Source organism: Parasphingorhabdus sp. NYA22, assembly GCF_976973735.1.
The window spans coordinates 3037278-3150568 of sequence record NZ_OZ333477.1 but is presented as its reverse complement, the minus strand read 5'-3'; the positions used below and the strand labels follow the sequence as shown (position 1 = coordinate 3150568).

General features: G+C 57.8%; 108 protein-coding genes and 1 pseudogene (2 of these 109 cut by a window edge). 46 read left to right on the top strand and 63 right to left on the bottom strand.

Going from position 1 to position 113291, the window contains the following annotated elements; genetic code table 11:
* Both ACWFTY_RS14995 and ACWFTY_RS14990 read right to left on the bottom strand, forming a co-directional pair.
* A protein-coding gene (locus ACWFTY_RS14995; protein WP_447524982.1) for an AI-2E family transporter crosses the window boundary here: on the bottom strand, positions 1-372 show its start. Its footprint begins 795 nt before the window's first position; the window shows 372 of its 1167 coding nt (coding positions 1-372); the start codon lies at positions 370-372; the stop codon falls past the left edge of the window.
* A complete protein-coding gene (locus ACWFTY_RS14990) occupies positions 362-601 on the bottom strand; it encodes a hypothetical protein (RefSeq protein WP_447524981.1) in 240 nt (79 codons plus the stop codon). Before ACWFTY_RS14990 ends, ACWFTY_RS14995 begins: the two co-directional genes overlap by 11 nt.
* 386 nt (positions 602-987) lie before the next feature.
* Here ACWFTY_RS14990 and ACWFTY_RS14985 point away from each other — a divergent pair, with 386 nt between their 5' ends.
* The 3 genes from ACWFTY_RS14985 to ACWFTY_RS14975 all read left to right on the top strand — a co-directional run bounded on the left by ACWFTY_RS14985 (position 988) and on the right by ACWFTY_RS14975 (position 4739).
* Positions 988-2172 (top strand): NAD(P)/FAD-dependent oxidoreductase, encoded by a 1185-nt coding sequence (locus ACWFTY_RS14985; protein ID WP_447524980.1) that lies wholly within the window; start codon positions 988-990, stop codon positions 2170-2172.
* Positions 2173-2271: 99 nt separating this feature from the next.
* Positions 2272-4263, top strand: coding sequence for a DEAD/DEAH box helicase (locus ACWFTY_RS14980; RefSeq protein WP_447524979.1), 1992 nt, complete (start codon positions 2272-2274; stop codon positions 4261-4263).
* A gap of 8 nt (positions 4264-4271) precedes the next feature.
* A complete protein-coding gene (locus ACWFTY_RS14975) occupies positions 4272-4739 on the top strand; it encodes a YaiI/YqxD family protein (protein WP_447524978.1) in 468 nt (155 codons plus the stop codon).
* Here ACWFTY_RS14975 and ACWFTY_RS14970 read toward each other — a convergent pair.
* Both ACWFTY_RS14970 and ACWFTY_RS14965 read right to left on the bottom strand, forming a co-directional pair.
* On the bottom strand, positions 4736-6679 hold the full coding sequence (locus ACWFTY_RS14970) for a proprotein convertase P-domain-containing protein (protein ID WP_447524977.1): 1944 nt from the start codon (positions 6677-6679) through the stop codon (positions 4736-4738). The genes ACWFTY_RS14975 and ACWFTY_RS14970 overlap by 4 nt on opposite strands.
* Positions 6680-6794: 115 nt before the next feature.
* Complete coding sequence (locus tag ACWFTY_RS14965; RefSeq protein ID WP_447524976.1) at positions 6795-7559, bottom strand: 16S rRNA (uracil(1498)-N(3))-methyltransferase; 765 nt, start codon at positions 7557-7559, stop codon at positions 6795-6797.
* Between the two features lie 164 nt (positions 7560-7723).
* On the opposite strand from ACWFTY_RS14965, the gene ubiA reads away from it, so the two are divergent.
* The 4 genes from ubiA to ACWFTY_RS14945 all read left to right on the top strand — a co-directional run bounded on the left by ubiA (position 7724) and on the right by ACWFTY_RS14945 (position 11877).
* Positions 7724-8641 (top strand): 4-hydroxybenzoate octaprenyltransferase, encoded by a 918-nt coding sequence (ubiA, locus tag ACWFTY_RS14960; protein ID WP_447524975.1) that lies wholly within the window; start codon positions 7724-7726, stop codon positions 8639-8641.
* Positions 8642-8736: 95 nt separating this feature from the next.
* Positions 8737-9753, top strand: a complete 1017-nt coding sequence (locus tag ACWFTY_RS14955; protein ID WP_447524974.1) for an aldo/keto reductase — start codon at positions 8737-8739, stop codon at positions 9751-9753.
* Positions 9754-9783: 30 nt separating this feature from the next.
* Positions 9784-10719, top strand: a complete 936-nt coding sequence (locus ACWFTY_RS14950) for an NAD(P)H-dependent flavin oxidoreductase (protein ID WP_447524973.1) — start codon at positions 9784-9786, stop codon at positions 10717-10719.
* Positions 10720-10743: 24 nt separating this feature from the next.
* The gene (locus tag ACWFTY_RS14945; protein WP_447524972.1) at positions 10744-11877 is read left to right on the top strand and encodes an NADH oxidase; all 1134 of its coding nucleotides are present in this window, start codon (positions 10744-10746) and stop codon (positions 11875-11877) included.
* 51 nt (positions 11878-11928) lie between these two features.
* On the opposite strand, the gene ACWFTY_RS14940 is transcribed toward ACWFTY_RS14945, so the two are convergent.
* Genes ACWFTY_RS14940 through ACWFTY_RS14930 form a run of 3 tightly spaced genes read right to left on the bottom strand, consistent with a single transcriptional unit; the run spans position 11929 to position 13906 of the window.
* Positions 11929-13056 carry an FG-GAP and VCBS repeat-containing protein gene (locus ACWFTY_RS14940; protein ID WP_447524971.1) on the bottom strand — a complete coding sequence of 376 codons (1128 nt, stop codon included), beginning with the start codon at positions 13054-13056 and terminating at the stop codon, positions 11929-11931.
* Positions 13057-13115: 59 nt separating this feature from the next.
* A complete protein-coding gene (locus ACWFTY_RS14935) occupies positions 13116-13508 on the bottom strand; it encodes a VOC family protein (protein ID WP_447524970.1) in 393 nt (130 codons plus the stop codon).
* Positions 13505-13906 carry a VOC family protein gene (locus tag ACWFTY_RS14930; RefSeq protein WP_447524969.1) on the bottom strand — a complete coding sequence of 134 codons (402 nt, stop codon included), beginning with the start codon at positions 13904-13906 and terminating at the stop codon, positions 13505-13507. The genes ACWFTY_RS14935 and ACWFTY_RS14930 overlap by 4 nt, the downstream gene beginning before the upstream one ends.
* A 272-nt stretch (positions 13907-14178) precedes the next feature.
* Between ACWFTY_RS14930 and soxR the strand changes: the two genes are divergently transcribed.
* From soxR to ACWFTY_RS14915, 3 genes are all read left to right on the top strand, one after another.
* Positions 14179-14622 (top strand): redox-sensitive transcriptional activator SoxR, encoded by a 444-nt coding sequence (soxR, locus tag ACWFTY_RS14925; protein WP_447524968.1) that lies wholly within the window; start codon positions 14179-14181, stop codon positions 14620-14622.
* A gap of 245 nt (positions 14623-14867) precedes the next feature.
* Positions 14868-15497, top strand: a complete 630-nt coding sequence (gene gntA, locus ACWFTY_RS14920) for a guanitoxin biosynthesis heme-dependent pre-guanitoxin N-hydroxylase GntA (RefSeq protein ID WP_447526912.1) — start codon at positions 14868-14870, stop codon at positions 15495-15497.
* Positions 15494-16090, top strand: coding sequence for a DUF1989 domain-containing protein (locus ACWFTY_RS14915; protein WP_447524967.1), 597 nt, complete (start codon positions 15494-15496; stop codon positions 16088-16090). The genes gntA and ACWFTY_RS14915 overlap by 4 nt, the downstream gene beginning before the upstream one ends.
* Before the next feature lie 14 nt (positions 16091-16104).
* On the opposite strand, the gene ACWFTY_RS14910 is transcribed toward ACWFTY_RS14915, so the two are convergent.
* From ACWFTY_RS14910 to ACWFTY_RS14885, 6 genes are all read right to left on the bottom strand, one after another.
* Complete coding sequence (locus ACWFTY_RS14910; protein ID WP_447526911.1) at positions 16105-16242, bottom strand: BrnA antitoxin family protein; 138 nt, start codon at positions 16240-16242, stop codon at positions 16105-16107.
* A gap of 89 nt (positions 16243-16331) precedes the next feature.
* Complete coding sequence (locus ACWFTY_RS14905; RefSeq protein ID WP_447524966.1) at positions 16332-16865, bottom strand: hypothetical protein; 534 nt, start codon at positions 16863-16865, stop codon at positions 16332-16334.
* Positions 16862-20299, bottom strand: coding sequence for a chromosome segregation protein SMC (smc, locus tag ACWFTY_RS14900; protein WP_447524965.1), 3438 nt, complete (start codon positions 20297-20299; stop codon positions 16862-16864). Before smc ends, ACWFTY_RS14905 begins: the two co-directional genes overlap by 4 nt.
* A 72-nt stretch (positions 20300-20371) precedes the next feature.
* Positions 20372-21115, bottom strand: coding sequence for a thioredoxin domain-containing protein (locus ACWFTY_RS14895; protein ID WP_447524964.1), 744 nt, complete (start codon positions 21113-21115; stop codon positions 20372-20374).
* 33 nt (positions 21116-21148) lie between these two features.
* Positions 21149-21841: a DsbA family protein gene (locus ACWFTY_RS14890; RefSeq protein ID WP_447524963.1), complete on the bottom strand. Its 693-nt coding sequence runs from the start codon at positions 21839-21841 to the stop codon at positions 21149-21151.
* Positions 21838-22521 (bottom strand): DUF721 domain-containing protein, encoded by a 684-nt coding sequence (locus ACWFTY_RS14885; RefSeq protein ID WP_447524962.1) that lies wholly within the window; start codon positions 22519-22521, stop codon positions 21838-21840. The genes ACWFTY_RS14890 and ACWFTY_RS14885 overlap by 4 nt, the downstream gene beginning before the upstream one ends.
* Positions 22522-22548: 27 nt before the next feature.
* Between ACWFTY_RS14885 and mutY the strand changes: the two genes are divergently transcribed.
* Genes mutY through ACWFTY_RS14865 form a run of 4 tightly spaced genes read left to right on the top strand, consistent with a single transcriptional unit; the run spans position 22549 to position 26945 of the window.
* On the top strand, positions 22549-23616 hold the full coding sequence (gene mutY, locus ACWFTY_RS14880; protein WP_447524961.1) for an A/G-specific adenine glycosylase: 1068 nt from the start codon (positions 22549-22551) through the stop codon (positions 23614-23616).
* On the top strand, positions 23613-24956 hold the full coding sequence (locus ACWFTY_RS14875) for a serine hydrolase domain-containing protein (RefSeq protein ID WP_447524960.1): 1344 nt from the start codon (positions 23613-23615) through the stop codon (positions 24954-24956). The genes mutY and ACWFTY_RS14875 overlap by 4 nt, the downstream gene beginning before the upstream one ends.
* Before the next feature lie 59 nt (positions 24957-25015).
* The gene (gene nudC, locus ACWFTY_RS14870; protein ID WP_447524959.1) at positions 25016-25921 is read left to right on the top strand and encodes an NAD(+) diphosphatase; all 906 of its coding nucleotides are present in this window, start codon (positions 25016-25018) and stop codon (positions 25919-25921) included.
* A 1-nt stretch (position 25922) separates the two neighbouring features.
* Positions 25923-26945, top strand: a complete 1023-nt coding sequence (locus ACWFTY_RS14865; protein WP_447524958.1) for a glutathione S-transferase N-terminal domain-containing protein — start codon at positions 25923-25925, stop codon at positions 26943-26945.
* Here ACWFTY_RS14865 and ACWFTY_RS14860 read toward each other — a convergent pair.
* Complete coding sequence (locus tag ACWFTY_RS14860) at positions 26942-27355, bottom strand: DUF1489 family protein (protein ID WP_447524957.1); 414 nt, start codon at positions 27353-27355, stop codon at positions 26942-26944. The genes ACWFTY_RS14865 and ACWFTY_RS14860 overlap by 4 nt on opposite strands.
* Before the next feature lie 157 nt (positions 27356-27512).
* Here ACWFTY_RS14860 and ACWFTY_RS14855 point away from each other — a divergent pair, with 157 nt between their 5' ends.
* Complete coding sequence (locus ACWFTY_RS14855; RefSeq protein ID WP_447524956.1) at positions 27513-27923, top strand: hypothetical protein; 411 nt, start codon at positions 27513-27515, stop codon at positions 27921-27923.
* On the opposite strand, the gene mgtE is transcribed toward ACWFTY_RS14855, so the two are convergent.
* Positions 27920-29329, bottom strand: a complete 1410-nt coding sequence (gene mgtE, locus ACWFTY_RS14850) for a magnesium transporter (RefSeq protein ID WP_447524955.1) — start codon at positions 29327-29329, stop codon at positions 27920-27922. The genes ACWFTY_RS14855 and mgtE overlap by 4 nt on opposite strands.
* 161 nt (positions 29330-29490) lie before the next feature.
* Between mgtE and ACWFTY_RS14845 the strand changes: the two genes are divergently transcribed.
* Both ACWFTY_RS14845 and ACWFTY_RS14840 read left to right on the top strand, forming a co-directional pair.
* Positions 29491-29940: a peptidylprolyl isomerase gene (locus tag ACWFTY_RS14845; protein WP_447524954.1), complete on the top strand. Its 450-nt coding sequence runs from the start codon at positions 29491-29493 to the stop codon at positions 29938-29940.
* 9 nt (positions 29941-29949) lie between these two features.
* Positions 29950-30513 carry a carboxymuconolactone decarboxylase family protein gene (locus ACWFTY_RS14840; RefSeq protein ID WP_447524953.1) on the top strand — a complete coding sequence of 188 codons (564 nt, stop codon included), beginning with the start codon at positions 29950-29952 and terminating at the stop codon, positions 30511-30513.
* Positions 30514-30523: 10 nt separating this feature from the next.
* On the opposite strand, the gene ACWFTY_RS14835 is transcribed toward ACWFTY_RS14840, so the two are convergent.
* On the bottom strand, positions 30524-31402 hold the full coding sequence (locus ACWFTY_RS14835; RefSeq protein ID WP_447524952.1) for a LysR substrate-binding domain-containing protein: 879 nt from the start codon (positions 31400-31402) through the stop codon (positions 30524-30526).
* A 345-nt stretch (positions 31403-31747) separates the two neighbouring features.
* Between ACWFTY_RS14835 and ACWFTY_RS14830 the strand changes: the two genes are divergently transcribed.
* A complete protein-coding gene (locus tag ACWFTY_RS14830; RefSeq protein ID WP_447524951.1) occupies positions 31748-34078 on the top strand; it encodes a CDC48 family AAA ATPase in 2331 nt (776 codons plus the stop codon).
* A 4-nt stretch (positions 34079-34082) separates the two neighbouring features.
* Here ACWFTY_RS14830 and ACWFTY_RS14825 read toward each other — a convergent pair whose 3' ends face one another.
* Complete coding sequence (locus ACWFTY_RS14825) at positions 34083-35441, bottom strand: MFS transporter (protein ID WP_447524950.1); 1359 nt, start codon at positions 35439-35441, stop codon at positions 34083-34085.
* Between the two features lie 18 nt (positions 35442-35459).
* Positions 35460-35780: an antibiotic biosynthesis monooxygenase family protein gene (locus ACWFTY_RS14820; protein ID WP_447524949.1), complete on the bottom strand. Its 321-nt coding sequence runs from the start codon at positions 35778-35780 to the stop codon at positions 35460-35462.
* Between the two features lie 135 nt (positions 35781-35915).
* Here ACWFTY_RS14820 and ACWFTY_RS14815 point away from each other — a divergent pair, with 135 nt between their 5' ends.
* From ACWFTY_RS14815 to ACWFTY_RS14805, 3 genes are all read left to right on the top strand, one after another.
* The gene (locus ACWFTY_RS14815) at positions 35916-36512 is read left to right on the top strand and encodes a class I SAM-dependent methyltransferase (RefSeq protein WP_447524948.1); all 597 of its coding nucleotides are present in this window, start codon (positions 35916-35918) and stop codon (positions 36510-36512) included.
* A 110-nt stretch (positions 36513-36622) separates the two neighbouring features.
* Positions 36623-39535 (top strand): M16 family metallopeptidase, encoded by a 2913-nt coding sequence (locus ACWFTY_RS14810; RefSeq protein ID WP_447524947.1) that lies wholly within the window; start codon positions 36623-36625, stop codon positions 39533-39535.
* A gap of 48 nt (positions 39536-39583) precedes the next feature.
* The gene (locus ACWFTY_RS14805) at positions 39584-39880 is read left to right on the top strand and encodes a hypothetical protein (protein ID WP_447524946.1); all 297 of its coding nucleotides are present in this window, start codon (positions 39584-39586) and stop codon (positions 39878-39880) included.
* A 77-nt stretch (positions 39881-39957) separates the two neighbouring features.
* Here the strand turns inward: ACWFTY_RS14805 and pal are convergent, their stop codons facing one another.
* From pal to ACWFTY_RS14745, 12 genes are all read right to left on the bottom strand, one after another.
* A complete protein-coding gene (pal, locus tag ACWFTY_RS14800; RefSeq protein WP_447526910.1) occupies positions 39958-40467 on the bottom strand; it encodes a peptidoglycan-associated lipoprotein Pal in 510 nt (169 codons plus the stop codon).
* A gap of 75 nt (positions 40468-40542) precedes the next feature.
* Positions 40543-41883: a Tol-Pal system beta propeller repeat protein TolB gene (tolB, locus tag ACWFTY_RS14795; RefSeq protein ID WP_447524945.1), complete on the bottom strand. Its 1341-nt coding sequence runs from the start codon at positions 41881-41883 to the stop codon at positions 40543-40545.
* Between the two features lie 10 nt (positions 41884-41893).
* On the bottom strand, positions 41894-42688 hold the full coding sequence (locus ACWFTY_RS14790; protein ID WP_447524944.1) for a cell envelope biogenesis protein TolA: 795 nt from the start codon (positions 42686-42688) through the stop codon (positions 41894-41896).
* Between the two features lie 15 nt (positions 42689-42703).
* A complete protein-coding gene (gene tolR / locus ACWFTY_RS14785) occupies positions 42704-43156 on the bottom strand; it encodes a protein TolR (protein WP_447524943.1) in 453 nt (150 codons plus the stop codon).
* Between the two features lie 2 nt (positions 43157-43158).
* Positions 43159-43806: a protein TolQ gene (gene tolQ / locus ACWFTY_RS14780; RefSeq protein ID WP_447526909.1), complete on the bottom strand. Its 648-nt coding sequence runs from the start codon at positions 43804-43806 to the stop codon at positions 43159-43161.
* 64 nt (positions 43807-43870) lie between these two features.
* A complete protein-coding gene (locus ACWFTY_RS14775) occupies positions 43871-44335 on the bottom strand; it encodes a YbgC/FadM family acyl-CoA thioesterase (RefSeq protein ID WP_447524942.1) in 465 nt (154 codons plus the stop codon).
* Between the two features lie 114 nt (positions 44336-44449).
* Positions 44450-44956, bottom strand: coding sequence for an SRPBCC family protein (locus tag ACWFTY_RS14770; protein ID WP_447524941.1), 507 nt, complete (start codon positions 44954-44956; stop codon positions 44450-44452).
* Positions 44949-45302 (bottom strand): ArsR/SmtB family transcription factor, encoded by a 354-nt coding sequence (locus ACWFTY_RS14765; protein WP_447524940.1) that lies wholly within the window; start codon positions 45300-45302, stop codon positions 44949-44951. The genes ACWFTY_RS14770 and ACWFTY_RS14765 overlap by 8 nt, the downstream gene beginning before the upstream one ends.
* A gap of 84 nt (positions 45303-45386) precedes the next feature.
* Positions 45387-45734 (bottom strand): TraR/DksA family transcriptional regulator, encoded by a 348-nt coding sequence (locus tag ACWFTY_RS14760; protein ID WP_447524939.1) that lies wholly within the window; start codon positions 45732-45734, stop codon positions 45387-45389.
* Between the two features lie 2 nt (positions 45735-45736).
* Positions 45737-47083, bottom strand: a complete 1347-nt coding sequence (locus ACWFTY_RS14755; RefSeq protein ID WP_447524938.1) for an amidohydrolase — start codon at positions 47081-47083, stop codon at positions 45737-45739.
* Positions 47084-47108: 25 nt separating this feature from the next.
* A complete protein-coding gene (locus ACWFTY_RS14750; protein ID WP_447524937.1) occupies positions 47109-47501 on the bottom strand; it encodes a VOC family protein in 393 nt (130 codons plus the stop codon).
* Between the two features lie 188 nt (positions 47502-47689).
* Complete coding sequence (locus tag ACWFTY_RS14745) at positions 47690-48232, bottom strand: DUF3617 domain-containing protein (RefSeq protein ID WP_447524936.1); 543 nt, start codon at positions 48230-48232, stop codon at positions 47690-47692.
* A gap of 138 nt (positions 48233-48370) precedes the next feature.
* Here ACWFTY_RS14745 and uvrB point away from each other — a divergent pair, with 138 nt between their 5' ends.
* Positions 48371-50545, top strand: a complete 2175-nt coding sequence (uvrB, locus tag ACWFTY_RS14740; protein WP_447524935.1) for an excinuclease ABC subunit UvrB — start codon at positions 48371-48373, stop codon at positions 50543-50545.
* A 118-nt stretch (positions 50546-50663) separates the two neighbouring features.
* Complete coding sequence (locus tag ACWFTY_RS14735) at positions 50664-51461, top strand: class I SAM-dependent methyltransferase (protein ID WP_447524934.1); 798 nt, start codon at positions 50664-50666, stop codon at positions 51459-51461.
* Positions 51462-52074: 613 nt separating this feature from the next.
* Here ACWFTY_RS14735 and ACWFTY_RS14730 read toward each other — a convergent pair.
* On the bottom strand, positions 52075-52689 hold the full coding sequence (locus ACWFTY_RS14730) for a thioredoxin family protein (protein WP_447524933.1): 615 nt from the start codon (positions 52687-52689) through the stop codon (positions 52075-52077).
* 43 nt (positions 52690-52732) lie between these two features.
* A complete protein-coding gene (locus tag ACWFTY_RS14725) occupies positions 52733-54820 on the bottom strand; it encodes a protein-disulfide reductase DsbD family protein (RefSeq protein ID WP_447524932.1) in 2088 nt (695 codons plus the stop codon).
* Positions 54821-54904: 84 nt separating this feature from the next.
* Here ACWFTY_RS14725 and ACWFTY_RS14720 point away from each other — a divergent pair, with 84 nt between their 5' ends.
* The gene (locus ACWFTY_RS14720; protein WP_447524931.1) at positions 54905-56578 is read left to right on the top strand and encodes an alkaline phosphatase family protein; all 1674 of its coding nucleotides are present in this window, start codon (positions 54905-54907) and stop codon (positions 56576-56578) included.
* Between the two features lie 13 nt (positions 56579-56591).
* On the opposite strand, the gene ACWFTY_RS14715 is transcribed toward ACWFTY_RS14720, so the two are convergent.
* The 5 genes from ACWFTY_RS14715 to ACWFTY_RS14695 all read right to left on the bottom strand — a co-directional run bounded on the left by ACWFTY_RS14715 (position 56592) and on the right by ACWFTY_RS14695 (position 63392).
* Positions 56592-57536, bottom strand: a complete 945-nt coding sequence (locus ACWFTY_RS14715) for a right-handed parallel beta-helix repeat-containing protein (RefSeq protein ID WP_447524930.1) — start codon at positions 57534-57536, stop codon at positions 56592-56594.
* A gap of 133 nt (positions 57537-57669) precedes the next feature.
* On the bottom strand, positions 57670-60285 hold the full coding sequence (metH, locus tag ACWFTY_RS14710; RefSeq protein ID WP_447524929.1) for a methionine synthase: 2616 nt from the start codon (positions 60283-60285) through the stop codon (positions 57670-57672).
* An 88-nt stretch (positions 60286-60373) separates the two neighbouring features.
* The gene (locus tag ACWFTY_RS14705; RefSeq protein ID WP_447524928.1) at positions 60374-61423 is read right to left on the bottom strand and encodes a homocysteine S-methyltransferase family protein; all 1050 of its coding nucleotides are present in this window, start codon (positions 61421-61423) and stop codon (positions 60374-60376) included.
* A complete protein-coding gene (gene metF, locus ACWFTY_RS14700; RefSeq protein WP_447524927.1) occupies positions 61420-62376 on the bottom strand; it encodes a methylenetetrahydrofolate reductase in 957 nt (318 codons plus the stop codon). Before metF ends, ACWFTY_RS14705 begins: the two co-directional genes overlap by 4 nt.
* Positions 62373-63392, bottom strand: coding sequence for an ArsR/SmtB family transcription factor (locus tag ACWFTY_RS14695; protein ID WP_447524926.1), 1020 nt, complete (start codon positions 63390-63392; stop codon positions 62373-62375). The genes metF and ACWFTY_RS14695 overlap by 4 nt, the downstream gene beginning before the upstream one ends.
* A gap of 234 nt (positions 63393-63626) precedes the next feature.
* Between ACWFTY_RS14695 and ACWFTY_RS14690 the strand changes: the two genes are divergently transcribed.
* Positions 63627-63962 carry a hypothetical protein gene (locus ACWFTY_RS14690; RefSeq protein ID WP_447524925.1) on the top strand — a complete coding sequence of 112 codons (336 nt, stop codon included), beginning with the start codon at positions 63627-63629 and terminating at the stop codon, positions 63960-63962.
* Positions 63963-64050: 88 nt separating this feature from the next.
* Positions 64051-64245, top strand: a complete 195-nt coding sequence (locus tag ACWFTY_RS14685) for a hypothetical protein (RefSeq protein ID WP_447524924.1) — start codon at positions 64051-64053, stop codon at positions 64243-64245.
* 3 nt (positions 64246-64248) lie between these two features.
* Here the strand turns inward: ACWFTY_RS14685 and ACWFTY_RS14680 are convergent, their stop codons facing one another.
* Both ACWFTY_RS14680 and ACWFTY_RS14675 read right to left on the bottom strand, forming a co-directional pair.
* A complete protein-coding gene (locus ACWFTY_RS14680) occupies positions 64249-65340 on the bottom strand; it encodes a serine hydrolase (RefSeq protein WP_447524923.1) in 1092 nt (363 codons plus the stop codon).
* A 158-nt stretch (positions 65341-65498) separates the two neighbouring features.
* The gene (locus ACWFTY_RS14675) at positions 65499-66710 is read right to left on the bottom strand and encodes a phospholipase D-like domain-containing protein (RefSeq protein ID WP_447524922.1); all 1212 of its coding nucleotides are present in this window, start codon (positions 66708-66710) and stop codon (positions 65499-65501) included.
* A gap of 161 nt (positions 66711-66871) precedes the next feature.
* Here ACWFTY_RS14675 and rpoZ point away from each other — a divergent pair, with 161 nt between their 5' ends.
* On the top strand, positions 66872-67219 hold the full coding sequence (gene rpoZ / locus ACWFTY_RS14670) for a DNA-directed RNA polymerase subunit omega (protein ID WP_067201203.1): 348 nt from the start codon (positions 66872-66874) through the stop codon (positions 67217-67219).
* A gap of 106 nt (positions 67220-67325) precedes the next feature.
* Here the strand turns inward: rpoZ and ftsH are convergent, their stop codons facing one another.
* The 6 genes from ftsH to ACWFTY_RS14640 form a co-directional block, all read right to left on the bottom strand.
* On the bottom strand, positions 67326-69278 hold the full coding sequence (gene ftsH, locus ACWFTY_RS14665) for an ATP-dependent zinc metalloprotease FtsH (RefSeq protein ID WP_447524921.1): 1953 nt from the start codon (positions 69276-69278) through the stop codon (positions 67326-67328).
* A 167-nt stretch (positions 69279-69445) separates the two neighbouring features.
* On the bottom strand, positions 69446-70399 hold the full coding sequence (gene tilS / locus ACWFTY_RS14660) for a tRNA lysidine(34) synthetase TilS (RefSeq protein WP_447524920.1): 954 nt from the start codon (positions 70397-70399) through the stop codon (positions 69446-69448).
* Between the two features lie 3 nt (positions 70400-70402).
* Entirely contained in the window at positions 70403-71269 is an 867-nt protein-coding gene (locus ACWFTY_RS14655) for a tetratricopeptide repeat protein (protein ID WP_447524919.1), read from the bottom strand.
* A gap of 120 nt (positions 71270-71389) precedes the next feature.
* Positions 71390-72226, bottom strand: coding sequence for a helix-turn-helix domain-containing protein (locus tag ACWFTY_RS14650; protein ID WP_447524918.1), 837 nt, complete (start codon positions 72224-72226; stop codon positions 71390-71392).
* Between the two features lie 172 nt (positions 72227-72398).
* The gene (gene ptsP / locus ACWFTY_RS14645; protein ID WP_447524917.1) at positions 72399-74681 is read right to left on the bottom strand and encodes a phosphoenolpyruvate--protein phosphotransferase; all 2283 of its coding nucleotides are present in this window, start codon (positions 74679-74681) and stop codon (positions 72399-72401) included.
* 110 nt (positions 74682-74791) lie between these two features.
* Positions 74792-74944 (bottom strand): YdcH family protein, encoded by a 153-nt coding sequence (locus ACWFTY_RS14640; protein ID WP_100094071.1) that lies wholly within the window; start codon positions 74942-74944, stop codon positions 74792-74794.
* A 184-nt stretch (positions 74945-75128) separates the two neighbouring features.
* On the opposite strand from ACWFTY_RS14640, the gene ACWFTY_RS14635 reads away from it, so the two are divergent.
* Both ACWFTY_RS14635 and ACWFTY_RS14630 read left to right on the top strand, forming a co-directional pair.
* Complete coding sequence (locus ACWFTY_RS14635; RefSeq protein WP_447524916.1) at positions 75129-75326, top strand: YdcH family protein; 198 nt, start codon at positions 75129-75131, stop codon at positions 75324-75326.
* A 159-nt stretch (positions 75327-75485) separates the two neighbouring features.
* Positions 75486-75941 carry a DUF1465 family protein gene (locus ACWFTY_RS14630; protein WP_447524915.1) on the top strand — a complete coding sequence of 152 codons (456 nt, stop codon included), beginning with the start codon at positions 75486-75488 and terminating at the stop codon, positions 75939-75941.
* 15 nt (positions 75942-75956) lie between these two features.
* Here the strand turns inward: ACWFTY_RS14630 and ACWFTY_RS14625 are convergent, their stop codons facing one another.
* Positions 75957-77057: an alkene reductase gene (locus ACWFTY_RS14625; RefSeq protein ID WP_447524914.1), complete on the bottom strand. Its 1101-nt coding sequence runs from the start codon at positions 77055-77057 to the stop codon at positions 75957-75959.
* 130 nt (positions 77058-77187) lie between these two features.
* On the opposite strand from ACWFTY_RS14625, the gene ACWFTY_RS14620 reads away from it, so the two are divergent.
* From ACWFTY_RS14620 to ssb, 4 genes are all read left to right on the top strand, one after another.
* Positions 77188-77853 carry a COQ9 family protein gene (locus ACWFTY_RS14620; RefSeq protein WP_447524913.1) on the top strand — a complete coding sequence of 222 codons (666 nt, stop codon included), beginning with the start codon at positions 77188-77190 and terminating at the stop codon, positions 77851-77853.
* Between the two features lie 132 nt (positions 77854-77985).
* The gene (locus ACWFTY_RS14615; protein WP_447524912.1) at positions 77986-78255 is read left to right on the top strand and encodes a FeoA family protein; all 270 of its coding nucleotides are present in this window, start codon (positions 77986-77988) and stop codon (positions 78253-78255) included.
* Positions 78256-78258: 3 nt separating this feature from the next.
* Positions 78259-80118, top strand: a complete 1860-nt coding sequence (feoB, locus tag ACWFTY_RS14610; protein WP_447524911.1) for a ferrous iron transporter B — start codon at positions 78259-78261, stop codon at positions 80116-80118.
* Between the two features lie 46 nt (positions 80119-80164).
* Positions 80165-80695 (top strand): single-stranded DNA-binding protein, encoded by a 531-nt coding sequence (gene ssb, locus ACWFTY_RS14605; RefSeq protein ID WP_447524910.1) that lies wholly within the window; start codon positions 80165-80167, stop codon positions 80693-80695.
* A 51-nt stretch (positions 80696-80746) separates the two neighbouring features.
* Here ssb and ACWFTY_RS14600 read toward each other — a convergent pair whose 3' ends face one another.
* From ACWFTY_RS14600 to ACWFTY_RS14575, 6 genes are all read right to left on the bottom strand, one after another.
* Positions 80747-81070: a hypothetical protein gene (locus ACWFTY_RS14600; protein WP_447524909.1), complete on the bottom strand. Its 324-nt coding sequence runs from the start codon at positions 81068-81070 to the stop codon at positions 80747-80749.
* 205 nt (positions 81071-81275) lie between these two features.
* Positions 81276-81581, bottom strand: coding sequence for a hypothetical protein (locus tag ACWFTY_RS14595; RefSeq protein ID WP_447524908.1), 306 nt, complete (start codon positions 81579-81581; stop codon positions 81276-81278).
* 108 nt (positions 81582-81689) lie between these two features.
* The gene (gene ribA / locus ACWFTY_RS14590) at positions 81690-82769 is read right to left on the bottom strand and encodes a GTP cyclohydrolase II (RefSeq protein ID WP_447524907.1); all 1080 of its coding nucleotides are present in this window, start codon (positions 82767-82769) and stop codon (positions 81690-81692) included.
* Positions 82766-83560: an exodeoxyribonuclease III gene (gene xth / locus ACWFTY_RS14585; RefSeq protein ID WP_447524906.1), complete on the bottom strand. Its 795-nt coding sequence runs from the start codon at positions 83558-83560 to the stop codon at positions 82766-82768. The genes ribA and xth overlap by 4 nt, the downstream gene beginning before the upstream one ends.
* 290 nt (positions 83561-83850) lie before the next feature.
* Entirely contained in the window at positions 83851-84480 is a 630-nt protein-coding gene (locus tag ACWFTY_RS14580) for a LolA family protein (protein WP_447524905.1), read from the bottom strand.
* A gap of 95 nt (positions 84481-84575) precedes the next feature.
* Entirely contained in the window at positions 84576-86891 is a 2316-nt protein-coding gene (locus ACWFTY_RS14575) for a DNA translocase FtsK (RefSeq protein ID WP_447526908.1), read from the bottom strand.
* A 172-nt stretch (positions 86892-87063) separates the two neighbouring features.
* On the opposite strand from ACWFTY_RS14575, the gene ACWFTY_RS14570 reads away from it, so the two are divergent.
* A complete protein-coding gene (locus ACWFTY_RS14570) occupies positions 87064-88296 on the top strand; it encodes a UbiH/UbiF/VisC/COQ6 family ubiquinone biosynthesis hydroxylase (RefSeq protein WP_447524904.1) in 1233 nt (410 codons plus the stop codon).
* A 9-nt stretch (positions 88297-88305) separates the two neighbouring features.
* On the opposite strand, the gene ACWFTY_RS14565 is transcribed toward ACWFTY_RS14570, so the two are convergent.
* Together ACWFTY_RS14565 and ACWFTY_RS14560 are read right to left on the bottom strand one after the other, a co-directional pair.
* Complete coding sequence (locus ACWFTY_RS14565) at positions 88306-89073, bottom strand: SDR family NAD(P)-dependent oxidoreductase (protein WP_447524903.1); 768 nt, start codon at positions 89071-89073, stop codon at positions 88306-88308.
* A gap of 68 nt (positions 89074-89141) precedes the next feature.
* Positions 89142-89822, bottom strand: a complete 681-nt coding sequence (locus ACWFTY_RS14560) for an OmpA family protein (RefSeq protein ID WP_447524902.1) — start codon at positions 89820-89822, stop codon at positions 89142-89144.
* Positions 89823-89976: 154 nt separating this feature from the next.
* Here ACWFTY_RS14560 and ACWFTY_RS14555 point away from each other — a divergent pair, with 154 nt between their 5' ends.
* The gene (locus ACWFTY_RS14555) at positions 89977-91293 is read left to right on the top strand and encodes a hemolysin family protein (RefSeq protein WP_447524901.1); all 1317 of its coding nucleotides are present in this window, start codon (positions 89977-89979) and stop codon (positions 91291-91293) included.
* 42 nt (positions 91294-91335) lie between these two features.
* On the opposite strand, the gene ACWFTY_RS14550 is transcribed toward ACWFTY_RS14555, so the two are convergent.
* Together ACWFTY_RS14550 and ACWFTY_RS14545 are read right to left on the bottom strand one after the other, a co-directional pair.
* Complete coding sequence (locus tag ACWFTY_RS14550; RefSeq protein WP_447524900.1) at positions 91336-91920, bottom strand: hypothetical protein; 585 nt, start codon at positions 91918-91920, stop codon at positions 91336-91338.
* Positions 91921-92069: 149 nt separating this feature from the next.
* Complete coding sequence (locus ACWFTY_RS14545) at positions 92070-92831, bottom strand: OmpA family protein (protein ID WP_447524899.1); 762 nt, start codon at positions 92829-92831, stop codon at positions 92070-92072.
* A 399-nt stretch (positions 92832-93230) separates the two neighbouring features.
* On the opposite strand from ACWFTY_RS14545, the gene ACWFTY_RS14540 reads away from it, so the two are divergent.
* Positions 93231-94652 (top strand): M20/M25/M40 family metallo-hydrolase, encoded by a 1422-nt coding sequence (locus ACWFTY_RS14540; protein WP_447524898.1) that lies wholly within the window; start codon positions 93231-93233, stop codon positions 94650-94652.
* A 6-nt stretch (positions 94653-94658) separates the two neighbouring features.
* Here the strand turns inward: ACWFTY_RS14540 and ACWFTY_RS14535 are convergent, their stop codons facing one another.
* The gene (locus tag ACWFTY_RS14535; protein ID WP_447524897.1) at positions 94659-95360 is read right to left on the bottom strand and encodes a class I SAM-dependent methyltransferase; all 702 of its coding nucleotides are present in this window, start codon (positions 95358-95360) and stop codon (positions 94659-94661) included.
* 5 nt (positions 95361-95365) lie between these two features.
* The gene (locus ACWFTY_RS14530; protein WP_447524896.1) at positions 95366-96592 is read right to left on the bottom strand and encodes a DUF3419 family protein; all 1227 of its coding nucleotides are present in this window, start codon (positions 96590-96592) and stop codon (positions 95366-95368) included.
* A 176-nt stretch (positions 96593-96768) separates the two neighbouring features.
* On the opposite strand from ACWFTY_RS14530, the gene ACWFTY_RS14525 reads away from it, so the two are divergent.
* Entirely contained in the window at positions 96769-98010 is a 1242-nt protein-coding gene (locus ACWFTY_RS14525; protein WP_447524895.1) for a putative DNA modification/repair radical SAM protein, read from the top strand.
* 11 nt (positions 98011-98021) lie between these two features.
* Positions 98022-99497: a UdgX family uracil-DNA binding protein gene (locus tag ACWFTY_RS14520; RefSeq protein ID WP_447524894.1), complete on the top strand. Its 1476-nt coding sequence runs from the start codon at positions 98022-98024 to the stop codon at positions 99495-99497.
* A 30-nt stretch (positions 99498-99527) separates the two neighbouring features.
* On the opposite strand, the gene ACWFTY_RS14515 is transcribed toward ACWFTY_RS14520, so the two are convergent.
* Positions 99528-100766 carry a mechanosensitive ion channel family protein gene (locus ACWFTY_RS14515; protein ID WP_447524893.1) on the bottom strand — a complete coding sequence of 413 codons (1239 nt, stop codon included), beginning with the start codon at positions 100764-100766 and terminating at the stop codon, positions 99528-99530.
* Between the two features lie 180 nt (positions 100767-100946).
* Here ACWFTY_RS14515 and ACWFTY_RS14510 point away from each other — a divergent pair, with 180 nt between their 5' ends.
* Positions 100947-102137, top strand: a complete 1191-nt coding sequence (locus ACWFTY_RS14510; protein ID WP_447524892.1) for a potassium/proton antiporter — start codon at positions 100947-100949, stop codon at positions 102135-102137.
* A gap of 79 nt (positions 102138-102216) precedes the next feature.
* Here the strand turns inward: ACWFTY_RS14510 and ACWFTY_RS14505 are convergent, their stop codons facing one another.
* On the bottom strand, positions 102217-103503 hold the full coding sequence (locus ACWFTY_RS14505) for an OmpP1/FadL family transporter (RefSeq protein ID WP_447524891.1): 1287 nt from the start codon (positions 103501-103503) through the stop codon (positions 102217-102219).
* Positions 103504-103717: 214 nt separating this feature from the next.
* On the bottom strand, positions 103718-104128 hold the full coding sequence (locus tag ACWFTY_RS14500) for a hypothetical protein (RefSeq protein WP_447524890.1): 411 nt from the start codon (positions 104126-104128) through the stop codon (positions 103718-103720).
* Between the two features lie 74 nt (positions 104129-104202).
* Here ACWFTY_RS14500 and ACWFTY_RS14495 point away from each other — a divergent pair.
* The 3 genes and pseudogenes from ACWFTY_RS14495 to ACWFTY_RS14485 all read left to right on the top strand — a co-directional run.
* Positions 104203-104328: pseudogene (locus tag ACWFTY_RS14495) on the top strand (hypothetical protein); the annotation flags it as partial.
* 159 nt (positions 104329-104487) lie between these two features.
* Positions 104488-104808, top strand: a complete 321-nt coding sequence (locus ACWFTY_RS14490) for a TetR-like C-terminal domain-containing protein (protein ID WP_447526907.1) — start codon at positions 104488-104490, stop codon at positions 104806-104808.
* Positions 104809-104959: 151 nt separating this feature from the next.
* The gene (locus ACWFTY_RS14485; RefSeq protein WP_447524889.1) at positions 104960-105115 is read left to right on the top strand and encodes a hypothetical protein; all 156 of its coding nucleotides are present in this window, start codon (positions 104960-104962) and stop codon (positions 105113-105115) included.
* A 1180-nt stretch (positions 105116-106295) separates the two neighbouring features.
* Here the strand turns inward: ACWFTY_RS14485 and purD are convergent.
* Positions 106296-107576, bottom strand: a complete 1281-nt coding sequence (gene purD, locus ACWFTY_RS14480) for a phosphoribosylamine--glycine ligase (protein ID WP_447524888.1) — start codon at positions 107574-107576, stop codon at positions 106296-106298.
* Between purD and xseA the strand changes: the two genes are divergently transcribed.
* The 3 genes from xseA (at position 107575) to ACWFTY_RS14465 (ending at position 110223) form a co-directional block, all read left to right on the top strand.
* Positions 107575-109053 (top strand): exodeoxyribonuclease VII large subunit, encoded by a 1479-nt coding sequence (xseA, locus tag ACWFTY_RS14475; RefSeq protein ID WP_447524887.1) that lies wholly within the window; start codon positions 107575-107577, stop codon positions 109051-109053. The genes purD and xseA overlap by 2 nt on opposite strands.
* Positions 109054-109135: 82 nt before the next feature.
* Positions 109136-109345 (top strand): DUF2093 domain-containing protein, encoded by a 210-nt coding sequence (locus ACWFTY_RS14470; protein WP_447524886.1) that lies wholly within the window; start codon positions 109136-109138, stop codon positions 109343-109345.
* Entirely contained in the window at positions 109342-110223 is an 882-nt protein-coding gene (locus tag ACWFTY_RS14465; protein ID WP_447524885.1) for a M23 family metallopeptidase, read from the top strand. The genes ACWFTY_RS14470 and ACWFTY_RS14465 overlap by 4 nt, the downstream gene beginning before the upstream one ends.
* A gap of 34 nt (positions 110224-110257) precedes the next feature.
* Here the strand turns inward: ACWFTY_RS14465 and ACWFTY_RS14460 are convergent, their stop codons facing one another.
* Positions 110258-110815: a hypothetical protein gene (locus ACWFTY_RS14460; protein ID WP_447524884.1), complete on the bottom strand. Its 558-nt coding sequence runs from the start codon at positions 110813-110815 to the stop codon at positions 110258-110260.
* 331 nt (positions 110816-111146) lie between these two features.
* On the opposite strand from ACWFTY_RS14460, the gene ACWFTY_RS14455 reads away from it, so the two are divergent.
* A protein-coding gene (locus tag ACWFTY_RS14455; RefSeq protein ID WP_447524883.1) for a TonB-dependent receptor domain-containing protein crosses the window boundary here: on the top strand, positions 111147-113291 show its 5' portion. 819 nt of this gene lie beyond the right edge of the window; only the first 2145 of its 2964 coding nucleotides appear in the window; its start codon is at positions 111147-111149; its stop codon lies off the right edge, out of view.

Below are 113291 nucleotides of genomic sequence, written 5' to 3'. Positions count from 1 at the left end.
CAAAATATTTGTGATATCCGGAAATCGCTCTGCCAGTTCCAGAGCCGGCTGCAGAATCAGCAGAAATCCGAAAACCAGAAATAGAATGAAGGTAAGCACGGAAAGAAAGGCGGCGATTGCGTTGGGTAATCCCAGCTTCGTCAGTGCGCCGGTCAACGGCAACAGCATCAGCATGATCACCATGGCCGCGAATAACGGTCTGAAGAAAACAGCGCCCGCCGACAGGACGAACGGTAGAGCCAGAAACAGGCCGAGCGACAAAAGAAAAATTGCTGTTGAAAGCTGTCTTTTGGTCGGCGTTATTTCGCTGATCGGCTGTTTGGTGCCGAGCGTTAGTCTGGCCTCTCCGCCGACGAGATCATCATCCTTCAATATGTGACGCGCCCTTCTGTGCAAATTTCTTTGCTGCTGCAGCACATTTGGATGCTACTACCGGATAATCAATTTCCAGCGCCACATCGGATTGCAGGGCCTTGGCCTCTGTTCTCTCGCATTCTTGCAGCGTAGCGAAGACGCGCTGGTCTCTGACCATTTCTTTGCACATGGCCATGTCATCCGAACATCCCATCAAGATGATTGCGTAAGCAAGGCTGCTGATCATTTCCGGCTCCATCGACTTTTTACTGCACTTGGTTTGAAAACGCAGACATCTTTAAAAGGTTGCGACGGGTGAATGGATCGAAGCGCGAGCGGGGCGCAATCTATCCGGATACGGCGGGGTGCGCGAGTGATGATGGTGGACAGTGGGGCCTTGGGGGGCAATACAGTAATGCGCCCGCCTGCCAGCCGTTGCCAACAATCCATATCGCTGTTAAAAGCGCCACTGCGCAGTCTCGGCTTCGCTTGAGCGGTTGCTCGCGGGACAGGCTGATTTTCAAACCAAGATAATTTGGTAAACTTGGCCGTAGTTCACCCTGGCGACAGCCACAGGCCCGGCGCGAACGGCAGTCGCGAATCTGCTGATATTAGAGAGTTTTCGATAATCCGATGTCCAAAATCCCGACCCATTATGACGCAATAATTCTTGGCGCTGGCGGCGCTGGCCTGATGTGCGCTGCTGTTGCTGGCCAGCGCGGGCGGAAGGTTCTACTGATTGATCATGCCGATGAACCGGGTAAGAAAATCCTGATTTCTGGCGGCGGACGTTGCAATTTCACCAATATCGGCACCGCGCCCGATCGTTATCTGTCGCAAAACAAGCATTTCGCGAAATCGGCTCTGAGCCGCTATTCTGCCAGTGATTTCATTGCGCTGGTCGATCGCTACGGTATCGACTGGCACGAAAAAACTCTGGGACAGCTATTTTGTGATGGTTCCGCCAAGCAGATTGTCGCGATGCTGATGGACGAGTGCCCGGTTGGTGCGGTCAGCCTGTCGCTCGGGAAGTCGATCAGCAATATCAGTCATGGCGATGGCCGTTATCGCGTCGAATATGGCGGAGAGACCGCGTTTGCGCCTTCGCTTGTAGTCGCTACCGGTGGTCCCTCTATCCCGAAAATGGGGGCGACCGGATTCGCTTATGACCTGGCGCGGCAGTTCGGACTGAAGATTGTCGAACCAAGGCCGGCGCTGGTGCCGCTGACCCTCGGCGGGGAAGAAACATTGTTCCGTGAGCTATCCGGTGTGTCGGCACCGGTGATCGCGCGATGCGGGAAAACCGCTTTTCGGGAAGCTGCGCTGTTCACCCACAAAGGATTGTCAGGACCTGCGATTCTCCAGATTTCATCTTATTGGCAACATGGCGAATCGGTCGAGATTGATTTTCTGCCCGATTTGGCGAGCGATTGGCTCAGCCAGGCGAAGCAGCAATTGCCCCGGCTGTCGCTGAAAAAGGCGATCAACGCTCATCTTCCTGCCCGTTTGACCGAGACATTGATCGAACGGATCGCCCTGGAAGGCGAACTCGGCAATCTGACCGACAAGAAGCTTGATGAAGCGGCCCGACGGCTGTCTCATTGGCGCTTCATGCCCAATGGAACCGAGGGTTTTGCCAAGGCAGAAGTCACCGCTGGCGGGATCAGCACGGCGGAATTATCGTCGAAAAATATGGAAGCTAGGCAAGTACCCGGTTTTTATGCTATTGGGGAAGCTGTTGATGTTACCGGCTGGCTCGGTGGCTATAATTTTCAATGGGCTTGGGCGAGTGGCCATGCTGCCGGCAAGGCAATATGATCCCCAGTGCAGACCGTTTAATAACAACATATTCTTCATAAACCGCAGGCGACTGGCAGTTCCGCGCGGCTTTCACATTTGCCACGGAATACAGATATTATGCCTTTCACGAAATTATCCCCGCTTCTCGCCGAGGCGCTTGCGGCGCACGAATATGACAAGCCTACGCCGGTACAGGCCGCAGTGCTTGAACCAGAAGCGGATGGCCGCGACCTTATCGTATCCGCCCAGACCGGCTCCGGCAAGACCGTAGCCTTCGGTCTGGCAATGGCACCGCAATTGCTCGATGACAACGGGCGTTTCCCGTTTCTGGTCGAGCCGCTGGCTTTGGTCATTGCGCCAACCCGCGAACTTGCCCTGCAAGTGAGCCGCGAGCTAACCTGGCTATATCAACCAGCCGGTGCGCAGATCGCGACCTGCGTTGGCGGTATGGATGCTTCCAAGGAACGGCGTCAGCTGCGCCGCGGCGCGCATGTCATCGTCGGAACGCCTGGGCGTTTGCGCGACCATCTTGAACGTGGTGCGCTCGACCTCAAAAATCTGCGTGCAGCGGTTCTCGATGAAGCGGATGAAATGCTCGACATGGGCTTCCGCGAAGATCTCGAAGAAATTCTCGACGCAACGGGTGAGCAACGCCGGACATTGATGTTCTCGGCGACCATCCCGAAGCCGATTATCAATCTTGCCAAACGCTATCAGAATGACGCGCTGCGTATTTCCACCGTCGGTGAAGATCGCGGCCATGGTGACATTGCCTATCAGGCGATCACTGTCGCTCCGGCTGATACCGAAAATGCGGTGGTTAATCTGCTGCGCTTTCATGAAGCGGAATCAGCGATGCTGTTCTGCGGAACGCGCGAAGCGGTTCGTCGCCTTCATGCCAGCCTGGTCGATCGCGGTTTCAGTGCAGTGGCGCTGTCGGGTGAACACACCCAGAGCGAACGCAACCAGGCGATGCAGGCCTTGCGCAGCAAGCGCGCCCGCGTCTGTGTCGCAACCGACGTTGCTGCCCGTGGCCTCGATCTGCCGACCCTGAGCCTCGTTGTGCATGTCGACATGCCACGCGATGCCGAGACTTTGCAGCATCGCTCCGGTCGTACGGGTCGTGCCGGCAAAAAGGGTACGGCGGTTATCATCGTGCCTTACCAGCGGCGCAAGCGGGTTGAATCCATGCTGCGCGGCGCGAAGATCAACGCCGAATGGAAAGATGCTCCGACGCGCGCCGACATTCGCAAGAATGATGCCGAGCGTCTGATCGAAACATTGTTGCAGCCGGTCGAGATCGACGAAGATGATCTGGCATTGGCAAAACGCCTGATGGCAGAGAAAACGCCGGAAGAAATCGCAGCCATGCTGGTGCAATCGCACCGTGCGAAAATGCCGGCTCCGGAACAGATGCTCGATCGCGGCGCCCAGTCACAAGCCGCTCCAGGCGGTCCGCGTCCGGGATTTGAAGATACGGTCTGGTTCAAGATGAATGTCGGTCATAACCAGCGCGCTGATGCTCGCTGGCTGTTGCCGGTATTGTGCCGCCGTGGTCATATCACCAAGAATGAAATCGGCGCGATCCGGATCAACGGTGACGACACATTGTTCGAAATCCCGCGTCGTGTGGTCGACAAATTTACCGCTGCTATCGCTGAAAAGAGAGAATCCGGCGGAGATGATACCGATGATATCGTGATCACCCAGTTCGAAGGCAAGCCGCGCGATGAAGCCAAACGCAACCGCAAGGGCGGGCGCGGCGACAATGCCGGTGGCCAGCGCGATTACAGCAACGCCAGCAAGAAACATGGCGGCAAGCAGTTCGGCAAGAACAAGTTTGGTGACAAGAAATTTGGCGACAAGAAATTCGGTGACAAACCGGGTGGCGGCGGCAAGCCTTACCAGAAGCGCAAGCCGGAAGGCGAAGGCGGTTCTGGCGATGGCGGACCAAAGCGCGAATTTGGCGGTGGTTTCAAAAAGAAGTCCGATTTCAAGGGCGATCGCAAATCCGGTTCCGGTGGCAATTTCGGTGGTGGTAACAAGAAGCCACATCGCGGAAAACGTCCGTTTGAAGGCGGAAAACCGCGCGGACCCAAAGCCGACTGAACCAGTCGATGAGCGGCACCATTCAAATATTGGTTGATGCGGACGCCTGCCCGGTAAAGGAAGAGATTTACCGGGTGGCGGACCGTCATCAAGTGGCGGTGCTGATTGTCAGCAACAGCCCGTTTCGGGTGCCGGATCACCCGCTGGTCAGCCGCGTGGTGGTCAGCGATGCCTTTGATGCAGCCGACGACTATATTGCCGAACGAACCGGCTCGCACACCGTCGTGGTCACGTCCGATATATTGCTGGCAGATCGATGCGTGAAAGCGGGCGCTGCGGTGGTCGGATCGAATGGCAAGCCATTTACCGCCGACTCCATCGGAGCAGCCGTGGCAACGCGCGCGATCATGGCCGATTTGCGCGCCGGCATGGGCACCGAGAATATCGGTGGTCCGCCGCCGTTCAGCAAAGCGGATCGCTCCCGTTTCCTGTCGTCTCTCGATGAAATACTGGTGCGGCTGAAGCGTCTTGGCTAGTCTATCGTAACCTGAAAGGTGAGCGCAAAGCTGCTCCCCGGATTCAATGTTGCTGCGGTCGCCGTGATGGTTGAACCGGCAATGGATGCGCCATATGGGTTGCTCTCGTCCGCACCCGTTGCGTTATCATCTTCCTCCGTCGCAGCTGACCCACAATTGCTGCCGCTTCTCATACTGCCCGGAGTGTAGGTGAAGGGGCCGCTTAGCGTGTCGGTGGCCGTGACTGCATTCGCCGTCGCAGAACCCCCGTTGCTGATCAGGATACAATATTGGACGACAGCATCCGGAATGCGCTTCGGATTGGTCGTGCCGTTGACCGGATCGCTGATGATCGAGCTGATCTTTGTGACGCTCAGGGTTGTCGCCGGCCGGCAGAATTTGAAATCATGGATCGACATCGCCTGATTGCCCGATGCTGTCGGGGTGGTCGGCAGATGGTTGCCATAGGTTATGGAGACCGAGTCGACGGGCGAAGTGAAGGTCACGACCGCATTGCCGAACGGATCGGTTGCACCCGACGCGCCGTCGCCGATAATGGAATTGCCGCTTATATAATTGGCGGTATTGTTCGATAATGTCGGCAGGACGGTGGCGCCGTTATAGGTGCCTGTTACAGTGACCTTGTCGGTGAACTGGTTGGCAGCATAATCAATATCAAACATGGAGAATTGAAGGCCCGGCACGGCGGTTGGCAAGGTGAGGACAACCGTGCCGGAATGTGTTTCGTTGCCGTTATTCATGTATAAATAGAGTGCGCGCGTGCCCGATGCTCCGCCACCGCTGTTAGAGGTCGTGATTTCCGGAGTGCTGTTGGTGAATTCGTTCGGAGGTTGCGTTACGCCAAAACTGATGTCGCCCAGACCGGCGACGCTATAGCTATGGGCCAGAGAACCTCCAGGCGACCAGGTCGTCGGTGAGGCCCAGCTGAAATCCAGCTGATTGGATATGGGGCATATCGAGGTGAGAGAGGGCACGTAGCCGGCTATGCGTCCACCCGCAGTGAAGCTGACGCTGGCATAGTCATCTTCGCCGGTAACGCCGTTGTTCGGTGTCGAATCCGGATCATAAGCGGACGAGGCGCGAATTTGTGCGTTATTGGTGATCGTACCGGAGGTGGCCGTGATGTTCACATTCAGTTCGATCGTGATCGTCTGGTCCGGCGCGATCGCAGTCCCCAAGGTCCAGACTCCGCCACTATATGTGCCGGTGCCGGAAGTGCTGGTCAGACTGACGCCAGCGGGCAGGCTATCGCTCACTGTTACCCCGGTGGCGGTCAGTGCCGAAATCGCAGAGTTGGTTACCGATAAAGTATATCTCCCGCTATTGCTCGATGTTGCGCCGAAGGTTTTACTTAGCGAAAGATCTGCAAATGGCGGTGGCTGGGTAATATACAGGTCTGCGCGGCGGAATGATCCGGTGTCTACGCCTTGCTGATCGCAGATTTTGAGGGTCCAGGTCCCCAGGGCGTTTTGACCATCGAAGGCGGACAGGCTGCTTTGCGGCGTTCTCGTGCTGGCATATACCGGGGTCAAAGAGTCGTTGGAGGTATGAGCGGCGATGGTTCCGTCGGTGCCTTCATCGTCAAATTCGACGTTGAGATTATTGGCGCTGCCGCCGACATAATTCATCAGCGTGACGGTGGTGCCGCTTGGCGAAGTCAATGTGATTTCCAGATCGCGCCGGTACGTGTGATCGAGCAAGACGCCGATATCGACGTCACCGACAATATAGCTTGTGCCGACACTGAAAGTCCGGTTGACCGTCGCAGGGCAGGCGTTGTCCGGTATCGAAGCCGTGCTGCTATTGGAATAGCTATTGACCGTCTGAGCCGCGGCCTTTCCAGCCGGAAACAGCGCAATGGCGCACAGGCAAAGCAATCCCCACACCAATGTGTGGATAGTCAATCGGCTCTGGCCCCCGATAGATTTCCCCAAAAACATGGGCTTTCCCTATCCGCTATGGGCTAATTATTGGTTAACCACGCGAAAAGGATGTTAGGATTTTACAAGGATTTCAGGATGGTTACGTCGCTGGTGCGCGCAATAACAACGCCAACTAGGCCGAATTCCAGTCGCCCCAGCCCGCCATCCACAGGCTGATCGCCGCTAGCGCCGCCGTGTCGGCGCGCAATATTCTGGGGCCAAGCGATACCGGCACCGACTGGGGCAGGGCGCGGATCATCTCGTTTTCTGCATCGGAAAAGCCACCTTCTGGGCCGATCAGGATCGCCGCCGGACCAGCATGGGCGACCAGTGCCTTGCGGAAACTGCCTTCGCCGGCTTCATGGATGCGCTCGTCGGCGAAGAAAAGATGCCGGTCTGCGGGCCATTGTTCGAGCATATCGGTCAATTTTGTGATCGGATCGAGCGAGGGCAGGGCAGTGCGTTCGCATTGTTCCGCTGCCTCAATCATATGGGCGCGCAGCTTCTCCATCTTGATATTATGACTCTGGGTACGTTCGGTCTGCACCGGCATGATCCTGGCGACCCCCAGTTCGGTCGCTTTTTCGGCGATCCAGTTGAAGCGGTCTTTCTTTATCGGCGCGGTGCACAGCCAGAGATCGGGAACCGCTTCCCGGTCCCGTGTCTTGCCATCGATCATCAGGATCAAATCCCGTTTGCCCAGCGCCGTTACATGGGCAAGATATTCCCCGGTGCGGTCGTCGAACAGTTTGACGGGATCGCCCTGCTTGATCCGCATGACCTTGAGCAGATAATGGGCATGGCTGCCGTCGAGCCGGATTTCGGCGCCGTCGGACAGTTCGACATCGACGTAGAGACGCGGGGCGCTGTGCGGGGGGTAAGCGGGTGTGGCTGGCATGGGATAGTGTTTAGCGCCCGCTTTCATTCTCGTCATGCTGAATTTATTTCCGCATCTCTTTCGGAAGAATGCACATGTCCGATGGAGGTCCTGAAACAATTTCAGGATGACGAGTTGGAGAAGTTCAGGATGACGAGTTGGAGAAATCACGATATGCGACCATCATGTCCAACCAGCCAGTCCAAACCGTCCCCGATTCCGAACATAAGGGCATCATTGGCCTGCTGCCGAGCGCGGCCCGGCCTTTCGCCTTGCTCGCCCGTTTTGATCGCCCGATCGGCTGGTGGCTGCTATATTGGCCCTGCGCCTGGGGCATTGCCCTTGCCGGCGGTGCAATCGAGCGATGGGATCTTCTGCTCTGGCTGCTGCTTGGGTCGATCGCTATGCGCGGTGCGGGTTGTGTCTATAATGATATCGTCGACCGCGATCTTGATCGTCAGGTGGAGCGGACCCGTTCGCGGCCTCTGGCCAGCGGCGCGACATCGCTGAAAGCAGCGTGGATATGGCTCGGGATATTGTGCCTGATCGGGATGACTGTCTGGTTGCGGATCAACGGTCCCGCCAAGTTAGTGGCACTGGGCAGTCTCGCCCTGGTCGCGGCCTATCCGTTCATGAAGCGCATCACCTGGTGGCCGCAGGCCTGGCTGGGACTGGTGTTCAGCTGGGGCGCGCTGGTCGGCTGGCTGGCGATTATGCCGCAATTTCACTGGGCGATGCTGTTGCTCTATCTCGGATCGATTTTCTGGGTGATCGGCTTTGACACGATTTACGCGCTGCAGGATCGCGAGGATGACGCTCTGGTCGGCATCCGCTCGAGCGCGCTGCGGTTGGGCGACAATGTGCGTTTCGGCGTGCTGGTTTTCTATCTGATAGCGCTCACTAGCTGGGCTACGGCTTTCTGGATGCTGCGTCCGCAATGGCTTGGGCTTGTCGCTCTTCTGCCGGTCGCACTGCATTTCCTGTGGCAGCTAACGACGCTGAAAAGCGGCGATGGCGATGATGCGCTCAACAAATTCCGGTCCAATCGATACGCTGGCTTTCTGATGTTTCTTGCCTGTCTGGTTCTCGGGCAGGCCGGCTAGTCTTTAAAGAAATTGGATTGCGTTTCGCAACCTGCGCGAGTTATGATACTTAATCGCACAGTTAATCCAACGTCCTGCTTCCCGGAGACATTTGCATGAAAAAACGCCGCCTGGGCCGAAGCCCGATATATGTATCCGAAATCTGCATGGGAACGATGACCTTTGGCAGCGGCGCGGACGAAGCCATGTCGCACCGGATCATGGACGAGTCGGTCGAGGCCGGGATCAATTTTTTCGACACGGCGGAAAATTACCCCGTACCGCCCAAGCCGGAATGGGCAGGCGAGACCGAGAATATTGTCGGCCGCTGGATGAAGGGCAAGGATCGAGACAGTCTGATCATCGCGACCAAAGTATCCGGGCCCAGCCATGGTTGGATCGCCTCGGCCAAGCGCGCAGGGATGACGGCGATGGATCGCCACAATATCGTCAAGGCGCTGGATGAAAGCCTCAAGCGGCTGCAGACCGATTATATCGATCTCTACCAGACTCACTGGCCCGATCATGGCACTGCTTATGACGAGACCATGGAAGTGCTCGACGAGGAAATCCGCAAGGGCAAGATCCGAACCATCGGCTGCTCCAACGAAACCAGCTGGGGCCTGATGAAATCGCTGGAAGCATCGGAACGGCTGGGTGTTACCCGCTATTGCACCATTCAGAATAATTTCAGCATGAACAACCGCCGGTTCGAGGATGAACTGGCGCAAGTCTGCCTGCAGGAAGGGGTCAGCCTGATCCCATATTCGCCGCTCGGAGGCGGTGCCCTGTCCGGAAAATATAATGACGGGGCCATGCCCGAAGGCGCGCGTTTCTCGGCCTATCTCAAAATGGGTGGCAGACAGGCAAAAATGGCGGAACGTTTCGTCAATCCCAAGTCCGAGGAATCGACCAAGCGGTTCATGGCGATTGCCGATGAATTGGGCGTTGCGCCAGTGACGCTGGCGACCGCTTGGTCAAAGCAGCATGATTTTGTTGCTTCCACCATTGTCGGCGCGACCCACACCGATCAGCTTCCCGATATTTTCGCTGCCGCCGATCTGGTGCTCAGCGACGAGATCATGAAGCGCATCTACAAGATCAGCCGGGAAATCATGTATCCGATGGGATGAACGGCCGGCGATACTGAAGAAAGACGCTATATGAATCGTTTCCTCGAACATTGCGGCGCGAAATATCCGATCGTGCAGGCGCCGATGGGCTGGATCGCCCGGTCGCAGCTGGCTTCGGCAGTGTGCAACGCGGGCGGGCTGGGCATTATCGAGACCAGCTCGGGCGAGACCGAAAATTGCATGGCCGAGATCGAGAAGATGAAAGGCATGACCGATGCGCCATTCGGCGTGAACCTGCCGATCATGTTCCTCAAGGATCCGGCAATCCTGACCCGCGTCTGTGAGTCCGGCGTGAAATTTGTCACCACATCTGCGGGTAGCCCGCGCAAATTTGTCGGACCGCTGCAAGAGGCGGGGATCATCGTCTATCATGCCGTGCCGACCGTTGCTGCGGCAATGGGCTGTGTCGAGGCGGGCGTCGATGGTCTTGTCGTCGAAGGCGCAGAGGGCGGCGGCTTCAAAAATCCGGAGGAAGTCTCGACTTTGGTTCTGCTGCAGGCAATCCGCAGGCAGACCGATATCCCGATGGTCGCGGCTGGCGGGATCGTTGACGGGGCCGGCATGGCTGCTGCCTTTGCTCTGGGTGCGGAAGGTGTCCAGATGGGCACGCGCTTTGTGTCGAGCGCCGAGAGCCCAGTGCATCATAATTACAAGCAGGCGATACTGGATGCCACGGAAACAGGCACATATGTACTGAACAAGAAAGCCTCGCCTTGCATCAGAGCGCTGAAAACCGAACGGACTACGAAAATCTATGAAGACGGACTGATGCCCGCAGACACCTTCAAGGGCATCATGGATGTCTATTTCGGCGGCGATATGGAAGCGTCCGTCGGTCTGGCTGGACAATCTTCCGGTTTGATTGACGAGGTAAAAACTGCCAAACAGATAATCGATGAAACGGTGAGCGAGTTTTTCGAAATCACCGCCAGATTGGGCGCGCTAGCTGCCGCCAAAAGTTTCTAGAAACACAAGAGAGAGGAATTTTTAATGAGCCAATTTCCCGACGCAAAGCAATTATTCACCACCGTTACCGAAGACGGAAAGTCGATCCTTTCGATCGAGCCTTATGCTGTGCCCGAGCCGAAAGAGCATGAAGTCGTTGTCCAGATGGAAGCGGTGCCGATCAATCCTTCCGATCTCGGTCTGCTGACCGCCGCTGCCAATATGGATACAGCGCGCAGCGAAACCGTTGATGGCCACCCGGCACTGGTTGCCGACGTAGAGCCTGCGATGCAGCCTTTCTTCAAAGGACGCGCTGGCAAGAAACTCGCTGCCGGTAACGAAGGCGCTGGTACTGTCGTAGCGGCGGGATCATCCGATGCGGCGCAGGCGTTGATGGGCAAGACAGTCACCATCGTCGGTGGCGAAATGTATCGCACCCACCGGGTGATGCCAGCGGCGATGTGCGTCCCACTTCCCGAAGGCGCACCGGCGAAGGAAGGCGCTTCCTTGTTCGTCAATCCGATGACCGCCCAGGGTTTTGTCAACACCATGCGGGCTGAAGGACATGAAGCTCTGGTCCATACCGCAGCGGCTTCCAATCTAGGTCAGATGCTTGCCAAGCTTTGCCTCAAGGAAGGCGTACCGCTGGTTGCCATCGTTCGTTCCGATGCACAGAAGAAGATCCTCACCGACATCGGCCTGACCCACGTGATCGACAGCACCAAGAGTGATTTCATGGACCAGCTGATTGCTGCTCTTGCAGAAACCGGCGCGACGCTCGGCTTTGACGCAATTGGCGGCGGCAAGATGGCGAGCTATATCCTGACCGCGATGGAAAAAGCCGCTGCAGTGCGTGGCGCGGAATTCAGCGTCTATGGCTCGACCGTCAACAAGCAGGTCTATATCTACGGCCGTCTCGACACCGGCGAAACCATCCTCGGCGGCGGTCTCGGCCTCTACTGGGGCGTTGGTGGCTGGCTGCTCACCCCGCATCTCGAAAAGGTCGGCATGGAGCGGATGATCGAAATGCGCATGTATACCGTCGCCGAACGCAACGGTATTTTCCACAGCGATTATTCCAGCGAGATCAGCCTGATGGACATGATCAATCCGGACATTGCCAAGGGTTATGACAAGAAAGCGACCGGCGAGAAGGTGCTGGTTAATCCTAGCCTTTAAATTATCAGGCGCGTCATTGTCTCACCGGTTGAGACAATGACGCGCCACAACCTAGTTTTCCTGTTTCTTTACAGATCGGTTGAGAAGCACTTGGTTGGCGCTTCCGGAATTGGCAACAACAATGTCTGACAGCCCATCGCCATTCAGGTCGCCAGCCGCAACACCGTAGCTATCGGCTTCTTCGCCAATTCCCTGACGGCTGAAAATTCCCTTGCCATTATTCTGAAAAATTACGTTTCTTCCATCGCAGCCAGCGAACAGGTCGAGATCCCCATCCCCATCAAAGTCGATCGATGTTAGCGCTTGGATATGATCGCCGACAGTCCCAAAGGTCCACGGTTTCTGGAATGCCCCTTTCGGTGAGCCTTGATAGAGCAATAAACTGCCATCTGTATCGGCCAATACAATATCCGGATATTTGTCTCCGGTGAGTTCGGCGATAACGACTTGTCTGTGGTCGCCTTTGCTTTCAGCTAGGGGGAAAGGCAGGAAGCTTCCGGCCTGATTGAACATGATAACGCTTTCGGCATCATCACGTCTCGCGATCACCATGTCGATGTCGCCATCATCATCGAGATCCCCTGTTGCCAGCCCTGTCGACCCAAAGCCCGTATCTGGCAATGGTGCTCCGACATGGAACCCGCCATTGCCGTCACCCTTATAGATCATGTCCTGTCCGCGCCGGGTAGCGATTACGAGATCCAGAATATCGTCGCTATCAGCATCAAACATCGCGGCCGATCGAGCGTGCCCCTTGCTATCTTTGATTGCTGCGGAAAATACATATCTGCCGGTGCCGTCGTTCAGGTAAACAACCGCATCCAGCTTATCGCGCACGACAACGGCATCTATTGTCCCATTTCCGTCAACATCACCGGCCTGAATAGTGTAACTGGCGGATTTGGCGTTGCCGAGGTAATTGGCCTCCAGCATCCGCCCGTCTCCGCTATTCAAATAGATAAAATCCTGTTCCGCCCAATGTCGACCATTGGCCGTCAATATATCAAGGTCCCCGTCGCCATCGACATCGGCGAGGGTTACATCTGCGGTTCGGTTCTCTTCCAGATCAAATTGCCAAAAAGGATGATCGCGCAAGTCGATCCCCTCATCATTCGCAAGCGATGCGGATGGAGAACTCACGACCAATAGAATTGCGCAATATTTCTGATATTTGAGCATGATGTTCCCGATCCGTTACACAGAGATAGCAAGTTGCTGCCACAGGTGGTCCGGTAAGTCTATCCTTGCCCGCGGCCATATTCCACGACCTCAAACTCGATGCCGTTCCAGTCGAAAAAATAGAAACGCCGTCCGGGATCGTAATCGCCATGGCTGAACGGTTCGAGCCCGGCCGCGACGACCTTCGCCTCTACCGCATCCAGATCATCGACGATCACGCCGATATGGTTCATCGGCTCGCCCTTGTTGAAAATGGGGTTCGCCGCCCGAACGTCCGGGTTGGTGTAGAGCGCGATATATTGCTCATCCGTCCCGATGTGGATAGTGTGGCCATCCAACATTGATGGCCCCTCCCACCGGATATGCCAGCCAAATAGATCGTGCAGCAGGGCGGCGCTCCGGTGCGGGTCGCTGACCGTGATGTTGACGTGTTCCAGTTTTCCGTTGTTCATTTTTCATTTCCTTTCTCCGTTGTTGAATTGTCGATCCGCCAGGGCGGGAAGCGGCGATTGTTGCCGCCGTAGAACAGGCAGAGCGGATTGCCCGCCGGATCGCTAAGCCGCGCTTCGCGCCAGCCCCAGCTCTGGTCGGTGGGCCCGGTGTCGAAGGGGAGGCCTGCGGATTGCAGAGCTGCGACGGTTTCGCCGAGTTCGTCACATTCGAAGTAGATCATGGTGGTCGGCGCACCGATTTTCTCCACCGCCTGGATTGAGAAGGTCTCGCCGGTCGGTGTCTCGAACCGGGCGTAGCGGGGCGGGGAGTCGACGATCTGGGTGAGACCGAGCTGGCGGTAAAATGCTACCGACTGGTCATAATCGACACATCCCACGGTGACCTGATTGAGTTTCATTGTCTGTCTTCCTCGCAATATTGGCATCGCTTCATTGGAAGAATTGGAAGCATGTTTGCCGCGTTGCCGGCGGCTGTTCGAGCCCGCCAATTCTCCATGCTTGCGATTCGTACAACCTCAAGCTAAGTTGAGATCAAGCTATTATTTTCCTCCTCGTTGCGCAGCAATGGGGAGGTGGCAGTCCGGAGGGCTGACGGAGGGGTCCCTCCACCATCCTGCGGATGGTCCCCCTCCCCGTTGCTGCGCACAGGGAGGAAAGGAAGGAGACAAAAATGCCCGTAACCAAAGCTCTGACCATCGGAGGCCTCGCGGGTCGCACCGGCCTCTCGGTCTCTGCGATCCGCTTCTACGAGGAAAAGGGGCTGGTCGAACCCTTCCGCTCCAGTGGCGGGCAGCGACGCTTTCTGCGCTCGGACATCCGCCGGCTGAGCTTCGTCCTGATCGCGCAGCAATTGGGTCTGAGCATCGGTGAAATCCAGCGCCAGCTTGCCGAGCTACCCCATGGCCGGACACCGACCCAGGCCGACTGGACCCGGATCAGCAAGGCGATGCGCGGGGTGATTGATGCGCGGATTGCCGAGCTGGAACGCACCCGCGACCGGCTCGATGGCTGCATCGGCTGCGGCTGTCTGAGCCTGAAGAAATGCGCGCTGTATAATCCGGAGGACCGGGCGGGATTGAAGGGGCCGGGGCCGCGACTGGTATTGGGCGATTGAATTTGGCAGGCGCATTATTCCCGCGGATCACTATAGCAATGGTCAGCTGCGATCCGCGGCGCCAGTGAAAGAGGAAGCCCGAATTTGACCGCCGATCAAAATATGCGCCCATTTCGAACCGGTCTGGCCGGGGCCGGGAACGCTCTGTGCGTTCGCGCGTAAACACAGCCATGGAACATTCAATATTGTTAGACCGCAACGACAAAGCCAAGCGCGTGGACGAGCTCAAGGCCGCGATTGCATCGATGATTACAGAGCCGCAATTCCCTTGCGTTGGAGCCAAATCAGCCCTGGCGCGCGACAATCTCAAGGTGATTGCCGCGCACAGCCTGAACAGCAATTGGGACGATGTGGAAATCCATCGGGAACTGCTAGACTGGGCGCGGGATTATCGGTATTCAGCCGAGGGGCTGCGGAGCCTGGCCGTGATATTTGACGGGCCGACGGATATGACCGAAACCGAATTCGAAAGATCGCTTTGGGAGCGAATTCAGTCGCTGGCTGACAAGGATGCCTGGCTGGGCCAGACCTATGACGAGCGGGTCAGCGCCGATCCCGATGATCCGCATTTCTCGCTCAGCTTCGGCGGCGAGGCCTTTTTCGTAATCGGCCTGCATCCCAATGCATCGCGCCCTGCGCGCCGTTTTTCGCATCCGGTGCTGGTGTTCAATCTTCACGACCAGTTCGAACGGCTGCGGGAACATGGCAGCTATGACAAGATGCGCAAAACCATATTGGCGCGTGACGAAAAGCTGGCAGGAGACATCAATCCGATGCTGGCGAAATATGGCGAGTCCAGCGAAGCGCGCCAATATAGTGGCCGTCAGGTCGGCGATGACTGGCAATGCCCGTTTCAGGATCGGCGCAGCACATGAGCAGCTTCCGCATAGCGCCGCGTTCTGGTGTGGCGTTCCGGCTCAAGAAGGGCGAATATCTCGATGTGATCGATCCCGATGGCGGGCAGGTGTCTGATTTGCTTGCCTATAATGCCGATGACGTCCGGGAAGTTCTGTCGAACGGCCGGACATTCGATTATGAGGAAACCATCCGGCTGAGCGAGGGCAATCGCCTGTGGTCGAACCGCTCCAACCTGATGCTGGCCATTGTCGCGGACACGGTCGGGTCGCATGACTTCCTCCTGACGCCGTGCAGCGAGGACACGTTCAAGCATTTTTACCCAGACAAGCCTGTGCATCGCGGTTGCTTCGGCAATCTCGCTGAAGCGCTGGCCCCTTTTGGCGTCGAGCCGGACGCCATCCCGTGCGCATTCAATGTGTTCATGAATGTTCCGGTGGATCAGGCCACTGGTAAGCTGGAAGTCCTTCCGCCAACCAGCAAGGCCGGTGACCGGCTGCGACTGCGCGCGGAAATGGATCTGGTGATCGGACTCACTGCTTGCTCGGCCTATGCATCAAACGGCGGGACCTTCAAACCGATCGATTATAGGGTGTTGCAGAAAGGGGCGTAGCTCGCTTTGCGGGGTTAGAGGTTTAACGCCTTGCGCAATTCCTCGTTGATCCGCATCTGCCATCCCGCGCCTGCCGCTTTGAATGTCTCCAAGGCGATTTTATCCAGGCGCAAAGTCACCTGCTGTTTAGGGTTTTGCATTTCTTCATCGATTTCACCCGAAGCGCCTGCGATGGCTACAGCTCTGGCCTAAACTGCCAAATAGAATAATTTATGTGGTTACATTTATTGTGGAAGCGAATTCACTTCGCCGCCGGCGATGTCTCAACCGCCTGAAGGTCGACCGACATTTGCGAACGCCGAAACCCTTTGCCGGTCAGCAACCGTTTAAAATCCGCCATATTGTCAAAATGCTGCAGCTGCCGGTGATAATAATTTATATATTCAGCCAGGGCCAAAGTGGCTGCGACGGTGGCGGTTACACGGTCGTTAAATCCTGCGCTCAGATCGGGCTTGAGCCAGATTAGGATGGTATAGGCAAGCGCAGCGATGGTCAGCGCCAATATGAAGGGCCGTAATCGCCGGAGCAACCTGAATAGCGGTAGCGGATCATGACGCGGCTTGGTGAGTCGCAGATATTTGGTTCGCCAATAGGCACCGCCAATAGCCAGCAGCAGGACCATCGGGACCATCGCTGCATAGCTTGCCGGGCCCAGTTGCCCCTCGCTCAACAGGATCATGACTGCCGGAATCATGACCGCTGTGCCAGCTTCCATTCTCCAGTAGGAGCCCAGCCGATCGATAACCTGTTGTTTGGCACCCGGAGACTTTTTCACTCCGCCGCCAGCAATTCTTCCGCCGCGTTCAGATCCACCGACACCAGCTGTGAAATCCCGCGCTCGACCATGGTCACGCCGAACAGGCGGTGCATGCGGCTCATGGTCACCGCATTATGGGTGACGATCAGATAGCGGGTGTTGGTCTCGGCGACCATCTTGTCGAGCAGGTCGCAGAAACGTTCGATATTGGCATCGTCGAGCGGCGCATCGACCTCGTCGAGCACGCAGATGGGTGCCGGATTGGTTAGAAATAGTCCGAAAATAAGGGCGACAGCGGTCAACGCCTGTTCGCCGCCGGACAGCAAAGTCAGCGAGGTCAGCTTCTTGCCCGGCGGTTGCGCCATGATTTCCAGACCGGCTTCCAGCGGATCGTCGCTGTTGATCATCTCCAGATGGGCCTTGCCGCCGTCGAACAGGGTCGCGAACAGCCGCTGGAAATGCTGGTCGACTTCCTCGAACGCGGCGAGCAGGCGCTGGCGGCCTTCGCGGTTGAGGCTGCCGATCGATCCGCGCAACTGATGGATCGCCTCGTTCAGATCCTGGCTTTCCTTGGTCGATTTCTCCCACTCGCCCTCCAGTTCCGCCAGTTCGTCTGCGGCGACCAGATTGACCGGCCCGATCCGTTCGCGACTGAGCGTCAGCCGTTCAAGTTCTGCGGATTCCAGCGATGCATCGCCAACAGTCTCTTCGTCAAACTCGAGCTTTTTCGGCAGTACCACAGCGGGGCATTCGAATTTTTCCGACGAAATCCGGCCCATCTCCATCCGGCGCAAATCCTGGTTTTCGGCGCGGGCCTTGGCACCGGCACGCAATTCGCGTGCCTGGCTGAGCATTTCACTAGCCTGATTGAGCCGGTCTTCATGGTCGCGCTGCGCCAGTTCGGCGGCCTGTAGCTCGGCGTCCTTCTCGACGACCTTCGCGTTGAGCGCGTCCTGATGTTCCGCCAGCTTGCTGACTTCCACCTCGATCACCCGCGGGCGGCCTGCGAGATTTTCGACTTCGACCTCGATCATCTTGCCGCGCTTTGCCATTTCCTTCATCCGGGCTTCGGCCTCGCCGGAGCGGTCCTGCCAGGAGCGTATCTGGGCGGTGGCGACGGCTTTCTGTTCCTTCACCTGCGCCAGTTTCTGGTCGATTGAGGAGAGTGCTGCCTGCGAGGACATGACCTGCTGCCGCGCACTGTCGCGCTGGTCCTGCAGAGCTGACCGCGCTCTCTCCTGCGCTGCGCCATCAGGCTGGCTCGCGCGTTCCTTTTGCGCCGCTTCCAGCTCCGCAAGCGCGGTGGCATTTTCCGCCTTGAGAGCGGCGTCCCGTTCGGCGAGGCTGGCGGTGCGTTTTTGCAGCCAGGCCAGAGCTTCTTCCGCCTGATCGGCCTCGCGCAACGCTTGGCGCAAGGCTTCCTCGGCGTCGCGCCGAGCCGTACGGGCTTCGCCAAGCCGGATTTCAATTGCCGACATAGCTTCGCGTTGCGCGACCAGTGTCGCTTCAGCCCCCGTAACCTTGTCCTGAGCCGGGAGCAGCAGTTGCTGCAATTCGCGCAGACGATTGGCGCGGACCAGCCGTTCGGCGCTGGCATTGCCGTCATCGCGGGCGACAAAGCCATCCCAGCGGCGCAGTGCACCCGCTTTGGTGACCAGCCGCTGGCCGACTGCCAGCGATTGGCCGTCATCGCTCTCGGCGACAAAAATCTGCGAGAGGCGATTGTGCAATTCTGCCGGAGCCTGAACCCGGTCGAGCAGGGTCTCGGTTCCGCCGGGCGTGTCGGCGGATGCTGCTATATCGCCGCCGCCCCAGAAGCGGTCGCCGTCTTCACCGACCGACGCCAGCAGATCATCGCCCAGTGCCGCCGCCAAGGCGCGTTCATAGCCCGGTGCCGGCTTGACCTGATCGATCGCCTTGTTGGTGCTAACGGTCCTCGACAGTTCGCGGTTCAAGGCGTCATGTTCGGATTTCAGTCCGGCCAGTTCCGCCTTTAGCGTGGCAAGACCGGACTGCGCGGCATCGCGGGCCGCTGTGGCCTGGGCCCGCTGCTCCTCGAGCGAGGCAATCTTGCCGCCGCTGCCGTCTGCAGCTTGCTGTGCCGCTTCCCGCGTTGCAATCGCTTCGGCGAGAGCGGCCTGCAGCTTTCCCTCGTCGCCCATTTCGGCGCGTTCGGCGTTCAGCCGGTCGAGTTCCACAGCCAGCCGGTCATGGCGTGCCTGCGCGGCGTCAACGGCGGCGTTGGCAACCTTGATCTCTGCCTGAATGCGGGCTTCTTCGGCCACTGCCTTGGCCAGTTCGACTTCCGCTTCGCTGGCCGCGCGTTCGGACCGCTCGACGGCGCGCTCCAGCTCCGGACGCTCTTTGGTCAGGTCGGACAGTTCCGTCGACAGCCGCTTCTCGTCCTGTTCCAGACGGGCTAGGGCTTCCATCGCATCGCGGGTCAGCTGGTCTTCGCGGGCATTGTCATCATGGATGCGCTGGGCCTGCGCTTGCAGGTCGAGCAGCCGCGATTTCAGATTGTCGCGTTCGTTGGTCAGGGTCAGCAGGCGGTGGCTGGATTCGCTGGCCTGTTCGCGCGTCCGTTGAACATCGGCGCGGAGGATGCCGAGCGCTTTGGCGCTCTCGTTCTGTGCAGATACGGCCGCCTGCTGTTCATTCTGCGCGGCGATGACCTTGGCTTCAGCCGTTTCCGCTTCCTCCTTGGCCTGATCGGATGCGGCCGCCGCTTCTTTCCAGCGCGCATAGATCAGCCGACCTTCGACGATGGTGATTTCGCTGCTCAGCTTTTTGTAGCGCTCGGCCTGTTTCGCCTGCCGCCGCAAATTGGCTGCACGCTGTTCCATATCGCCAAGAATATCGTCGAGGCGGGAGAGGTTCTTCTCCGCTGCGCGCAATTTCTGCTCGGCATCCTTGCGCCGGACATGCAGGCCGGAAATGCCCGCCGCTTCCTCCAGCATTTCCCGTCGCGCCTCAGGCTTCGATGAAATGATGTTGGATATCTTGCCTTGGCTGACCAGCGCAGGACTGTGCGCGCCAGTGGCGGCGTCGGCGAAAATTAGAGCAATATCCTTGGCCCGGACATCGGTGCCGTTGGCGCGATAGGCTGAGCCGGCCCCGCGCTCGATCCGCCGGACAATCTCCAGTTCGCTGTCATTGTCGCCGACGTGCAGCGATGAAACATCGTTGGTTTCCCGTTCGGCGGTCAGCGCGACTTCGGCAAATTGCCGTTCGGGCCGGTCCTGGGTGCCGGCGAAGATGACATCTTCCATGCCGCCGCCGCGCATCGACTTGGCGCTATTTTCGCCCATCACCCAGCGGATGGCTTCGAGCAGATTGGATTTGCCGCAGCCATTGGGGCCGACCACGCCGGTCAGCCCTTTTTCGATGCGCAGCTCTGTGGGGTCGACAAAGCTTTTGAAGCCCGAGAGTCTGAGCTTCTTTATTTGCACGGGATGTCCCCCGCGCCGGCTTTGTCAGTCCCCGAATTCAAATCGCGCCCCCTGCAGCGATAAAGCCCGCGCCTATTTCGCGCCGGCTTCTTTCAATTTTGCTTCGACCATGGCCCAGTTGGTGCCGTCAAATTTCTGCCCGTTGAGCAGGAATGTTGGCGTTCCCTGAATATCATATTCCTCGACCGCCTTCTGGGTATCGCCCATCAGCGTTTCGGCTGTAGCGGTGTCTGCGAGACAAGCCTTGGCCTGGTCTTCGGAAATCCCGCGCTGCTGGAAGAAAGCAATCAGGCCCAGCTGTTCGGCAAGGCGGACAAATCGCGTTTCTGGCGCGGAACTCAAAATACTACCATAGGTCGCTTCGCCCATGGCCTGTGCTTTTTCAAACATTGTGCCCTGATAGCTTAGTGCCTGTTCGGTCAGCGGGAAAAACGGAGTTTCGCCGCCGCAACGCGAAAGGATGGCTGCGGAAAGGTCTAGCGGATCGCGGACGAAGTTGCGGATTTCAAAGCTGACCTTGCCGCTTTCGACATAATTGTCGCGCAGCGGTGCAAAGGCCTGTTCGCCGAATTCCTTGCAGTGTGAACAGGTGATCGACATATATTCGACGAGCTTGATCGGCGCCTCTGGATTGCCCATGACGATGCCGCCAGCCTCGGTTTTCGATACGGTCTCGGACCATTTCTGTCCGGCAGGAGCCTCGACGGCGTCGACCGAACCGGCAGCGCTCGCTCCCGCTTCGCCTTCACTTGCTTCGCCACAAGCGGTCAGCGCGAGAGCAAAAGCCAAGGGTGCAATATAGTTGAATGTGCGCATATTCTGTTCCTGCTTTTTGAAATGATCGATTGTTTATTGTGGAAGGCTCGCCAATCTGGGTTGCAACGCTTCCCAGCTATGGACTCTGGCAAGCGGTTGGTCGGCAAGTGTGAAGCTCGGCGTGCCGCTCAGCTTGAGCGTTGTCGTGGCATATTCTGTCATTGCCAATATCTTGTCCTGCTCGCCCTTGTCGGACAGGCAGGCATCAATTGCCGCTGGCGTAAAGCCGCGCCCTTTCATCAATGTGTCGAGACCGGCGGCTTTGGCGATTTTCTTCAGCCGCTGAGGAACCGTGCCGTCGTTCATGGTCTTCATCACTTCCGGCGAAGCGGCCTGGAATTTGGTCAGCCATGTCGATTGCTGCAGCAGCAAGGCCCGGTGATTTCCGAAAAATTTGGTGCGGCCGCCGCAGCGCGCCAGCATTGCTGCGGTCAGATCAATAGGATTGAGAATCAGGTTGCGGACCTCGAAGCTGATATGGCCCTTTTTGACATGTTTGGCGGTCAGGTCGCTGTGCGATTCCTTTTCAAAGGCCGCACAATGGTTGCATGTGTAGCTCATATATTCGGTCAGCTTGTGCTTGGCGAGGGGATTGCCCATGACATGGCCGCCCATGCTCGACTGCGTGACGCGCTTGGTCCAGTCGCTCTGCTCTGCCGATACGGGTGAGATCATCACCGTTGCTGCTACCAATGCTGAAGCAAGATACGCGCTTCTGTACTTCATGTCCGGTCCTTCTTCTTGTCACCGCCACCGATCTTGCCGATGATCTTTATACTTTGCTGAGCATCTTTCTTAGGGTCCGCTTCCGCCTTTGCAACTGCCGATGCGAGCGATTCCAATACCCGGTTCAACTCGGCGTCGCCAATGTCGCGCAAATTTTCGCCCAGCTGGATTGGCGCGGGCTTGAGCGAAGCGGGCAGGGAGACCCTTTTTTCCTTGTCTTTCTTGGGCGTTACGGTGCCCTGTCTGAATCTAATCTGACTGACTGCACCATAGCCGAAGAAGCGATTTACCCGCTCGATGATATCCGGTGCGATATGTTGCATCATCGTCGCATAAGCGCCGCCGACCAGCAGATGCAGTGTCCCGCCCTCTTTTTCGCCGCGTGGAAAGCGGATCGATTCGGGCAGGGACACGGCGGCATAGCGTTCGCCGACAATCTCCGTCCAGCGGCTGACCACCGAGCTCTGGATGAAGCCATAGCGACGAAAGGCAGCGCGGCCAATATCGGGCATCAGGTCGGAGATGCTTTTCGCCGGACCGCCGCGCGGACGCTGGTATTTCTGATATGCTTTTACAGCCGGTTTCCTGGCGGCTTTTTTCGGCAATTTTTTGGACGCAGGCGTACCGTTTTCGACGGTTTTCGCCTTTTCATCACCAATATTGCCAATTTTCTTCGCCATTATGTCCTTTTATGGCATGGCGCGGCCATGGCCGTCGATAGCTTCCCCGCCAAAGCCCGTAAAATTTCTGCCAATATCGGTGCACATTATGTGGATAAAGCGCGAAAACTGCCCTGGCGGTCTCCGCCGGGTAGCAATTTGCCTGATCCCTATCATGTCTGGTTGTCCGAAGTCATGCTGCAGCAGACAACGGTCGGTGCTGTCAAAAGCTATTTCGAGAAATTCACCCGGCGCTGGCCGACGGTTCAGGATCTGGCGCGTGCCGATGAGGCGGATGTCATGGCGGCATGGGCAGGCCTTGGCTATTATGCGAGGGCGCGAAATCTTCGTAAATGTGCGGAGCATGTCACTGAGAAGCTGAATGGAATCTTTCCTCAGAAAGAGTCTGAGCTTCTTCAGCTGCCTGGAGTGGGTGCCTATACGGCGGCTGCGATCGCAGCCATTGCCTTTGGTGAACGCGCGGTGGTGGTCGATGCCAATATCGAGCGGCTGGTAGCGAGACTGTTCGCCATCGATACGCCGCTTCCCAAAGGCAAGGCTGAAATTCGGGCGGCGATGGATGCGATCACCCCGCGCCACGGGGCCGGGGATTTTGCCCAGGCCTGCATGGATATCGGCGCGACCATCTGCACATCGAAAAATCCGAAATGCGACATCTGTCCGGTGCAGAAACAATGTGCGGCCTTCAAGGCAGGCGACATGGAACGCTATCCGGTCAAGCCACCGAAGAAAGCCAAGCCGGTTCGCCGCGCCCGGTTTTTCTGGATCGAACAACAGGACAGAATTTTGCTGGCCACCCGTCCGCCGAAAGGCATGCTTGGCGGGATGAGATCGCTGCCGGATGATGGCTGGGCTGCGGGAAATGACGGTCATGCGACGCCGCCTTTGACGGGTGAATGGCGGGTGCATGACAATATCGTTCAGCACAGTTTCACGCATTTTTCGCTTGAGGTGGATTTGGCAGTTTATCAGGACGAAAAAATCGTTACTAACAGTGATGATAATATATGGTGGGCGCTGGATGATATCGCGGAAGCGGGATTGCCGACCCTTTACGCCAAAGCCGTGAGATGGAAACTGAAGGAAGAAAAATGACCGCTGACAGACTTGCAACAGCTTCGCTTGGACCATCATTTTCGCGGCGCTCCGTGCTCGGCGGTATCGGCGCGGGAGCCTTTCTCGCCGGCATGCCCGGCACTGCCTTTGCAAGGGAAGCGGCAAATAACTTCCCGGGGCTGACCAAGATCATCAACCAATATGTCGCGGAAAAGAAAGTCGCCGGCATGATGGCGATGATCGGCTTCGGTCAGCAAGCCCCGGAAGTCATTGCCGCCGGTTCGCTGAAACTGGGCGGCGACACCCTGGTCGGCACCGATACCTTGTGGCGGATGTATTCGCAGACCAAGCCGGTGACCGGCATGGCTACGATGATGCTGATCGAGGACGGTCTGCTTTCGCTGGACCAGCCGCTTTCGGATATTTTTCCTGAATTTGCCGACATGCAGGTGCTGATCGACCCGGAAGGCGCGCTTGATAATGTCGAGCCAGCCAAAAAGCCGATCACCATCCGCCAGTTGCAAACCCATACCGCCGGTCTCGGCTATTCGATCATATCGAAAGGCCCGATCCAGAAGGCCTATCTTGCCGCCGGCATTACTCCGGGCCGCGTCAGCCGCAACCCCATTCCCGGGGTCGATTCCGGCGCGCCGACTCCCGACATCATGACCTTCGTAAAGCGGCTGTCCGAACTGCCTCTGGTCTATCAACCCGGTACGCAGTGGAGCTATTCGCTCAGCCATGATGTGTTGAGTGCGGTGATCGAGAAAGTTTCCGGTAAGCCACTCGACCAGTTCCTGCAGCAGCGGATGTTCGGGCCGTTGGGCATGAACAGCATATACTATCAGGTTCCCGCCGACCGGGCGGCGGATCTCGCTGACAATTATGCGCCCTTCGCCGGGTCTCTGATTCCGATCGATCCGGGTGCGACCAGCATCTATCTCGACAAGCCGGCTTTCGCCTTTGGCAGCACTGGTCTGGTCGGGACCGCTGGCGATTATGACAAGTTCCTGCAGATGGTTCTGGGCTTCGGCACAGTCGGAGGCGTCCAGGTGATGAAGCCGGAAACCGTGAAGCTGGGCATATCCAACCTGTTGCCGGAAACGGCCAGCACGGCGGGAACGTGGGTGGCCAATCACGGCTTTGGTGCGGGCGGACGGTCCGGTCTCGGTACTGCGGTCAGTCCAGCAGGTACATTCGGATGGGGCGGCGCGGCGGGCACCTCGGCCTTCGTCGATACCGTCCGCGGTCTGCGCGCGGGCGGCTACACCCAATATATTCCGTCGAACAGCTATCCCTTCCAGTCCGATTTTCCGAAATATGTCTATGCCGATCTGACCGGAAACGCGCAGGCGGGCGCGGGCAATACCAGTCCGTAAGGGGCGCAAATTCTCTGCTTTTTGCCGGGAGCCACAAAATAAAATGTCCGGGAGACAAGATGTCGATTGCTGAAAATACGATAGTGCCAACCTTTGCTGGTGGAACCCTTGATCGCGCCGATCAGGTGCGGGTCAATCCGGACAAATTGCGCGCTGCGATGATGAATCCACGGGCGAAGTTGCTCAAGCTGGATGGCCTGAACCCGGTATTCGATGACCGTGGCGAACTCGCCTGGGGCGCAGCTTATGAAGCGTCGCCGGACCATGATCTGCTGTTGCTCGGCATCGAAGATAATACGCCTTTCTTCGCGGAGCTGAACGGGGCAGGGGATGCCGGACCGGCGGCCAATAGGGCACTTTGGCAGACACTGGGCGGATTGCCTGCTGATCAGGCCGCAATCTATGCGACTGCGCGGAGTCTTGTCGACTGGCACGCACGGCATAAATTTTGCGCGCAATGCGGCAAGCCGACCGAGTCCCGCAAAGGCGGCTGGGCGCGTCTCTGTGATAGCGAGAAAGACGGTTGCGGAGCAGAGCATTTTCCCCGCACCGATCCGGTAGCGATCATGTTGTCGGAATGCGAAGGCAAGGTCTTGCTCGGTCGTCAGCCGCGTTTTCCGCCGAAAAGCTTTTCGGCACTGGCCGGGTTTCTGGAACCGGGCGAGAGTATCGAGGGCTGCGTCAAGCGTGAATTGTTCGAGGAAGCCGGCATTCATGTGCATGACGTTCGCTATGTCGCGAGCCAGCCTTGGCCATTCCCTTCGTCATTGATGATCGCCTGCACCAGTGTCACCGACGATCCGACGCTGACGCTAGATGAAGAGGAAATCGAGGAAGCGGCCTGGTTCTCGCTGGACGAGGTGAAAGCCGCGATGGCCGGTGAGCCGGGCGCCCTGTTCGTCGCGCCGCCGCCATTTGCCATTGCCTATAATTTGCTCAAACACTGGGTGGACGGAAAGGGCTGACATGACCGACCGGCTCGAACTGATGGGCGCGCCGGGGTCGCCCTATACGCGCAAGATGCTGGCGCTGCTGCGCTACCGGCACATCGCTTATAATGTCATATGGGGCGGACCGACGGGCGCTCCGGAGGGCTATCCAAAGCCGAAAGTGGCTCTGCTGCCGACCTTTTACTTCCGCGATAGTGATGGTGATCTTGAAGCCGTGGTGGATAGCACGCCGATCATCCGGCGGCTGGAGCAGGAATATAATAGTCGTTCGGTCATTCCCAAGAATGAAGCGCTGCGCTTTCTCGATCTGCTGATCGAGGATTATGCCGATGAATGGCTAACCAAGGCGATGTTCCATTTTCGCTGGGCCTTTCAGGCGGATGCCGACCATGTCGCGCCGCTGCTGATCCATTGGGCCAACCCCAATCTGCCGGACGAACAGTCCAGCGCGATGGCGGCGCAATTTGCAAAACGGCAGATCGAGCGGCTTTATGTTGTCGGGTCAAACGAGATCACGGCGAAAACCATCGAAGACAGCTACGTCCGGCTACTGGGACTTCTCGACCGGCTCATCCGGGAGCAGGGCTTCATTCTGGGAAGCCGGCCCTCTGCCTGCGACTTCGCGCTCCACGGCCAGCTGACCCAACTCACCCAGGTCGAACCGACGTCGATGGCGCTGACCAACAAATATGCGCAAAGAGTGCGCGCGTGGGTGGACCGGATGGATGATCTCTCCGGGCACAAACATGGCGACTGGCTGGCAAATGACCAGCATGGCTCGCTTCAGGGCCTGCTATCGGAAATTGGCCGGACCTATGCGCCTTTCCTGATTGCCAATGCCGAAGCCGTCCAGTCCGGTGCTGAAAATGTGGAGGCCGAAATTCATGGCCGGAAATGGCAGCAACCGCCATTCCCCTATCAGGCGAAATGTCTGCTCGCGCTGCGCGAGGCCTATGGCGGGCTCTCTGCCGAGACCCGTACACAGATTGACGGCCTGCTGGCAGGAACGGGTTGCGATACCCTGTTTGTGGTCGTCTAGACCAGTCCGAGACTAGCCAGTTCTCCAAGCATCTCCGCAGGCATTTCCTCTGCGCCTTCCGCACCTTCACCGAGATCGGCAGGAGCATCTTTTTCGTCAAGATAGCGCCAGCCCTGATGGGCGCGCTTGGGTATCGGCTGGACTGCGATAAGCCGGGGTTCCAGCCGGATCCACTGGCGGCCCTCGCCATTGTCCATGAATCCGATGATCGGCGAACGGCCGACAATTTTCTTCGCGTGGATCCAGTAGAGGGAGCCGCCAACCATCTCTTCGTGGCGTTTTGGCAGATAGCGGGTGGTTAGCCGTGCTTCGCCGCCGCTCGCTTTATTGTCTTTATGTGATTCGAGCCAGTTTCGCAGCGTTGCCGGGCTCTCGCTGCGATAGGCGATCTTTGTCATGTTCAATGGCATGGGGATTATCTGTGGTGCACGACCGCTTTAGTCAAGCATGTTCCCGAAGCGGATCGACCAAATCAGTCATGCCTAAATCTGCTTGTTGCGAGAATATTATTGCAAATGATTATCAATATCATATTGTAAGGGGAATCGGACATAGAGGAGAAGCAGATTGGGCGAGATATTGGAGAAGCTTTTACTACCACTACCGGACATCCGGGCGCTGCCGTCGGTCGAGGCAAAATTGATCATCGCCTTTCGCCTCGCGGTGGTCGCGAGCCAGAATAGCTATGACTGTCTCGACCATCTGTCCGACCGGCTGGGCGGAAGGCGCGCGGCGACGCGGATATTGATATTGGCCGAGACGATCGGATCCGCCTGGCAGGAGCCGTTCCAGATCGGACGCCCCTGTTCTTCGCTGACCACACCGGATGAAATATGGCTGGTCGCGGCGATAAGGTTGGCGGCTGGCGAAAACCGGCCCGGCTTTGATACGCTCAGCTGTGAGATGCTGGGCGATTGCGAGCGGGAACGGATATATCAGGACCTCGGCAATTTTGTTGCAGCCTATACCCGGGCTTAAAGGCTGACCATTCCGCTGCCGACGGCGAGGCTGAGGAAGGCGAGAAACCCCATGGTGTCGGTGATCATGGTGACGAAGACGGACGAGGCGAGCGCCGGATCCTGATCGATCCGGTCGAGCATCACCGGCACGAATATCCCGGCGAAACCGGCGATCACGATGTTGATCAGCATGGCGACCCCGATAACCCCGCCGAGCACGGGATTGGCGAAGACCAGACCGGTGCCGATTCCGACCAGCACGGCAATGGTGGCGCCGTTGAGCAAGGCTATGCGGAATTCCCGCCCGATAATGCGGCGGGTGTTGGAGCGGGTCAATTCGTTCATCGCCAGCGCGCGAACCGAGACAGCCATGGTCTGGGTTCCGGCATTGCCGCCGATAGACGCCACGATCGGCATGAGCACGGCGAGCGCAACCATCTGTTCGATTGCCGCTCCGAAGATCGAGATGACAAAGCTGGCCACCAGTGCAGTCGCCAGATTGGTGATCAGCCAGCGCACGCGGGCCTTGTAGCTGTCGCGGATCGGTTCGTTAATGTCGCCGTCGCCGGCACCGGAGAGTAGCAGCACGTCTTCGCTGGCTTCATCCTCGACGATATGCAGAATGTCATCGACGGTGATCATCCCGATCAGGCGTCCGTCATCATTGACCACGGCAGCGGAGATCAAGTTATATTTCTGGAACCGCAGCGCCACTTCTTCCTGGTCCATGTCGACCGGGATCAGGGTCTGCTCGCGCTTCATCACATCGGCGATAGCGATTTCGCGCGGGGTTCTGAGAATCCAGCTGAGCTGACAGGTGCCAATCGGCCGGAACGCCGGATCGACAACATAGATTTCCCAGAATTCGGTGGTCAGATCATCACTCTTGCGGAGATAGTCGATCAGATCGCCGACCCGCATATGTTCGGGCACCGCGACAAATTCGCGCTGCATGATCCGGCCGGCGGTTTCCTCCTCATAGGTGAGGGCGCTTTCGATCGCGGCGCGGTCTTCGGCGTCGAGCTCTGCCAGAACCGCCTGTTGCTCGCCTTCTTCGAGATCCTCGATGATTGCGACCGCGTCATCGGTATCCAGCTGTTCGGTCAGGTCGGCAATCTGGCCGGCGTCGAGCACTTCGATCAGATCTTCGCGAACATGCTCGTTCATCTCGGCGAGCACGTCGGCGCTGACCAGATCGCCGAGTGCGCTGGCAAGCGGCGCGCGTTCGTCGGCATCGATCAGCTCGAACAGATCGGCGATATCGGCATTGTGGAGCGGATTGACCAGTTCCTGCGCCAGCGTGCTATCATTATTCTCGACAGCGTCGGATACCGAACGGACGAATTCGTCGGTCAGCCGGTTGTCAATGTCCAGAACGTCTTCACGTTCAATGGTGGCGTGCTGGGGATCGTTGATATCGGTCATCGCGATGCTCCCCTTGTCTGCGCGTTCGGCTGCTTATTAGTCGCTGCAACGTTGCAATTGCAATCTTTTGTGACAATTATCGCCAGACAGGGTGATTTTTCCGGACGCGTTGCCTATATGCGGCCCAAGACTGATTCAATGAACGAAAAGGAATAGACCCGATGTCCCACGAAAAAATGACTTTCCACCTCGACACAGGCGATGTTGAAATCAAGCTCCGCCCTGATCTCGCGCCGAACCATGTTGCGCGGATCACCGAGCTGGCCTCCGAAGGCTTTTATGACGGCGTGGTTTTCCACCGCGTCATCAACGGCTTCATGGCGCAAGGCGGCGACCCGACCGGTACCGGCATGTCCGGCAGCGACAAGCCCGATATTGCGCAGGAATTTTCCAAAGAGCCACATGTTGAAGGCACTTGCTCGATGGCCCGTACGATGGACCCGAACAGCGCGAACAGCCAGTTCTTCATCTGCCTCGACGATGCAGGCTTCCTTGATGGTCAATATACCGTCTGGGGCGAAGTGACTTCCGGCATGGAAGCGGTTCACGCACTGCCAAAAGGCGAACCACCAGCGAAGCCAGGCGCAATCAAGTCGGTCACACTGGCTTAATCATCCGAAATGCGTCTCGATAAACCCAGGATCGCCCCGCTCGCCGAGTCAGAACTCGGTCCCGAGCAGCGGGCGATGCTGGGTGAGCGCTTCAAGACCGGCAAGATACTCAATATCTTCCGGACGCTGCTCAAGGCACCAAAAGCCTATAAAGCCTTCATGTGGTGGGGCGGCTATATCCTGTCCGACCATAATGACCTGCCGCCGCGCGAACGCGAGATCATCATATTGCGCACCGGCTTCAACTGGAAGTCGGGCTATGAATGGGCGCAGCATGTGCGCATCGGCAAAGACTGCGGTCTGACCGATGAAGAGATCGAGCGGATCAAGGTGGGACCAGATGCTCCGGGCTGGACCCCGATCGAGCGTGCGATGCTTCAGGCCACCGACGAACTGACCGGTGACGGGCATGTTGCTGACGCGACCTGGGCGGCGCTTGCGGAGCTGACCGAAAAACAGCGGATGGATCTGGTGATGACCGTCGGACAATATAGCCAGGTATCGATGCTGCTGAACAGCTTTGGCGTGCAGCTCGATGACGATCTGGAACTGGATCCCGATCTAAAGGCCTAGCGTCTCGGCTCTAGAGGCCCGCTTTTACAACCCAGTCATGGAAAATCCGCACCGCGCGGTTCTTCATGTCGCGTTTGCGGCATACGAACCAGTAGCTGTACGGGCTGTCGACCTGATGGTCGAATAACCGGACCAGCCGCGAATCATGGGCATCCGAAAAATGGCCGCCGTGCATGATCGCGATGCCGAGCCCCTGTGCTGCCGCTTCCAGCATCAGCGGGCCGCTGTCGAGATGGTCGATACCGGCCGGCTGAAGATCGGGCAGTCCGACCGCTTCCTTCCACTGGTCAAAGGCCCGGGTCATGTTGCTGTGGATCAGGATATTATGGTTCTGTAGATCCTCCGGCTTGCTGATCGCGTTGGGACCCTTGGTCAGCTCGGCCGATGCAATCGCATAAACCTTGTTGCTGTCCAGCTTTACCGAATAGAGATTGGGATCGACATCGTCACTGATGATGATCGCCGCATCAACGGCGTCGCCCAGCATATTTTCCGCATGGGCGGACGTATCGACGTCAATATGCAGCTTGGGATAAAGTTTTTTGAGTGCGGGCAGCTTCGGCAACAAGCGCGTTGCTCCGAACAATGGCAGTACGCCGAGGCGCAAGCGCATATCGCCGCCGGTGACCGTCATCTGGTCGACCGCTTCGCCGATAACTTCCAGCGCCGGGGCCACCGCTTTCAGCAAAGCCTGGCCGTCACCATTCAATACCATCGATTGGTTTCGCCGTTCGAACAGAGGTTTGCCGATATGGTCCTCCAGCGATTTGATTCGCCGGCTGAGCGCAGGCGCAGACAGTGCCAGTTCTGCTGCAGCAGCCTTGGAAGAGCCCAGACGGGCAACGCGAATGAAGGCCTCGAGGGCGCGGAGGGGAGGAAGACGACGCATAGAATGACCAATATTGTGGCTAAATCAGCTTTGTGCAACGCAAAATTAGGGCCGAATCAAGGGGAATGGCGGAAAACTGTCACTAGCATTATTGCTAAGTTGCAAGATATGCAACCTACAATGTTCTTTTCGCACTTGCACAATAATGGGTTTGGCTGCATTCAGAGTGGGCCTTTCAGGCATCCTCTCCTAAAAACTTTTCAGGCCAGTTCTTCGGAACTGGCCTTTTTTTTTGGCAGAATTCGGCCATGCGATGCTTCATCTGAAAATCTGAGTCGCATATCGGCCTGGCGATCCCTATCTTATTGGAAAGAACCAAAACGATTATCGAGGAGATACGCCCCAGTGTCCGATCCAGTACCCAATAAAGATAAGCCCGAAGACGATAGCAGCCTTCTGAAATTACAAGTTGCCAATGCCCGGCCCGAGGATAGCGGTCGCGGACTGGCCCGTCTGTCCCGTGACAATCTCGGTAAATTGGGATTGATCGAGGGCGACGTTGTCGAAATTGTCGGCAAACAGACTACGCCAGCGCGAGCGGTCCTGCCCTATCCGGAAGACGAGGGACTCGACTTTGTCCGTCTTGACGGTCTGCAGCGCGCCAATGCCGGTGTCGGTGCGGGAGACTTTGTCGAAATTCGCAAGGTCGAATCGAAACCGGCCAAGAAGGTGGTCTTCGGCCCGGCGCAAAAAGACCTGCGATTGCAGGGCAATGGCGGCGGCCTGAAGCGCAGCTTCATGGGACGTCCGCTGAAAGCGGGAGATTTCGTCGCCACCCATGGCCAGCAACAGGTCGACCGCGGCGATATGCCGCCACAATTGCGGCAGATGCTGGCAGCGCCGGCCTTTTCCCTGACCCAGATACGGCTCAACGTCATCGCGACCACTCCCAAGGGGATTGTCCATATCGACGAGGAGACCGAGGTCGAACTGCGTCCGGAATATGAGGAATCGACCGAGCATCGCCGCGCTGACGTCACCTATGACGATATTGGCGGGTTGCACGAAACCATCGACCAGCTCCGTGAAATGGTCGAATTGCCATTGCGCTACCCGCAACTGTTCACCCGGCTTGGTGTCGATCCGCCACGCGGCGTGCTGTTGCACGGCCCTCCGGGGACCGGCAAGACACGGCTCGCCCGGGCGGTCGCCAATGAAAGCGAAGCCGAATTTTTCCTGATCAACGGCCCGGAGATCATGGGCTCCGCCTATGGCGAGTCGGAAAAGAAGCTGCGCGAAATATTCGAAGCGGCGACCAAGGCCGCGCCATCAATCCTGTTCATCGACGAGATCGATTCGATCGCGCCGAAACGCGGACAGGTGCAGGGCGAAACCGAGAAGCGTCTGGTGGCGCAATTGCTCACCCTGATGGACGGTCTCGAATCCCGGCTCAATCTGGTGGTCATCGCCGCAACCAACCGTCCCGAAGCGATTGACGAGGCGCTGCGTCGTCCCGGTCGCTTCGATCGGGAAATCATCGTTGGCGTTCCCGATTTTGCCGGACGGCGCGAGATACTGGGTATCCACACGCGCGGTATGCCGCTCGACAAAAATGTTGATTTGAAAGAGCTTGCCCGCACAACCTATGGTTTTGTTGGAGCTGATCTGGCGGCATTGACTCGCGAGGCGGCGATTGAAGCTGTCCGCCGGATCATGCCCAAGCTGGATCTGGAATCGGAAACCGTGCCACCGGAAGTGCTCGAGGAACTGGTCGTTTACCGGCATGATTTCATCGAAGCGCTGAAACGCGTCCAGCCTTCCGCGATGCGTGAAGTGATGGTTCAGGCACCGGATGTCCGCTGGGAAGATATTGGCGGTCTCGACGATGCGCAGATGCGGTTGAAGGAAGGTATCGAGCTACCGCTAAAAAACCCGGAAGCCTTTACGCGTCTGGGCATTCGTCCCGCCAAGGGTTTTCTGCTCTACGGCCCGCCTGGAACCGGCAAGACCTTGCTGGCGAAGGCGGTTGCGCGCGAAGCCGAAGCCAATTTCATCGCAGTCAAATCGAGCGACCTGCTCTCCAAATGGTATGGCGAGAGCGAACAACAGATTGCGCGCCTGTTCGCGCGGGCAAGGCAAGTCGCGCCGACGATTCTGTTCATCGACGAGATCGACAGTCTCGTCCCTGCGCGGGGCCGCGGCATGGGCGAACCCCAGGTTACCGAGCGGGTGGTCAATACGCTCCTCGCGGAAATGGACGGGCTGGAAGAAATGCAGTCGGTGATCCTGATCGGTGCGACCAATCGCCCGGGTCTGGTCGATCCGGCGTTGCTGCGGCCGGGACGCTTTGACGAGCTGATCTATGTACCGGTTCCGGGCAAGGCTGGCCGCCGCCGCATATTGGCTATTCACACCTCGAAAATGCCGCTGGCCAAGGATGTCGACCTCGACGATATGGCCGAACGCACCGACCGCTATTCCGGTGCCGATCTGGAGGACCTGGTCCGCCGGGCCGGGCTTTACGCGCTGCGGGAATTTGGCGGTCTGGTTGAAACCGTGCAGATGAAGCATTTCGAAAAGGCGCTGGAAGACAGCCGGGCTTCGGTCACCGAGGATATGGAGGAAGAATATTCCAAAATGGAATCACAGCTGAAGCAGAACGCGATGCGGGCCGAACCGATTGGTTTTGTCTCGCCGGGAATGCTGACTCCGGTGAAGGACAGCAAACACGGATAACCGGCTAGTTGTCGGTCATGATCCGGTCGTCGAGCTTGAGGGTTTTGAAGCCCCAGCCGAACAGGAATACACAGATGCCGGTCGCCAGCCAGAATGGCAGGGGGCCGGCATAGGTGTAGAGCAGCACGCCAAAGGCCGGTGAGGCGATGAACGCCATGCCGTTCACCGACGCGACAATGCCGGCCACGCCGTTCTGCTCGGATCGTTTGACGGCGAGCGAGGCGCCGGCGGTAAAGCCGGGGCGGAACAGGCCAAAGCCGAGCGATGCCACCGCGAATCCGATGATGATGCCGTAAAGGTCGTGCGACAGGCCGATGATCAGGCAGCCGAAGGCGCCCAGGACCATGCCCCATAATATCGAGGAACGCGGACCCATTTGCAGCAGCGGGATCAGGCCCCATTGCGCCAGCAGGGTCGCTGCTGCACCGGCCATCAGTACGAGGCCGGTCATCCGGATTCCCATTTCAGGATCGCCGCGCAAGCCCAGCCGGTCGAGCACCAGAAAGCCGACCACGCCCAATATCAGAGCATGGGCATTGCCGCCCAGTATGCCGGTGATCAACCACGGTTTGACCCGCTCATCACCCCAGCGCAATCGCGGCGGCAGGCTGCTTTCCTCTTCGCCGCTATCATCCTCTTCTTTCAGGCTGCTCGACGAAGGAGCAGAGCTATAGGGCTCGGACGTCACCACACCGCGTGCCTGATAGCCGGGATTGTCATTGGGCAGTTTCAGCGCCAGCGCGATCATCACCAATATACCGATTGCGGCAAAGGCAAACATCGGGCTGGACAGGCCGAGAGCCGGAATGATCAGCAATGGCGCAATCGCCGGACCGACAATCGTACCAAGCCCGAAAGAGGATGAAATCAGCGACAGCGCCTTGGTCCGGTCGGCGCGCGCGGTGCGGGCGGCGACATAGGCTTGTACCGCGGGCGGCGCAGCCGAGCCGAGGCCGCCATAAAGGCTGCGGAAAAAGGCAAACAGGATGAAGGTCCAGAGCGCGCTATACCAGCCGAGCAGTCCCAGAAAAAGCGCCAGACCGGCTAGCGCGAAGGAAGTGGTAAAGCCGATCATACCGAGCCGCATCAGCGCCTTGCGGCCGCGATGGTCGGATTGGCGTGCCCACTTCGGCGCGGTATAGACCCAGAGTAGAGCCGACCAGCTGAACGCCGCGCTGACCCAGAAATCGGGGATATTCAGCTGCGTTCCGATGGTCGGCAAAATCGACTGCATGGCCGTGTTGCCCGAAGCGGTGACCAGCATGACCGAGAACAAGACAGCCATACGCGTGCTGTCTATCGGCTTGGCATCCGGATAGGATAGCTTGCGGTTCAGCGGTTCAAGGTCGGGAGAATCAGCCATCGGCGTTCCTATGCCATGCTATTTCTGCCAGTCATAGCCACGTTCGACGCGGGCGACATGAAGGCTGTAGGCGCTGTACCATTTGTCGCGACCCTGATCACGGATCAGGGCATGTTCCGGGTTGTCGCGCCATGCCCTGGCGCTGGCATCATCGCGCCAGTAGCTGACCGTGATCCCGAAGCCGTCCGCAGATCTGGCATGATCCTCGCCAAGATAGCCCGGTTGCTGCGCGGCGAGCGCGCCCATGGCTGCCGCAGCGGCCTGATAGTCCTCTTCACCGGTGTCGGTGCGTTGCGCGCAAAAGATCACCGCGATGGAGTCGTTTGGATGAAGCTGCATGACTATCTTTTAACCGGTGGATTGCACCGGGCAACCGCTATTATATTTGTCACCGGCGCTGTAACGCTCTACTATTACAGTTTGATCTGTTGCCGGAGGAATGGTTTGTCAAATAGTGTCGCCAAAACGAAAATTATGGACCGTATCAAGTCGCGACTGGAGCGCCGTCTCGGTCCCTGGGGTGTGTTCTTCAAGGGTTTCCTGAAACATCCGGTGATGGTGGGTTCGATCATGCCGTCGTCCGACATCACGATCAAGAAGATGCTTGAACCGGTGAAATGGGACGAGTGCGACCTGTTCGTCGAATATGGTCCGGGTGTGGGCACATTCTGCCGCCCGGTGCTCGAACGGATGAAGCCCGATGCGACTTTGATCGTGATCGACCTGAATGAAGATTTCATCGATTATCTGAGCAAGTCGATCCGCGACAGCCGCTTCTACCCGATTCACGGGTCCGCCGCCGATGTGCAAAAGATCATAAGAGAGCTCGGGCACGAAAAAGCCGACTATGTCCTGTCCGGTCTGCCGTTCTCCACATTGCCCGATCAGCTCGGTCCGAAAATTGCCAAAGAGACCTATGATGTCATCCGTCCGGGCGGCGCCTTTCTGGTTTACCAGTTCGTCAAAAAAGCACGCGATTTCATGACACCGCATTTCGACCATATCGACAGCGGCCATTCCCTCTGGAATATCCTGCCCTGCCATCTGTTCTGGGGGTGGAAGGCAAAATAGCCGTTGGTCGACGTCTGAATGACGTTGGTCGAAGCCGGTGATCGATCAGGCCCGGTTTAGCGCCATGTTCGAAGCTGAGAAATTTCATATTGATTGAGAGGAATATTCCGATGTCCCGTTTGTCCCGTTCCCTGTTGCTGGCGCTGACCACCACGGCATTGACGGTCACTGCGCCCGCGCTGGCCAAACATCATGAATCCGCCGAACCGGCACCGGTTAGCGAACTGGTTGCCGCGGTTGATATTCCCTATGAGGAATTCACTCTCGACAACGGGTTGAAAGTTCTCGTCCACACCGATCGCAAGGCGCCGGTCGTGGCGGTCTCGATCTGGTATGGCGTCGGTTCGGCCAACGAGCCCGAGGGCAAGACCGGCTATGCGCATCTGTTCGAACATATCATGTTCAACGGCTCGGAAAATGCACCGGGAGATTTTTTCGAACCGCTGCGGCAGATTGGCGCGACCGATCTCAACGGCACGACCTGGCTCGACCGGACCAACTATTTCCAGACCGTCCCGACCTCCGCGCTGGATGTTGCGCTGTTTCTCGAAAGCGACCGGATGGGCTATCTGCTCGGCGCGGTGACGCAGGAGAAGCTCGACAATCAAATTGGCGTTGTGTCGAACGAAAAACGCCAGGGCGACAATCAGCCTTACGGGCTGGTCGGCTATCGCCAGACAGAATTGCTGTTTCCCGCAGATCATCCTTATGGTCACGACACGATCGGATCGCTCGAAGATCTCGAAGCGGCTTCGCTCGACGATATGAAATCCTGGTTCACCGATCATTACGGACCGAATAATTCCATTCTTGTGCTGGCCGGCGATATTGATGTCGCGACTGCGCGGTCCAAGGTCAACAAATGGTTCGGCGCGATTCCGAGTGGCAAGCCAATCCCGCAACTCGACCCCGCTATTCCCACTCTTGACGCCCCGATCTACGAGGTGATGAAAGACAAGGTCGCGACCACGCGCATCTACCGCAACTGGGTGGTGCCGGGTCTGAACGATCCCGACTATACGCCGCTCGATGTCGGCCTGACCGTGCTCGGCGGCCTCGCCAGCTCGCGGCTCGACAATATCATGGTCCGGGACGAGAAAAACGCGGTTTCCGTTTCCGCCTATGTCATTCCCTTCGTGCACAGCAGCTTCGTGAATATCCAGGCAGACGTGAAGCCGGGTGAAGACGCAGATATCGTCGCCAAGCGGCTGGACGAGATAATCGCCGATTTCATCGCCAATGGCCCGACCGAAGATGAAGTGCAGCGGGTGGCGACACGCAATGCTGCGGCACGGATTGCCGGGCTGGAGCAGGTTGGCGGCTTTAGCGGCAAGGCCGTGGCCCTGGCGCAGGGCAAGCTCTATTCCGATGATCCGGAATTCTACAAGAAAGAACTGGGCCGGCTGGCAGCAACGACACCGGCAGCGGTCAAGGCGGCGATGCAAAAATGGCTGAGCCGTCCGGTCCTTGGTATCACGGTGGTGCCGGGCGAACGGGAAGAATATCAGGAAGTCGGCGCTGGCAAAGGCGCGCGGACCGGCGTTCTGACCGCTCCCGCCTTTTACATGCAGGACGGTCAGGCCGGAACCGTAACCGCGCCCGACCGGTCCCAATTGCCGCCCGTCGGCGAGATCCCCAATGTCGATTTCCCGGATATCGAGACCGCGACCCTGTCGAACGGCATCAAAGTCTATTTTGCCCATCGCGATGCGGTGCCGATGACCCGGGTGACCCTGTCTTTCAACGCCGGCACCAGCGCGGATTCGTCCGACAAGCTCGGGCTGCAGAATTTCGTCACCGGGATATTGGAAGAAGGCACGACCAGCCTGACATCGGTCGAAATTGCCGAGCAACAGGAACGGCTGGGTGCCAATATCAGCATCGGCGGCGGGCGTGACCGCACCGATGTCGGTCTGAGCGCGGTCAATCCGAATCTCGATGCTTCGCTTGACCTGATGGCGGATATTGTCAAAAATCCGGCGTTCAAGACGGATGATATTGAGCGCATCCGTGTCCAGTTGCTGACCGCGATCGACCGCGAGGAAAGCGATCCGCTGAGCATTGCCAGCAACACGCTGCCGCCGCTGCTCTTCGGTGCCGACCATCCTTATGGCCGCGGCCTTTCGGGTAACGGCACCAAGGAAACGGTTTCGGCCATTACCCGCAATGATCTGGCGGCCTTCCATCAGCAATGGATGCATCCGGCCAAGGCGACGATCTTCGCAGCGGGTAAAATCGACAAGGAGCAGCTTGTCGACAAGCTTGAGCTGCGCTTCGGTAAGTGGAAAGGCTCCGGAAAGGCCGCGCCGGCGAAGAATTTCGATGCCGCCATCCCGGAAGGAGAGGGCCGGGTCATAGTTATCCACCGTCCGAATTCTCCGCAATCGATGATCCTGGCGGGGCAGGTCCTGCCTTATAAGGGGTCGGACGATCTGCTGACTCTCAGCGCGGCCAATGAAGTTCTGGGCGGCAATTTCCTCTCGCGGATCAATATGGATCTGCGCGAGACCAAGGGCTGGAGCTACGGCACACGCAACACCGTATTGCGCGGCGAAGACCGGGTATTGTACACGATGCGTGCGCCGGTGCAGACCAACCAGACCGGTCCTGCTGTTGCAGCAATCGATGCACAGGTTCGCGACTTCATGGGCGAAAATGGCGTCACGGCAGCGGAACTGGAACGCACGGTCAACGGCAATGTCCGTCAGCTGCCCGGCCAGTTCGAGCGCACGACCAGCATATTGGGCCAGATGCAGGGCGACGTGATGTTCGGCCGGCCGTCCGATTATGCCGAGACTGTTGCGGATCGGTACAAGGCGCTGACCGAAGATGATTTGAACAATGCCATGGCCGAAGCGGTTGACCCGGACAAATTCACCTGGGTGATCGTCGGTGATGTCGACAAGATCAAAGCGCAGCTGGATGCGCTGGACATGCCGATAGAATATCGCGGCTATGAAGTTAATGACACTGCTGTTAATAGTGAGAGTAGTTCGAATGATTCGGCAGAAGGCGACGAGTGATCGGTGACTTGAGCCGGTTCAGGGCTTTGACATGAAAAGGAGAATGGAATGTCTATTGATGGAACTTATACTTGCGTAACCAAATCCCCGATGGGAGACCAGACGTCGGAATTCACCATCGTCACCGACGGTGACACGTTCACCGGCACCAACGCCGGCGCTATGGGCGCGATGGACGTCGAAAACGGCAAGGTCGATGGCAATCACATCACCTGGGAAATGAACATGACCGTTCCCATGCCGATGAAGCTGGAAGGCGATGCGACAATCACCGACGGTCAACTGGCCGGTTCGGTTAAAGCAGGCGCTTTCGGTGAAATGGCAATGACCGGCACCAAGAAATAAGCGTTTTTTGAGCGACAAAAAAGGGCCGCTACCTGTTCAGGTGGCGGCCCTTTTTTTGTCTCTTTTGTCCGTCCGGTCTAGCGGATGACGACGCTCACGGCGCGGCGGTTCTGTGCCCATGCGCTCTCGGTGGAAGCGAGCGCTTCGGGGCGTTCCTTGCCATAGCTGACCGTGGTCATCCGGGACGGGCTGACGCCAAGAGAAGCGAGGTAGTTTTTCGCCGCATTGGCACGACGCTCGCCGAGCGCAAGGTTATAGTCGCGGGTGCCGCGTTCGTCGGCATGGCCCTCGATGGTGACCCGCGCATTCGGGTTTTGCGCCAGCCATTGCGCCTGGCTCTGCAGGATAAGCTGATCCTGCGAATCGATATTGAAGCGATCGGTGTCGAAAAGGACCCGGTCGGACATCGTATTGGCCAGGAAATCGCCCTGCGATCCCTGAGCATAGCCGGGGCCGACGGGGCCGGTCGGTGCTGGGGTGGGAGTCGTGGTGCCAACAGGTGGTGGCGGCAGTTCTTCCGGTGCTTTCTTCGAACAGCCAGCCAAAACCAGGCTCGCGGTAATCAGGAGGGGAGTTGCATATTTGATCATAATTCTGCTCCTATTTGAATTTGCCCTTGGGCTTTATATAACCTTTTTCCAGTGACTTGTCTTGATTTGAATTCACGGAAGCAACGGACCCCAGGCCGGATCCGAGCCGTTGACCGGCGTCGGTAACTGCCGTTCGTTGCGGCCGGTCAGGTCGACTTGCCAGATACCGGTGCCGCCGCTTCCCTTGGTGGTCCGGAAAAACTGGATCACCCGGCCATTGGGCGCCCATGTCGGCGCTTCATCCTGCCAGCTGTTGGTCAGCAGACGCTCGCCACCGCCGCTGGGTGTCATCACGCCGATACGGAAATTGCCGGCCATCTTGGTGAAGGCAATCAGGTCGCCGCGCGGGCTCCATTCCGGAGTGGCAAAACGTCCGCCACCAAAGCTGATCCGCCGTTCGTTGCCGCCATCGGCGTTCATGACATAGAGCTGCTGGCTGCCCGAGCGGTCGCTTTCAAAGACAATCCGGCTGCCGTCTGGAGAGAAGCTGCCGCCGATATCGATACCGGGGGAAAAGGTCAGCTGCTGCGGCCTGCCGCCGCCCGCTGCCGAAACCTTGTAGATATCGGTATTGCCGGCAATCGCCATGGAATAGAGGATCCACTTGCCATCGGGCGACCAGCGCGGGGCAAAGGTAGGATTGGTGCTCTGGGTGATCAGGCGCTGGCGACCGGTGCCGATGTCATAGACATAGATGCGCGGGTTGCCGTCGAGAAAGCTCAGATAGACGATGCTCTTGTAATCGGGAGAAAAGCGCGGGGTGAGGGCAGTGGCCTGGCCATTGGTGATGAACCGGTGGTTGGCGCCGTCGCTGTCCATGATCGCCAGTCTCTTGACCCGGTTACCCTTTGGGCCGGTCTCGGCAATATAGGCAATGCGGCTATCGAAAAAGGGCGATTCTCCGCTCAGTCTCGAATAGATGGAATCGGCGCATTTATGCGCGGCCCGGCGCCAGTCGCGCGGCTCGACGATGAAGCCCTGACGGGTGAGTTCGGTTTCCAGAGCGACATCATAGAGATAGCAGCCAACCGTCAGCTTGCCATCGGGATTGGCCCGCACGAAGCCCTGGATCAGGGCAGAGGCACTGGTACCGCTCCAATAAGGAAATTGCGGAGCGGTGACTTCCGAATAGCTGATCCCGCGGACCTGGTTGCGCCCGATCGGCTTGAACAAGCCGCTCGATCGCAAGTCGGTGACGATGACATCGCTGATTTTTGCGCCCAGTTCACTGGTGCTGCCGGCAGCCGTGTTCACGCTCTGCGGCGTGGGCAGGCCGGGAACGGCAATGACCAGTTCTTCCGACGCGCTATTGTCGACATCGACGGTCAATTGGGCATGTGCGGTCGCGGTCAGGCCAACGCTGGCGATGATGCCAAGCATGACGGTTCGGATATAGAAGGCGGGTGATTGCATGGTTGGTCTCCTAGACGCCAAGATACAGGACAGGTTCGATAACCTTCCATTCATCATAATATTTTTCCGGGAATGTTGTAAAAGGTGCCGCTAGCTGGACCGCAGCAATAGCCCGTTCCTGATGGATGTCGACCTGCGAGCGATTGCTCGGCGTGATGCCTGTTGTGGTCGCTGTCGGTCGGCCGATAATCTTGCCGCTACTATCCAGACGGGCGGTGACAGTGGTGCGCAACAGTTCCGCGTCTGCTCCTGTCGGAGGACGCCATTTCTGTTTGATCAGCCGGTATAGTTCGCGCTCCAGAGAAGCGACGGCTGCAGGCGAGGCCCGCTCCGCCGCGATATTCTGGTTCCGGCTCACCGAAGGCGCATCGGTGACGCCTTTCAGGAAATCATCGCCCAGTCGCGAACCGCGGGGTTTCGGTTTGGGAACCGGCTTCGGTTCTGCCTTGGCCGTGGTACTGGCGGGCTTGTCCGGTCGCCGCCGGGGCTCGCGGGAAACGGGAGCGGGCTTGCTTGCCGGTGTCGGTTTTGCTTCGGCTTTCGGTGGTTCGGGCAGCGGCTCCGGTTCGACAAAGCTGCTCTCTTCCGGCGCACCGAGTTCCGGTGCAACGCTGGTCGCAGGCGTGATCATGGAAGGATCGGGAGCGGCGCTTTCGAGCCCCACTTCATCGGCAATCATAACCTCGATCGGCTTGTTGCGAAACGCGTCGTTGGTGCTGCTCAATATGCTCAAGGAGAGCGCGCCGAACAGGGCCACATGACCCGCAGCCGCTATTCCCAAGCCAATTTTTTCAGCTTTCTCCATATCAGCGGTCCACTACTATGGCGTCTCGGATGAACCTGTAGTGACCAGCGAAACCCGGTTCAGTCCAGCCCGGTTCAGCTCGCCCATCACCCCCATGATCAGCCCATAGTCGAGTGTTCTGTCACCGCGCAGCATGATCTGTCGCGGATCTTCCGGATTCTGGTCAGCGGCGATCTCGCGCAGCCTTGTCTCGAACGCACCGCGGCTGAATTCCTCGTCGTCGACGAAGATACGGCCGTCGTTGTCGATCGAAATCTGCACCGGTTCCTGCTCCTGTTCCAGCGCATTGGCGCGGCTTTCGGGCAGGTCAACGGGCACGCCGGTGACCAGCAAGGGTGCCGTCACCATGAAAATGATCAGCAGCACCAGCATCACGTCGACAAAGGGGGTGACGTTGATCTCGGCCATCGGCGCGCGACCGCGACTACCGCCGCGCCTGCCGATGCCGGATCCCATATTCATGCCCATGCTCAGTCTCCCAGCTCCAGTTCGCGGCTGAGCGTGGCGTGGAACCCGTCGGCAAAGCGACCCATGCGGGCCTCCAGCTTGTTGAGGCGATGGGAGAAACGGTTATAGGCAATGACTGCGGGAATCGCAGCAAACAGGCCGATGGCCGTCGCGAACAGGGCCTCGGCGATGCCGGGGGCGACCACAGCAAGCGAGCTATTCTGCTCTGCGGCAATGGCCGAGAAACTGCGCATGATGCCCCAGACCGTGCCGAACAGGCCGACAAAGGGGGCAACGCTGCCCACGGTAGCAAGAAAATTGAGCCGGTCGGCGATCCGGTCGACTTCGCGGGCAATGGTCGTGTTCATCGCGCTGGCGAGCCGCTGACGCGTGCCTTCGCGGTCGATCGGTGCCTTGGAGGTCGACCGGCGCCATTCCTTGACACCAGCGGCCAGGACCTTGGCGCTGGGCAGGGAGGATTGGCCATATTCGTCAAAGAACTTGTCGAGATTTTCGGTCCTGTCGAATGCCCGTTCGAATTTATCCGATTTGCGCGAGATTTGCCCGATGTTCATGCCAAAGCTGACGATGATCGTCCATGTCCACACACTGGCGAGCAGCAGGCCGATCATCACCGCCTTGACGACAATATCGGCTTCCATGAACAGCATGAAGGGAGAGAAATTTCCGGCAGTCGCTCCCAGGGAAAGTTGGTCTAGCAAGATGTATAATCCTTCATTTCATATCAGCCTGATCCATGACGCCGGCAAATGCCTTTGTCCACGCCTTCGGTTGTCGTCTCGGACGTCCGGCTGGCGTAAGAAACGCCGCGTGAACGGAAGCTGACGTAATATGGTCTGGGCCGCGCATAATTTTCTGGTCGATGATCACGCTGGCGGCACGCAGCGTCTCGACCGTGCTGATAACGACCAGATCATCATTTAGTTTCGCCGGCAACAGATATTTCATCGTCAGATCGACGACAGCATAGACGCCTTCACCGCTTTCATAAGCCGCGCCCTGATCCATATCGAGCAGGCGGAGCATGTCCGAACGGGCGCGTTCCATATAGCGCAGATAATTGGCGTGGTAGACAATGCCGGAAAAATCCGTGTCCTCGAAATAGATGCGGCAGGCGAAATAATGTTTGCCGTCAACAAAACGGCCATCAAATGGTTTGATATCTGCAGGGATTTCCATGGACCGCACATTAGGGGGATGTCGCCAAGCGGGAAAGGGTGAAAAGCGTAGCGGCGGTTCACTGGGCGCAAATATGACTCGATTGAACCGGCTCAGTCCGCTTTGGCCCTGACGCTAGGTTTTCGGCCATAGCTCTTCGGACAGTACGGTGCCGGTTTCCAGTAGCGATTTGAGGTTGCTGAGCACGGCTGGCCATCCTTCCCGGACGCCGATATCCATCCGTGATCCCGGCTCGAGTTCGCTATGTGTGACCGTCAATTTGGTATCAGGCCCCAAGCTGGTCAGTTCGTAAGTTACGCGTGAAAGTTTCTCGGGCTGATCAGCTTCCGCATCGAAGGCCCAGGTCCAAACCATTTTACGGGGTGGATCGATTTCGACAATCCGGCCGCGCGTATCGATTTTCCCGCTGCCATCGCTCCGCACGTGGTTCCACCGCGAACCCGGTTGCCAGTCGGATTCGTTATAATGGCCCCAATAAGCTTTGGTCAGATCACGGTCGATCAGGCCGTTCCAGACCTTTTCGGCACTGGCCTTGATAAAGATCGTGTAGACAAAATCCGGCGCGCACAACTCTCCGGTCGATGCACGCGTCTTGATCTCGGCGGTTCCATTATCAGGCACGACGTTTCTCCTCTGGCGTACTGGCATTGGAAGGGTTGGAAGCACTTTCGATCTGCTGTTTGAAATCGGTCAGCGCTTCGATCCGGGCATCCTCGAACTTGCCGACCCAGCGATGGACGATATCGCCGAGCGGAACGGGGTTGAGATAGTGCAGTTTCTCCCGGCCCTGCCAGTGGACCGTGACAAGATTGGCTGTTTCGAGAATATGCAGATGCTTGGCCACCGCCTGGCGAGACATGGTCATGCCGCTGTGAAGGTCGGTCAGGCTCTGGCCATTGTTTACGAATAGCCGGTCGAGCAGAGCGCGGCGGGTTTCATCGGCAAGGGCGGCGAAGACATCGGACATGCCTCTCTATATGCAACTATATGGTTACATGTCAAGCTCGCAAAAGGCTTCCTTGGGCCCAAGTTTGACAAACTTTGGATTGGATCAGCGCGCGCAACCAATGCACAGATGGGCGGCGGGATCGATTTCGAGACGCTTGTAGGCAATGGCTTCGCCGCACTCGGCGCACCAGCCATATTCCCCTTCGTCCACCCGGTTCAGGGCGATCTCAATCCTCGCCAGATCGCTGGTCCGGCGGCGCGCTTCGGCCTGGGCCATTTCCTGCTGCTGCATTGCATCCATCCGCGACAGCCGCCCGACGCTTTGCTGGTCGAGCTCGACCGGCCCGCGCCAGCTGGCGCCATCCTTGTCGCGCGCCTTCAGTTCCGCTTGCCGGTCAAGCAGCAGCTGTTTCAGGCTCTTGAGCTGGGAAGAGGAAAGCCCTTCGGCCAAGGCTATTCCGCGCCCGGTGCCAGCAGGTCCAGTGCCGCAGCGGTCATTGCCTCGACCCCCAATGTCACGGATTCTCTCGGCGCAACCTTGAAGAAAGGGGAATGGTGCGAGGGTACCGGCGCACCGCCCGCTTCCTCGCGATCAAAGTCGGCCTGCGGTGTGCCGCCAACCGAGAAATAGACGCCGGGCACATCGGTATTGGGGGTGACAAAATAGGCGAAATCCTCAGCGCCCATGCCTTCGCGCGGCTGGTTGTCGAACACGTCTTCGCCGAACCGGCTGGCAAATACTCCGGTCACCCTTTTGGTCAGTTCTGCATCATTATAATTGGCCGGGGTCGATTCATGCGACACCAGTACCTCGGGCAACTTGTCCTCCGGCATGCCGTTCATTCGGCCGACATTGGTCGCGATCCGCTTGATCCCCTCGAGCAGCTTTGCCCGCGTATCCGCATCATCCGAGCGGACAGTCAATTGCATCGTCGCCTTGTCGGAAATGATATTATGCTTGAACCCGCTGTGAAAGGAACCGACCGTTACGACAGCTGGCTTGAGCGGCGCGATTTCCCGGCTGACGATGGTCTGCAGCGCCATGATTATTTCCGCGCCCATCACGACCGGGTCCTTGCCGCGATGCGGGGATGCGCCATGCGCGCCAACGCCGTGGATGATGATATCGACGCTGTCGGACGAGCTATAGTTGATCCCCTCGCTCAGCGCCAGTTTGCCGGTCGGCGTGTCAGCCGAAACGTGAAAGGCCATGGCGAAATCGGGTTTGGGGAAACGGGTATAGAGACCGTCGTCCATCATCAGCTTGGCGCCGCCGATCCGTTCCTCGGCTGGCTGTGCGATCAGCACCAAAGTGCCGGCCCACTGATCCTTCCGGGCCGCCATCTGGTGCGCGGTGCCGATTAGAGAAGTGATATGCACATCATGACCGCAGGCATGCATGACCGGCTTCTCTTCGCCGTCGATGCTGACCTGTTTTGCGGTCGACATATAGTCCAGCCCGCTGTCCTCGACGAGCGGCAGGCCGTCCATGTCCGCGCGCAGCATCAGGGTAGGGCCTTCACCATTTTTCATTACCGCGACGACGCCAGTACCGCCTACCTTCTCGGTCACGGTGAAACCCGCATCGCGCCATTTCGTCGCTATGATCGCGGCGGTTCGGGTTTCCTTATAGGACAGTTCGGGATTGCGATGAAAATCGAGAAACAGGGCTTCCAGCGCATTGTCATAATCCGCTGCGATGGCGGCTGCCAGATCGGGTGACGTCGAACTATTCTGCGCCATGACAGGCGTGGTCCAGATCAAGGCGGTAGTCGCAGCCAGAGCCAAAAGATGCTTCATGTTTCTCTCCCTGTATTTTGTAGCCTTATGCAGCGCCTATACGAAATGCGCAAAGCTTGTTGCCTTCCGGGTCGCGGAAATAGGCAGCATAAAAGGCCATCGGGCCTTCATCGCCGCGAAGGCCTGGCGCGCCTTCGTCGCTACCGCCCAGTTCCAGGGCCTTGTGGTAGAAATCATCGACTTGCCCGCGTTCCTGCATCTGCAGCGCGATCATATTGCCATTGCCGGGTCGCGCCGCCTGTCCATTGAACGGCGTGGTCAGCGCAATCGATGGCGTGGTCATATCGACGCCATATAGCGTGAAGCCGTTCTCATCGAGTTGCATCAGGCGTTTCGCACCCAGTTCGCCGAGCAGCGCATCATAATAGCTGCGCGCCTTGTCGAGATCATTGGTGCCGAGCGTTACATATCCGATCATGGTCTTTCTCCTGATTATCAATCGGGGCGATTGATTTGGCGTTGGAGTGAAACCTATCAGTCGCCGAGCCAGATGCAATGACCTGCGGGGTCATGTTTCTTCCGGCGCGGTCCATCAAGTGCAAAAAACAAAAAGGCAGAAGCGCTATGCTCCTGCCTTCCTGTCTTTTTCTGCCAGTCTGGCGGGGATCATCCAGCCGGACAATCGCCGATCCGTTTGCCATTGCTCTTTGCGGTAATATTCATCTTCATGCCGCCGGCGCCGCCGATCATGTTCATCGTCATGTCATAGCTGCTCGGCCCATATTGACCGTCCATCGCCATGGTCATGTTGCCGGGAGCTCCGCCCATATTGCTGCAGGACATTTCGGACGATACGGCACCGCCGCTCATATTGAATTTCTTGACCTCGCAATTGGTTTCTTCCTGCGCAGCGAAAAATTGCGCGCCCGGATTTTCGGCTTGTTCCTTGGTGATGCAGGACTTGGTGGTAGTGACCTTGCCCTTCATGCTGTCCATGACGCCGGCTGGCATACCTTCGGGCAGGCCGTCTATTTTCACGTCAACGATTTCGACGGTATTTTCCCACTCGCCCGGTTCGAGAGTGACTTTGTTCATTTCCTTGGCGACTTCCTCGGATGTGATTTTTCCGTCGCCATCCTGATCCGCACCTTTGTCTGAACAGCCGGCTATCAGGCTTAGCGCTGCAACCGAAACTAGTAATTTTTTCACAAGATATTCCCTCAATTAATGTGCCCCGATACGGGCCATAAACCGATGTGCCGGCGAAGTAAATTTTCTATCATCCCATTTATCTGAAAACTCGATAACGGGGATGACATTGGACCCTTTTTGTTCCATATTGATCCAATGACAGAATTGGTAATTAGAAGAGACCTTGCGGAACCGGAAACCGGCGAGGATTTCGTTCCGCACAAGCCCAATCGTCCGGCTAAATCGGAAGGCGGAAGGCCTTTCAAGCTGGTCAGCGATTTCGAGCCTGCCGGCGATCAGCCGGCGGCGATCAAGGAACTGGTTGCCGGGATGCGCGACGAGGAGCGTGATCAGGTGCTGCTCGGGGTGACCGGGTCGGGCAAGACTTTTACCATGGCCAAGATGATTGAAGAGCTGCAAAGGCCCGCCCTGATTCTGGCGCCGAACAAGATCCTGGCAGCGCAGCTTTACGGCGAGTTCAAGAATTTCTTTCCGGACAATGCCGTCGAATATTTTGTCTCTTATTATGATTATTACCAGCCCGAAGCCTATGTCGCGCGGTCGGACACCTATATCGAGAAGGAAAGCTCGGTAAACGAAGCGATAGACCGGATGCGGCACAGTGCGACCCGCTCGCTGCTCGAGCGCGACGACGTGATCATCGTTGCGTCGGTCTCCTGTCTTTACGGCATCGGTTCGGTCGAAACCTATTCCGCAATGATCTTTGATCTCACCAAGGAACAGGCTGTCGACCAGCGGGATATCATCCGCAAGCTGGTGGCGCTGCAATACAAGCGCAACGATATGGCTTTCGCCCGCGGTAATTTCCGCGTGCGGGGCGATAATCTGGAGATCTTCCCCTCGCATTATGAGGATATGGCCTGGCGGATCAGCTTTTTCGGCGACGAGATTGAAGAAATTGTCGAATTTGACCCGCTGACCGGCAAAAAGGGCGCAACCCTGAATAAGGTGAGGGTCTACGCCAATTCACACCATGTCACGCCGGGACCGACGATGAAGCAGGCGATGGAAGCGATCAGGTTCGAGCTTGCCGTCCGGCTCAAGGAACTGGAAGCGGAAGGCAAGCTGATCGAGCATCAGCGGCTGGAACAGCGGACCAATTTCGACCTCGAGATGATCGGGGCCACCGGCAGCTGTGCAGGCATTGAAAATTACTCGCGCTTTCTGACCGGTCGGCTGCCGGGCGAGCCGCCACCGACTCTGTTCGAATATCTGCCGGACAATGCGCTGCTGTTCGTCGATGAAAGCCATCAGACGGTCCCGCAAATCGGCGCGATGTCCAAGGGCGATCACCGCCGCAAGATCAACCTGGCGGAATATGGTTTCCGCTTGCCTAGCTGTATCGACAACCGTCCGCTGCGCTTCAACGAGTGGGACGCGATGCGGCCGCAGACGGTGAGCGTGTCGGCGACACCGGGCAAATGGGAGATGGAGCAGACCGGCGGCGTGTTCTCCGAACAGGTCATTCGCCCCACGGGCCTGATCGACCCGCCGGTAGAGATCAAGCCGGTCGAGGATCAGGTCGATGATGTGATCAACGAATGCCGCAAAGTGGCGGCGCAGGGCTATCGCACGCTGATCACGACGCTGACCAAGAGGATGGCGGAGGATCTCACCGAATTCATGCACGAGGCCGGTATCAAGGTCCGCTATATGCACAGCGATGTCGAGACGCTGGAGCGGATCGAGCTGATCCGCGATCTGCGGCTCGGCGTTTATGATGTGCTGGTCGGCATCAATCTATTGCGCGAAGGTCTCGACATTCCGGAATGCGGTCTGGTGGCGATACTGGACGCCGACAAGGAAGGGTTTCTGCGCAGCGAAACGTCCTTGATCCAGACCATTGGCCGCGCCGCGCGTAATGTTGATGGTCGGGTCATTCTCTACGCCGACCGGATGACCGGATCGATGGAACGCGCGATCAGCGAAACCGATCGGCGTCGCGAGAAGCAGGTCGAATATAATCTCGAGCACAATATCACCCCGCAATCGATCAAGAAGAATATCGGTGACATTGTCGCCCACGCCACGGCCAAGGATATGGTCACCGGCGCGGTCAGTGACGACGGCAAGCACTTGGTCGGCCATAATCTGCGCGCCCATATCGAAAGCCTCGAAAAACAGATGCGCGATGCTGCGGCGGATCTCGAGTTCGAAACTGCAGGCCATCTGCGCGACGAAATCCGCAAGCTAGAGGCCGAAGAACTGGGCTTGCCAGCCGACTTGCAGGTTGCTCAGCCAAAAGGCAGGTCGACCGAGGGACGGCCGGGGACGCGCAAGATGGGCTATGGCAAGGTGCAGCGGAAGTGATGTGATTGCGGTGCTGTTTCGATAAACGGCATGCTGAGCTAGACTAACGGCTGGGCGATAGCTTGCGCGCCAGTCCCTGCAGGTTCATGTTGCCACCAATATTCTGGGGAGAGACATCATGCGTGCATCGATATTTTTGACATTGGCAACGTCTGCATTGGCGATTGCGGCTCCGGTCTATGCGGGAGAGACCACGCCGGTATCGGTGGCTGCCACTGAAGTCGTGTCGCCTGATTTAGCGGCAGCCGTGTCCGATCCCGGTCGCGATGAAGCCGATGTCGCGCTCGACGAGAGCCGTAGTCCGGCAGAAGTGCTGGCCTTCATGGGACTCGAAACCGGTGATGCCGTGCTCGATATTTTTGCAGGCGGCGGCTATTATAGCGAAATCCTGGGTCGCGCTGTCGGCCCCGACGGCAAGGTTCTCGCGGTCAATCCGCCCCAATTTGTCTCCAGCGAGCAGTCCAAGAAAAAATGGGCGAGTGTCACGGCGCGGCAGCCCAATGTGACCATGGTGCCTTCGCAATTGCCGGATTACAAACCGCCCGCAAACAGCGTCGATTTCGCCATGCTCCACCTGATCTATCATGATTTCTACTGGCAGAGCGAAAAGTTCAAAGTTGATCAAATGGACCCGGCTGCCATATTGGCCAATATATATGCCGGGATGAAGCCCGGCGGCGTCGTTGCCGTGATCGACCATGTCGGTTCGCCGGGCGACACCCGCACCGTAGTCGACAAAACCCACCGGATCGATCCGGCCACCGCCCGGGCTGATTTCATCAAGGCCGGCTTCGTGCTCGACGGGGAAAGCGGGATGTTTGCCAATCCGGACGATGATCTGGAAAAGAATGTGTTCGACCCGGCTGTGCGCGGCATAACCAGTCGCTTTATCATGCGATTCCGCAAGCCGAACTGATATTGCAAAGGCCATTTCCGGCGGAATTTCAACGCCCGAATCAGTCGCAATTGTAACCATATGGAAAATAAGGCATTTTTCCAATGCCCCCGAAAATCCGCCGTTGCGAGCAAATCGCACGATGACCGATTATGCATAAATTACGCAAAAATGTAATATAATTTCAATGGTTTACCAGTTGTTACTATAGTTTACATGACCGTTCAGGTCAGGTTAGCTAGAGGACCGCTATAGAGATTGCAGTGATAAGAACTGACTCAGCAACAATATTCCGACGCGCTGGAATAGATTGAGGTCAGCATCAAAAAGCATGATTTCCCTTTTCCGCCGGCACAAGCTGGCTGGCGGACTGGAAGAGTTTGACCGGCGGCGCCTTTAACCAGGGTCGCACGCTGTCGGAACAGAGGGGGAGGCAGATCCGAGTTGTGTACTGGATCTGTCTCCCGACCCTCGCAACTGGTAACGAGCAGCATCTGCTTCGCAATTGGGTCCGGGGACCTGTTGACGAACGGCCTCCGGGGGGTCGCAGGCTGTCGTCCTATCCCCAGATCCTGGGGCGCAGGGCTGGCACGCGCGTAGAGTTTGCGGGCCAATCCTGCATTTTTCCCACTATTCAGGACGCATATTTGACCGAGCAGCCGTAGGGCCGCGCTTGCGCCACGCTTACCTTGTCTCCGGCTTTAATCTCGCTCAGCGCCGCAAGCACATGGTTGCGCGCGTTTTTGATGTCTGCGGTATTCGCCGTCGGCTTGTCGTCGAAACCGCCCTGATAGACCAATGTTCCCGTGCCATCGATAATATACATATGCGGCGTCGTTTTCGCGCCATAGGCTTTGCCGACCAGACCTTTGGTATCGAACAGATAATTGGTGGATTGGATTTTCTGTTCGGCAATTAGCGCTTTTGCCTCGGCACCGGTCATATGACCCTGTTTGCCTTTGGCGCCGCTGTTGATGGTCAGCCAGACCGCGCCCTGCTGCCGCGCAGCCTTTTGCGTCGCCTGCATATTGCCGCTGTTATAATGTTTGGAGACAAAGGGACAGCCGGGATTGTGCCATTCGAGCACCACGGTCCTGCCGCGAAACTGCGACAGCTGAACCGTCTTTCCATTCACGTCGGTGAGCTTGAAATCCTGGGCAATGGCACCGTTTTTCTGGGCTGCTGCCAACGGGCTAGCCAGTGCGATTGCGGCGATGGTTGCTGTTGCAAAAGAGGGAAGGTTTCGCACGTATTATCTCCGTTCATTGAGGGATGGGATAGGGTGACCCGCTTTATACCGGTTTACTGACCAGTTCTGTCAATGTCGCGACCGTAAGAATCTGCGGAAGGATTACCGGCTCCTCGCCGGGCGCATAATATAGATAGAGGGGGACGCCGGCGCGGCCGTGTTTTTCCAGAAATCTGCTGATCACCGGATCGGGCCTGGTCCAGTCACCCATCAGCACGGCGACCTTGGCCGCTTCGAACGCTTCGGCGGTCTCGGTGCGCTGGATGGCTGCGGCTTCGTTCGCCTTGCATGTGATGCACCAGTCGGCAGTGAAATAAGCGAAAACCGGTTGGCCGGATGCGCGCAGTTCGGACAGGCGTACCTCGCTAAACGCTTCGCTGGGCAGCGTCGCGCCGGAGGAATGTGCCAGCTTCTGGTCCTGCATTGCCTCTTCGTCGGGCAGAGCAATGATGCCACCCAATATGGCGGCGACCATGGCTGCGCTGGTCAGCGCACCGCGCGAGAGGCCTTTCATCTGCCCGCCGCCGAACCACCAAAGGATCAGGCTGACCGTCAGCAGGAAGACCAGCGACAGACCCAGAGCATCGGTACCGATCTGACGGCCGAGCAACCAGATCAGGCCGATGCTGGTAAGAAACATCGGGATCGCCATGATCTTGCGAAAGCTGTCCAGCCAGGGACCGGGTTTGGGCATGCGGCTGCGGATTGCCGGTACGAAAGCGATGAGCAGGAAGGGCAGGGCAAGGCCGACGCCAAGGCCGGCGAAAATTATCAATGCGGCGATTGGTGGCAAGACAATGGTCGCGCCCAGAGCAGCGGCCATGAACGGGCCGGTGCAGGGCGTGGCGACAAAAGCGGCCAGCGCGCCGGTCCAGAAGGATCCCGCTGCACCGTCTTTCCTGGTCAGCTTGTTGCCGAAATTGATATTGGGCAGCTCGAACAGCCCAGCGAGATTGAGGCCTATGGCGGTCACCAGCGCCAACAAAACAAAGATGATCCGCGGGTCCTGTAGCTGGAACGCCCAGCCGACCGCCGCTCCGCTGGCGCGCAGACCGAGCAGCACTGCACCAAGAGCCGTGGCAACCAGCACCACACCAGCGGTATAGGCGAGCGCGTCGCGCCGGACGACGGTCTCATTGCCCCCGGACTTGGCGAGGCTGATCGCTTTCAGGCTGAGAATCGGGAACACACAGGGCATCAGGTTCAGCAGCAAGCCGCCCAATATGGCGCCGCCGAGAGCCAGGAACAGCAGCGAGGCGCTACCCTCTTGCTTTGGGCCGTCACCAGCCAGAGGCAGACCGGTCATCGCGACCTCGCCTTTGCTGGCGGTGATCAGGAAACCATCATGATTGCCGATTTTCAAAATGCCGGTGATCGTGTCGAAGCCATCTCCGCGCGCGCCGGTTTCGAGGATCAGGCGGTCGCCATCGCGATTGAATGTCTGGGGCGCAGCATAGTCGACAACGCCGTCTTCCAGGATGAAGAAATAGGGCTGATTAATTTCGACATTGGCGGGCAGCGGGATCGACAGGCGGAACAGATCATCGCTGACGGCAAAGCTGGCTTCGCTACCCAGCGGGCGGGGCAGGGCCGCGCGGAAACCGTCGAACCTTTTATCCAGCACTGTTGATGTGTCTTTGCCGACGACCTGCAATGTGATCGACAGTTCATCCTGTTCGGGGACGCAAATTTCGTCGGTGCAGGACAGCCATTCGGATTTTACAGAAATCGGGAGCGGACCGGGGCGAACCTTATCGGACAGGGTCAGATTGACCAGAACCGCATAATCACCCTTGTAGACATAGTTCATGATGCCGGAGATCAACAGCGTGTCTGGAACTTGAAACTGCGCCTTTCCGGCGGTCACACCGGCGGGCAGGGTCCAGTCAAAGCTCATGCCGATGCCCGCATCGCCGGGATTTTCCCAATAGCCATGCCAGGTCGGCTTGGGCTCCATGACAAAGGCGAGCGTGATGCTTTGCCCGGCTTTGACCTGCTGTGCTTCAGCTACCAGCGTAGCGGGTACATTCAGCTCTGTATTGCCCAGCCGGTTCTGCGCTTCCGCCGCCGGGGCGAGGGCCAGCGCTACGAACGCCAGCATTATCGAGAAAATGCGAAAATCAAATGTCATAAAAACTCACTATTTCCTGTTTAGGCGCATTTAGTCTATTGGAGGACAGCTTTCTATAGCGGCATTTATCAGTGAGGACCATTCGTGCGAAAATCGATCATAGTTACAGCCCTGACCGCATCTATCATATTCTCCGGCAGCGCAAATGCCGAAGATCACAATGGCGTGGGAAAAGCCCAGCCGAAACTGGTTGTGGCGATATCGGTCGACCAGTTTTCCGCCGATCTGTTCAGCGAATATCGCAACAGCTTCACCGGCGGCTTGAACCGGCTGGCGAGTGGTGTGGTGTTTCCTTCCGGCTATCAGTCCCATGCGGCTACGGAAACCTGTCCGGGGCATTCGACTATCATGACCGGCGTCCATTCCGGACGTGCCGGGATCATTGCCAATAACTGGATCGACCTGTCGATCGAGCGGGAAGACAAAACGGTTTATTGCGCCGAAGACGAGCGCGTTGAAGGCACCAGCTTTGGTGATATTACCGCGGCAACACAAGGCGATTATATCGCTTCCGCCTGGCATCTTCTGGTGCCGACCTTGGGTGAACGGCTCAAGAAAAAGTCGCCGGAATCCCGCAATGTTGCGGTGGCGGGCAAGGACAGGGCGGCCCTGATGATGGGCGGCCATGATGTCGACGAAATTTATTGGTGGCAGGGCAACGGATTTACCTCGCTCCAGGGGCGCAAGATATTGCCATCGGTCGCTACACTCAATGCGGCGATTGCGGAAAAAATTGACAAGGCCCGTCCGGCTTATGCCGTGCCTGCACAATGTGTCGCGCACGGGGCCAAGATTATGCATGGAGAAGGCAAGTCCGTTGGTGACTATGCCTTCCAGCGCCCCGATGGCGCAGCAAGCATCTATCGTGGTTCGCCCGACTTCGACCGCTCGATACTCTCGGCGGCAGGCATATTGTTGAAGGAACTCGCTCTCGGGCAGGGCGAGGCTACGGACGTGATTTCCATCGGATTGTCCGCGACAGATTATATCGGCCATGCATTTGGTACCGAAGGTCTCGAAATGTGCATCCAGATGAGCGAGCTCGACCGGTCGCTTGGAGAATTTTTCACTATATTGGACGGGCAAGGCGTTGACTATGTCGTGATGCTGACCGCCGATCATGGCGGTCTCGACTTGCCCGAACGGATGAGCCTGCAAGGCGTGCCGACGGCGCAGCGGATCGATCCGAATCTCAATGCAAAGACAATCGGCACGAAGGTAGCAGCGGCGCTGAACCTTCCGGACGAAAAGCCGCTGCTCTACGCGGACGGACCATTTGGCGACTATTATGTCAGTCGGGACCTGTCGGAAAAACAGCGGGCACAGGTCAAGGATAGCGCCATCGCGCTGATTGCCGCCCATGAACAGGTCGAAATGGTGTTGGACCATGACGATATTGCGGCAATCAAGGTTCCGCGCGGATCGCCCGAATCATGGACTCTCGCCGAGCGGGCAAGAGCATCATTTCACCCGGACCGGTCTGGCGACTTTGTCGTATTGCTGAAAAAGGGAATCACTCCGATTGCCTCAACCCAGCGCGGATATGTGGCAACGCACGGCAGCCCGTGGGATTATGACCGCCGTGTACCGATCCTGTTCTGGCGGGAGGGCATCCAGCATTTTGAACAGCCTTTGTCGGTAATGACCGTCGATATCGCCCCGACTCTGGGCGCGCTGATCGGTGTGGAAATAACGGCGGATCAGACAGACGGACAATGTCTCGATATTGACGGCGGTCCCGCCAACAGCTGCGAATGAACCAGGCTGTGGCCTAGCGCCGCTGGTAACGGGTCAGGCCCTGTCCGAGACTGTTGTTCGCAATCCGCAGCTCGTCGCCGCTCCAGTCGGCCACGAACCAGGTGTTCCGTTTGACACCCTTGGCCAGCGACGCGTTGTTCGAATGGATGTTGAGACCGGCTGAACTATGGTCCCTGTCTTCCGCCGCCACCGCAATGAAAGCGCTCCAGTTTTCCTTGTTCTGGCCCTGCACGAATACATTGCCACTGATCACACCGGTTGCGCCGGCGGGCAGGTCGATCATGTAATTGGTGGTCCGACCCTGGGTATCGTCGAAACTGTTATTGTTGATCGTCGCCCGTGGGGCGCGGCTTTTGACATAATGACCGCCATTGCCTTTTTCGAAGCGGCTGTTGGTCACTTTCAGCGACCCGAAGTCCCCGATGTAAATGCTGTGCGCGCAGGACAGGCCGCGATCGCAGCGTCCCAGGCGCTGGAATGTGGACCGGTCGATGACAATCTCTGCGCTGGGATCATCGGCGCTCAATATGCCTTGCTCGGCGTTGCGGAACATGGCGTTATAGACATAGAGATCGCCGCGCTCGATCCGGATGCCGGCCCCATTGCCATCGGCAACCTGCTGATTCTGGAAGATGATACCGTCGATGGTCGCCGCCTTACCCCGCAGGACAAGCGTTGCCTTGCCCTCGCAGACGCCGCCATCAAATATGGTTCGTCCGGGAACCGAAGCCTTGTAGGTGATCCGGCCCGCTGTCTGCACGGCGCAATCGCCATAGGAACCCGGTTTGATGACAATGGTCGCATTATTGCCGCCGACGGCCGTGACCGCGTCGGACAGCCGGTAAAAGCTTTCACCGCTTTCCTGCACAGTAAACGGCGCATCGCGCTGGGCCTGAACAGCGGTTCCGGCGACAGATGCCGTCATGACTGCGGCGATCAACGGGGTCTTCAAGTTCATTACGGCCATCCTGACTCGGGGGAATAGGGCATTTTCAATATCGCTTGCCGTGACGGCAAACAATATAAAAGCTTGCGCCGTCCCAGATGAATTCAGGCTGAGCGTTATAGGTTAAAAGGTTAATCTGACCGGTTTACTCGTTGAGATTGGGTCGCAGCCATTGCCGCGCCTGATCGATGGATACGCCGCGCCTTGCCGCATATTCTTCGACCTGGTCTTCGCTGATCCGCGCCACGCCGAAATAGTCGGCTTGAGGATGGGCAAAATAGAAGCCGGAAACCGCAGCGGTCGGCGTCATCGCGAAGCCGCTGGTCAGTTTGATACCGGTATTCTCCGTGGCGTTCAGCATATCGAACAGGATCGGTTTCAGACTGTGATCCGGACAAGCCGGATAGCCGGGGGCAGGGCGGATGCCCTGATATTTTTCCCGAACCAGATCCTTGTTGTTGAAATGCTCGTCGGCTGCATAGCCCCACAGATCCTTGCGGACATGTTCGTGCATGCGTTCGGCGAAGGCTTCGGCAAACCGGTCGGCAAGCGCTTTCAAAAGAATGCTGTTATAGTCATCCTTGTCCATCTCGAACCGCTGGACATGTTCGTCGATGCCATGGCCGGCGGTGACGGCAAAGCCGCCAATCCAGTCATCAGAGCTGTCGATGAAATCGGCGAGACAATTATTCGGCTTGCCACCCCGTTTGACAACCTGCTGTCGCAGCATCGGCAAGGTATATTCCGCATTTTCCGGCGAGACCAAAATGTCGTCGCCTTCCCGCCGGGCCCGCCAGATGCCGGCCACGCCTTTGGCGGTCAGCCATTTTTCCTCGATGATCTGGTCGAGCATGGCCTGCGCGTCGCGGAACAGATCAGTCGCGCTTTCGCCGACGATTTTGTCGGTCAGGATTGCGGGATAATTTCCGGCCAGTTCCCATGCGCGGAAAAAGGGAGTCCAGTCGATATAGTCGCGCAGCTCTGCGAGGTCCCAGTCGTCATAAACATGCAGGCCGGGTTTCGCCGGTGCCGAGGCTTTGAGGCTCATGTCGACGACAGCGGCATTGGCGCGGGCTTCCGCGAGCGATGCGAGTTTCTTTCCGGTTTTCCCCGCGCGTGCGATACGGACGTGCTCGTAATCCTCGCGAGTCTTGGCGATGAAGCCTTCTGCCTGGGTATCACTGACCAGTTGGGAAGCGACGCCCACAGCGCGGCTGGCATCGAGCACATAGACAGTCGGTCCGCTATAGGCGGGTTCAATGCGCAGCGCCGTGTGGGTCTTGGAAGTGGTTGCACCGCCGATCATCAGCGGCATCTGCATTTTCGCCCGTTCCATTTCTTCGGCGACAGTCACCATTTCGTCGAGCGATGGCGTGATCAACCCGGACAGTCCGATGATATCGGCATCATTTTCATTGGCGGCTTTCAAAATGTCGGTCCACGACACCATCACGCCGAGATCGATGACCTCAAAGCCATTGCACTGCAGCACGACGCCGACAATATTCTTGCCGATATCGTGCACATCGCCCTTCACCGTGGCCATGATGATCTTGCCCTTGCCCTTCGCTTTCTCGTCTTTCTCCGCCTCGATATAGGGGAAGAGATGGGCGACGGCTTTCTTCATGACGCGCGCGGATTTCACCACTTGCGGCAGGAACATCTTGCCGGAACCGAACAGGTCGCCAACGACATTCATGCCGTCCATCAATGGCCCTTCGATCACTTCGATCGGGCGGCCTTTGCGTTCTTTGACCGCCAGTCGCATTTCTTCGGTATCTTCGATGATATGCGCATCGATGCCCTTGACCAGCGCATGTTCAAGGCGTTTGTTGACTTCATAGCCGCGCCATTCTGCCGCTGCCTTTTCGGCGACTTCATCGGTGCCACGGAATTTTTCGGCGAGCGTGATCAGCCGGTCGGTCGCGTCGTCGCGGCGGTCGAATATCACATCTTCGCAAAGCTCGCGCAGTTCGGGATCGATGTCGTCATAAATATCCAGCTGGCCGGCGTTGACGATCGCCATATCCATACCCGCAGGAATGGCATGATAGAGAAAGACGCTGTGCATCGCCTTGCGCACCGGCTCATTGCCGCGGAAGCTGAACGACAGGTTGGACAGGCCGCCGGATATATGGACATGCGGGCAACGCTTCCTGATCTCGCGGGTCGCTTCGATGAAGTCGAGTCCGTAGCGGCGATGTTCGTCAATCCCCGTCGCGATCGCGAACACATTGGGATCGAAGATAATATCCTCCGGCGGAAAACCGATTCCGGTGAGCAGCTTGTAGGCGCGTTCGCAGATTTCGACCTTGCGCTCTTTGGTGTCGGCCTGTCCGGTTTCATCAAAAGCCATGACCACGACAGCGGCGCCATAAGCCATGCATTTGCGGGCGTGATTGAGGAACTCTTCCTCGCCTTCCTTCATCGATATGCTGTTGACGATCGGTTTGCCGGACACGCATTTCAGCCCCGCCTCGATCACCGACCATTTGCTGCTGTCGATCATCACCGGCACGCGCGCAATATCGGGTTCGGCGGAGATCAGCTTCAGAAAGGTGGTCATCGCATGATGGGCGTCGAGCAGGCCTTCATCCATGTTGATGTCGATCACCTGCGCGCCGTTCTCGACCTGCTGGCGAGCGACTTCCACCGCAGCCTCATAATCGTCGTTGAGGACGAGCTTCTTGAAGCGCGCCGAGCCGGTGACGTTGGTGCGTTCGCCGATATTGACGAAATTGGTGGAAGAGGATTGGGTCATAATTCGTGATGTCATCCGTTGGTCTCGACCGGAGCCGGGGAGCAATTAATAGTTAGTTCGTACCGCTGCGCTGCGGGTTGCCGGGCGCTTAGGCCGCCATATTGAACGGTTCCAGTCCGGAAAGCCGCGTCCGCACAGTGACCGCCGGTATCTTGCGTGGTTCCTGATCAGCCACGGCCTTGGCAATGGCTGCAATATGCTCCGGCGTAGTCCCGCAGCAGCCGCCGACAATATTGACCAGACCGTCTTTCAGCCAGTCGCCAATCAATTCCGCTGTTTCATCCGGCATTTCGTCATATTCACCAAGATCGTTGGGCAGGCCAGCATTGGGATAGGCCATGATCAGGCAGTCCGCTTCTTTCGACAGCATCGCCAGATGCGGTCTGAGCTGGTCGGCGCCGAAAGAACAGTTGAGCCCGATGGTCAGCGGCTTCAGATGGCGCACGGCATGCCAGAAAGCCTCAACCGTATGGCCGGAAAGATTGCGGCCGGACAGATCGGTCAGGGTCATCGATATCATCAGCGGCACATCGCGGCCGCTTGCTTCGGCGGCTTCCATCGCCGCCATGCCGGCGCATTTGGCATTGAGCGTATCAAAGATGGTTTCGATCAGCAGAAAGTCGACACCGCCGTCGATCAATGCATCGCATTGCTCACGATAGACGCCCTTCAGATAATCATAATCAATCTCCCGGAAGCCGGGATCATTGACGTCGGGGGACAGGGACAGCGTCTTGTTGGTGGGGCCGACGGATCCGGCAACGAACCGCGGCCTGCCATCTTTGGCTTCTGCCTTGTCGCAGGCCGCGCGCGCAATTTCGGCCGATTTGACATTCAGATCGCGGACCAGATGTTCGCAGCCATAATCCGCCTGACTGATCACGGTCGAACTGAACGTGTTGGTTTCGATAATGTCTGCGCCCGCTTCAAGATAGGACGTATGAATGGCTTCGATGATGTCCGGCCGGGTCAGGCTGAGCAGATCATTATTGCCCTTCTGGTCATCGGTCAGGTCGAGACTGCCGCGATAATCGTCTTCGCCAAGACGATAATTCTGGATCGCCGTGCCATAGCCGCCATCGAACACCAAAATGCGTTCAGCGGCCAGTTTCGTCAAACGTTCGCGCGGGCTGGTCATGCCGCTTTCTCCTGTTGTGCACTGCCGGGGCGTTTGCCGAGCAAATGGCAAATGGCGTAGCTCAGCTCTGCCCGGTTGAGCGTATAAAAATGAAACTGGCGCACGCCGCCGGCATAAAGTTTGCGGCAGAGTTCCGCCGCTACCGTGGCCGCGATCAATTGCCGCGCCGAAGGATGGTCATCCAGTCCTTCGAACAGATCATTCATCCATGGCGGGATTTCCGCGCCGCACATGCCTGCAAATTTCCGCGTCTGGGCGACGTTCGACACCGGCAATATGCCCGGCACCAATTCTGCATCAATGCCGGCAGCGCCTGCCGCATCGCGGAACCGGAAGAAAGCTTCTGCGGTGAAGAAAAACTGGGTGATCGCCCGGGTCGCTCCTGCATCGAGCTTGCGCTTAAGATTGTCGAGATCGCTTTGCGGGCAATCGGCTTCCGGATGTGTCTCGGGATAGGCAGCCACCGAGATTTCAAAAGGCGCGATATCGCTCAGACCCTTTACCAGCTCGGCGGCACTGGCGTAGCCTTGCGGATGCGGTTCGAAAGCCTGGCCTTCTGACGGCGGATCGCCGCGCAAGGCAACGATATGGCGAACGCCGGCATCCCAATAGGACTGGGCAACCTCGGCGATTTCCGCCTTGCTTGCGCCGACGCAGGTCAGATGCGCCGCCGCGGGAATATTGGTTTCCTTGGCAATTCTCGCCACCGTCGCATGGGTGCGTTCCCGTGTGGTTCCGCCCGCGCCATAAGTTACCGAAACAAACCGGGGATTGAGCGGCTCGAGCGTCACGACACTGTCCCACAGGGTTTTTTCCATTTTGTCCGATTTCGGTGGAAAAAACTCGAACGAAACATCCGCATCGCCGCTCAATCCGGCGAAGAGCGGTGCATCAAGCGCCCGTTTTGCCTCTTCCAGTTCGATTAGGCCCATCGGCCGCGTTGGATTGTTCATGCTGATGCTCTTTTCAAATTTTCGGTTTGCGGGGGCAATTTGTCGGAATCTGGATGCAGGCTGGGGACGGTAGCTTTCTTGGCGATCCATATTTTTACCGTCAGTTCACCGCCATCAAGCGTTCTGGTCTGCACCAGTTCGAGCTTCGACGCAGAGAGCCAGTGTCTCATGCTGTCATCGCTAAAGCCGAGCCGTGCGTGCGCATGTTCGGTGCGCAGGTCTTCCCGGTCATGGGCAGCAAAATCCGCGATCAGAACGATACCATCGGGCTTCAACACCCGCGAAACTTCTACCAATACCGCTTCCGGATGTTGCGCATAATGCAGAACCTGGTGGAGAATGACACTGTCAACCGCGCCATTTTCCAGCGGCAGATTGTTGAAGTCGCCTTGCTTCAACTCTGTTTTCTGCACCAGATTGGATCCGCTAACGGTTTCGCTCTCGAGCAATTTGGCCCGCGCCAGCCGCAGCATTTCGGGACTATTGTCGATCGCGACGATCGATTGCGCCGAGGCGCCGAACAGTTCGACCATCCGCCCCGTCCCGGTTCCGATATCCAGTAACTTGCCAAGTGGTGCATCACGCAGCAAGGCGAGCATCGCCCGCTCGACTTCCTCTTCGGGCAAATGCAGCGAGCGGATGGCATCCCATTCTTCGGCGTGAGCGGAGAAATAGCGCTCTGCCATTTCGGCGCGCGCCTTGCGTACCAGTGACAGCTGTGCTTGATCCTGCAACGCCTGTTCGGACTTCGCGACCTTGCCCGATCGAAAAATGCGTCCCAATATTTGCAGCTCGGATGCCGGTCCGGGTTTCAGAAACACCCAGCTGCCTTCTTTCCGGCGTTCCGCCAGTCCCGCTTCATCCAATATTCTGATGTGCCGGGAAATGCGCGGCTGACTCTGGTCGAGAATTTGCGCCAGTTCGCCGACGGCCAGCTCCATCTTTTGCAGCAACAGCATGATTCGTAACCGCGTAGGGTCAGCGAGTGCTCTAAAAATGTTCAAGATATGATCCATGTCGCATAGCTATATAAAGAAATCTTTATATCTGGTCAATCGGCTTGATCTTCTGCCTTTGGCTTTTATTTCCGGTCACGAGTCTAGGAGAATTTACACGCCGGAAATTGCCGAATCAGGTTCTTCATTGCGTTCATTCGGTCATATCGCTAATGATAGGCGCCGCAGGCCAGAGGAGATAAAACACCTCCCCGCCGGCTTGGTTTTTGAGGATTAAAATAGAGGGTTACCCCAATGAAAAAAGTTACAACATCGATCGTTCTGGCCGCTGCACTTGGCCTGGCCGCATGCTCCGGCGCCGACAATGCTGAAACCGGTGCAGAAGAAGCTGTAGAAGGCACTGAAGCAACCGCTGAAGAAGCTGCTGATGATGCCATGGATGCTGCTGAAGGTTCCGCGGACGCCATGGGCGAAGCCGCTGTTGAAGCAACCGCTGAAGCTGCTGATGCCGCTGGCGAAGCTGCTGTAGCCGCTGGCAATGCCGCTGAAGAGGCCGGTAACGCTGCTAAAGATGCTGCCAAAAGCGCAGTCGACAAAGCTGCAGACGCTGCGAAAAAAGCAGTAAACTAAGCTTTTCCAACTATTTCAGAAAAGGGCTGTCTTCGGACGGCCCTTTTTTTGTCTTTGGTCCAGCCCGAACAGGGTTTATGGAGATATCATGAAAAGCATCTTCAGCGTCATGATACTGGCCGGCCTGGTAGCCTGCGGCCCGGCACAAAATGATCCCGGCCCCGGCGGTGTCACCGTCGGCGAAGCAAAAGCACTGGATGAAGCAGCGGAAATGCTCGACGAGCGCAACGCGCCGCCTGACTTGACGGAGAATATGACCGCCGCTCCGGCTGATAGCGAATAGGTTCTAGCCCGGGTGGTATCGGCCCACGGCCCGTGTCACCGCCTGCATCAGGCGCATGCGTTCGGGGATCGAAGCGGTCGTATCGCCCAGCATCACCACCACGGCATAGCGGGTTCCGTCGGGCGCAGTCATGATACCGATATCATTATATCCGGTTGCTACCGAACCGAGAACCTGCCCGGTTCCGGTTTTGTGCAGGAATTCCCACCCCGCAGGCACGCCAGCCTTCAGCCGGTTCGGGCCGCTTCTTGTCCGTTTCAATATCGACTGCAGCAATTTGGTCGAATTGGCCGAGAGCAATTCGCCCCGGGCCAGTTTGTCGAGCGCGCGGACAATTGCAAGAGGACTGGCTCCATCAACAGGATCGGCCAGATAGGCGTCAAGAGACTGCCGCCGCTGTTCGACCGGTATTTTGGCGCGGGCCGCATAGAATGTCCGGCGGTAGGACAGATTCTGCTTCCATTCCATCCCGGCAATCCCGCTCTGTAAAAGCCGTTCGCCCGGACCGAAGCGGATTTTCCCGAGATCGTTTTTGGCGATGAACTTGCGGACGGCCTCCGGCCCTCCGGCATGCCGAAGCAGGGAGTCGTTTGCAGTGTTGTCGCTGCTCGCCAGCGCCTTTTCGAGCAGGGTGTAGACGGATTTCACAACCGCACCTTCCCGTTCCACTTCAACCGCCATCGGTTGATGGAAAACAGTAAGGTCTTCCTTCCCGATGCGGATCGGGTCGGAGAGCGATGCCCGGCCCTGATCGATCTTGTCGAGCATGGTCATCGCTACCCAGAGCTTGGAAACGCTTTGCTGAGGAAAATATTCATCAATCCGGTGGCCGAATTCCCATTCGCCGTCGATCCGTTTCACGGCGATCCCGGTCTTCCCGGGGAATGTCCGCCAGAGTTGATCGATCTCCCGGACCAGTGCAGGGTTGGGCTGTTCGCGTGCAGTGTCGGTGCTTGGCGGCGCTGACGGTGCCCGATTCTGATAGATCGGCGGCGGGGCGTTATCCGTCCTTGCTGCCGGCCGGTTTGAGGCAGACACGCAGGCAGCCAGTGTGACGGTCAGCATCAATGTCAATACATGCCGAAAATGTCTCATGAGCGGGCGATCATCTGCTGTTGGAATGTTCATAGACCCTTCTAACTACGCGGCCCTGTCTGAACAGGGGCAAAACTGCCTATTGCGGTGAATGATTCTCCTGCTGCGACAGATTGCTCCGGCTGGCTGGCAAACCGGTTCATCTGGGCGAACGTCTTCTATTTGACGATACCGAAATTGAATCTGCGGGTAACCCGATAGTCTAGCGTATTTACGACGAAATAGGATATTGTCCAGCGCAGCCGATTGAGAAACGTGCGGCGGGATTTGTGCAGCGCCGGCGTGATGGTTTCGCTATTTTCGTGCAGGATATCGATCACGCTACGCGCATGACCGGCAAAACCGGCATCTTCGATCCGCAACATCATCTCCACATTGATGAACAGGCTGCGCAAATCAAAATTCGCCGAACCGACATAGACAGCATTATCGACGACCACCAATTTTGTATGGAGGCGTCTGGGCTGAAATTCGAAAAGCCGCGCATGCCGCTTCAGCAAATAGCCGTATAGCAACCGGCTTGCCCCCATGGTCGCGCGATTGTCGGTTTTGCCGGGCAATATGATCCGGCTTTGTCCGCCGCGCTTTGACAATCCGCCAATCCGCCGCAAAAGCCCTTGCCCTGGCGAAAAATAGGCGGTGACGAGATCAAGCCTGCTGCCATTCTCCAGATCATTCTTGATCGCCCGCGCCCAGTGGCTCAGACGATTGCTCGGGCCACCAAGTAGCCACTGGAACTGGCCATTTCCGGCTTCCCAGTGTCTCACCATCTTCCGCAGCGAGCGCATATTGCTATTATCCTGATAAACCCAGTTGGACAAAAGCCGAAAATAGCTGGCGAGATTGGCAACCTCGGGCCCCTTGATTTCGAGGCCGAGATCTTCCCAGCTCTCGTCGCTCTGTGCGCTATCCCCGGATTGTTGGTGCACGGCGAAATATTCGTCGGCGATATTGAACCCGCCGATCAGGGCGCAGCAATCATCGGCGATGATCATCTTCTGATGATTGCGGACAAAATAGCTGGTGGAAAAACGCGGGCTGAAAACCCTGAATTTCCCCCCGGCCTGGACGAGAGGGTCAAAAAAACCGCGCGGCGCGCCATTCGAGCCGAAGCTGTCGACCATCATTTCGACCGCAACGCCCCGCTCGCAGGCGGTTATCAGCAAAGAGAGTATTTTCCTGCCGATCAGATCGTCTTCGAACATGTAGAAGAAAAGCTTGAGGCTTTCGTCGGCCCGTTCGAGCATGTGCACCAGCGCGGAAAGTCGTTCGTCTGCCGCGCGGACCAGCCGCAACCGGTTCCCGCCGACATCAAACCACTGCGGTTGTCCGGGTTGCCATAGCAGGTTGTTCACGGGCGTGTTTTCCATGGTTTCAGGGCATAGATTATCATCGGTACACCGACAAACCATTAGATTGCCGATTGGTTTCCTGACCAATCGCTGCGAGAGTCCGGATTTGTTGACAAATCCCGCGCATCGCCCTAGATGCAGGCCTCTTTTCCTATAGTTTGCAGAATCAGGAGCGCCTTATGGCTCGCGTTACGGTTGAAGATTGCGTTGATAAAGTCACAAACCGGTTTGATCTGGTGTTGTTTGCTGCCCAGCGCGCACGTGAGATTTCAGGCGGCGCAGAGCTGACTGTTGATCGCGATCGCGATAAAAACCCGGTTGTCGCCCTGCGCGAAATCGCAGAAGAAACGGTCAAGCCGAAGGATCTGCAGGAAAGCCTGATTCAATCGCTGCAGAAGGTTCTCATCGACGATGATGATACGCCGGATGAAATCGGTTCGATCAGCCAGTCGGCAGAAGCGCTTCGCCTCACGGCCGCTGCACCACCACGCAGCGCCGGTGTCGCCGGAGACTACGGTCGCCGCTAAACGCTCTGCGGTCCACCGCACATATCGAGACAAAAGAAAAGGCCGCCGGGAATATCCCGAGCGGCCTTTCTTGTTTCTTGTTTCTTGTTCCGTTGCCGGACGGCGATTAAGCGCCTTGTGGTTTGGGATCGCCAAACGGACCCTTCTTCTTCCGTCCCGCTTTCGGGATCGATGCGCCGACTGATGGCACAGCGGTCGGTTTGACGACACCGCCATCCGGACGCTCGAACTTGCCGTTCTTGACCAGTTCGTCAATTTCCTCACCGGACAGCGTCTCATATTCGAGCAATGCATTGGCCAGAGCATGGAGCTGGTCATTATGCTTGGTCAGCAGATGCTTCGCCCGGTCATAGCTGTCATCGATCAGCTTGCGAATTTCCATGTCGATCTTTTTCGCGGTCTCGTCTGACATATGCACCCGCTGCGATTGCGAATAGCCGAGGAAGGTTTCACCCTGTTCCTCTTCATATTGCAGGGGTCCCATCTCGTCCGACATGCCCCATTGGGTGACCATGTCACGCGCAAGTTTCGTGGCATATTGGATATCGCTGGAAGCTCCCGAAGACACTTTATCATAGCCGAAGATGATCTCCTCGGCGACACGACCACCCATGGATACCGCCATATTGGCGTGCATCTTGTCGCGGTGATAGCTGTAATTATCGCGCTCGGGCAGACGCATGACCATGCCGAGTGCGCGACCGCGCGGAATGATCGTCGCCTTGTGGATCGGATCGGATGCTTCCTCGTGTACCGAGACAATAGCATGGCCTGCTTCGTGATAAGCGGTCATCTTCTTCTCGTCGTCCGTCATCACCATGGACTTGCGTTCTGTGCCCATCATGACCTTGTCCTTGGCATCCTCGAACTCGCTCATCGCGACCATCCGTTTGCCGCGACGAGCCGCCATCAGCGCTGCCTCGTTGACCAGATTTGCCAGATCGGCGCCGGAGAAGCCGGGGGTGCCCCGCGCAATCGTGCGCGGGTCAACGTCGGGAGCCAGCGGCACTTTCTTCATATGCACGGCAAGAATCTTTTCGCGGCCTTCAATATCGGGACGCGGAACGACAACCTGGCGGTCAAAGCGGCCGGGGCGCAGTAGCGCCGGATCAAGGACGTCGGGACGGTTGGTCGCGGCGATGATAATGATACCTTCATTCGCCTCGAAGCCGTCCATCTCGACCAGTAGCTGGTTCAGCGTCTGCTCGCGTTCGTCATTGCCATTGCCAAGGCCGGCACCACGATGGCGACCGACTGCGTCGATTTCGTCGATAAAGACGATGCACGGGGCGTTTTTCTTGGCTTGCTCGAACATGTCACGGACACGGCTTGCGCCAACGCCGACGAACATTTCGACGAAATCGGAACCGGAGATGGAGAAGAAAGGTACGCCCGCTTCGCCCGCAATGGCGCGAGCCAGCAGCGTTTTACCGGTACCGGGCGAACCGACAAGCAGCGCGCCTTTCGGAATCTGGCCGCCAAGCTTGGCAAAGCGTCCGGGATTTTTCAGAAATTCGACAATTTCTTCCAGCTCTTCGCGGGCTTCATCGATACCTGCGACATCCTGAAAGGTTACCTTGCCCTGTTTTTCGGTCAGCAGTTTGGCCTTCGACTTGCCAAAGCCCATGGCTCCGGAACCGCTGCCCTTTTGCATCTGCCGCAGCACGAAGAAGGCGATGCCGAGGATCAGCAGGAAGGGCAGGGACTGCACGAGAATGATCTGCCAGATGCTGGCCTGTTCCTGTGCCTTGCCGCTATATTCGACGCCTTTCTCGTCCAGCAGGTTCACCAGCGAAGGATCGCTGCCGACTGGCGTGGTGGAGAACATGTCGCCATTGGTGAGTTCGCCGGTGATCTTGTCCGGCGCGATGGCCACGCTTTTCACGCTGCCTTCTTCGACCTTGTTGCGGAAGGAAGAATAGCTGATGCCCGTTGCCCCCTCGCTGGAGGCTCCCGCACCAAACATCGAAACGGTGAGCAGAAGCGCTACGATGACGCCAGCCCAGATGAACATACTTTTCATCCAGGGATTGTCTTTGGGATCCTGTTCGTCATTCATTGCACATCTTGTCCTGTAATCATGGTTGCAGCGGATGAACGGCATCACGCCGCAATTTTATCTATGCTGTAAAGATAGTCCTTTTGCGGCGGATGACAATATGAAGGCCAATGTTTTTACCGATCAGTGTGATCGGAGCGCCTTGGCAGGGCCGTCGCGGCAAAAAATCAGCTATTGCGGCGCTTCGGTGCGGGCTGGAAGCGCCAAACCGCTCCGCCCCGGCACAATATGTTGCCGAGTGTGACGGTTTCGCCCTTTTCCAGAGCGATGATTGTCTGGTCAATCTGGTTGCCGCGCGGGGATAAAGCAGGATCACAAATGTGCAGGCATTTGAGCAATAGCCGCCGTTGAAGCTCGTGAGGAAAGTCTATGTGCGAGAGAGTACAACCGAGGTCCGTGGTTGTGAGATGGTCCGCGGCAAGCCGCTCGACCATCCACTCGATCGCCTCGCGTGCGGCCCCCAGGGCGCTCGCGCTCTGGCTGGCAAGGCTGGTGTCGAATCCTTCGAGATCCTGGAGCGCATTGCGTACCCGCACACGGTCGAAGCCCTGATCGCGATTGGAAGGATCGTCGACCGCATCCAGACCATGGTCCGCGACATAGGCGATCAGTTCCGATTTCTGAAAATGGAGCAGGGGCCGGATGATGTCGGTCCGCTTCTCCCTGATACCCGACATGCCGTCGATACCGCTGCCGCGCAAGATGCGCATGATCATGGTCTCCAGCTGGTCATCGGCATGATGGGCAGTCGCTAGCCAATGGATCCGGTTGTCTTTCATCCAGTCGTGCAACAGTCCGTAACGGGCGTGCCGGGCCGCGCTCTGGATGCTGCCGCGGATCGGGACGACCGGTCGCAAAATTTCGTGAGGGATGCCGCGTTCCCGACAGATCTCCGCTACGAATTCTGCTTCCGTGCGAGCGGCGGGACGCAACCCGTGATCGACAGTCGCCGCAGCAACCCTGCCGGGACAGGCCTCGGATGCCAGCAGCAGCAGGGCCAGGCTGTCGGGGCCGCCGGAAACCGCCAGCCCCAGTTTCTGGTCATTTGATGCAAATGCGGGAACCAGCCGGTCAAGCGCCTCCACAAAGCGTGTGTCGAGCGAGGCGGCTGCATCACCCATGATCTATTTGCAGTTGGCGGCAGCCTTGCCCGATGTCACGCGATCGGCAAGCCGGCCACTGGCGACTTCGGGATAGACATCCTGCATTTCCGCCAACACCCGGCAGGCATCAGTTTTCTTGCCCAGTTGCACCAGCGCGGTGCTCAGGAAATAGAGGCTGTCCGGTGCACGTTCGCCGCGTGGTCTTTTCTGGTAATTTTCATAGAGAGCGACCGAAGCCAGCGCCGGCTTGCTATCGTCAAGATAGGCGCGGCCGAGCAGATTCTGGGCGAAGCTCGCGCGCCGATGGGTGGGATGATCTTCGACCATTTTCTTCAGCTGCGTTTGCGCTTCGGGATAGAATTTTGCGTCCCACAACCGATATCCGTAAATATAGGCGTCTTCGGCGGCATCGCCGGTTTCCGGCATGACGATTGCGGCAACGCCGACAACCCGCTTGGGATCAGGAGCAGCTTCCGCGGCCGGTTTAGGAGCCGCTTTTGGCGCAGATCCGGTAACACCGGCTGCCGGCAGGCTCGCTACTGGTGCAGCGGCTGCAGCCATCCGGTCCTCGATCTTTTTCAGCCGAAAGCCGTTTTCCTCAACCTGACCGGTCAGGTTGGCCAAGCTGCGCTCCAGCGTGTCTACCCGGGCGATCAGGTCGCTGACGGCCGAAGTCGTGACCGCTGCCGCAGGCGATGCCGGGCCATTTTCCGCCGTGATTTCGGGTTCGAAATAGCGGGTCGAACCGCCGGGAAACACCTTGCGCTGAACCGCACGCATTTCCTGCTCCAGCCGGTCCACGCGCTTGTCTACCTCTGCGTTCTGAGCCGCTACAGGTGTACTGACAAGCAAGCTGGTGAGCAGAATTGTGATACCGAATGTCTTCATCGAGGCCTCCGCTGATTTCTCGTATATTAACCATATACTACGCTGAAAAGTAAAGAATATTATGTCCCGAAACAGGCTTGTTCCGGCGGCTTGTCGCTATCGTGACGGCCCCTATGGTCCTTATTCAGACGACAAGTCGGCGGCGGGATTGCTGACTTCTTCCCGTGCCAGCAAAGCCTTCGCACTGACGCCGACATCCTTGATGGTCCGCTCAGCAGTTCCCAGTTGCGGGACAACCTGGCCGTCGATGGTGACGGTCAGAGCAGCGGGACGCCCGGTTAGAATCTGCGGGTCGTTGGCATCAGCCGGTACCGTGAAAGTCTCTCCGGCGGCCATTTCATTTTCGAAAAGGCGCTCGCCTTCCGCATCATAGATTTTCATCCAGACCGGTTCGGTCGCGGTCAGCACCACGGTTCCCTGGCTTGACAGTACCGGACCAATATCCGCGACATTCTGGTCACTGGCACCTGCCGACGCGGTTTCGGTCGGTGTTGCGGTTTCGCTTTCCGCAATTTGCTCCAGATCACCGGGATTGAGGATCAACGTGCGCCAGACCAGATAGCCGATCAGCACCAAGGCCCCTATGCCGGCGGCTGTCCATGCCAGATAGCGGGGTGGAATGCTGGACGGGTTGGCCGGCGCATAGCCGCTGACTTCGGGCTGGTAAGCCGCGTGACCCTGTTCATCCATTTCCGCGCGCAACTGGCTGCCGATGGAGGCGTCGACCAGGCCGACGGTTCGGGCGTAGGATTTGGCGAAGCCGATCGCATATGTTCGTCCGGGCAAAGCGTCGAAATCGCCGCTTTCGATCGATTCCAGATGGCGTTGCGGAATCCGGGTTTTTTTGGCGATGTCTTCGAGCGAGAGACTTTTCTGCTCCCGCGCGCGACGTAATAATTCACCGGTGCTGTGCAGATGCAGCTCGGCATTTTCTTCATCATTGGTTTCTTCGGCCACAAAAAACTCCCTTGGCCGGATCATTTTGCGACCCTTTTCGCACTTCCCGGATATTCGACGAAAAAAGCCAGTTTGAGCAGCAAAAGTCAATGACTATCATGCTTTAGACACTGGATTTTCACATTTTTGGCCACTCGACAGAAAAATTGCCGGCAGATCGTGGCAAAACTGATCAGTCGAGATCAACATTGCGCTGATTGGCCCATTGTTCGAGACGCAATCTCGGTTCGGCTGGCGCCTCCTTCAAAATCGCTTCGATTTCCAACGTGGCCTGACCGAGATCGAGCGACCGGACCATCGCCTTGATCGGGCCAACCGAAGCAGGGGTGATCGACAGATTGCGAATGCCCAGCCCCAGTAGCGCCAGAGCGTCAAGCGGGCGGCCACCCATTTCTCCGCAAATACCGAGCGGAATATCAAACCGCGCGGCATTGTCGGAGGCGCGGCGCAAGAATCTGAGAATGGCCGGGCTCATCCAGTCAAATCGTTCGGCGAGTTTGGGATTGCTCCGGTCCGCGGCAAACAGAAACTGGGTAAGATCATTGGTCCCGATCGACAGAAAGTCGAGCCGGTCCGCCATCAGGTCGAGACACTCGGCCAGAGCAGGGACCTCTAGCATGGCACCGTAGCGAATTTGCGTTGGCAGTCGCTTCTTCTGGTTTTTCAGATAGGTTCGCTGATTTTCGAATACCGCCTTGGCTTCATCAAATTCCCACGGTTCTGCGACCATCGGGAACATGACATTCAGTTTCCGTCCCGCTGCCGCTTCGATCAGGGCACGAGCCTGGACCTTCATCAGCGCGTCCCGCTCAAGGCCGATGCGGATCGCCCGCCAGCCCATTGCCGGATTGTCTTCCTTGATCTCGCTGGCCTGGAAATAGGGGAGAGGCTTGTCCCCGCCAATGTCGACCGTGCGGAATATGACCGGTTTTTCACCGGCAGCTTCCAGAACATCGCGGTAGAAACGGGTCTGGCCGGCTCTACCGGGCATGGTTGCGGCGACGAGAAATTGAAATTCGGTCCGGAACAATCCGATGCCGTCTGCCCCGGTGAGATTGAGCAATGCCAGATCATCCCGCAAGCCGGCATTGATATTGACGGTGATCCGGACGCCATCCTTGGTTACGGCTTCCTTGTCGCGTAATTCGGAATAGGCGGCGCGCTTTTTCTGGCTGAGTTCCAGCTGCGCTTCAAACGCCTCCTCCATCGAGGGGCTGGGGCGAACAAAAACGGTCTTGTCGTCGACATTGAGCAAAAGAGGGTCGTCTTCGCGGACGACTTGCCGGATATTCTTGACCTGGCCGAGTATCGGGATGCCCATCGCGCGCGCGATGATCGTGACATGGGCGGTCAGCGAGCCTTCCTCGAGAATGACACCCTTCAGCTTGCGCCGGTCATATTCCAGCAGTTCTGCCGGCCCAAGGTTGCGGGCAATCAGGATCGTGTCCTGCCGCAAGCCCATTTTTGCAGCGGTGCCCATCTGTCCGGAAACCGTACGCAGCAGCCGGTTGGCGAGATCTTCCAGATCGTGCATGCGTTCGGCCAGCAGCGGATCGTCAATTTGCCGCATCCGCATCCTTGTATGCTGCTGCACCCGTTCAATCGCCGCTTCGGCGGTCAGGCCGCTGTCGATGGCTTCGTTGATGCGCCGGCTCCAGCCTTCGTCATAAGCGAACATCTTGTAAGTCTCGAGCACTTCTTCATGCTCGCCGCCAACACCGAATTCTGCCTGACTGGTCATCAGATCGATCTGGTCGCGCATCTTGTCGAACGCCGAATAGACCCGGTGCCGTTCCGCCTCGGTATCTTCGGCAACGGTATGTTCGATTTTAACCCGCGGCTGGTGAAAAACCGCATGGCCGCGGGCCTTGCCCTTGACCAGTTGCAGCCCGCTCAGCCGATTGGCGCCAACGTCGATCGTTACCGTTTCTTCGGCGAAATTGTCGTCGACCAGTTCGGCGCTGATGATCAGTTCGGACAAGACCATTGCCGCCGTTTGAAAGGCCTCGATCTCGACTTCCGAATAGCGGCGCGGTTCGACATGCTGGGCACATAATACGCCGATTGATTGCTGGTTGCGGATGATCGGCACCCCGGCAAAGCTATGGAATTTTTCTTCACCGGTTTCCGGCCGGTACTGGAAATCGGGATGGCTCGCCGCCTCGTCGAGGTTCAGCGTCTCGACATTTTTGGCGATATAGCCGGTCAGGCCTTCGCCCATCGCGAGCTTTGTGACGTGAACCGCCTCTGCATTGAGTCCGCGGGTCGCGAACAGTTCCAGCAGGCCATCGCGGCGCAGATAGATCGAGCAGACTTCGCTGCTCACCGCGTCTGCGATGGTTTCAACGACTTGGTTCAGCTTCGCCTGGGCGTTGCCACGCGACGCCATTATCGACCGGAGGCCGGTAAGGATATTGCGGGCTGTCTTGGTACTGGAGGGATCAGATGCGGGCATGATCTTTGCCTAGCAGAAACGCCAGATGAGTGCGATGTAGAAAACGACGCTTCGGGCCAGGCGGACTTATATTTTGTCCGTCTGGCCCGATCAGCGTCGCCGAATCCCGGTTAATCCAGCAGTTCTTCTTTCAGACGGAGCTTTTCTTTCTTGAGACTATGAATTCGAATCGTGTCGGGAAGCGGGCGGGTTTCCTCTTCGTTGATCTTGCGTTCCAGCGCTTCATGTTTTTTGCGCAATGCTGACATGTGATCCTGAATCATTAAAGTCTCCTCAAAAAATGTTGTTTTTGAAAATGAAAGACGGTGGAAGCTTCCTTTCTGATTGTATCGGCCATGGCCTCCGGCTTCATGATTTAAATGTCTTGGTTTCGACTTGAACCATGAATAGGATCAGGATTGCAAAATAGCTGCACTGACGCAAGGGGGAGATTGATCCGGAATGGGGATGAGCGATGAAGAGTTGCAAATGCGGCTCGAAATGCTGAAAATCGAGCATCGCGATCTCGACGAAGCGATTGCCGCGCTGGTTGAATCGGGCAATGCGGATCAGCTCCGGACGGCGCGACTCAAGAAAAGAAAATTGCAATTGCGCGATCGTATCATCGTGATCGAGAACCAGCTGATTCCCGACATCATTGCCTGAGGTCGTGGCTGTCAGCGGAATTCCTGTCCGTTAACCAAAACTGTCCACCAGTTAACCCCGCAATCTCCCGCGTGTCAGTTTGAAACAGACGCCTTACAGGGGCGCCTGATATTTAAAATTAACTGTCAACGAGCATCTATAAATTGCTACGAAGCAAATATGCAGGACCGTGAATCCCTTTTGACGCCGAGACTGATGGATGCGCTATATACCGAGGCAATGCTTCTGGCGGACGAGTCACGATCCTATTTTGAATCGGGGCGTTTCCATGAAGAATGCGACCCGGACAATCTTCTTGCCGTTTCTTTTTCCTGTGAATCGTTAAAGGTCACCACAAGACTGATGCATTGCATCGCCTGGCTTCTGAACCAGAAAGCCCTGCAAAGTGGCGAATTGTCCGAAGGCGAAGCATGGAACCGTGATCGCTCGCTTGGTCAGGCACCCGTTACCGATCACTCGTTGGTAAATCGCTTTCCGGCAGAAGCGCGCCAGATTATAATGGCCAGCGAGGAATTGTTCCAGCGCCTGCAGCGCCTCTCGGCCCGCATGGACCGGGAAATGGAAGCGGAGTCAGCGGTCCAGGATATGTTCCGCCGACTCCAGAGCAGCTTTTAACCGAACGCGGTTCGTTCAGGCCGTCGCGCCTTCCTTCTGCTTCATAGTCGGATAATCGATATATCCCTCGGGACCCTGACTATACCAGGTCGGCGTAAAGTCGATCGGGTTGAGCTCAGCGCCGGTGCGGAAGCGTTCCGGCAAGTCGGGATTGGTCATGAAGGTCCGGCCAAAGCTGATCGCGTCGGCCTTGTTTTCGGCCAGCGCCTCGGTCGCATTATCATAAAAATAGTCGCTGTTGAGCACTAGCGGTCCTTTGAACACCGGCCGGATTTGCGGACTGACCGGTGGCACATCGGTATTGCCATAAGTACCATGGGCAGGCGGCTCGCGCAGCTCGAGAAAGGCAATGCCGATCTTGTCGAGCAGTTTGGCCGCTGCGGTGAAGGTTTCGATCGGCGTTGCGTCATCGGCGCCCTGCGAATCGCCATTGGGCGACAGGCGAACGGCGACCCGGTCGCTGCCCCAGACATCTACCAGCCGCTGGGTCACTTCGCCGAGCAGACGGATACGGTTTTCAACCGGTCCGCCATATTCGTCGGTCCGTAAGTTGGTGCCGGAGCGGATGAACTGGTCGATCAGATAACCGTTCGCGGCGTGCAGCTGGACGCCGTCAAAGCCCGCTTTTTTAGCGTTTTCCGCGGCATTTTGATAATCATCGAGAAGAGCCGGAATTTCGGAAATTTCCAGCGGCCGCGCTTCTGTATAATCCTTCTTGCCCTGATAGGTACGGACACTGCCCGGAGCGGTTGTCGCGGAAGCGGACACCGGCTTCTCGCCATCGAGGAAGTCGGGATGGACGATGCGGCCCATATGCCAGAGCTGGCAGATGATCTTGCCGCCGGCTTTGTGCACGCGATCGATAACCGGTTTCCACGCTTCGGTCTGCGCTTCATTCCAGATACCCGGCGCGAAAGGCGTGCCGAGGCCCTGCTGGCTGATGCCGGTGGCTTCGGAAATGATCAGGCCGGCACCGGAGCGCTGTGTATAATATTCACCCATGATCGGAGTCGGGACAAATTCCATGGTCGAACGACAGCGGGTAAGCGGGGCCATGAACATACGGTTCTGGGCCTCGATGGCGCCAACGGTGATCGGATCGAACAATGTGGTCAAGATGGAATTCCCTGAAACAAGAGGCGTGAATTGTTAACCAGACAGTTAAGAGACCGCACATCCGAATGCAATGGTTTGAAACGAAGCAATTTCTGTTTATATTGATAGCTCTGATTTCAAAGGAACTCCCATGTCCGTATCGCTCCCCGAAGATCCGACCCTGGACGAGGTGCGTGCCTTTCTCGCGCCCGCACTGGCAGCGCAGGCGGCATTCGACGGCTGGAACGAGAAAGCTGTGCTCGCCGCTGCGGACCTCGCAGGCGTCGATGCCGATCTTGCCAGACTCGCCTTCAACGAAGGCCCGGTCGACATGATCGACGCCTGGTTTCAGGCGGTGGACGAGAAAATGGCGGCGAAATATAGCGCCGATGACCTCGCCGTGATGAAAATACGCGAGCGGATCAAGGCACTGGTCGAAGCCCGTCTGGAAGCGCTGGAGGCGGATCGTGAAGGACTGCGGCGCGCATTGGCGATACTGGCTGCACCGCCGAATTTGCGCAGAGCCGCGAAAATGGGCTGGCGCGCAGCGGACAAGATGTGGCGGCTCGCCGGTGATACCGCGACCGACTATAATCATTATACCAAGCGCACCCTGTTGTCGGGCGTTTACGGTAGTACGATCAGCGTATTCCTCGATGATCAAAGCGAAGGCTATGCGGAAACCAGAGCGTTTCTGGATCGGCGGATCGAAAATGTCATGCAGTTCGAGAAGGCCAAGGCCAAGGTCACCGGCCGGGGCGGCGACCGGTTCAGCATGGCCCGCTTTGTCGGGCGGTTGCGTTATCGGGGAACCTGAGCAACAGATGCTGCTTTGCCGCTGATGCAAATCATAATGTGCCGCGGTTCGATACAAATTCGCACAAAAAGACTCGCCAAGCGTAATCAATATTGATAATCAGTCGCAATTAGAAAGGCCTTGTTGCGATATATGCAGACTCCCACGACCCTTGACCAGTTGTCACTCAGGCAAAATGCTGAAATCGTTTCAGTCGACTGGGCAGCCATTTCCGAAACCGAGGGTCGCCGTCTGCGCGCACTTGGCATCGATGAAGGAGTCTCGGTCGAGAAATTGCATAAGGGGATGTTCGGTCTGAACGATCCGATAGCGCTACAAGTCGGACGGATGATGATAGCCATCCGCAAATCCCATGCGCAGGCGATATCGGTCCAGCCGGTAGCCATAACGTTAGCGGCCTGATCAATGACTGAAGCTGCTCCCCTCATTGTCCTTGCGGGCAACCCCAATTCCGGCAAAAGCGCCCTGTTCAACGCACTGACCGGTGCCCGGCAGAAGATTGCCAATTATCCCGGCGTCACGGTCGAACGCAAATCCGGACATTTTGCCTTTGCCGATGGACGACCTGCCGAACTGGTCGATTTGCCCGGCAGCTATAGTCTCGATCCGACCAGTCCCGACGAAGAAGTGACGCGCGGCGTCATCATGGGATTGCAGAAGGGCGAGCGTCGGCCCGACATGATCGTCCTGGTGCTCGACGCCGCCAATCTCGACAATCATTTGCGCTTCGCACTCGAGGTCATCGCGCTCGGCCATCCGGTCGTGGTCGCGCTGAACATGATGGATCTGGCGGAGCGGGACGGGCTGACCCTCGACCCGGCGAAGCTCGAAAATGCTCTCGGCGTTCCGGTGGTTCCGACCGTCGCGGTACGCCGGCGCGGGCTGGAAGAATTATCTGCTGCTGTGGAAAACCGTCTCAAGCTCAAGCAGGACAGTGTTGGACCGATTGTCGCACAGGAACGCGATCACGGTTTGCGGCAACAGGCGAAGCTGATTGCCAATCAGGTGATTGTTTCCGAAACCGCCGGCCGACGCTGGTCAGAGCGGGCCGACAATTTGTTTCTCCATCCCTTTTTAGGGCCGTTGATTCTGCTCTCGGTGCTGTTCATCATGTTCCAGGCGGTATTCGCCTGGTCAGAGGCACCGATTGGCTGGATTGAAAGCGCCAGCGAATGGGTCGCTGCAGCCGTCGAATCGAATATGGCGTCTGGCTTCATACGCGATTTCATTATCGAGGGGGCCATCGCAGGGGTCGGTTCGGTTGTGGTGTTCCTGCCGCAGATCCTGATCCTGTTTCTGTTCATCCTCCTGCTCGAGGCGAGCGGTTATATGACCCGCGCCGCCTTCATCATGGACCGGCTGATGGCAAGCGTCGGTCTGTCGGGCCGGAGCTTTATACCGCTGCTGTCCTCGTTTGCCTGCGCCATTCCCGGCATCATGGCGACACGTAGCATTTCCGACCCGAGGGATCGTTTGACCACCATATTGGTGGCACCATTGATGACCTGCGCGGCGCGGCTTCCGGTTTACGCGATCATCATCGGCGCATTCATTCCGCCGACCACCGTCGGCCCCGGCATCGGGCTGCAGGGTCTGGTATTGTTCGGCCTCTATGTTTTCGGGATCGTCGGCGCGATGGTCGTCGCGCTGGTGCTCCGGTCGACGGTGACCAAGGGGCCGAATAGCGGCTTCCTGATGGAAATGCCGAAATATCAGCTGCCAAGCCTGCGCGACATATTGATCGGACTATGGCAGCGGGCCTGGATTTTCCTGCGCCGCGCCGGTACGATCATCTTCGCCGCCACCGTTGTATTGTGGCTTTTGCTCACTTTCCCGAAAGTGCCCGAAGACAGCGGGATGAGCCAGGTCGACTATAGCGTCGCGGGGCGGATTGCCAATGTCATCGCGCCCGTCGTCAAGCCGATCGGCTTCAACCGCGATATCGCGCTCGCCCTGATCCCGGCCATGGCCGCACGGGAAGTCGCGGTAGCAGCGCTGGCCACAACCTATGCGATTGATGCGGCGGACGAGGAAGCGGAAGCAAAATCGCTGACCGAGCGCCTGCAAAGCCGCTGGTCGCTGCCGACCGCTTTGGCCTTTCTCGCCTGGTTTGTCTTTGCCCCGCAATGTATCTCGACCATTGCTGTGACCAAGCGCGAAACCAACGGCTGGAAATGGCCGATGTTCATGCTCGTCTATCTTTTTGCGCTCGCCTACGTCGCGGCCGGTATTACATATTGGAGTGCCGTCGCCCTCGGTCTATAGAGTCCTCAAGAATCGATAATCACGTTATATATTTGGGGAATTTGAAATGGCCGGCGGCATCAACAAAGTCATCATCGTAGGCAATCTGGGCAAGGATCCGGAAGTGCGTACCTTCGCCAATGGCGGTAAAGTCTGCAATTTCAGCGTCGCGACATCGGAAAGCTGGAAAGACAAGCAGACCGGCGAACGCAAGGAAAAGACCGAGTGGCACAATATCTCGATCTATAACGAAGGCCTTGCCGGCGTTGCCGAAAGATATCTGCGCAAGGGCAGCAAGGTCTATCTCGAAGGCAAATTACAGACCCGCAAATGGCAGGACCAGTCCGGCAATGACCGCTATTCGACCGATGTCGTTTTACAGGGCTTTGACGCGAAAATGGAAATGCTCGACAGCAAGCCAGGCGGCGGCGGTCAGGGTGGCGGCTCCAACGATGGCTGGGGTGGCGGCCAAGGTGGCGGCGCACCTTCCGGCGGCGGTGGCGGCAACGACAGCTGGGGCCAGACCGGCGGCGGCTCGGGCGGCGGTCAGGGTGGCGGCGCGTTTGACAGCGATCTGGATGACGACGTTCCGTTCTAGTCAGCAACGGATGGCGAAAACATTGTAAGGCTCTATCGATAAGCCCCAAGCCTACGGCTTTGGCATTGGGCCTTCAGGCCGATATTTGTCCATCACGCTATCGAGCTTCTCGTTGGTGATGGAAGGATTTTCGGCCTGCAGGCACGGCAACAAAATAGCCTTATTTGCATGTTGCTGTGCAACCGACGGGTCATGACTGGCCTCCGGAGAAACTCCGGAGAAACAGTCGATGAAGACTTGTTCGGGAATGCCGAGATCGGCGGCGACCAGATCGGTTGGTCGTTCATGTATCGGTGGTGGCGGAGCAGGTTTGGCCTGGCTGGCTGAGACAGGTGCCAGTGAAATCACCAGAGTTGCCAAAATGATACGACGCATAAACTTACTCCTTTGCGAGAGCGGACATGATGCTGCGCTTATCGGCGTGGCGTCAATTTGATAAGTGTATCAATATGTAGCCAGAGGCTGACGGCGGCGGCCATGGTGCCTCGACATCACTATTATGGCGCGTTTCCAGACTGGCCGCTTTTACGTTCCATCCAATCAGTTCGAATGACTGAAACTGAGTGGGAAACTGCCGCTACTATTGGAGCTGTTCGCAGGTGCCATGTCCTGTGACCGCTGCGGTTTCACGCATGTGCGTTGTGACATAGCCGCCATCCACTTTTGATCCGTCGGAGCAATTCACTTCAATTCCCCCCTCTAACTTTGGAATGCCCACAAAAAGCCCGAAAGGCATCTGAGCTAGGATTTGCTTTTGATTTGCGTTGGTCAATCGGACTTGGACGGCCATCCCCGTTTCATCATGAACAATGACAAATCCTGAATACTCAAGATATATCGCCACTGCAGCAATCAGAAGAACGACAGTCACTGCAAGTTCTATCATCCGCACCTTATGTCAATGTAGCCGAATGTCTGCAAGTGGGGCCGTTGCCGACAGGCAGCTAATAAATATCCAATCCCTCGTCTGCGCATCACAGCAGACATTGGAATATCACAATTTATGCCCGGTCCGGTCGCGCTTGGTATCGAGATAAAATTCATTGTGCGGGTTGGCGGCGATCTTGACCGGCAGGCGTTCTTCGACCGCCACGCCGCATGCTTCCAAACCTTCCACTTTTTCCGGATTGTTGGTCATCAATTTGACCTTGGGCACGTTGAGCAATTCCAGCATCCGGGCCGCGATCGAGAAATCCCGCGCATCGATGGCAAAGCCCAGCCGCTGGTTGGCGTCGACCGTGTCAAAACCCTGATCCTGCAGCGCATAAGCACGCAGCTTGTTGATCAGGCCGATCCCCCGGCCTTCTTGGCGCAAATAGAGGAGAACGCCCCAGGTTGCCTCGCCCATCTGGTGCAGCGCGGCGTGGAGTTGTGGGCCGCAGTCGCATTTCAGGCTGCCGAGGACATCGCCGGTCAGGCATTCGCTGTGCAGGCGCACGACCGGCGTGCTGCTGTCGCGCTTGCCGATGACCAGTGCGATATGGTCGGTAGCATCGGCATCGCTTCGAAAGCCGTATATATGCGCGTCGCTATTCGCCGCAACCGGAAGGCGGGCATGGGCGCTGATCGTGAGGTTGGCAGAATCGGCATAGGCGGCAGCATCCTTCGCCTCGACAATATCTTCCGCGCTATCAACGATCAGAAACGCGGGCAGCAGGCCACCATGCCGCGCCAGTTCCATCGCTGCGGTGGCGGCGGGCGCATTGGTCAGCGTCTCGCTGCGAAACGGGCCCTTCATCGGATATTCCATGTCGAGTACCGGATCGACGATCGCGATAATCTCGGCCGCAGTGACGGGCGCGGGCAGGCTGATCTGGATCGGCAGGTTCGGATCGGCGGCGGCAAACTGGTTGAGCAGTTTCAGCGTCGCTGCACGGCTGGCGGAGATGATCAGCGATATCGTTCCGGAAGAGGGCAGGGCCGCCTCCAGATTGCCGGTCTCTACCGGTAACAGGTTCAGCCGCGTGCCATCCGCCTCCAGGCCAATCGGCCATCCGCGTCGGAGCGCATCTATCGCGCGGGCCGCCCGGCGGGCAGCAGCCTTGTCGGCCCCGTCGAGAGGCGATGTGTTCAAAATTCGAATTCCGTGATCAGCGGCGCGTGATCCGATGGCTTGCCCCAGCTGCGCGCGTCTTCGAGCACGGAATGGCTGACCGCCTTGTCTTCCAGTTCGGGACTGACCCAGACATGATCAAGCCGCCGGCCCTTGTCCGATGCGCGCCAGTCCTTGGCGCGGTAGCTCCACCAGGTGAAGAGACGCTCGGGATCGGGGATCAGCTTGCGGCCGACATCGACCCAGCCATGGGCATCGCGCATCGCGTAAAGATGGTCGATCTCGATCTGGGTATGGCTGACGACTTTCAGCAACGCCTTGTGGCTCCAGACATCGGAAGCCAGTGGCGCGACATTGAAGTCGCCCATCAGAATCGTAGGTTCTTTGAGATTGGCCGACCATTCGGTCATCCGGCCAAAGAAATCGAGCTTCTGGCCAAATTTCGGATTGATCTCGCGGTCGGCAACTTCGCCTCCGGCCGGAATATAGACATTTTCGATGCGGACGCCGTTTTGCAGCACCGCTCCGACATGGCGGGCTTCGCCATTATCCTGCCAGTCGAACCGTTCATCCTTGTGCAACGGAACGCGGCTGATGATCGCGACACCGTGATGCATCGGCTGACCGTTCAGGATCATATGATTATAGCCGAGACGCCGGAACATCCCTTCGGGAAATTGTTCGTTGCGCACTTTGGTTTCCTGCAGGCACAGAACATCGGGCGCTTCCTCGGTCAGAAAACGCTCGACGATGTCGAGGCGGGCACGGATGCTGTTAATATTCCAGCTGACGATTTTCAGACTATCACTCATGCCGAGCCTGATAGCCACGCTCGCACAGAAACCCAAGCCCAAAGGCGACTGGGCGGCCCGGTAATTTTGCTGGACTGGAAAAGGAAAACCCCCACCTCCGGGGGCATTAAGGAGGTGGGGGCAAACTCGCGTTCGTCACGCATGGGATGAGTTGAGGGTTGTTTCGTCAGGTAACAGGGGGAAAACCTGACTGTCTCTTCTCATCCTGTATTTGGTTATAGTCTCGTGTTTCTGTCGGGAATATGAACGAAAGAAAGATCATTTTCTGCTGATCGGTAGTCCGTCTCGGTTCACCGCTTGGTCCGGCTTTTCCGACGCGGATCGTCCCAGTTAAAGCTGCTGTTCGAGACAGCAACGCCAAATTTTTGGTTCGACAGGCGGATCGATGTGCGATTATTTTTCGAATCGAGTGACACCCAGCCATCCAGGCTCAATCCGCCGGGCGCGCCTGGCTTCTTCGTGAAAACCATTGTGATTACGCCATATTCCGGACGTTTGGGATCGTGGACCTCGACGCTCAGAACGGCGGGATTGCGAGTCGGAACGATTTTGCCATATTTTGACAGGTCGCGTTCCGGATTGAGCAGCGCCGCGAGCGGGCTGTTGCTGATCGGCCAGCGTTGCACCTGATTCACCTCATAGTCGATCAGCGTCAGCGCTTTCCCGTCCCCGACGATCAGCAAATTGGCGTCTTTCTGATATTGAAAGCGAATCTTGCCGGGTTGCTTCAATATGAGCTTCCCGGTGAGCAACTGGCCGCCGCGATCGGTCTGGCTGAAATTTGCGGTCATCGTGGTCATGGCGCGCAGATGGGCCTGAACTTTGGACAGATCGTCGGCACGGGTTTGCTGGGCAGTGGCGGGCAGGCTTGCTGTCAGGGCCAAAGGCGCAGCGATCAAGGCGAAACCATATTTCAACATTACGAAAACTCCAGATAATCCAGATATCCGCCTAGCCAGTGGCGATTGAACAATGGCTTAATCACTTCGTCAGGAAAAGGAACAGATTCAGAAGGCTAGAGCGGCTCGCCGTGCTGGTCGCGCAGCACTTCGCGGCGCCCGATATGGTTGGGCGGGCTGATCATTTCATCCTCTTCCATCCGGTCGATAATCCGCGCCGCGGTATTATAGCCGATCCGCAATTGCCGCTGCAGCCAACTGGTCGATACTTTCTGGCTCTCGAAGACAATCTGGCAGGCCTGCGTATATTGCCGGTCTTCCTTGCTGTCGCTCAGATCGGCACCATCGAGGGCAAAACTGCCGTCTTCGGGTTCTTCGGTCACTGCCTGGATATAATCGGGTGTGCCCTGCGAGCGCCAGTGATCGGCAACGCGCCGCACTTCGTCATCGGAGACAAACGGCCCATGCACGCGGGTCAATTGCTTGCCGCCGGGCATGTACAGCATATCGCCCTTGCCGAGCAGCTGTTCCGCGCCCTGCTCGCCCAAAATAGTGCGCGAATCGATTTTCGAGGTGACGTGGAAGCTGATCCGGGTCGGCAGGTTGGCCTTGATCACGCCGGTGATAACGTCGACCGAGGGACGCTGGGTCGCCATGATCAGATGGATACCGGCCGCACGCGCCTTTTGCGCCAGCCGCTGGATCAGGAATTCGACTTCCTTGCCCGCGGTCATCATCAGATCGGCAAGCTCGTCGACGATGATCACGATCTGCGGCAACACTTCAAAGTCCAGTTGCTCTTCCTCGTAGATCGGGCGTGATGTTTCCGGGTCATAGCCGGTCTGGACGCGCCGGCCGAGCGGCTGTCCCTTGGCCTTGGCGCCCTTTACCTTCTCGTTATAATTGGCGAGATTTCGCACCGAGATCGACGACATCATCCGGTAGCGTTCTTCCATCTGCTCGACCGCCCATTTCAGCGCGCGGATCGCCTTTGCCGGCTCGGTCACAACCGGTGACAACAGATGCGGAATATCGTCATAGGTGCTGAGTTCGAGCATCTTCGGATCGATCATGATCATTTTGCACTCGTCCGGTGTCAGCCGGTAGAGCAGCGACAGGATCATGCAGTTCAGGCCAACCGATTTACCCGAACCGGTGGTGCCGGCGACAAGCAGGTGCGGCATCGGCGCCAGATCGGCGATGACCGGATCGCCGGAGATGTTCTTGCCCAAAATGATCGGCAGCTTGCCGGTCTGCTCGGCGAAACTGTCGCTGCCGACCATCTCGTGCAGCACGACCATTTCGCGATTGGCATTGGGAAGCTCGATGCCCATGACCGTGCGTCCGGGAATGGCGGCGACGCGCGCCGACAGCGCCGACATATTGCGGGCGATATCTTCGGCCAGCTGGATGACGCGGCTTGCCTTGATGCCGGGTGCCGGTTCCAGCTCGTACATCGTAACCACCGGACCAGGCCGGACCGCGTTGATCGTTCCTTTGACGTGAAAATCGTCGAGCACCGATTCCAGCAGCCGTGCGTTGCGCTCCAGTCCGGCCTTGTCGATCACATTGGCATTCTGCTCGGGTGCAGGGGTCAGCAGGTCGAGCGACGGCAGCACATAGGGCCCGAAGAAATCGCCTTGCTTGCCTTTGCTGACGCCGGCCTTTTTCGGCGGCAATGCGCGCTCGCTGATCTCCGGCGGTGGCCGGTTGTCGGGTTTGACTTCTTTGCGCGGCGCGGGCTCCTTCTTGGCCTTCGGCTTGACAGTGCCCGAACGATCCGGCTCGATCACCAGGCCTTCGTCTTTCTCGGCAAACGGACTTTTTATGGTCGGGATTTTGAAAGATGTTCCGGAAAATAAAGGTTTGTCCAGCCGCAGACTGAAATAGCCGAGGACGAGGCCACCGGTCAGGGTGAGGGCGATCAACAGGCCGGAGACCAGACCGCTCCAGCTGGCAGAAATAGCGTTGAGGCCGGCGCTGGTGCCGTTGGCGATCAGCATGCCGGCGAGGCCGCCAAGGCCCGAAGGCAATTCCATTTCCGGTTCGGGGAACCACAAGGCGAGGGCGGTGCCGACCAGCAATGTTGCGACCAGGCACCAAAGCAGTTGCTGCTTCCAGCCGGGTTGCGGAATGTCTCGCCACAGCCGGTTGGCGAGCACGAGAAGCAGCGGCAGAAAGAGCAGGACCGGCAGTCCGATCAGCAACAAGAGCAGATCGGACAGATAGGAGCCGAAAACGCCCATCCAGTTATGTTCGACGCTAGCCGCGGATGTGTTGAAGGCCGGATCGCTGGGCGAATAGCTGACCAGCGCCAAAAACAGGAATATGGTCGCCAGAAAAATCGCGATGGCTCCGATCAGGGCACCACTGCGCAACAGGCTGAGGCGCATGATTTCGCGCCAGTTCGCTTCTTTGGCTTTTTCCGCCATCATATACTCCCGTGCGTCACCCCAGCCGAAGGCGCGCGTTAACTAACTGCTCCTTTGCGCGAATCGGGGACTCTCCGTCAAGTTTCTTGGCTTTATTTTACCGGATTTGCCTTTCTTTCCCGACCATCGATGCCTAACTATATCCCATATTTGGGCTCGGAAAGGCGTCTTCATGGCAATTGATTCTCGGCAAAGCGATGTCATCATATTGGGTGCGGGTATGATCGGTCTGACCCAGGCGCTAACGCTGGCCGCCCATGGACTGCGCGTGGCGATCATCGACCGGGCTGATCCCGCCGACTTGCTGAACCCGCAGAATGACGCCCGGGTCTCGGCGATCAACAGCGCCAGCTGGAACATGTTCGATGCGATCGGACTGGCCGACAAGCTGCGACCGCATGGCTGTGATATTGCAAAAATCCTGGTCAATGACGGGCTCAAGCCCGGCACTCTCGACTTTGTTCCGGCTGAGGACGAAGGCCCGATGGGGATCATGGTCGAAAATGCCGTGCTTCGCCGGCTGCTGTTCGAGGCGGTCCAGTCCCATGACGGCATATCACTGCATCTGTCGACACAGGTAGCATCCTGCGAACGCGGAGAGCATCTTGTCGATATCATGCTCGATAACGGCGAGCATCTCTCCGCTCCGCTGCTGATCGCCGCCGATGGTCGTGGCAGCCGGATGCGCGAGGAAGCCGGGATCATCATGGCGCACTGGCAATATGATCACAGCGCCATCGTCTGCAAAATTGCGCACGAAAAGCCGCATGGCAACACTGCCTACGAGCTGTTTTTTCCATCCGGCCCCTTTGCAATTCTGCCGATGCTGGACGATGCCGACGGCAAACACCGCTCGGCGGTGGTGTGGACGGTCTCGAGAAAAGACGGGCCCGCTTATGCCAAGATCAACAAGCGCGCCTTCATCGCCGAGATGATGAAAAAGACCGGCGGTTTTCTCGGCGAGCTCGAACTGCTCACGGATCGCCAGACTTATCCTCTCGGCTTCCACCACAGTTCCCATCTGACCGCCAATCGCCTTGTGCTGATCGGGGATGCCGGTCATGGCATCCATCCGATCGCGGGGCAGGGGCTCAACCTAGGCTTGCGCGACGTTGCCGCGCTGACCGAATGTCTCGTCGAAGGCGCGCGGACCGGTCTCGATCTGGGCGATTCCCAAATACTCGGGCGCTATGACCGCTGGCGCAGTCTCGACAATATGATGGTGTCGGCTGCCACCGACTTGCTGACACGGCTGTTCGGCCTGCCGGGGGAAACATCCTCGAAGATCCGCCGCATGGGCATTGGTCTGGTCCAGCGAATTCCGCCGCTCAAGGCGCAGTTCATGGCAGAGGCCAAAGGCGAGACTGGCGACCTGCCAAAATTGCTCAAGGGCGAACTGGTCTAGGCCCGTGCTCTAGCGCGAACCCTGACCGTCATCGATCTTGATAACGGTTCCGGTTACGGCATCTGACGAGGGCGACACCAGAAATAGCAAGGTGCTGTCCATCTGCTCCGGCTGAGCTACACGTTTGCGCGGGAAATGGACCGAAAAATCGCCTGCGCGCTCTATCATGCCATCGGCCATGTCGGTGGCGAACAGGCCCGGCGCAATGCCATTCACATTGATATGGAATTTTGACCATTCCACCGCCAGGGTTTCGGTGATGCGAACGACGCCGGCCTTGGTCGTCGAATAGAGGGCGGCCCCGCCGCCGCTGTAGCTAGTGGCTGCGATAGACGCGACATTGACGATCCGCCCGGGCGTTTTTTGGGCCATCAGCGGACGGGCAAACTCGTTCGACAAGATGAACACGCTACGAAGATTTGTATCCAGAACATCGTCGATCAGGTCGATCGACATCCGGGTGGCATGTTCGGCATCGACGATCCCTGCGTTGTTGACGAGGATGTCGGGCTGACCAAGAGATTCCGTGACGGCTGGAATGATCGCCTGAAGTTGCGTCGCGTCGCGCACGTCGAGGGCAAAGGCTTTGGCCGTGCCACCATCGGCGGTGATCTCGTTGACGAGATCGTCCAGTTTGTCCTTGCGGCGTGCCGTACAGGCGACTTTTGCTCCGCAGGCGGCCAGCACTTTGGCGAATCGGCGACCCAGACCGGCCGATGCGCCGGTTACAATGGCGGTATGCCCGCTAAGGTCGATGGAGAAATTGACTGTGGTCATGAAAAAGGCATCCTCTGCAAATTTTTGCGGAGGATGCCCGTGATCATGCGATAAGCGCAAGCGCTAATTTAGTTGTTAAGATCATCCTGTTCGATCGGAACGATCTTGATTTCGACCCGGCGGTTGGCTGCCCGGCCCTGTTCGGTGCTGTTGGTCGCAACCGGCTGGCTTTCACCATAGCCTCTTGTCGCCAGACGTGCGCGTTGGACGCCGCTATTGGCGAGGAAATTGGCAACCGCTTCGGCACGTCGTTCGGACAGAGCCTGGTTATAGGCATCGCTGCCGGTGCTGTCGGTATGGCCGAGAACATCGACGTAGCTTTTCTCATATTGCGACAGCGTGTTGGCAACATTGCCCAATGTGGTCTGGAATGCCGGACTGATGGCGCTGCTATCGACGGCAAATGTGACGCTCGACGGCATGTTGAGGATCAGATTGTCGCCCTCGCGGGTGACATCGATACCGGTACCGGCAGTTTGCTGACGCAGTTTCTTTTCCTGCTCGTCCATATAATAGCCGACACCTGCACCAGCGAGACCACCGAGGCCTGCGCCGACGATCTTGGCGGTACGATCATTCTTGCCGCCCAGCACGTCGCCGAGCAGATAGCCGCCAACTACGCCGCCTATGCCGCCAATGGCTGCTTTCGAAATGGTCCGGTTGCCGGTTTCGGGATTGGTTACACAGCCGCTGGTCAGTGCCAAGGCGCCAAGCGAAACCGCTGAAATTATTGATTTGTTCATCCGCATTTTCTTTTCCCTAATTGTTTTTTTGTCTCGTCAGCACTACGCCCCGCCGACCAGAAGGTTCCGTTTAACGCACGATAAATGAACGGCGACTGACAGCAAACTTGAGATTTTGTAAAACTTGCTGCTAAAGGGCTTATGGCATTTCGCCCTTTCAATGGACTTTATGACACCCTTTCCCTGGTTTGACGTTGCGATCATAATTGTGCTGGTGCTGATCAATGGCGTATTTGCCATGTCAGAGCTGGCAATTGTCTCTGCGCGCAAGGCGCAGTTGCACGGACTGGCGGACCGGGGGAGCAAGCGCGCCAAGGCGGCTCTCCGCCTTGCCAGTGACCCTGGGAAATTTCTCTCCACCGTGCAAATCGGGATCACGCTGATCGGTATTATTGCCGGCGCCTATTCCGGAGCGAGCCTGGGCGGCCCGGTAGCCGAGCGGCTGCAGGTGCTGGGCATGGGTCAGGAGCTGTCGGGCACCGTCGGCTTTGTTCTGGTGATCGGCCTGACCACCTATGCCTCGCTGGTGATTGGAGAGCTGGTGCCAAAGCAGATCGCTCTGCGGTCAGCCGAACGGATCGCCCTGATCATGGCCCAGCCGATGGAATTGCTGGCCCGCATTTCCGCACCGCTGGTCTGGCTACTCGATAATAGCAGCGCCATGATTTTCCGCCTGATGCGGATCAAGCGAGAACAGGTGAATCATGTAACTGCGGAAGAATTGCAGATGGTCTTCGCCGATGCGACGCGGTCCGGCGTTATCGAGGAGCATGAACGCGCCGTAATGGCCGGGGTCGTGCGCCTGGCTGACCGCCCCATTCGCGAGGTTATGACGCCCCGCACCGAGATTGACTGGCTCGACATCGATGCGAAGCGCGAGGATATTCACAAGTTGCTGATGGAATCACAGCACAGCCGTTTCCCCGTCGCCGAACATTCGGTCGATGAAATCCGCGGGGTGGTTCAGGCCCGTGATATCGTTGCCGCGCAGCTCGGTGGTGAGAAGCTGGATTTGCGCAAGCTGATGCGCCCGCTGGAAAAGGTTCCGGACCAGCTCGACGCGCTCGATGTGCTGGAAATATTGCGGGAAACCGAAGTCCCGATGATCCTGGTGCACGACGAATACGGGCATTTTGAAGGGATCGTCACACCCAATGACCTGCTCAGTTCCATTGCCGGCGAATTTGTCTCCGATCAGGACGAGAAAACCCAGCGCAGCCTGATCGAACGGGCCGATGGCAGCTATCTGGTTTCCGGCGCGATGGCGATTGACGCACTGGCCGAACGGCTGGGGATCAGGCTGTCAGAAGACCGCGACTATGCGACGGTTGCCGGCCATGCGCTGGCGCAACTGCGCCATCTGCCGGAAGAAGGCGAAAGCTTTGAAGATCAGGACTGGGTCTTCGAAATTGTCGACATGGATGGCCGCAAGATCGATAAGCTGATCGTCCGAGCGAGCAATCCCGAACTGGACTGATCAGAACCCGGAATGATCAGGACCCGACCCTAACGACCGATCCTAGAGCTTGCCGTATTTCTTCTCGAAACCGACAATATCGTCCTTGGCGAGAAATTTGGCCTGGTCGATCCACGCGTCTCTTGTGATCCGTCCGCTGAACGTACCGAGATATTGATCGACCTCGTTGATTTCCGCTTCTTTCCAGTCGGCGATCTGGTCGAACCGGGTCACGCCAAGGCTGATCAGCAATGTGTTCAGCTTCGGACCCACGCCCTTGATGAGACGCAGATTGTCGGGCTCTCCGACCGCCGGAGCAATTTTGGGCGCGCCTTCCGTTGCGGCTGCTGCCGTCGTCGGCGCTTCAGCCTGGGGTTCGGGAGCAGGGGCAACAGGCACCACGACCGCCTTGGGCGGTGGCGGCGCTGCTGTTTCCGGTACAGCTGCCGCAGCAGGAGCCGGTTCGGGCTTGGCTTCTGCCGGTTGCATCGGTTCACCGGCTTTTTCCAGCAGCCCGTCATCGGCATTGAAACTGTCGACGGAGGATGCTTCGCGGCCGGTTGCAGCCCAGACCCAGAAAGCCGTGACCACACCGATAAGCAGTGCAACCAGGTATAACAGCCAATTGGCGGTAATCAGCGTAATCATCTTCTCAAAACCCCGTTTTGAATATTGTTCCTAGCCGGTCTCGGCTAATATTCTTCTGTGTTCCGGCCCCAGATAAACCAGCCGATAGCGAGGCCAATCGCAAAAGTAACCAGCAGGAGCAACAGATTTTCAAGTAAAAGTGGCATCGATCAACCCTCCTGTTGCGCTTTGGCATCATTTTGCGACGAGCCGTCTCCAGCCCCGATCCGGAATTCGATCCGGCGATTCTGCGCATCGGCCGCCGCTCCCGAACCTTCTGCGCGAGGCCGGGTCGAGCCATAGCCTTTGGCGCTGATCAGAGCTTCCGCAATGCCGCGTTCGACGAGACCAGTCTTGATCCGGTCGGCCCGTTCTTGTGACATATCCCGGTTGACGTCCTTATTGCCATTGTCGTCGGTATGGCCTTCGACCGCTATCGACAGCCCGTCACAGGTCTGCAAAGCGGCGGCAATCTGGTCGAGAACTTTCTTGGTGTCGAGCGACACATAAGCGCTGCCGGAGCGGAAGCTGATATTGTTGGCTGCCATGATTTTGTCGACATCGCTTTGGCATTTGGCGATCTTGTCCTGACCGGCAGTGGCTGGGACTCCTGTGCCGGGCGCGCCGTCCTCGGCTGCGGCGATCACATGCTGGCCTTTCCAGCTTGCACTGGAGACGCCGGGGATCGCCATGACCACGGTCAGGGCTTCCTGCTTTTCTTCGTCGTCCGCTTCGCCGTCCAGAACAGCAACGCGGGACAGCGGATCACGAGCGAAGCTGACGCTGGCACTTTCCAGTCCGCGCGCGTCCAGTTCGGTCTGCGCTTTTTGCTCCAGGCCGGTGATGAAATTATCGCCGGTTACGGCATGGCCGACCAGCGCCAGGATCACGGTCGCCGCTGCACCGGTCAATATCTTGCTTCCGATTTCCATTCGTTAACCTCAGTCCTTTTTCCTGCCCGATTGCAACTTCTGGCAATGATTGCTCAAAATGGCGGATATCGCCGCCCGAGTCCAGTTGGTAGCCGCAATGCCCGAAGCCATCGCGGCTGAAACTGTCCCTCTATGAAACACAAGGTTAAGAGAAATGGTTAATTTCTTCCACTTTCCCACGGCAGTACGACCTGACGAGAAGCCGCAATCGCTTAACTTGCTCGGCCCTTCCGCCGGGCGGATAAATCTTGCCCCGGGATGTTCCGCGAAAATTTGGCGAAGATTGCCTGTCCCGGCCGACTCCACGGAAAGAACGGAAAGATTTACATTCCTTGTCGAGCGGATAGAATATGATTTTTGGGGGAATAGATAATGGCTACGAATCAGCTTCAGGAAAGAATGCAAAAATTGTCCGGCCGGACGGCCCTCCTGCTGGCGGCGGGAATATTTTCTGCCCAGCCTGTCCTCGCGCAAGACGCCGCCGCGCTTACACCGCACCAGCAGTTGGCGCGCGACATTTACCGAGATGTGATTGCTTTCCGGACGGCGCGCGGTCAGGAACAGGTTCCGGCGATGGTTTCCTATCTCGTCGAACGCTTCAAGAAGGCGGGATTCAGCGACGCTGACATCCGCGTCACCGATTATGACAGCGATGGCGAAAAAACCCAGGGGCTGATGATCACCTACCGCGCAAAAGCGGGCGGCACCGAGAAACCGATTGTTCTGCTGGGTCATATGGACGTGGTCGACGCGCTGGAGAAGGACTGGGTACGGCCGCCGTTTACGCTTACCGAAGAGGACGGCTATTTCTTTGGCCGTGCCACGATGGACAATAAATATGGCATCACCAATCTGACCTCGACTTTCCTCCGGCTCAAGGCAGAGGGCTGGCAACCGTCGCGGGATCTGGTTCTGGTCTTTTCCGGCGACGAGGAAACCGGCATGATCTCGACCGAGGCGCAGGCGAAATATGTGGCGGAAAATATCGATCCGGCCTTCGTTTTGAACAGCGATGCCGGCGGTGTTGCGCTGGCGGAAGACGGAACGCCGGTCGCGTTTCAGGTGCAGTCTGCGGAGAAGACCTACGCCACCTACGAGCTGACCGTGAATAATCCCGGTGGTCATTCATCCCGCCCGCGCGCCGACAATGCGATCTACGAACTGGCAGCGGCGCTTGAGAAAATTGCCGCCTATAAATTCCCGGTGCAGGCAACGGACCTGACCAGAAGCTATTTCGCCACTGCGGGCAAATTGACGCCCGGCGAGCTGGGGCAGGCGATGTTGCGTTTCGCGGCAGACCCGTCGGACGCTTCGGCGATTGCGACCTTGCAAGCCGATCCGGAGTCCGTCGGTACGCTGGGGACGACCTGTGTCGCCACGATGTTGCAGGCTGGTCATGCAGAAAATGCCCTGCCGCAATCCGCTACGGCCACGGTCAATTGCCGGATATTCCCGGGAACAGGCGCGGCGGCCACAGAGGCCAGGCTGAAAGAGATCGTCGGCAATGACGATGTCATGTTCAAGCTGATAACCGATGTGACCGAAAGTCCTGAATCAAAGCTGCGCGCGGACGTCAAGGCAGCGGTGCGCTACAGTCTCGACAAGAGATATCCGGGCCTGACCATCCTGCCTTATATGGAATCGGGCGGCACCGACGGCATGCATTATCGCGGCCTCGGTTACGACACGGTGGCGATTTCCGCTGCCGCGATGAAAGCCTCCGACATGTTCGCTCATGGCTTGAATGAACGCTTGCCGGTTGCGTCTTTCTATGGCGGATTAGATCACTGGTATTGGATATTGAAGAAGCTGGCGGAATGACGAAGGTTACGCTTCGCCAGAGGAGGACGGTTCATTTGCGGGAAGCCTGACCACAAATCGCCAGCTATAACCGCGATATTGCGGGATAAACTCGCTGCGGGTGCCGGTTTCGCAGTCTATCTCGTCCAGAAAGCGTCGCAGATATTTGCGCGGCTCGACGTGAAACAGCGCCAGCCATTGCTGCAATATCCAGCGAAAGGGAGGCGGCAGCTTCTCCGACTGGCCGAAATCGACGATATGCAATTCCCCGCCCGGCTCGAGGAGCGTCACAGCCTGGCGGATCGCGCCCTGCCAGTCGGGGATCATCGACAGGCAGAAGGACAGGAATATCCGGTCGAATGTCCGGACCGTTGCCGGCATTGCCAGCGCCGGATTTTCGGCATCGCCCTGAAACAGCGTGATCCGCTCCGCCATTCCGCTCTGCACCAGATTTTTGCGTGCTGCTTTCAGCATTTCCGAGCTGATATCAAAGCCGTAAAATTCTGCATCCGGCCACATCCTCGCCGCCTGGACCAGATTGCGCGCGGTACCGCAGCCGATTTCCAGCACCCGACCCCCCGCCGGCGGCTGCAGCGCCTCGATCAACTGGTCCCGGCCGAGAAGATAATATTTGCGGGTCAGGTCATAGATGCCACTCTGGCTGCGATAGACCCGATCCATCAGGTCGGCGTGGCGGTCGCTGGCCCGCTTGCGCAAAATATCGTCCATCAGGCTCATCTCAGCCGGTATAAATGCATCGCACCATAGATGGCCGAGCGGTCCTTGCGGGTCAGCGCCTGCGAGAGCTCGACATCATAATCCCATGCTGCGAGCAGTTCGTCGGCAACCCGGCCTGGCAGCAAAGTCTCTTCTGCCGCAGTGCGGAACAACACCCGAGCGCCTGGCTTGGCGGTCCGGTCAATCTCGCTCCACAGCCGGTTGAGCTGCTGGTCGGTCATCCAGTCCTGCGCGTCGAGCAGGATATAGCGATCCATCGAACCGGCATCCTGGCTGGCAAGAAATGCGATGAAATTCTGATGTCTTATATCGAGCTTTTTGCTGCGCTCGCCAAGCCATGCAAAACTGTCTTGCTCCAGATAGGGCGGCACCGATCCGGGTTCGGCGCTCTGATAGGCGCGGCCAAAGGCCTGTTGCGCGAAATAATTGTCGGCCAGCGGAAAATCGCAGGCCAGCTTGCGGGTCCGCTCGCAGAGCACATCGGCCATATGCTGATCGCCGGCAAGCGCCCGATATTGCGCTGGCGGGATGCCGAGGCCGAACAAAGCCATCGGGTTGGAGCACAGGAAGCGCATCAGCTTTTTCTGGAACAGCGGCCCGATATGCCGCTCGAACAATTCGATCTGTTCGTCGCGAGTCCGCGCCGCCATCATCAGTGATGGCTGCGCCCCTCCGAGCCGTCCGACGAAATGCACCAGGCCGATGAAATTACCTAGCAGACCCTTGCGATAGAAGCCCTTGGCAAAGCCCTTGATCCGGCGCTGACCGAAATGATCGCGGCCATCCCAATATTTACGACTGGCCGCGTCAAGATGCGGCCGCAGCCGGTCGCGATAGACTGCGAGATTGTCCTTGTGATTGGCATGCCCGAAAAAGCGGAAGAAATCCTCGTGGCTGTCCAGACTCTGTGCCGCCACCGATTTCAACCGGTTGAGCGCGATATGGGCGGCGTTGAGATCGACCGCGGTGATCTTCGCCGGATTGGCGCGCAGATAGGAGAGGGCATTGCAGCCGCCGCTGGCGATGGTGACGATATGATGGTCCGGCTGGATATCCAGCGCCTCCATATCGGCTATCGGGTCTTCCCAGATTTGCGGATAGACCAGCCCGCGAAAGGCCAGCGAGAAAGCCCGCTCGAGCAATCCCGACTTGCTGGCGCGATTCTGCAGGATCGCATCGTTCAATATGGTGGACTGTTTAATCGAACCCGCTTGTACGCTCATGGAGCCTCCCCGATAGTCTGGATCATCGCGGGGAATTTAGGCCGGTGCGGTGACGTAGGCGTGACCGGGGTGTGACAGGTTTGAGACGGCGACGCCCGCTATGGAATTCACATAATTCCACCGAAACGCTAATCTAGGTTATTGAACAAACCAAGAACACGCCTTACTGTCGGGTGATGTCCAAACTCTCCCGATCCGAAAAACTGGCGATTCTCGCAGATGCTGCGAAATATGATGCGTCCTGCGCGTCGAGCGGCTCGGTAAAGCGCAATTCGGCGAAATCGGGCGGCATTGGCTCCACGGGCGGGATGGGCATCTGCCACAGCTATGCGCCGGACGGGCGCTGTATTTCGCTGCTGAAAATACTGATGACCAATTTTTGCATGTTCGACTGTCTCTATTGCATCAATCGCTCGTCGAGCAATGTGCGCCGCGCGGCCTTCACGGTGCAGGAAATTGTCGACCTGACGCTGGATTTCTACAAGCGCAATTATATCGAGGGGTTGTTCCTGTCCTCCGGCATCATTCGCAGTCCGGATTACACCATGGAGCAACTGGTCGAAGTCGCGCGCCGCTTGCGGGTCGTGCACCGCTTCGGGGGCTATATTCATCTGAAAACCATCCCCGAGGCTGACCCGGAGCTTCTGAAACAGGCGGGGCAATATGCCGACCGGTTGTCGATCAATATCGAATTGCCCGACGATGAATCGATCGCGCGGCTGGCACCGGAGAAGGATGGCAAGCTGATCCGCAAGACCATGGACAATCTCGGCAAGCGGGTGCGAGAGGCCAAAGCGGAGCGCAAGACTTCGCGCAAGGCCCCGCTATTTGCGCCCGGCGGGCACAGCACCCAGATGATCATCGGCGCCGATGCGTCCGACGACGCCAAGATTCTGACCACCAGCAACGGGCTCTACGGCAGCTATGGTCTGAAGCGGGTCTATTATTCCGCCTTCAGCCCGATCCCCGACGCCAGCAGCAATCTTCCGGCTCAGGCCCCGCCCTTGTTGCGCGAGCACAGGCTGTATCAGGCCGACTGGCTGTTGCGCTTCTACGGTTTTTCTGTCGCGGAAATCATGCAGGGCGGCAGCGCGGGACAGCTCGATCTGAACATCGATCCCAAGCTGGCGTGGGCGCTGCAAAATCGCGCGCGCTTTCCCGTGAATATCAATCTGGCCGATCAGGAGAGCCTGCTGCGCATTCCGGGACTGGGCGGGAAGGGCGTTGGCAAGATATTACAGGCCCGCCGTTTCACCGCCTTGCGCCTGACCGACCTCGAACGCATCTGCCAGTCGGTGAAGAAGATATTGCCGTTCATTACTACGGTGGACTGGCATCCGGGCAAGCAGCTGGATTCCCTGAACCTATACGACCGGCTGAAACCGCCCCCGGAACAGCTTAGTCTGTTTCCAGCCTAGCGGTCGTGAACATGATGCCAGATTTTAGAGGCGGTAATGACCTCGCCAACAGCACGTACCGGATATCGCTCTCCAGCGAAGTCGATCTGGAAGGCTGGCGCGACCATGCGCGACGGTTATTGCAAGCGGGTATCGCACCGGAGCAAGTGACATGGACAGTCGAGGGGCGCGGCAATAGCGGCGAGCTTGATCTGTCACCACCAGCCGCCTTGCCGGAGAAAAGCAGTGATCAAATTACGCGCCCTGTCCGCATATCAAAGACGCTACTTTCGTTGATCAACACCGCGCTTTTGCACAGAAACGAAGACCGTTTCGATCTTGCCTATCGTCTCCTCTATCGTGCCCAGTCTGTTCCGAGCCTGCACCGCAACCCCGCCGATGCCGACGTGCTGAAGCTGAACCGCTACGCCAAGGCCATCCGCCGCGACATCCACAAGATGCACGCCTTTGTCCGCTTCCGCAAAATCGGCGCGTCAGAGGGCCGCGAGCAATTTGTCGCCTGGTTTGAACCGGACCATCATATCACCGAAGCGGTAGCAGCCTTTTTCCGCAACCGCTTTGCCGGCATGGACTGGCTGATCGTCACCCCCGAAGCGAGCATCGCCTGGGACGGCCAAAAGCTGGCGGTCGGTCCCGGTGGCTGTAAGGATGACGTGCCGCAGGAAGACGTGGTCGAAGCCGAATGGCGGACCTATTATGCCAATATCTTCAACCCCGCCCGGGTCAAGATCAGCGCGATGAAGTCCGAAATGCCGATGAAATACTGGAAAAACCTGCCGGAAGCACAGCTTATTCCGTCACTGCTGGAGCAGGCCGGGACGCGGGTCGAGGCGATGGTGGCGCACAAACAGGAAGATATGCTATTTGATCCCGGGATGGATAAACCGGCTGCAAATTTGCCCACCTCGCTGGATCAGCTTTATGCGCTGCTGGAACAGCAGGCCGATGCGCCGAGAGACAAATTCTCCGACCGATTGATCCGCGGCATCGGCCCGGACCATGCCGATATCATGATCATCGGTGAGCAGCCCGGCGATCAGGAGGACCGGAAGGGCAAACCCTTTGTCGGACCGGCTGGACAATTGCTCGACGGCGCGTTCGAGGCAGCGCAGATCGACCGCCAAAAAACCTTCCTCACCAACGCCGTGAAACGCTTCAAATTTACCCCGCGCGGCAAGCGGCGCATCCACGAGACACCCAATGTCGGCGAGATCAACTATTACCGCTGGTGGGTCGAACAGGAGATAAGGCTGGTCAATCCAAAACTGGTCGTGGCGCTGGGCGCAACCGCCGCCCGGTGCCTGACCGGCAAGGCTGTCACAATCTCGCGCCACCGCGGCGAAATATTGCCCGGAAGAGATGGCCGGTCAATGCTGATCACCGTGCACCCGTCCTATCTGCTCCGCATCCCTGACGAGCAGGGGCGGCTGGTCGAATATGCTAAATTTGTCCGTGACCTGCAGCTGGCGAAAGATTTTGTCCGCTGAGGCAAGCCGGAGTTGTCGCGACTTCCGCTGTTACGCCGCCAGACCGCGCTGCAGATCCAGACCGCTCGGTTCCTGGAAGGGTCGCAACCCGAATTCGGGCAGGATAGCGAGCATATGGTCGAAAATGTCCGACTGGATATCTTCATAGGCGTTCCAGTCGGTCGTATTCGTGAAGCAGTAAATCTCTATCGGCAGGCCTTTCGGTGTCGGGTCGAGCTGGCGCACAAGCAGCGTCATCCCGTCCGCGATCTGGCTGTTCGCGCGCAGATATTCGACAACATAGGTGCGGAACGTACCGATGTTGGTGACCCGACGGGCGTTAACCTCGTCATGTCCCGCCTTCTCGACCGCAGCATTCCATTCGCCCAGTTCGGCCTGTTTGTGGCCGAGATATTCGTCGAGCAGTTGAAAACGGCGAAACGCTACTTTTTCCTCGTGCGTCAGAAAGCGGATGCCGTTCTGGTCGATGAAGATTGACCGTTTGATCCGTCGCCCGCCCGCTTCGGCCATGCCGCGCCAGTTCTTGAAGCTCTCGGAGATCAGGCGGTGGGTGGGAATGGTGGTGATCGTCTTGTCCCAGTTCTGCACCTTGACCGTGTGCAGCGCGATATCGATGACATCGCCGTCGGCATTCAGCGCCGGCATCTCGATCCAGTCCCCGACGCGCAGCATGTCGTTCGAGGTGAGTTGTACCGAAGCCACCAGCGACAGCAGCGTGTCCTTGAAAACCAGCAGGACGACCGCTGCCATCGCGCCGAGGCCGGACAGGAGAAGCAGTGGTGATTCATCCATCAGCGCCGCGATGATCAGGATAGTGGCGCCGGCATAGAGGATGATCTTGAGCAGCTGAATAAAGCCCTTGATCGGGCGGGTCGCGGAGCTCGGCCGATGTTCGTAAATGTCGTTGGCGAGGGTGAGCGCCTTGCTCAGCGCCATGCCGATGAACAGGATGATCGAGGCGGACACCACGTTGCTGACCAGGGTCACAACCGGCGTCGTCAAGTGAGGAACCGCGCCGATACCGTTCGAGATAATAAGCGCCGGCACGATATTGGCCAGCCGCGCCGCGACAGGCAACGGAGTGAGGTCTTCATAGGGCATCCAGCGTGTGACGATTCGCAGCACGATATGCTTGATGATAAAATTGCCGACCCATGCAATGGCAAGGAGAATACAGATCCCGACGAGCGTTTGGCCCGAGGGCGCGAGGTTGGGAAGGAAGGGAATGCTATCTATGACGGATAGGCTTTCGCTCTGGAACTGCTGCATGGTGTCATGCCCGCCGGATGACGGGCTCTGTCTCCGCTTTTGGGGGATGTGAGGGGAGCCCGAATTATGACCGGCGGCCCCGTCAGTGTCAACAGAAGCGAACCAGAGCGTTTCCCCTCTCGACATCACGCTCGCGGTGCTATTAGATACATTCACAAACCCCCGATGGTCAGGAGATACATGACTTTCTTCAACACCGAACTGACCTTGCTGATTCTGGGCGTGATATTGTTCACGACCGTGCTGGCCGGGACATTGTCCAGCCGGTTCGGCTTTCCCGCTCTGATCGGATTTATCGGTCTCGGCATATTGGCTGGCGTCGAAGGGCCCGGCGGCTTCTATTTTGAAAATTTCGAACTGACCCAGGGGATCGGCATTGCCTGTCTTTTGTTCATCCTCTTCTCTGGCGGCATGGGCACCGACTGGCGCGACGTCCGGCGCATGGCGGCACCGGCTTTGCTCCTGGCCACCATCGGCGTCGTGATCAGCGCAGCTATTGTCGCGCTCTCCGCGATTTTCATATTGGGCTTCGGCCCGCTGCAGGGCGCTTTGCTGGGCGCTGTCATCGCATCGACCGATGCGGCGGCGGTATTTGCGGTGTTGCGTAGCTCGGGTCTAGATCTTCACGGCGATGTGCCGGCGCTGATCGAGACCGAATCCGGGTCGAACGATCCCATGGCCATCTTTCTCGTCGGTGCGTTGCTGTTCCTGATAGAAAGTCCCTCTGCCTCCCCGCTCCAGCTCGCGCCCGATTTCGTCATCCAGATGGTCATGGGTGCGATCGTCGGTGTCGGCATCGGCTTTGCCATGCCCGAAATCCTGAAACGCGGCGGCTATCAGCAAGGCGGGCTGGCCTTTGTCATCTCCATAGCAGCCGCCCTGATCGCTTTCGGCCTTGCCGAAGTGCTCGCCGGCAACGGTTTCCTTGCGAGTTATCTGGCGGGCATCGTGGCAGGGAACAGAACGTACGCCGCCAGAGATACCGTGTCCGGCTTTCAGGACGGCATGGCCTGGCTGTCGCAGGTGGTGATGTTCTTCACCCTCGGATTATTGGTCACGCCGTCCAATCTCGCACCGGTCATCATACCGGGGCTTTCGATTACCTTCATCCTGATGTTTGTCGCCCGGCCGCTGAGCGTATTCATCTGCCTCGCACCGTTCCGCCAGTTTGACTGGCGGTCGAAGCTGTTCGTGTCTTGGGCAGGGTTGCGCGGCGCGGTGCCGATTGTCTTGGCGACATTCCCGATGGTCGCCGGTGTGCCGGGCGCCTTCGCGATTTTCAATGTCGTCTTTTTCGTCGTGCTGCTGTCCAGCATCATCCAGGGGCCGACGATCAAATGGGCGGCCGACCGGCTGGGCGTCAGAAGCTGATCTGATGGATTAGGTGGGCTCCAGCGATCGTGCCCATGGTTGAAGACGACCGCTGGAGTATATCACTCGTGACCCGGAGCTAGAAACCGAAGCCGAAAGAAAAGCCGATAGCCGTTTCGGCAAGATGGATATTCGCTTCGCCGCCGCCAAAGGATGCGGGGATCGATCCGGAGCCTTTCACCGTCTGTCGTGGTGCGCGCATCGCATAGCCGGTGATCTCGAATTTCTCCGATGCCTTGTAAGTCGCGCCCAATGTGTAGTGATCGCGAACCACGCCCGGTGCCAATATGTTGAGCAGAGTTTCCGACTGCGGGACCGGGTTGTTCGAGCGGCCATAGCCGGCGCGCAGGGCGACTTTGTCGCTGGCCTGATAGACCGCGCCGAATTTCCACACGTCGATATCGTTCCAGCCGAAGCCCGGGCCGTTATCCGCACCAAAGGGAACACCCTGAAGCAGCGAGGCAATCGGGTTGCCGACCGAATTGACGTCCGAATATTCGATATGCTTGAAATCCGCGCCCAGTGTCAGCTTCGGCGTCGCGTCGACCGAAACGCCCACGCCCCAGGATGCGGGCATGTTGAAACCGCCCTGTTCGGCGAACAGTCCGGCATAGCGGTCAAACTCGGTGGTCCAGACTTTCGACTGGTAAAAAGCCCCAACGCGGAAATCATCGCCAAAGGAACCGAGATAACCAACACGGAAGCCCGCGCCAAAGGCCCAGTCTTCACCGCGGTTGGTGAAATTTGCCCCGTCCTGTGAATTGGCAGCGAACGGCTGGATGCCATTGGCTTCAAAGCTCTGCACCACGAAGTGCGGCGACACGCCGAGGCTCTGTCCTTCCGCGAACTCCACCGCGATGGTTGGCGCGATCGAAATCTGCCGCAGGTTCACGCCTGCGGAGCCAGTGGCGCCGAAGCTGGCGAAGGGATTGGTCTTGTAATCAGTGTTCATTCCGCCATTGCCGTTGACCGCAATACCGATCGAGACCGTATCGGAAATCGGGCGAACATAAGCAAATTCGGGCAGGATGAAGGGATTGGCGTCATTGCCCGAATATACCCCGTCGAGCCCCGCCTGATTGCCGATAATCTCGGAACCGCGATCGGGAATGAAAATCTCGAAGCCGACATCCAGCCGGTGCTCGATGGCGGTCGCCGACGCGGGGTTGGTGGCAATTCCGAATGCATCCTGCGGCATCGCAATAGCTACGCCGCCAGCGCCCTTGGAATTGGCGCCGACACCGTTGACGAAATAGCCGTCGGTCGCCTGCGCTGTACCCGGCATGCAAAGCGCTGCACCGGCGAGCAGGAGGCTGGCCAGAGAGGAGGCCGGGCGAATGACGGTACGTGTTGAGAAACGGGACATGACTAAACGACTTTCTGTTGGTGCGCCGGCGAAACGGGAGAGGGTGTCTGCCGGAGCGCGTCCCTAGCGATCCAGAGCGCTGTGCAGCAAGTTAGGAAAGGTTGCGTGTGATGTAGCTGAGCTTGGTGTGCTTGGGGCTTCCCTCTCCCTCAAGGTTAGGCTGTACTGACCGTTATGGCACAGCAACCCACCAGCGGAACACCGTCATCCACCGTCATCCACCGTCATCATGCCGGGAGAGGGCGCGCCATCCGAGAAGCAGAAGCCCGGCAATCACCGCAACGCCAGCCGGCACCACGCTAATGCCGCCGATCACGAATTCGGTGCCGTCTGAATGAGCCATCGACCCACCAAAAAATGGGCTAGAGACCCATGCGATCAGGAAGGATGTGCTCAAAATCAAGCCGAGCAAAATGCCTAGCCGTGGAGCGATCCGCTTCCACACCAGTATAAGCGCGAAAATGGAAATAGCGGCATTTTCTAGCAGTTGCCAGGCTTCATGGAGGCGCGCGTGGCGAGGCCATTCGGGATTAAACAGGTGGGAGTCACTGATTTCCATGACAGGTATCACGGCGGCCAGCACGAAGGCGCAGAGCGCGATGGATAATATTGTGATTTTTGGCATCCGCGGGTTTCTCTTTCAATGTTAAATAGACGCTGTCTATATTGACTATTAAATTGACGGTGTCAATATGAGCCATGTCCAGAGAAAAATCCTTTCACCACGGCGATTTGAAACGCGTGCTCTTCGATGTCGCCCTCAAGCTTCTTGATCGGGATGGCGTCGACGGCGTGACCATCAGGGCAGTCGCTCGCGAAGCCGGCGTGTCCCATGGCGCGCCCGTCAATCATTATCGGGATCGCGAGGCCTTGTTGACGGCGCTTGTGCAGCGGCAGTTTGAAACGATCCTGACGTCCGTCGAAGAAGGTCTCGCTGCGGCCGCGGACGAACCCGATGCCTGGATCGAGATATTCGGCAAAGCCTTGTTCGATTTCGCGTTGCAATATCCGCACCGCTACAAGCTTCTATGGCGAGGCGATTTGATTGATCTGCAGGATCCCGATCTTTCAAAGCTCATGGATCGAATTTATGATCAACTTTGCGATGAAATTGAGCGAGCGATGCCTGAGGCCGAATTTGATCGAGATACTGTGGCCATAGCCTTCTGGTCCATGATCCATGGATATTTGGACATGCGGCTGTCGGGAATGTTCGTGCCCCTCGACGATAAAGTAAGCCGCAAACCACGCGATGAAGCGCTGCTCGACCTTTTCAAAATGCTCGTGCCCCGAAGCAAATCCTGAAACCCGGCTTTGCACCGGAAACAGGCATCGCCGGCGTGACTGCCAGAGCATCACACCAGCGGAACACCCTCGCCCAACTGCATCTAGCCGCCTGCGCTGGCGCGTCGGGGGCAAGATTTCCTTTTCTTCTCCCTCACGGGAGAAGGTGTAAATGATGGTGGATTATGGAAATAAAATGGAGGGTCAACGGAATCCCAGTCCCAAAACGATGCGCAAGTTGAAACCGGAAATCATCATCAAGGGGCAGGACTTCTGCCTGATGACCACCGACATCGGCACCCTACGCCGCTCTGCAAGCTGGTGGTGAATGTCGAGGAGCCCTATCGCGCGCGATTGTCGACGCGCTGGATTTTCTGTTTCAGGGGTTTTAGAGATTATCGGGTCTAGAAAAGAGAAAGCATGGCGATCAAAACAGGCATAAAGCCGGTCCATCCGGGCGAGTTTATCCGGCAGGCGATCCTGACGCTATTTTAGCTATTTTCAACTATTTGGCCGTTCGGACAAAGACTGGACAATATGCCTTCGTTAAGTCACAAATAATGGCAAAGAGGTAAGGTTTTGCATCTTGATGAACCAGTGAAGTTTTTCAGTCTTGTTTGTTTGAGTATTGGCACTCTCCTTTTCGTGAACGCGTGGGGAGCTGGTAAAGTGTATTTCATTCAACTGCCGGGGAGTTTAGATATCACATCAGTTTTGGCTGCTGTGTTTTTCAATGTGTTGATCCTCTCGCCGTTCATTTACGGAATATGGAAAGGACTCCAATATTTACGCCGATAGTTCGCTCGAATTATCGGCGACAACGGCCATGCCTGGAACGGTCACTGTAATATGGATCGCGCCTATGGAATCACGGTGCCAGTTTACTAAATACACCAATTCCCTCTCCCTCAAGGGAGAGGGTTGTGCAGACTTGGCAGCTTGCTGCCTAGTCGAAGCTGGGTGAGGGTTTACCGATCCCTGATGGCAAAGCACCCCACCAGCGGAATACCCTCATCCGACTTCGCCTAATCCTTCGGATAAGGCTTCGTATCCTTCTCCCTTACGGGAGAAGGTGGAAAAAGCTCTGTCCTACACCTGGTTCAATCCGCTATTATCGCAACCGCTCCGCGCCATGCGCGGGGCAGGCTCTTTGACAATCTGGATAGGATCGCGGCGCTGGCGGCTGGGCGCTTGTTTCTAACGGACCGGTATTGGCGGCAATCTGGAAGGTTACACTCGATGGCCGGTTGATTTCCTACAAATACTGAAATTCTGCGGCCCAGGGGCAAAGTTCGCAGAAAATAAAACCGGTTGTTTGTGTAAAGTTCGGCGCGCGACACAAAAAATGGTCTGGCTCGCACGAAGGCTGGCATCACAAAGCGCAATCTCTTAGCGCCTTCGCGGCTTCGCGTGAGGCCCTTCACACCGCCCCCAGCGGACGGGCAGGTGAGAACCGATCCTTGGCCCCAAGTTTGACAAACTTTGGAGCGGCAAGCCATCGATAAACCCTAGTTACCCGCTTCCCGCGCAACTTCGCGCCAGCCGATGTCGCGGCGGCAGAACCCGCTCTCGAAATCGATCTGGTCAACCGCAGCATAAGCTTTGGCCTGCGCTTCGGTGGCATTGGCTCCCAAGGCGGTCACACTCAGCACGCGCCCGCCGTTGGCGACCAGTGCGCCGTCGACTTCCGCCGTACCGGCATGGAAAATCTTCGCGTCTTCGCGCTCGGCCCGCGCCAAATTCTGGATCTTGCCGCCTTTTTCCGGCGTCGCGGGATAGCCTTTCGCCGCCATCACTACGGTGAGCGCGGTTTCCGGCGCGAAGACCGGGGCGCTGGTCTGGGCGAGATCGCCCTTGGCGGTTGCCATCATCAGCTTGGCGAGATCGCTTTCCAGCCGCATCATCAGCACCTGGCATTCCGGGTCCCCGAAGCGGGCGTTATATTCGATCAGCTGCGGGCCGGTGTCGGTCAGCATCAGCCCGGCGAACAGGACACCGCTATAGGGCGTGCCCTCGGCGGCCAATGTGTCGACGGTCGGCTGGATGATCTGCTCCATCACCTGCTTTTGCAGGGCGGCAGTCAGGACAGGGGCAGGGCTGTAGGCGCCCATGCCGCCGGTGTTCGGGCCAGTATCGCCTTCGCCGACGCGCTTGTGGTCCTGCGCCGAGCCGAAGGGGACGACATTCTCGCCGTCGGTGATCGCGAAAAAACTGGCTTCCTCGCCGGTCAGAAATTCCTCGATCACCACTTCGGCGCCGGCCGCGCCGAAGCTACCGTCGAACATGTCGGTGATCGCGGACTCGGCTTCGTCGCGGGTTTCGGCGATGATCACGCCCTTGCCGGCGGCCAGCCCATCGGCCTTGATCACAACGGGAATTGAGAAGCCGTCGAGCGCCTTGAGCGCATCCGCAGCGCTGGTCGCCCGGACATAGCCGGCGGTGGGGATATTGGCGCGGGCGCACAGGTCCTTGGTAAAGCCTTTCGAGCCTTCCAGCTGCGCCGCCGCCTTGTCCGGACCGAAGACGAAAATATCGGCGGTGCGCAGGCTTTCGGCGAGACCGTCGACCAGCGGCGCTTCCGGGCCGACGACGACCAGATCGATGTCATGCTCGCCGCAAAACAGGATGACTTCTGCATGGTCGGTAATGTCGAGCGTGACCAGATCGCAATGCTGCGCGATGCCGGGATTGCCGGGCGTCGCGTAAAATTTCCCGAGCGAAGGGGATTGCGCCAGCTTCCAGGCCAAGGCATGTTCGCGGCCACCCGAACCGATCAACAGGATATTCATGGACGATTCCCTCTCATTAGACGCGAAGCTCCTAGCCGAGAGCGGGCAGGGTGACAACGCCCCGCCTTTGTCGGTTTCGGAAATTTCCGGAGCGCTCAAGCGGGTGGTCGAGGATCGCTTCGGCTATGTCCGGATCAGGGGCGAGATATCGGGCTTCAAACGCGCCGCTTCCGGCCATGTCTATCTGGCGCTAAAGGACGACAAGGCGGTGATCGACGGGGTGATGTGGAAGGGCAATGCCGGACGGCTGCCGTTCCAGCCCGAGGATGGCATCGAGGTTGTGGTGTCGGGCAAGCTGACCACCTATCCCGGCCGCTCCAAATATCAGGTCGTGATCGACAAGATGGAACTGGCGGGCGAGGGCGCGCTGATGGCGCTGTTCGAGAAGCTCAAGGCCAAACTGCTCGCCGAAGGGCTGTTTGATCAGGATCGCAAGAAACCGATTCCATTCCTGCCGAAGACCATCGGTGTGGTCACCTCGCCGACTGGTTCTGTGATCCGCGATATATTGCACCGTCTCGCCGATCGGTGCCCGAGTCATGTCATTGTCTGGCCGGTGCTGGTCCAGGGCGAGGGTGCGGCGAAACAGATTTCCCACGCCATTCGCGGCTTCTCCGAGATGGCGCCGGACGGTCCGGTCGCCCGGCCCGATCTGGTGATCGTCGCCCGCGGCGGCGGTTCGATCGAGGACCTGTGGAGCTTCAACGAAGAGATAGTGGTCCGGGCGGTCGCGGATTGCACGATCCCGATCATCTCCGCCGTGGGCCACGAGACCGATACGACGCTCTGCGACTTTGCCGCCGACCTGCGCGCACCGACGCCGACAGCCGCTGCCGAAATGGCAGTGCCGGTGCGGGCGGAATGGCTGGCAACCTTGTCGGAAAGCAAGGCGCGGATGGCGCGCAGTGTGCAGCGGAGCCTGAACACCGCGCAGGAACGGCTGGAGGCGCAACGGCGCTTGATGCCCGCATTGACCGATCTGCTCCGTCCCCATCAGCAACGGGTCGACGAGACATCCGAACGGATGAAATATGGCATGAGCCAGAATATCGCCCATGCCCGCAGCCGCTTTGCAAGCAGCGCCGGGGCTTTGCGACCATCGATCCTGAAGCAACGGCTGGCGCGGTCGCAGGAGCAATATAATCGGCTCGATTTGCCGGTCAGTCTGGTGCAACGTCCGCTCGACGAGGCGCGGCAGCGGCTGGACTCGCTGTGGCGGCTGGCGCAGCAAGTCTCTCCCGATGGTCCGCTCAAGCGCGGCTATGCCCGCGTCTCCGGTCCGGACGGCAGCCTGATCGCCAATCGCGCCGCCGCGATAAAGGCGGGCGATCTGGATCTGCATTTCCAGGACGGAATCGTTGGCGCGACCGTGACGGACAAAGCGTCAGCCAAACCATCCGCCAAGCCAAAGCCCGCTCACCCGTTGGCCAGCCGGGTCAAAAAACCTGCGGATGACAGGCAGAAGGATTTATTCTAGGGGAAATTGCGGTAGAATTGACCCATTGTGGCAATCATGACCGTAAATCGCAGGTAAAGGATTCAGGGAGTAAAAGCGTCCTATGTTAATGTCCAATCGCAACAAGGTGGCAAAGCTGCACTATATGCCGAACGGTTTCCGGCCGATGTCCGCGGGCGACCATGTGCTTTGCGCGGTCACCGGAGAAGCCATTCCGCTCGACGAGCTCCGCTACTGGAGCGTCGAAAAGCAGGAGCCTTATGCCACGGCACAGATTTCGGCCCACGCCCATCTGCCGGAAAGCGAAAAGTGATCAGACGGTTTAAAGCTGCCCTGTGTCTTTTGACGATCTCGGCAGCCGCTGCGCCAGCGGCCATTGTCTATGCCGAAGCCGCCGAAACCGGTGACACCGAACAGTCGGCCTTCCGCGAAGCGGTCAAATTCGGTTTTACCGGCGAAGCAATCCAGGGCGGCGTGATGATCGGCGACGCGCCCGCCGGAACTCGTAGTCTGGCTTTTGACGGCGAACCGGTCCCGTTCGACGAGGATGGCAAGTTCATTATCGCTTTCAACCGCGATGCAGGTCAGGCCGCGCAACTGGTGGCGACGCTGGACAATGGCGAGACGGTGAGGAAGTTCATCAATGTCGCACTGCGCCAATGGAAGATCGAACATGTAAATATCAATCGCCGTGCGCGGACGGCCAGCGAATCATTTAAACGCCGACGCGCGCCCGAACTCGCCCGGATCAACGCTGCGCGTAGCGCCACGAATAAAAGTGATGGCTGGCGGCAGACATTCATATGGCCGGTCAAGGGCCGTATCTCGGGTATGTTCGGTAATCAGCGCATCTATAACGGCGACCCCGGTAGCTATCACAGCGGTGTCGATATCGCGTCTCCGGCCGGTACCTATTATGTCGCACCCGCCGATGGCGTGGTGACGCTGGCAGCATCCAGCCCGTTCACGCTGGAGGGCAATCTGTTGATGATCGATCATGGCATGGGGCTGAACAGCGCCTTTCTGCACGGTTCCGAGATACTGGTCGAAGAAGGTCAGGAAGTGAAGCGCGGTGAGCCGATTGGCCGGATTGGTTCAACCGGCAGCGCAACCGGCCCGCATTTGCACTGGTCGATGAAATGGAACGCAGCCCGGATCGACCCGATCCTGCTGACCGGGCCGATGGACTGATTTCTATTGACGTTTCGGTGAGGTCAGTCGCGGATCATTCAACCCGCTTTACCCGGATCGAGCGCTGGCCATTGATACTGGCAAGGTAGCTGCCCATGGCAGCGGTCTTGATCAATATCGTGTCGCCGCTTCGCGGCTCGGCGTTGAGCCGGATACTGTCGGTCTGCTGCCAGCGGCCGCCTTCTTCCAGCGTCAAAATCCACTTGCCGTAACCGAATTCACGAGCCGATGTGATGGTGGTTTGCAGCTCTTCGATGCGCTCTTCTTTGTCTTTATCGTCCGATCCCCCGCCAAATAGCCGGATTTTGGGAAGCGAGAAGCCGAAAAGGCCACGGCGTGCTTCCTTGATCTGTTCGCGATCGGCGATAACCACTTCGCGGCTTTCCTGTGCAGCAGCCAGTGTCGATACTTTCTCGTCATAACAGGAAAGGCGGGCCGTCGTGTCTGTCACCTTCTGGCAATCAATAACATCCTGGAAAATTGCCGGTGGCGGCGTATTTTCGCCATCATCCTTCGCCAGCGCCGATGCGGGCAAAGCCGTGAGCAAGGCCGCGCTGCACGCCAATGCTGTTTTGCCAATAATATCGTTCATGATGATCTCCATCCTCTTCTGATGAGCTGAAATGATAGCGATCTATGCCGCATATTGGACATGAATTAAACATCGGTGTGAAAATCCACAACCGAATAATGGCCGGAAAACGGCTTTTAGGCCTACGCTCAAACTGTGGCAAAATAGTTACATTGTCTACAAAATCCGCTCGGGTTGCTGAACAGAAGCTTTACAGCACCGCCATCGATGTTGCATCGGAGCGGCAATTCGACGGATTAATCATTGCGTTTGGGGCGCATAGATTACCGTCGGTCAACAACCGGGGCAGGCCATGGTGGTTTGTTTCTCCAGAATAAGGGACTGGAATATAATGACAAAATTTACGAAGCTAAAAGCGACCGTAGCACCAATGGTGCTGGGAATCGCTATGGTATCTGTACCTGCCTTCGCGCAGGAAGCAGGCGCCGCTGATGAACAACCTGGCGAATTGATTGTTGTTACCGGTTCGCGCATTGCGTCGGCAACGGTCGAATCTGCTGCTCCGCTGCAGATTGTCACCGCTGAATCGATCGATGATGCCGGTGTCACCAACGTTCAGGAACTTCTCCTTGAAAACCCGGTTTTCGGTACACCTGGTCTTAGCCGTACAAACTCCGCGTTCCTGACTTCAGGTACCGGTGTTGCAACGGTTGATCTTCGTGACCTCGGTTCCGACCGTACATTGGTTCTCGTCAACGGCCGCCGCGTCGTTTCGTCGCTGGCCGGTTCGGCAACCGTCGATCTCAACGTCATCCCGACCCAGTTTGTTGAACGCATCGACATTCTTACCGGTGGTGCTTCTTCGCTTTACGGTTCGGACGCTGTCGCAGGTGTTGTGAACTTTGTTTACAAGAAGAACTTTGAAGGCATCGAAGCCAACGCACAATACGGTCTTACCGAGCAGGGCGACGACGCCCGCTACCAGATGAACGTAACTGCTGGTACAAACTTCGCTGACGGTGACGGCAATATCATGGTCCACTTCGGCTATTCGAACGAAGAAGGTCTGCTTTCCAAGGAACGTTCGAACACCCAGATCGATGCTCTAGACTCGATCTACTTCGGTGGTGAATATGGCGTCGATACCGAGCCATTCTTCTCCAGCTTCCCGCCTCAGGGCCGTTTCATTACCCCGGGCGCGACCTTCACCTACGATCCACAAGGCGCACTGCAGGATTGTTTCACAACAAACGGACCTACCTGTACTGCAACTATCGGTTCAGGAACAGGCCCGAACGGGTTTAACCGTCAGCAATTCCGTACACTCGCCGTTCCTGTCCAGCGTTATTCTTTCGCTGCAGCTGGTGAATATGCGCTGAGCGATGACATCAACTTCTTCTTCGAGGGCACATTCAACAAGACGTCTTCGTCGCGTATCATCGAACCGTTCCCGCTGGAATCCGGTGGTTCTAACGGTGTTTTCCCAACCGATGGTGGGTATAATGTCGAAAACTACATGCCCGGCACCGCAACTATTGTAGCCAACCCGTTCGTTCCAACAGAAATCCTGAACGCGGCAACGGATACCAATGGTGACGGCTTGCGCGATATCGGCTTTGTCCGTCGTCTCGCAGAATTCGGTCCACGGTCAGGCAAGACGGAACGCGATTTCTATCGCTTCGTAGTCGGCTTCGACGGCGGCCTGTTCGATGATCGTTTCCGTTGGGACGTAAGCTATAACTACGGCCAGGTTAACGAAAACCAGACTTCATCGGGTCAGGTCAATGTGGTCAACTTCCGTGACGCGCTTGCGGTCATGGCGGACGTCAATGATGTGAATGGCAACGGTTCGACGACCGATGCAATTTGTATTAGTCCTGAAGCACGTGCAAACGGTTGTGTCGCTGCCAATATTTTCGGCGCCGGCTCGATTTCACAGGGCGCGGTTGACTACATCCAGGCACAGGGCACCTATCAGACTGGCCTGAAACAACAGGTTCTCCAGGGTAATATCTCCGGTAGCCTGTTCGATCTGCCTGCTGGTCCACTCGGCATAGCTCTTGGCGTTGAATATCGGAAAGAATCATCTTTCTCGGATAATGACGCTCTGACAAACCAGGGTCTGAATGCCGGTAACGTTCTGCCGGATACAAGCGGTTCGTTCGACGTGAAGGAAGCATTCGCTGAAATCAAGGTTCCGATTTTGGCCGACACTCCATTCTTCCAGTTGCTGGAAGTTGGCGGCGCGGTACGTGTCTCCGATTATTCCACTGTGGGTTCGGTTGTGAGCTACAACGTAACCGGTACATGGCAGCCTATCGACGATCTCCGTATCCGCGGTACCTATGCTCGTGCTGTTCGTGCTCCGAACATCGGCGAATTGTTTGCGGGTCTCTCGCAGACTTTCCCATCGGGCTTGACCGATCCTTGTGAAGGTATTGGTGCAACCGGTGGCGGCGCAACTGGCGACAATTGCCGCGCTGATGCGGGTGTTGCTACCAACATCGCTGCAAACGGTGTCTTCACGCTCAGCCAG

Excerpts from the sequence above, each read along its gene's own strand:
- ACWFTY_RS14680 (WP_447524923.1), bottom strand. The coding sequence starts at position 65,340 with ATGAGACATTTTCGGCATGTATTGACATTGATGCTGACCGTCACACTG.
- xth (WP_447524906.1), bottom strand. The coding sequence starts at position 83,560 with ATGAGTGATAGTCTGAAAATCGTCAGCTGGAATATTAACAGCATCCGT.
- rpoZ (WP_067201203.1), top strand. The coding sequence starts at position 66,872 with ATGGCTCGCGTTACGGTTGAAGATTGCGTTGATAAAGTCACAAACCGG.
- ACWFTY_RS14810 (WP_447524947.1), top strand. The coding sequence starts at position 36,623 with ATGTCCCGTTTGTCCCGTTCCCTGTTGCTGGCGCTGACCACCACGGCA.
- ACWFTY_RS14885 (WP_447524962.1), bottom strand. The coding sequence starts at position 22,521 with ATGGCGAAGAAAATTGGCAATATTGGTGATGAAAAGGCGAAAACCGTC.
- tolQ (WP_447526909.1), bottom strand. The coding sequence starts at position 43,806 with ATGCTGTTCATGGAAGCCGATATTGTCGTCAAGGCGGTGATGATCGGC.
- ACWFTY_RS14930 (WP_447524969.1), bottom strand. The coding sequence starts at position 13,906 with ATGAAACTCAATCAGGTCACCGTGGGATGTGTCGATTATGACCAGTCG.
- soxR (WP_447524968.1), top strand. The coding sequence starts at position 14,179 with ATGCCCGTAACCAAAGCTCTGACCATCGGAGGCCTCGCGGGTCGCACC.
- ACWFTY_RS14825 (WP_447524950.1), bottom strand. The coding sequence starts at position 35,441 with ATGGCTGATTCTCCCGACCTTGAACCGCTGAACCGCAAGCTATCCTAT.
- ACWFTY_RS14815 (WP_447524948.1), top strand. The coding sequence starts at position 35,916 with ATGGACCGTATCAAGTCGCGACTGGAGCGCCGTCTCGGTCCCTGGGGT.
- ACWFTY_RS14765 (WP_447524940.1), bottom strand. The coding sequence starts at position 45,302 with ATGTCCGATGTCTTCGCCGCCCTTGCCGATGAAACCCGCCGCGCTCTG.
- xseA (WP_447524887.1), top strand. The coding sequence starts at position 107,575 with ATGGACGATTCCCTCTCATTAGACGCGAAGCTCCTAGCCGAGAGCGGG.
- ACWFTY_RS14705 (WP_447524928.1), bottom strand. The coding sequence starts at position 61,423 with ATGACCAGCCCGCGCGAACGTTTGACGAAACTGGCCGCTGAACGCATT.
- ubiA (WP_447524975.1), top strand. The coding sequence starts at position 7,724 with ATGTCCAACCAGCCAGTCCAAACCGTCCCCGATTCCGAACATAAGGGC.
- ACWFTY_RS14595 (WP_447524908.1), bottom strand. The coding sequence starts at position 81,581 with ATGATAGAACTTGCAGTGACTGTCGTTCTTCTGATTGCTGCAGTGGCG.
- ACWFTY_RS14735 (WP_447524934.1), top strand. The coding sequence starts at position 50,664 with ATGCGTGCATCGATATTTTTGACATTGGCAACGTCTGCATTGGCGATT.
- ptsP (WP_447524917.1), bottom strand. The coding sequence starts at position 74,681 with ATGCCCGCATCTGATCCCTCCAGTACCAAGACAGCCCGCAATATCCTT.
- ACWFTY_RS14655 (WP_447524919.1), bottom strand. The coding sequence starts at position 71,269 with ATGAAGACATTCGGTATCACAATTCTGCTCACCAGCTTGCTTGTCAGT.
- ACWFTY_RS14615 (WP_447524912.1), top strand. The coding sequence starts at position 77,986 with ATGCAGACTCCCACGACCCTTGACCAGTTGTCACTCAGGCAAAATGCT.
- ACWFTY_RS14805 (WP_447524946.1), top strand. The coding sequence starts at position 39,584 with ATGTCTATTGATGGAACTTATACTTGCGTAACCAAATCCCCGATGGGA.
- ACWFTY_RS14865 (WP_447524958.1), top strand. The coding sequence starts at position 25,923 with ATGACCGACCGGCTCGAACTGATGGGCGCGCCGGGGTCGCCCTATACG.
- ACWFTY_RS14990 (WP_447524981.1), bottom strand. The coding sequence starts at position 601 with ATGATCAGCAGCCTTGCTTACGCAATCATCTTGATGGGATGTTCGGAT.
- ACWFTY_RS14915 (WP_447524967.1), top strand. The coding sequence starts at position 15,494 with ATGAGCAGCTTCCGCATAGCGCCGCGTTCTGGTGTGGCGTTCCGGCTC.
- ACWFTY_RS14840 (WP_447524953.1), top strand. The coding sequence starts at position 29,950 with ATGCGTCTCGATAAACCCAGGATCGCCCCGCTCGCCGAGTCAGAACTC.
- ACWFTY_RS14690 (WP_447524925.1), top strand. The coding sequence starts at position 63,627 with ATGAAAAAAGTTACAACATCGATCGTTCTGGCCGCTGCACTTGGCCTG.
- ACWFTY_RS14635 (WP_447524916.1), top strand. The coding sequence starts at position 75,129 with ATGAGCGATGAAGAGTTGCAAATGCGGCTCGAAATGCTGAAAATCGAG.
- nudC (WP_447524959.1), top strand. The coding sequence starts at position 25,016 with ATGTCGATTGCTGAAAATACGATAGTGCCAACCTTTGCTGGTGGAACC.
- ACWFTY_RS14630 (WP_447524915.1), top strand. The coding sequence starts at position 75,486 with ATGCAGGACCGTGAATCCCTTTTGACGCCGAGACTGATGGATGCGCTA.
- ACWFTY_RS14540 (WP_447524898.1), top strand. The coding sequence starts at position 93,231 with ATGCAAAAATTGTCCGGCCGGACGGCCCTCCTGCTGGCGGCGGGAATA.
- ACWFTY_RS14675 (WP_447524922.1), bottom strand. The coding sequence starts at position 66,710 with ATGGAAAACACGCCCGTGAACAACCTGCTATGGCAACCCGGACAACCG.
- ACWFTY_RS14935 (WP_447524970.1), bottom strand. The coding sequence starts at position 13,508 with ATGAACAACGGAAAACTGGAACACGTCAACATCACGGTCAGCGACCCG.
- ACWFTY_RS14775 (WP_447524942.1), bottom strand. The coding sequence starts at position 44,335 with ATGGAAATCCCTGCAGATATCAAACCATTTGATGGCCGTTTTGTTGAC.
- ACWFTY_RS14970 (WP_447524977.1), bottom strand. The coding sequence starts at position 6,679 with ATGTTTTTGGGGAAATCTATCGGGGGCCAGAGCCGATTGACTATCCAC.
- ACWFTY_RS14515 (WP_447524893.1), bottom strand. The coding sequence starts at position 100,766 with ATGCAGCAGTTCCAGAGCGAAAGCCTATCCGTCATAGATAGCATTCCC.
- ACWFTY_RS14555 (WP_447524901.1), top strand. The coding sequence starts at position 89,977 with ATGGACTTTATGACACCCTTTCCCTGGTTTGACGTTGCGATCATAATT.
- ACWFTY_RS14955 (WP_447524974.1), top strand. The coding sequence starts at position 8,737 with ATGAAAAAACGCCGCCTGGGCCGAAGCCCGATATATGTATCCGAAATC.
- ACWFTY_RS14550 (WP_447524900.1), bottom strand. The coding sequence starts at position 91,920 with ATGATTACGCTGATTACCGCCAATTGGCTGTTATACCTGGTTGCACTG.
- gntA (WP_447526912.1), top strand. The coding sequence starts at position 14,868 with ATGATTACAGAGCCGCAATTCCCTTGCGTTGGAGCCAAATCAGCCCTG.
- ACWFTY_RS14725 (WP_447524932.1), bottom strand. The coding sequence starts at position 54,820 with ATGACATTTGATTTTCGCATTTTCTCGATAATGCTGGCGTTCGTAGCG.
- ACWFTY_RS14790 (WP_447524944.1), bottom strand. The coding sequence starts at position 42,688 with ATGGAGAAAGCTGAAAAAATTGGCTTGGGAATAGCGGCTGCGGGTCAT.
- ACWFTY_RS14715 (WP_447524930.1), bottom strand. The coding sequence starts at position 57,536 with ATGAACTTGAAGACCCCGTTGATCGCCGCAGTCATGACGGCATCTGTC.
- ACWFTY_RS14845 (WP_447524954.1), top strand. The coding sequence starts at position 29,491 with ATGTCCCACGAAAAAATGACTTTCCACCTCGACACAGGCGATGTTGAA.
- ACWFTY_RS14565 (WP_447524903.1), bottom strand. The coding sequence starts at position 89,073 with ATGACCACAGTCAATTTCTCCATCGACCTTAGCGGGCATACCGCCATT.
- ACWFTY_RS14875 (WP_447524960.1), top strand. The coding sequence starts at position 23,613 with ATGACCGCTGACAGACTTGCAACAGCTTCGCTTGGACCATCATTTTCG.
- ACWFTY_RS14640 (WP_100094071.1), bottom strand. The coding sequence starts at position 74,944 with ATGATTCAGGATCACATGTCAGCATTGCGCAAAAAACATGAAGCGCTG.
- ACWFTY_RS14510 (WP_447524892.1), top strand. The coding sequence starts at position 100,947 with ATGACTTTCTTCAACACCGAACTGACCTTGCTGATTCTGGGCGTGATA.
- ssb (WP_447524910.1), top strand. The coding sequence starts at position 80,165 with ATGGCCGGCGGCATCAACAAAGTCATCATCGTAGGCAATCTGGGCAAG.
- ACWFTY_RS14570 (WP_447524904.1), top strand. The coding sequence starts at position 87,064 with ATGGCAATTGATTCTCGGCAAAGCGATGTCATCATATTGGGTGCGGGT.
- ACWFTY_RS14965 (WP_447524976.1), bottom strand. The coding sequence starts at position 7,559 with ATGCCAGCCACACCCGCTTACCCCCCGCACAGCGCCCCGCGTCTCTAC.
- ACWFTY_RS14985 (WP_447524980.1), top strand. The coding sequence starts at position 988 with ATGTCCAAAATCCCGACCCATTATGACGCAATAATTCTTGGCGCTGGC.
- ACWFTY_RS14535 (WP_447524897.1), bottom strand. The coding sequence starts at position 95,360 with ATGGACGATATTTTGCGCAAGCGGGCCAGCGACCGCCACGCCGACCTG.
- ACWFTY_RS14695 (WP_447524926.1), bottom strand. The coding sequence starts at position 63,392 with ATGGATCATATCTTGAACATTTTTAGAGCACTCGCTGACCCTACGCGG.
- ACWFTY_RS14525 (WP_447524895.1), top strand. The coding sequence starts at position 96,769 with ATGTCCAAACTCTCCCGATCCGAAAAACTGGCGATTCTCGCAGATGCT.
- ACWFTY_RS14950 (WP_447524973.1), top strand. The coding sequence starts at position 9,784 with ATGAATCGTTTCCTCGAACATTGCGGCGCGAAATATCCGATCGTGCAG.
- ACWFTY_RS14530 (WP_447524896.1), bottom strand. The coding sequence starts at position 96,592 with ATGAGCGTACAAGCGGGTTCGATTAAACAGTCCACCATATTGAACGAT.
- ACWFTY_RS14890 (WP_447524963.1), bottom strand. The coding sequence starts at position 21,841 with ATGAAGTACAGAAGCGCGTATCTTGCTTCAGCATTGGTAGCAGCAACG.
- tolB (WP_447524945.1), bottom strand. The coding sequence starts at position 41,883 with ATGCAATCACCCGCCTTCTATATCCGAACCGTCATGCTTGGCATCATC.
- ACWFTY_RS14755 (WP_447524938.1), bottom strand. The coding sequence starts at position 47,083 with ATGAAGCATCTTTTGGCTCTGGCTGCGACTACCGCCTTGATCTGGACC.
- metF (WP_447524927.1), bottom strand. The coding sequence starts at position 62,376 with ATGAACAATCCAACGCGGCCGATGGGCCTAATCGAACTGGAAGAGGCA.
- ACWFTY_RS14820 (WP_447524949.1), bottom strand. The coding sequence starts at position 35,780 with ATGCAGCTTCATCCAAACGACTCCATCGCGGTGATCTTTTGCGCGCAA.
- ftsH (WP_447524921.1), bottom strand. The coding sequence starts at position 69,278 with ATGAATGACGAACAGGATCCCAAAGACAATCCCTGGATGAAAAGTATG.
- ACWFTY_RS14470 (WP_447524886.1), top strand. The coding sequence starts at position 109,136 with ATGTTAATGTCCAATCGCAACAAGGTGGCAAAGCTGCACTATATGCCG.
- feoB (WP_447524911.1), top strand. The coding sequence starts at position 78,259 with ATGACTGAAGCTGCTCCCCTCATTGTCCTTGCGGGCAACCCCAATTCC.
- ACWFTY_RS14945 (WP_447524972.1), top strand. The coding sequence starts at position 10,744 with ATGAGCCAATTTCCCGACGCAAAGCAATTATTCACCACCGTTACCGAA.
- ACWFTY_RS14505 (WP_447524891.1), bottom strand. The coding sequence starts at position 103,503 with ATGTCCCGTTTCTCAACACGTACCGTCATTCGCCCGGCCTCCTCTCTG.
- ACWFTY_RS14580 (WP_447524905.1), bottom strand. The coding sequence starts at position 84,480 with ATGTTGAAATATGGTTTCGCCTTGATCGCTGCGCCTTTGGCCCTGACA.
- uvrB (WP_447524935.1), top strand. The coding sequence starts at position 48,371 with ATGACAGAATTGGTAATTAGAAGAGACCTTGCGGAACCGGAAACCGGC.
- ACWFTY_RS14520 (WP_447524894.1), top strand. The coding sequence starts at position 98,022 with ATGATGCCAGATTTTAGAGGCGGTAATGACCTCGCCAACAGCACGTAC.
- mgtE (WP_447524955.1), bottom strand. The coding sequence starts at position 29,329 with ATGACCGATATCAACGATCCCCAGCACGCCACCATTGAACGTGAAGAC.
- ACWFTY_RS14560 (WP_447524902.1), bottom strand. The coding sequence starts at position 89,822 with ATGCGGATGAACAAATCAATAATTTCAGCGGTTTCGCTTGGCGCCTTG.
- tilS (WP_447524920.1), bottom strand. The coding sequence starts at position 70,399 with ATGGGTGATGCAGCCGCCTCGCTCGACACACGCTTTGTGGAGGCGCTT.
- ACWFTY_RS14750 (WP_447524937.1), bottom strand. The coding sequence starts at position 47,501 with ATGATCGGATATGTAACGCTCGGCACCAATGATCTCGACAAGGCGCGC.
- ACWFTY_RS14485 (WP_447524889.1), top strand. The coding sequence starts at position 104,960 with ATGATGGTGGATTATGGAAATAAAATGGAGGGTCAACGGAATCCCAGT.
- ACWFTY_RS14975 (WP_447524978.1), top strand. The coding sequence starts at position 4,272 with ATGAGCGGCACCATTCAAATATTGGTTGATGCGGACGCCTGCCCGGTA.
- ACWFTY_RS14940 (WP_447524971.1), bottom strand. The coding sequence starts at position 13,056 with ATGCTCAAATATCAGAAATATTGCGCAATTCTATTGGTCGTGAGTTCT.
- purD (WP_447524888.1), bottom strand. The coding sequence starts at position 107,576 with ATGAATATCCTGTTGATCGGTTCGGGTGGCCGCGAACATGCCTTGGCC.
- ACWFTY_RS14620 (WP_447524913.1), top strand. The coding sequence starts at position 77,188 with ATGTCCGTATCGCTCCCCGAAGATCCGACCCTGGACGAGGTGCGTGCC.
- ACWFTY_RS14835 (WP_447524952.1), bottom strand. The coding sequence starts at position 31,402 with ATGCGTCGTCTTCCTCCCCTCCGCGCCCTCGAGGCCTTCATTCGCGTT.
- mutY (WP_447524961.1), top strand. The coding sequence starts at position 22,549 with ATGGCCGTCGATAGCTTCCCCGCCAAAGCCCGTAAAATTTCTGCCAAT.
- ACWFTY_RS14500 (WP_447524890.1), bottom strand. The coding sequence starts at position 104,128 with ATGCCAAAAATCACAATATTATCCATCGCGCTCTGCGCCTTCGTGCTG.
- ACWFTY_RS14685 (WP_447524924.1), top strand. The coding sequence starts at position 64,051 with ATGAAAAGCATCTTCAGCGTCATGATACTGGCCGGCCTGGTAGCCTGC.
- ACWFTY_RS14895 (WP_447524964.1), bottom strand. The coding sequence starts at position 21,115 with ATGCGCACATTCAACTATATTGCACCCTTGGCTTTTGCTCTCGCGCTG.
- tolR (WP_447524943.1), bottom strand. The coding sequence starts at position 43,156 with ATGGGCATGAATATGGGATCCGGCATCGGCAGGCGCGGCGGTAGTCGC.
- ACWFTY_RS14980 (WP_447524979.1), top strand. The coding sequence starts at position 2,272 with ATGCCTTTCACGAAATTATCCCCGCTTCTCGCCGAGGCGCTTGCGGCG.
- metH (WP_447524929.1), bottom strand. The coding sequence starts at position 60,285 with ATGACCCAATCCTCTTCCACCAATTTCGTCAATATCGGCGAACGCACC.
- ACWFTY_RS14860 (WP_447524957.1), bottom strand. The coding sequence starts at position 27,355 with ATGCCATTGAACATGACAAAGATCGCCTATCGCAGCGAGAGCCCGGCA.
- ACWFTY_RS14460 (WP_447524884.1), bottom strand. The coding sequence starts at position 110,815 with ATGAACGATATTATTGGCAAAACAGCATTGGCGTGCAGCGCGGCCTTG.
- ACWFTY_RS14545 (WP_447524899.1), bottom strand. The coding sequence starts at position 92,831 with ATGGAAATCGGAAGCAAGATATTGACCGGTGCAGCGGCGACCGTGATC.
- ACWFTY_RS14600 (WP_447524909.1), bottom strand. The coding sequence starts at position 81,070 with ATGCGTCGTATCATTTTGGCAACTCTGGTGATTTCACTGGCACCTGTC.
- ACWFTY_RS14575 (WP_447526908.1), bottom strand. The coding sequence starts at position 86,891 with ATGGCGGAAAAAGCCAAAGAAGCGAACTGGCGCGAAATCATGCGCCTC.